This is a genomic window from Streptomyces sp. NPDC059900, from assembly GCF_050270335.1.
In the GTDB taxonomy this organism is placed as follows: Bacteria; Actinomycetota; Actinomycetes; order Streptomycetales; family Streptomycetaceae; genus Streptomyces.
This window is the reverse complement of the sequence record NZ_JBNNJZ010000002.1, coordinates 1-115,343: the sequence shown is the minus strand read 5'-3', so window position 1 is coordinate 115,343 and position 115,343 is coordinate 1. Positions and strand designations below refer to the sequence as shown.

Here is a 115,343-nt window from a genome sequence, read left to right as displayed (position 1 = left end):
TATTGCCCGCCGCGTAGTTGGCCTGGCCTGCGGTGCCGAAGAGTCCGGCGAGGGAGGAGTAGAGGACGAAGGCCTTCAGGTCGAGTTCGCGGGTCAGCTCGTGGAGGTTCCACGCGCCGTCGACCTTGGGCCGCAGGACCCGCTCCAGCTGCTCCTGGCTCATCTCGGACAGCACGCCGTCCTCGGCCACACCCGCGGTGTGCACCACACCGGTCAGGGGGTGCTCCCCGGGCACCCGCGCCAGCGCATCGGCGAGCGCGCCACGGTCGGCGACATCACACGCGGCGAGGGTGACCTGTGCGCCGAGTTCTTCGAGCTCGGCACGCAACTCCGGTGCCCCGGTGGACGCTTCACCGCTGCGGCTGAGCAGCAGCAGCGACCGCACCCCGTGCTCGCGTACGAGATGGCGGGCCACGATGCCGCCCAGGGTGCCGGTCGCGCCGCTGACCAGGACCGTGCCGTCACCCCAGTCGGGACCCGCACCGGTGGCGGCGGCAGGAACCAGGCGCGGTGCCAGCAACTGCCCGCCCCGCACAGCGACTTGCTCAAGCCCGGACGCGGCGATGGCTGACAGCAGCCCGGCCGACTCCTCGGATCCGGTCTCCTCCAGGTCCGCCAGGACGATCCGGCCCGGATACTCCGACTGCGCCGACCGCAGCAGCCCCCACACGGAGGCACCCGCCAGGTCCGCGACACCCTCGCCCTTGACCGCACCCAGCGCACCGCGCGTCACCACGACCAGCCGCGAGTCCTCGAAGCGGGCATCGCCCAGCCACGCCCGTACCCACTCCAGAACCCCGCCCACGACACCGCGCACCCCACCGGCAACATCCGTGGAGGCAGCGGTGCGGCCCGGTACCAGCGGTGCGACGACCACGGCGGGTACGGATGCCTGGTCCTGGTTCACGGCCGAGACGAGGGCCGCGACATCGGCGTACGCGGGCGCATCCGGAAGCGATCCTCCGGGAAGGTTCTCCGGGGCGCCAAGGACGGCCCAGTCTCCGGTCGGTCCGTCGGCCGGACCGGCCTCCACCGCCTCCCACTTCATGAGGAACTGGTTGTCGCCGCGCGTTCCGCCCGCCTCGGCCAGCGCTTCCTTCGACACCGGACGCAGGGCGAGGGACTCCACGGAGGCGACAAGGCGTCCGGTCTCGTCGACCGCGGTCAGCGAGACCTCCGACACGGCGGCGGCGGGGTCCGGCAGCGAGAGCCGGACGCGCAGCGAAGCGGAGTTCGCGCCGTACACGTTCACACCGCCCCAGGCGAACGGCAGCTGCGACTGTTCGTCGTCCGTGACGATCCCCGGAAGGAGCGCGTGCAGCGCCGCGTCGAGGAGCGCGGGGTGCACCACGTACCGGGACGCGTCCGTGCGGCAGGCTTCCGGCAGGAGGATCTCGGCGAACACCTCGCCGTCGCCCCGCCACACGCGGCGCATCCCCTGGAACGCGGGGCCGTACGCGTAACCCTGCTCGACCAGCCGCTCGTAGACGCCGTCGACCGGAACTTCGGCGGCACCCTCCGGCGGCCACACCGTAAGACCGGCGGCCGCGGCGGCATCTGCTCCCGCTTCCCTCGTCGTGAGGGTTCCTTCGGCGTGCACGTGCCAGGTGCGGTCCAGGCCGCCGTCCGCGTCGGCCGGGCGGGAGAAGATGCCGATCTCCCGCCGGCCGGTGCCGTCAGGTGTGCCCACCCGTACGGACACCTGGATGCCGCCGTGCTCCGGCAGCACCATCGGCGCGACGAGGCGCAGCTCATCGACCCGGTCGCAGCCGACCTCGTCGGCGGCGCGGGCGGCGAGTTCGAGGAGGCCGGTGCCCGGCACGAGCACCATGTCGTGGATGGTGTGGTCGCTGATCCAGGGGTGGGTGTGCGCCGAGAGGTGTCCGGTGAGGACGATCTCGTCGGTGCCGGCCAGGGCGAGGGCGGCGCCGAGTACCGGGTGCTCGATGTTCTCCAGGCCGAGTGCGGCCGGGTCAGCGGGGGATGCCGACTCCTCCAGCCAGAAGCGCTGGCGCTGGAAGGGGTACGTGGGCAGGGTGACGCGCCGGGCTGAGGGCAGCACCTTCTGCCAGTCGACACGGACACCGCGGGTGTGGAGCTGGCCCAGGAGCAGGGCGAGGGTGGTGGGTTCGTCCTGCTTGCGGCGCAGGGCGGGTGCCACCACACCCAGATCGCCTTCTGCCCCGGACGCGATCATGGCGCTGAGGACGCCGTCGGGGCCGATCTCCACGAAGTCGGCCACGCCCTCTTTTCGCAGGGCCCGTACGGCGTCGTGGAAGCGGACGGTGCCGCGCAGTTGGCGGACCCAGTAGTCGGGCGTGGTCAGTTCGCCGGGAGTGGCGAGCGTGCCGGTGACCGTGGACACCAAGGGGATGGCCGGGTCGCTGAGGCGCAGAGTGGCGACGATCCGGCGGTACTCGTCGAGGGCGCTGTCCATGTGCGGGGAGTGGAAGGCATGGCTGACGCGGAGGCGCGCCGTGCGCAGGCCGCGCTCGCGCCACCGCTCCGTCAGCGTGTCCAGCGCCGGGGTGTCACCGGAGACCACGGTGGCCGCGGGGCCGTTGACCGCCGCGATGTCGACGCCGGTCTGGCCGGCGAGGTCGGCGAGGATGTCCTGCTCGGCGGCGCCGACGGCGACCATGACGCCGTCGTTGCGGGCCGAGCCCATCAACCTGCCGCGTGCGGTGACCAGTTGGGCGGCGTCCTGGAGGGACATGACCCCGGCGGCGTGGGCCGCGGCGATCTCGCCGATGGAGTGCCCGGCGACGTAGTCGGGGCGTACTCCCCAGCCCTCGAGGACCCGGAACAGGGCCACCTCCACCGCGAACAGCGCGGGCTGGGTGTACTCGGTCCGGTGTAGGAGTCCGGCGTCGGTGTCACCCTCGGCGGCGAACATCACCTCACGCAGGGGGCGTTCCAGGAACTTGTCGAGGTGCTTGCACACGTCGTCAAGCGCGGCGGCGAACTGCGGTACGCGCTCGGCGAGTTCACGGCCCATGCCGAGACGCTGGGCGCCCTGGCCCGAGAACACGTAGCCAAGGCGCCCGGAGCGGGCGCGCTCCCGGACCACCACACCCGGATCGGTCGCACCGGTGGCCAGCGCCTTCAGGGCCGCCAGCTGCTCTTCCCGGTTCCGGCCCGCGACGACCGCGCCCGTCTCCAGCAGCGCACGGCTCGACACCAGCGACCAGGCCACATCGGCGACCTCGGCGGCAGCGATGTGCTCGGCCAGGCGTGCTGCCTGCGCACGGACCGCTTCCGTCGAACGCCCCGACAAGACCCACGGCACCACCGCACCGCCGGCGTTGTCCCGGGCCTCCTCTTCCTGTCCCTGCTCCCCGGGTATCGCGGGGGCCGCCTCCAGGACCACGTGGGCGTTGGTCCCGCCGAGGCCGAAGGAGGAGACGGCGGCGCGGGCGGGCCGGTCGCCGGCGTGCGGCCAGGGCTGTGCTTCGACGAGGAGTTCCATGGCGGCGGAGTCCCAGTCGATTTCCGGCGTGGGCCGGTCGACGTGGAGGGTGCGGGGCATGGTGCCGTGTCGCATGGCCTGCACCATTTTGATCACGCCGCCGACTCCCGCGGCGGCCTGGCTGTGTCCGATGTTCGACTTCAGCGAGCCGAGGTAGAGCGGCTGGCTCTTGTTGCGGTTGTGGCCGTAGGTGGCCTGGAGTGCCTGCGCTTCGATCGGGTCACCGAGCCGTGTCCCCGTGCCGTGTGCTTCGACCACGTCGACGTCGCCGGGATTGAGCCCGGCATCGGCCAGCGCGTCGCGTATGACCCGCTCCTGGGAGGGCCCGTTGGGCGCGGTGAGCCCGTTGGACGCGCCGTCCTGGTTGACGGCAGATCCGCGCAGCAGCCCGAGCACCTCGTGGCCGAGGCGCCGCGCGTCCGACAGGCGCTCCAGCAGCAGTACGCCCGCGCCCTCGGCCCAGCCGGTGCCGTCCGCCGCCGCCGCGAACGACTTGCAGCGGCCGTCGGCTGCCAGACCCCGCTGCCGCGAGAACTCCACGAACGAAACAGGGGTGGACAGCACCGTCACACCCCCGGCGAAGGCCAGATCGCACTCGCCCCGGCGCAGCGCAGTCGCCCCCATGTGCATCGCGACCAGCGACGATGAGCACGCCGTGTCCACGGACACGGTCGGCCCTTCAAAGCCGAACGTGTAGGCCACCCGACCTGCGGCGATGCTGCCCATGCTGTTGCTGACGAGGTTCCCCTCGTAGCCCTCCTTGGGGAGGTTGGGGCGCGCGCCGTAGTCGTGGTACATCTGGCCGACGAACACGCCGGTGCGGCTGCCGCGCAGAGTGGCAGGCACCACGCCCGCGTTCTCCATCGCCTCCCAGGTGGTCTCCAGGAGCAGCCGCTGCTGCGGGTCCGCCACCGTGGCCTCGCGCGGAGACATCCCGAAGAAGGACGGGTCGAACCCGCTCACGTCGTCGAGGAATCCGCCCTCGGTCACATACGACTTGCCCACGCTGTCCGGATCAGGGTCGTGCAGGTCCTCGCGCCAGCCGCGGTCCGTCGGGAACGGCGAGACCGCGTCGACGCCCTGCTCTACCAGGTTCCACAGGCTCTCCGCGTCCGTGACACCGCCCGGATAGCGGCAGGCCATCCCCACGATCGCGATCGGCTCCCGCGCCTTCTCCTCCACCTCACGCAGCCGGCCCCGCGCGTCCCGCGCATCGGCTATCGCGCGCTTGAGGTACTCCCGGAGTTCCTTCTCGTCCGCCATCAGAATCCAACCCTTCAAAGTTCATGTGTGAGGTGAAGCGGGGTGTACGGGCCGGTCAGGCGGGGGTCGGTGCTGGCCCGGCCGCCGCCTGCCGATGCGCGGCTACTCGGCCCCGTCCACCAGCGCGAAGAGCTCTTCGTCGCTGGCGGAATCGAGGTCTTCGTCCAGCCCGGCCCCGGTCAGCTCCAGGAGTCGCTGCAACTGCTCGGTGATCTGCCGCCGCAGCGTGTCGTCGTCGCCGACGCCGCGGATACGCTCCTCCAGCTCGCCCAGGTGCGAGAACACGGTGTCCGGTGCGCTCCCGCCTCGCGCGGCCCTGGTGAGCTGGTCGATCCGGTCGGCCAGTTGCCCGTCGAGGAACCCGGCGAGCGCACCGACCGAGGGGTAGTCGAAGACGACGGTGTTCGCGAACCGCACGCCGCTCACCTTGTTCAACCGGTTCCGCAACTCCACCGCGCTCAGCGAATCGAACCCCAACTCCTGGAAGGCGCGGTCCGCTTCGATCTCGCTCGGATCGTCGTGGCCCAGGATGTCCGCGACCTCTTCCTGCACCACCTCCACGACTGCCCGCTTCCGCTCGTCCTCGTGGAGACCGGCCAGCCGCTGGAGCAGCGGCGACACCGGACCGCTGTCGGGGGCGGCGGGCAGGGCAGCGGGCGCGGGGCTTTCCTCGACGACGAGTTGGCCGTTGAGGAAGCCCGCCAGCGCGCCGACGGAGGGGTAGTCGAAGACGACGGTGTTGGTCAGCCGGAGTCCGCTCAGCTTGTTCAGGCGGTTGCGCAGCTCGACGGCGTTGAGGGAGTCAAAGCCCAACTCCTGGAAGGCGCGGTCCGCTTCGACCTCGCTCGGATCGTCATGGCCCAGGATGTCGGCGACCACCCCGCGTACGAGGTCGGTCAGGGACCGCTCGCGCTCGTCGGCGGACAGGCCCGCGAGTTGCGCCGCCAGTGAGTGTGGTTGCGCACCGCTGGTCTCGCTGCTGGTTCCGTTGCCGGGCTTGCCGCCTGTCTTGCTGTCGGTCTTGCTGTCGGCGGCAGTGCGTGGCCGCCGCGCCGCGGGTACCAGTGCTTTCAGGAGGTCGGGTACGTCGTCGGTTCGCGTGCGCAGGGCGTTGGTGTCGATGCCGGTGAGGGCCACTACCGGTTCGTCCGCCGCGAGGGCCGTGTCGAACAGGCCCATGGCCTCGGCGGACGGCAGCGCGCGCAGTCCCATGCGGCTCAGGCGTCGCAGGTCGACCTCGCTGAGTTCGCCGCTGATGCCGCTGGATTCCTCCCACAGGCCCCACACCATGGATGTGGCGGGGAGTTGCTGGGTGCGTCGCAGGGCGGCGAGGCCGTCCAAGAAGGCGTTGCCTGCCGCGTAGTTGGCCTGGCCTGCCGTGCCGAAGAGTCCGGCGAGCGAGGAGTAGAGGACAAAGGCCTTCAGATCGAGCTCGCGGGTCAGCTCGTGCAGGTTCCAGGCGCCGTCGACCTTGGGCCGAAGAACCCGCTCCAGCTGCTCCTGGCTCATCTCGGACAGCACGCCGTCCTCGGCCACACCCGCCGTGTGCACCACACCGACCAGAGGCCGGTCCGCAGGCACGCCTGCCAGTACGGCCGCGAGCTCTCCACGGTCGGCGACATCACACGCGGCGATCGTGACGCGCGCCCCGAGCCCTTCCAGCTCGGCACGCAACTCCGTTGCTCCGGCTGCCGATTCGCCGCTGCGGCTGAGCAGCAGCAGATCCCGGATGCCGTGTTCCCGTACGAGGTGACGGGCCGCGACAGCGCCCAGGGTGCCGGTCGCGCCGGTCACCAGGACCGTGCCGTCACCCCACTCCGGACCCGCACCGGTGGCGGCGTTGCGCACCAGGCGCGGAGCCAGCAACTGCCCCTCACGTACGGCGACTTGGTCAAGTCCGGACGCGGCGATGGCTGGCAGCAGCCCGGCCGGCTCCGCGGTTCCGGTCTCCTCCAGGTCCGCCAGTACGATCCGGCCCGGATACTCCGACTGCGCCGACCGCAGCAGCCCCCACACGGAGGCCCCCGCCAGGTCCGCCGCGCCCGGGCTCCCGACCGCACCGCGCGTCACCACGACCAGCCGCGAGTCCTCGAAGCGGGCATCGCCCAGCCACGCCCGTACCCACTCCAGAACCCCGCCCACGACACCGTGCACCCCAGCGGCGACATCCGCGTCGGTGCTGTTGAGCGGCGGTACCTGGAGGACGGTCGTACCGACGTCATCGGGCAGGTGATCGGTGATGTACACCAGCTTCTCGGGGGCTTCGCCGGACTCCGGAGCCGTGACCGGCTGCCACTCCACGGCGTGCAGGGCGGCAGCCCCCGCACCGAACTGGCCGGTGAACTGCCGCCGGGAAACCGGCCGCATCGTCAGTGCGCGAGCCTGCGCCACGGGAGAACCGTGCTGGTCGGTGATCGCGATGGCGGTGTCGTCGCTGCCCGAGGGCGTGAGTCGTACACGCAGGCCCGTGAGGCCTTCGGGGTTCCAGAACGCGGCGCCACGCCAGTCGAAGGGCAGCCGAAGGAGGTCTCCGGACGCGAGTTCCTCGGACGCCGATACGACCAGAGGCTGGATCGCCGCATCCAGCAGCGCCGGATGCACGGCGAACTCACCTGCCGCGTCATGGAGCTGACCGGGCAGCTCGACCTCCGCGTACAGCTCCTCTCCGCGCCGCCACAGGTCCCGCAGTCCCTGGAACGCGGGGCCGTACTCGTAGCCGAGGTCCGCCATGCGGGCGTAGACGCCGTCCAGCGGGATCTCGGTGGCGTGCTGCGGGGGCCAGCTGCGCAGGGCCTCGAAGGTGGCGGAATCCGGGGCGGTCGCACCCTCGGGGGTGAGGCTGCCGCTCGCGTAACGGGTCCAGGGCACGGTGTCCTCGCCGTCCGCGTCGGCGGGCCGTGCGTGGACGGAGAATGCCCTGATGCCGTCCTGGTCAGGTGCCTGGACGATGATCTGGAGCCGGAGAGCCTCGCCCTTGAGCAGGCGCAGGGGCGCCTCCAGGGTCAGCTGTTCCACGCCCGCTGCGCCGGTACGGTCGGCCGCCGTGGCGGCGAGTTCGAGGAACGCGGTCGCCGGAAGGATCACGTTGCCGTCGATCGTGTGGTCGACGAGCCAGGGGTGATCGTCGGAGCTGACACGGCCGCTCAGAACCGTCTCGTCCCGGCCGGCGAGTTCGACGACCGTGTCGAGGAGCGGGTGCCGAGAGGTGTCGGGCCCGGCCGTCCGCCGCACGGAGGCCAGCCAGTAGCGGCTGTGCCGGAAGGCGTAGGTGGGCAGGTCGACGGCGGCCGCTCCGGGGAAGAACGCGGCGAGGTCGACGTGCGCGCCGCGCACCCGGGCCCGGGCCAGGCCCGCGCTGAGCACCTCGGTCTCGGAATGCCGGGCACGCAGCAGAGGCACGGCAGTCATGGCGCCTTCGTCTTCGCCCCGGGCGTTGCGGATCATTCCGGTGAGTACGGCGTCGGGGCCGACTTCGAGGCACAGGTCGACGCCTTCGTCCTCCAGCGTGCGGATGGCGTCGTGGAAGCGGACGGTGCCGCGCAGTTGGCGGACCCAGTAGTCGGGCGTGGTCAGTTCGCCGGGGGCGGCGAGCGTGCCGGTGACCGTGGATATCAGTGGGATGGTCGGCTCGTTGAGGTCGAGCCCGGCCGCGATCTGACGGAACTCGTCGAGCGCGGTGTCCATGTGCGCGGAGTGGAAGGCGTGGCTGACACGGAGGCGTGAGGTGCGCAGGCCGCGCTCGCGCCACTGCCCGGCCAGCTGGTCGAGGATGCCTGCGTCACCGGAGACGACGGTGGCTTCGGGGCCGTTGACCGCCGCGATGTCGACGCCGGTCAGGCCCGCCAGATCCGCGGCGACTTCCTCCTCGGGGGCACCGACGGCAATCATGGCGCCGTCATTGCGGGCCGCGCCCATCAACCTGCCGCGTGCGGTGACCAGTTGGGCGGCGTCTTGCAGGGACATGACTCCGGCGACGTGGGCCGCGGCGATCTCGCCGATGGAGTGCCCGGCGACGAAGTCCGGTTGCAGACCCCAACTCTGCAGCAGCCGGAACAGGGCCACCTCTACGGCGAACAGGGCGGGCTGGGTGTATTCGGTCCGGTGGAGCAGCTCGGCGTCGGTGTCGCCCTCGGCGGCGAACATCACCTCACGCAGGGGGCGGTCGAGAAGCTGGTCGAGGTGCTTGCACACGTCGTCGAGCGCAGAGGCGAACTCCGGTACAGCGGCGGCTAGTTCACGGCCCATGCCGATTCGCTGCGCACCCTGGCCCGAGAACACGAACGCGCTGCTGAGGTGACCGGGTGCGTGCCCCGTGATCACCTCCGGGTGGGAGGCGCCGGCGGCCAGGGACTCCAGCCGCTCCAGGAAGTCGGCCTTGCTCCGGCCCAGGACAACGGCCCGGTGTTCGAAGGCGCTGCGGGTCGTGGCGAGCGAGTAACCGATGTCGGCAGGGGAGAGGCCGGGCCGTGCTGCGGCGAGGTCGAGCAAGCGGCGGGCCTGCGCACGCAGACCGTCGGCACTGCGGGCGGACAGGGCCCAGGGCAGTGGTAGCAGCGAGCCGCCGGGCTCACCCTCTCGTACCGCCTCGGTCGCGGCGGTCCCGTCAGCCTTCGGGTCGGACCGGTGCGCGGCGGGGCTCTGAGCTGCCTCGCTCTCAGCCGCCTCCAGGATCACGTGGGCATTGGTGCCGCTGATACCGAAGGAGGAGACGGCGGCGCGGGCGGGCCGGTCGCCGGTGCGCGGCCAGGGCCGTTCCTCCACCAGGAGTTCCATGGCGGCGGAGTCCCAGTCGATGTGCGGGGTGGGTTCATCGACGTGGAGGGTGCGGGGCATGGTGGCGTGCCGCATGGCCTGCACCATCTTGATGACGCCGCCGACTCCCGCGGCGGCCTGGCTGTGTCCGATGTTCGACTTCAGCGAGCCCAGATACAGCGGCTGGTCGTTCCTGCGGTTGTGGCCGTAGATCGCTTGCAGGGCCTGCGCCTCGATCGGGTCACCGAGCCGTGTCCCCGTACCGTGTGCTTCGACCACGTCGACGTCGCCGGGGTTGAGCCCGGCATCGGCGAGCGCGTCACGTATGACCCGCTCCTGCGAGGGCCCGTTGGGCGCGGTCAGTCCGTTGGACGCACCGTCCTGGTTGACCGCCGAACCCCGCAACACCCCAAGGACCTCATGGCCGAGGCGCCGCGCGTCCGACAGGCGCTCCAGCAGCAGCATCCCGGCGCCCTCGGCCCAGCCGGTGCCGTCGGCCGCCGCCGCGAACGACTTGCAGCGGCCGTCCGCCGACAGGCCCCGCTGCCGGGAGAACTCCACGAACATGCCGGGCGTCGCCATGACGGTCACACCGCCCGCCAGCGCCAGGCCGGACTCCTGCGTGCGCAGGGAACGCATGGCCGTGTGCAGCGCCACGAGGGACGAGGAGCAGGCCGTGTCGATGGTGAGCGCGGGCCCGGTCAGGCCGAGCTGATAGGAGATGCGCCCGGAGATGATGCTGGCCGTGCTGCCGGTCAGTACGTGCCCTTCGACGTCCTGCGGGGCCTCGTGCATGCGGGGGCCGTAGTCGGGGGCCATGGCGCCGATGAACACGCCGGTGGTCGTTCCCTGGAGAGTGCGCGGGTCGAGCCTCGCCCGTTCGACGGCCTCCCAGGACGTTTCGAGGACCAGCCGCTGCTGCGGGTCCATCGCCAGCGCGTCGCGGGGCGAGATCCCGAAGAACGCGGCGTCGAAGTCGCCCACGTCGTGCAGGAATCCGCCGCTCTTCGTGTAGCTGCGCCCGGAGCTCGCCGGGTCCGGGTCGTAGAGGTCCTCGCTCCAGCCCCGGTCGGTGGGGAAGGGCGAGATGACGTCGCGGCCCTCGGCGACGATCCGCCACAGGTCCTCCGGCGAAGTAACTCCGCCGGGATACCGGCAGGCCATGCCGATGATGGCGATCGGTTCGTCCTGCCGGACGCGGCGGGAGACCGCCGGACCCGGGTTGGCCGCTGCCTGGCCGGGCTTCCTGGTGACTCCGTTGCGCAGATCCTCCAGAAAGCCCGCCACCGCCTCGGGAGTGGGGTGGTCGAACAGCAGGGTGGCGGGCAGTTGCAGGCCGGTCGCCTCGGCGAGCCGGTTCGTCACGGTCATGGCGGACTGCGAATCGAAGCCGAGATCCTTGAACGACACGCTCTTCTCGGCGAGGCCGAACTGCTCGTCGTCGAGGACGGCGGTGGCAGTCGCGAGAACGAGCCGCACCAGCTCCTTGCTGTCCCGCTGCGTGCCCGCGCTCTCCTGATGGACCGGCGGTTCCGGACGCCGCGGCGCCCGCTCCTCGCGCCGGCCGCTCGCGAAGGCGTAGGGCGGCAGGTCCACGCGGCGCGCGTCACCGCCGTCGAAGGCGTGCCGCCAGTCGACGGCCAGGCCCTTCACGTACGCCTCGGCCAGGGAGGTCGTCAGTCTGCGCCAGGCGGGCTCGGTGTTCCGCAGGGAGCCGATGACTGCGCACGATCGGTCCATCTCCGCCGCGGCCCGCATCAGTTCACCGGCAAGGACCGGATGGTGCGAGATCTCCACGAAGACCGTGCTGCCGTCGTCCAGGACCGCACGGACGGCCTCCTGGAGCCCGTCGCCGGACACCAGATGGCACGGTACGGAGCCCTCGGCGGGCGACAGGTGCACGGGGAGCCGGGACGCCGAGGTGACGGCGCGCACGGCGTCACGCAGCGAGAGCGATCCCGCGACGCAGGCGGCGGCCACGGCCCCGCCCGTCTCCGCCACGATCCGGTGCGGGACCACGCCGTACGAGCGCCACACCTCGGCGAGCGACACCGTGTGCGCGAAACGCACGGCCCGCGCGATCGCGGGGGAGTCGGCCGGTGAGGCGCCGCCTGCTGTGCCCCGGATCACCTCGGTGAGGTTCCAGTCCGCGAACTCGGCCATGGCGTCGGCGCATTCGGCCATGCGTGCGGCGAAGACGGGCGATGCGTCCCACAGTTCGGCTGCCGACTCGGCCAGGCGGGAGATGCCGGTGCCGTCAGAGCTGTCGGCGGTGTCGGGGAAAGCGTCGGGGAAGACGAAGACGGTGCGTGTGCGGTCCGGGTCGGCGACGGGTCCGGCGAAGGTGTGTCCGTCGGCCACCTCCCGCAGCGAGGCGAGCAGTTCCTCCCGGCTGCCGCCGACGGCGACGGCACGGTGGGAGAACGTGGTGCGACCGCTCGCCAGGGACCAGCCGATGTCCTGCGGGCGCACGGCCTGGTCGTCCTCGACGCGGGCGAGCAGCGCGGCCGCCTGGCGGCGCAGGGCCGTGGGGGTACGGCCCGACAGGGGCCAGGGGACCACGGCGGGTGTGCTGCCGCCCGCGGTCGCGGCGTGGTCGAGGGGCGGGGCCGCTTCGACGATGCCGTCGAGCGGCGTGCCTCCGAGCGGCGTGCCTCCGAGCGGCGTGCCTCCGTCGCGCAGGCTCAGCAGCGCCCGGTAAAGGCTGGTGACGTCGGCCGCGGGGTCGCCGTCCGCGGGGTCGCCGTCCGCGCTCGTGACGCCGGCTGCGATGACTCCGTGGACGCGGTCGCCGTCGGCCAGGGCGAGGCTCAGCGGCTTGAGCACGAGAACTGCGGCGCCGGTGTCCGCGAGGGCGCCGGATGCCTCAGAGGTGCGGCCGTCCGGCGACGGCTGCACGAGCGGCCCCGCCACGAGCGCGGTGGTGATCTCGCCGCCGCGCAGGCTCTCGCAGGCCCGGTGCAGGGCGGCCGACGAGGAGTTCGGGCCCGGAGCTGCGGTCAGGCTCGGACCGGAGAGCCCCAGGCCGCGGGAGATCCGGGCCGCGCTCACGTCCGGAACCGCGCTCCCGTTCCCGGCCGCCGCGCCCCCGTCCGAGGACGCCCCGGCGAACACTCCGGCCGCCGGGGTGCCGCGCAGCGAGGCGGGGACGACGGCGGCGTCCTCCAGCGCCTCCCAGGCCAGTTCGAGCAGCAGCCGGTGACGCGGTTCCAGGGCCTCGGCCTCGCTCGCGGAGAGCCCGAAGAACTCCGCGTCGAATGCGTCTGACGGGGCGAGCGCTTCAGACAGTTCGGGTTCGCCGGTCCCGGTGTCCTCGCCCTCCCGGCAAGACATACCGACGACCGCGATCCTGTCCACCTGAAGTTCGCCGCCGGACGGTTCTGTAAACACTGATGTCTCCCACCGGAATGAGGCTCTCCGAATAACTTCTCCGCACCGGTGGAAACCTTAATCAGGAGCAACCATGAGCCGGTAACAATGTGTTCTGCCGCGCCCGAGGAGCGACCTGTTACCAATTACCGGATCCGGAGAATTTCGTTTACGGGTTGTCCCAGGAAGGCGCCCGCCGCATCTCCACCACCGCGCACGACCAGGTGAACCCGGCCCCGATGCCCGCGAGCAGGATGCGCTGCCCGGGCTTGGCGCTGCCCGACTCGGCGAGGTAGGCGAGGCCCGCGAACTGGTCGCCCGCGCCGAGGTGCCCCACGGTCCTGCCCCAGGACCAGGTGGTCGCCGCCGGGTCGAGGCTCCACGGCCGCAGGAACGTCTGCGTGAGGCGGCGGCGCCCGAAGTGCGGCAGCACGAACCAGTCGATGTCGGAGAGTTCGCAGCCGGCTTCGTTGAGCGCCCGCTTCAGCACCTCCGACTGGCCCGCCCGTACGCGCGCGACGCTGTACGAGACGCCCACCTTGTTGATGAACGCCTGCTTCGTCGCCTCCAGGTCCATGGGCTGGCGGACCTCGAACGGCTCCGCCCCGAACGGGTCGTCGCCCCGGTGCATCTCCTCCAGCTCAGGCTCGGAGACGGTGCACAGGCTGCGCAGCTGCGCGAAGCCCGGCTGGCGGGACAGGACGAGCGCGGTGCCCGCGTCGCCGTACACGGTGCCCGGGTCGCCGCCCCAGCGGTCGAAGCCCGGCTCGCAGAACCGGTCGCCGGTGGTCAGCAGGGCCGAGCTGTTGCGCAGGCCGCCGCTGAGCATGCCCGCGGCCAGCTCCATGGCCGCCATGCCGCCGTTGGACAACTGGCGCACCTCGATGGCGGGGCAGCGGTTGCCCACCGCCTCGCGCTGGATGTAGGAGACGGGGGCCCACAGGTCGTGCCCCTGGTAGTAGACGTCGGCGTGCAGGATCAGCTCGACGTCCAGCGGGACGGTCCCGGAGCGCCGCAGTGCCGTGCGGGCGGCCTCGGCCGCCATCTCCGGCGCCGACACACCGTCCGATACGGCGATGGAGGCCAGGTCGGTGTGGCGTGCGAGCCGCTCGTCGAAGTCGCCGCGCTCCACGGCGTCCGCGACCGCGACCCGGCCGGGTATGTGGACGCCGACTCCGGTGATGTACAGGTCGTCGAACCTCATCGGCCCGAGTCTCCTTTCTGCTCCCGATACGCCCCGGGCGCTGCGCCGGCGAGGCGGATCACGCCGTGTCGGCCGTCGAATTCATGGTGACAGTTCATGGTGACAGGAAGACGTGGAAACAGGATGGAGGATAAATGGAGAACGCTGCTCTCCGTCCGGTAATTGCCCGGTAATCGAGGAGGGTTCCGCAGGGGTGCCCGCACGGTGGGTGACCGGCGTTAAATTGCTGCAATGGAACCTCAAGACCTGGAGATTATCCGACAGTTCGTCAAGAGCAAACTGGACGGTGCGGACACACAGTTGGACTCCCTGTCGGAGAAACCCCTGCCGCTGTATGAGGACTTCCGCGCGACGGGGCTCGCCAACTGGTGGCTGCCCGAGGAGTCCGGGGGCCGCGGGCTCTCCCTGGAGGACGGCGTCGAGATCGTCAACGAGATCGCGTACGGCGACGCCGGGGTGGCCTTCACGCTGCTCGTGTCGATCCTCGGCAGCACCGTGGTCCGGCTCTACGGATCGGACGACCTCAAGGCCCGCTGTCTGAAGCCCATGGCGGCCGGCGGCACGTCCTGCGCCGCCCTCGGCAGCGAACGCGAGGCCGGAAGCGAGCTGAACAGGATCGGGACGGTCGCCGCGCGATCCGGGAACGATCTCGTCCTGACCGGCGAGAAGTTCTTCGCCACCAACGCGGAATTCGCCGACTTCCTGCTCGTCGTCGCCAAGGCCGCCGACGATCCGGACGAGTACCTCGCGGTCGTCGTCCCGAGGGACACCCCCGGCGTCGAGATCGTCAAACGCTGGGACGTCATCGGCCTTCGCGCCTCGCACACCTACGAGGTGAAGCTGGACAACTGCCGGGTGCCCGCCGCCAACCAGCTGTCCGGCTCCGGCCTGCGGCTCCTGGAGACCGGGCTCAACGCCAGCCGGACCCTCATCGCGGCGAGCGCGATCGGCATCGCCCGGCGGATACGGGACCACTGCATGACGTACGCGAAGGAGAAGCAGTTCCGCGGCGGCTCCCTCCTGGAGAGCCCGGTCCTCGCGCAGAAGCTGGGGCAGATGGAAATGCAGATCGACGTCATGAAGAGCCACTGCCTCAAGGCCGCCCGCGAGTACGACGAGATCATGGCGGGGCCCGACCCCGCCAAGGTGTTCTCCCGGAAGGGAACACTGAAGTCGGCCCTCACGGCGAAGATTTTCTGCGGCCAGGCGGGCTGGAGCATCGCGAGCGCCGGCTCCGAGATGTTCGGCGGACTCGGCTACACGAACGAACTCCCGATCGGAAAGCTGCTCAGGGACATGCGGTACGTGTCGATCGTCGAGGGCGGCGACGACGTACTGCGCGAACTCCTCTTCAGCCGCTACGTGATACCCGTGTCACGCCGCACCTGAGCCCCACCGCACGGCCCCGGTGACCCGGCGGCCACTCCCGGCAGGGCGACGGCGGCCCGCGACACGCGGCCCGCCTTCGCCCTGCCCACAGGTCACGCCGGGGGATGCAGCAGCAGGGCCGACGGCACCGCGTCCGGAGCGGTCAGCCGCAGCAGGTTGTAGCCGATGCCCGCGAGCCCGGTGAACAGGCCGGGCACCTCGGCGCCGTCCGGGGACCCGCACCGCCAGCCGTCGCGGCGAGCGCTCCGCAGGCACGCGGCCAACCGCCGATCGGCCTCCCCCGGCTCCGCAAGGCCCTGCCGCTCGGCCAGCAGGAACAGTTCGAGGTTGCCCAGATCGCCGTGGCAGATGCTGTGGTTGCCGCGGCTCGGCGGCGTCACGCGCAGCGCGGCCGCCACGTCACGGACCGCGTCGTCCCGCAGCTCCGGTACGCCCATGAGGTCGAAGCGCGACAGGGCGATGCCCGCCGCGCCGTGACACCACGCCGAGCGGAACCGCTCGGCGGCTTCCTCGCGAAGATCCGGCCAGTTGCCCGCTTCGGCGTCGAAGGCAGCCGCCTCGTAGGCGAGCGCCCGGGCCGCGGCGGTGCGGTAACGCTCGTCGTGGACCACGTCAGCGAGGCGGGAGAGCGCCATGAGGATGCCCGAAGTGCCGTGCGCGAGACCGGTGATGGGCCGTTCGCTGTGCACGCTCTCGTTCCGCCAGGCGGCGCCGACCGGCATCGTCTCGGTGCGGGCGAGCAGCTGGTCCGCGGCGCGCTTGGCCGTGGCCGTCAGCCGCGGATCGTCGTCGACGGCGAGGGCGCTCAGGAGCACCAGGACGACGCCCGCGCTGCCGCCGAAGACGTCCAGTTGCCCGTCGAGCGCGATGGCCTCGTCAAGACGGGGCAGCAGGGCGTCACGGACCGCTTCGTAGGAACGGGTCGAGCCGGCAGCCCGCCTCTCGTGACTCATCAGGAACAGTGCGCTCAGAGCGGGCGAGAAGGCGCCCAAAGCCGGTGCGCCGTCCGCTGGTCGGGGCTCGGCGGCCACCGGCGACGTGACACGCCGTACGACATCCGCGGCCACCAGATCGGCGAAGTCCGCGTACCGCTGCCGACCGCTGACGTGGCCGAGCGCCCGGAAGAAGAGCCCGATCCCCGACGTGCCCGCATAGAGGTCCGCACCCACCGGTTCGATGTCGCTCACCCCCGCGGCGACCGTGCGTGTGCCCAGCCAGCCGACCCGGTCTCCGCTGACGGAGGCAAGGCGCATGAGCCGGTCACCGATCTCCTCCGCCGCGCCGAGCGCCCTTGCGGGCAGCGCGGAGCCGCCGGTCGCGGCGGTTCCCGTACCCCGGCCCGAGCCGGCGGGGGCCGTGCGGCGGCTTTCGGGCGGGCAGAGCTCCGCGAAGGCCGCCCCGATGATCCACTCCTGCCGCTCGCGGTCGTCGCGCCCCAGACGGCGCAGGCGCCTTCGTACGAGATCCAGCGGCGACTCGGCGAGAAAGTCCGGGATGCGCAGGCCGTTGTCGAGCAGCAAGTCCCGTGCTTCCGGCAGAACTTGGAAGAAGGGGATGTCGCCGCTCAGGAGCGCGTCCAGTTCGCTGCGGACGATCATTTCCCGGTGCGGCGCCCCCTGCCAGCCGGAGCACAGGCGGGCCACGCTCTGCTCGCGGTCCAGGGCGTCGCGGGCGAAGGTGGGATGGAAGCTCTCCGTGAGGACCTGGCCGTACACATAGGTGGCGCGATGCAGATAGCGCACCGGATGCCCGGCGAACCCGTCGATCAGGCCGCCGGGGGCGAGCAGTTCGGCGCGGTGTTCCCGCAGCCACTCGTACCCGGTGCGGAACCCCGCGAGGACGGCGTCGGTGTACTCGCCCGGGTTGATCAGGGCTCCGTCGGCGGTGCGGGGGCGGTTGTCGGCGGCCGGGACCTCTACTTCCCGGCTGACCAGGCGGATTCTGTCGGTGCCCATGTCCTGCGGGACGAGGACGGGCACCAGCCACGGCTGCCCGCCGGAGCCGTTGATGCCGCTCAGGTCGGTGGTCCTGGTGCGGCCCGACTCCTGGCCGACCAGGGTCTTGCCGGGCAGCAGGCCGCTGGTGAAGACGGAGGCGCGCAGCACTTCCGCCGCCGGGTCGGCCGTCGCGGGGTTGCCGGGTTCCCATACGGCGGCGCTGCCGCCCGCCGGGTGGAAGAGCGCCTCCAGGTCGATGAGGACGGGATGGGCGCCCGCCGCGATGAGGTTCTCGTGGTGCAGGTCGGTGCCGTTGAGGACGTAGACGAGACAGAGCAGGGCCCCGAGGCGCCGGTAGAACTCGGCCGCCTCCCGCGGCGACGCGCACGGGCCGGGCCGCACCAGCTCGACCCACCCGTGGTCGCCGCGGTCCACCACCCGCGGAGTGCTCAGCTCAAGGCCGCTGTCGTGGACGAAGCGGGCGACGAGTGCGTTGAAGGCGGTGTCCACACCGAGGGAGCGCGGCTTGTAGATGACGGCGCCGCCGTCGGTGAAGTCCACCCGGGCCACGCTCTGGCCGCCGTTGTGCGTATCGCCCTGCCCGAAGGCGACCGCACTCACGGAGGGCGCCTGCTCCGCCAAGTGACGGGCCGTCAAGGCGTGCGTGACCTCGCACAGGTCATCGCGCAGATGGCGGGCGAACCGCAGACGGGTCGTGACCCACTGCTCCATGACTTCGGTGACACGGCGGGCCAGTACGGGATACCGGGCCCAGAACTCCGCCCGGTATCCGGGCGTGGTGAGTCGCTCGGTGAAGGCGGCGAACCGCTCCTTTGGCGTGGAGCCGTCCAGCGAGTTCCGCTCGCGCGCCAGATTGACCTCGAGGATGACGGTGGGGCCGAGCGTCATGTCGAGCTGTTGCAAGGGAAGGTCCGAACACAGCGCGTCGGCGAGGCCCTTGATGTCCTCGACGGCGGGATCCGCGTCCAGTTGTGCCCGCAGCCGGGCGCGGGCGCGGCGCACGAGCGGCTCGGCCAGGCGCATCAGGGGCGGCAGCGGCGGGTCCGGCCGGTCGCCGCCGTGCCCGTCCTGTGCCCCGCTCCCGGCGCCGTACCTCTCGCAGGCATCTGCGAAGGGCCCGGCCCAGGCCGGGGGAAAGGCACCGGGCAGCCGGGCCGCCACGTCCGCCGGGTCCTCGCCCAGGAGGAGCCGCAGCTGGTCGGGACCGACCCCCGCGGTCCGCAGGTTGTCCGCGAAGGACGACGCGTCGCGGAAGGGGGCCATCCGCTGCCATCCGGCGAACCTGCTGTCGCCGCCCGTACCGGAGCGCGGCTCCGCCGGGGGCGCGCCCGCCAGGCGTTCGGTGACGTACAGCGTCCGAGCCTGCTGCGCGGCGGTGCCGGACGGCCCGGCGCTCCGGCTCTCTTCCGTCCCGGACATGACGATCCCCTTCCAGTCGGCTTCCGGTCGGTGGCACAAGGCAGGCCCGGCGAGACCTGAGGGTCTTCGCCGGGCCTGCGGTGATGAAGGGTCAGCAGCAGTGCCAGTAGCTGATCGTGAGGGTCTTCACGGCACCGCTCTTGGCCTGTACCTCGGTGCGCTCGCCGGGAAGGGCGGAGACAAGGTCCACGCTGCCCGACGGGTGGTCCGCGTTCGCCTCGAGGACTTCGCCGAGGAGTCCCGGGGCCGGGTTGGTGTTCATGTCGTCATTCCTTTCGTCGGGTGCTTTTCCGTTCCGCCGGCCTCGTGGGAGGCCGACGGAATCCTGTGAGGTCACTGGTCAGAGGCGGTCAAGGCCAGCGGTCCAAGGCCAGAGGCCCAAGGTCAGAGGACCTTCTCCATGCCGCCGTCGATGAGGTAGTCGGCCCCGGTGATGTACGAGGCGGCGGGCGAGCCCAGGAAGGCGATCAGGTTGGCGACCTCCTGCGGCGTGCCCCAGCGGCCGGCCGTGACATGGGCCATCGCCGGGAACTCCTCCGCGAACTGCTCGAAGGACTCGACGCCCCACTCCTTGCTCAGCCGGGGCCCGTACTCGTCCCACAGCGGCGTCGTGATCAGCCCGGGGGACACCGAGTTCACGCGGATTCCGCGCGGGCCGAGGTCGTCGGCGAGACCCTTGGACCACGCCCGCAGGGCCGCCTTCGACGACGCGTAGAAGTACGGGCCCTGGCTCGGCCAGCGGCCGACGCTGGAAGCGATGCTGACCACGGCCTCCCGCAGCTGGGGCAGCAGTTCACGGGTCACCCGGACCGCGGAGTTCAGGTTGAGGTCGAAGCCGCGCTGCCAGACCTCCTCGGTGAGCCCGTCCAGGCCCGTGATCGGCATGCCGGCGAGGCCGCCGACGCCGTTGACCAGGACGTCGACGCCGTCCGGGAACTCCTCGGCCGCCCGCTGGGCGAGCAGCTTGGCGCCCTCTTCGGTCGTCAGGTCGCCCTCGAAGGTGAGCGCGCCGCTCTCCTTGAGCTCCGCGGACACGTTCAGGTCCGCGCCCAGGACGCGCGCGCCCTCCGCCAGGAAGGTGCGGGCTGTCGCCGCTCCGATGCCCCGGCCCGCCGCGGTGATCACGACCGACTTGCCTGCGTACCCCAGATCCATGCTCAATTTCCCCTATCGGTTACTGGATTGCGTTCTGTTCCGGAGCCGGTTCATGCCGGGAGACGGGACAGCGTTTCTTGTACGCGCTCCTGGATCGCGGGATCCATGAGCGCGGTCGGCGGGTCGAGCAGCCCGAAGACCCGCAGGCAGCTGAGGGCCAGGGAGCCGTCGAGGGTCGCCGCGATCTGGGTCCGGCCCACCAGTTCGAGGGCTTGCAGCGTTTCCGGCGTCCGCTCGCCCTGGACGCCGGGGAAGCTGAGATCGCTGAGCAGCGTCATCGTCCAGACCGGATCGACGACCTGCTCGGTGAGGCGCCGGAAGTACGCGGCGGGCTCCGCCCCTTCCCCGTCCTCGCGCAGGTGATCGCGCAGGGCCAGGGCCTGCATGGCGGCGAACGCCATGCCCTGCCCGTAGCGCGGATTGAGGCTGCACACGGCGTCGCCCAGCATCAGCAGGCCGCGGGGGAAGGAGCCAAGGCGCTCGTAGCGCCGCCGCAGGCTGGCCGGGAAGCGGTAGCGGCGCGCCTCCGTCAGCGGCTCGGCGGCCTCCAGGATCTCGTGGATGTCCGGGGCGGCCAGGGACTTGGCGAAGGTGTGGAAGCCCTCGGCATCGGTGGGCGGGTGGTCCCCGAGCACGCCGTAGAGCGTCACCACGGCACGGTCGCCCTCCACCCGCTGGCACGAGCCGCCGCGCGGGGAGTCGGGGGTGGCGACGATGTTGATGCAGACGTCACCGGCGAAGGCGTCGGCGGGCGCCCGTACGAAGCGGGTCGCGTACCCCACGTCGACCTTGAGCTTCTCCTCCTCGACCCGCCCGTGACCGTGCTCCTCCAGCCATACGGGGGTGCGCGAGCCACGGCCCGTGGCATCCACGACGAGGTCGGCGGCCAGCTTCTCGCCGCCGTCGGGCCCCAGGAACACCCCGTCGACGACGCTTCCGTCGCCGGAGAAGGAGAGCCCGGCGACGTCCCGGCCGCCGAGCAGCGTCACCTGCGGGAGCGCTTCGGTGCGGGCGCGCAGATGGCGCTCCCTGAAGATGCGGGAGCTGATCACGGTGGAGAGGCCGGAGTCGCCCTTGACCAGGGGATGGCCGCCGATCACCCAGCGGACGTCCCTGGCGATGTCCGCGGCGTTGGCGCCGCCGGCCACCATCTCCTCGCCGACACCGGGGAACAACTCCTCCGCGATCTGGTAGCCGCGGGCCAGGAAGTCGTGCGCGTGTCCGCTCTGCGGGACCCCGCGCCGCTGCTCGTCGGCGGGGTCGTCCCGCTCCACGACGGTCACCCGCCCGTAGACGTCGGCCAGTACCCGGGCCGCGAAGAGGCCGGCCGGACCGGCGCCCAGGACGACCGCGTGGCCTTCTGCGCGAGATTTCATGGCGAGCCGCTCCTCGTAGTCGTTACGCGACCTTCCGAGTTTCTATTTGCGACGGTCGCAACGATCGGAACAGTTGCCACGTCAGGAACAGTTGCTACGTCCGGAACAGCCGCAACGATCGGAACAGTCGGAAGAACGCAGCCCAAAGTAGGGGCAGGCCACCCACGGCACGCCCATCGCACGGGCACAATCCATGGCCCGCGCAGGATTACCGGCGTATTACCGGCGGCTGTTTCCCCGCCCGCCGACATTCCCTAGGCTCACGCAAATCGTGCTGGCACAGCGGGGGACGGGAGAGTGTCTGCCTCCCCACACCGGAGGAGAGATGATGGAATCGGCAGCGACGGAACCCCAGCTCACCGAGCCGTATTTGACCACCGTGCTGTCGAGTTCGGGCCTCGGCGTCGAATATGTCCGGGCCGAAGGCAACACGGTCTTCCACCTCGACGCCGACGGCGATGAAATTCCGGTCACCGACTACTGCGGCGGATACGCGTCACTGATCCTGGGCCACAACAATGCCGAGATAACGGCCCACGCGAAGTCCGTTCTGGATTCCGGCATCCCGGTCTACGCCCAGTTCTCACGCCACCCCGAGGCGAACCGGCTCGCGGCAAAGCTCAACGAGATCGTCGCCCGCGAGACCGGAGCCACCGAGCCCTACTTCGCGCACTTCGCCAGCACGGGCGCCGAAGCGATCGAAACGGGCGTCAAGCACGCGGAGTTCGACCGGGTGCTCAAGGTCGGGGCCCTGATGGGCGAGATCGAGGCGCACATCGAGCAGGCGCGCGAGGCGGCGAGGGAAGGCACCCTCACGGTGGCGGAATCCGCCTACCGCAAGGCCGCCGCGGAAACACCGTCCGGGTCGCCGCAGGACGCCTTCGAGCACCTGGCCGGCGCCGTGGCCCGGCACAACGGCGAGGTGGCGGGACGCCCGCCGGTGCTCGTCGCGCTGGAGGGCTCGTTCCACGGAAAGCTGATGGGCAGCGTCCAGCTCACCCACAACAGCGGCTTCCGCTCGGCGTTCGGCGGCCTCGGCGCCCGGGCGCTCTTCGTCCCGCACGACCAGCCCGACGTACTCACCAAGACCGTGGACGGCGTACGGGCGCAGGCCCGCGTCCTGGACGTGGTGGTCACCGACGGTGTCGCCGATGTCGTGGAGCGCGACTTCCCCGCCTTCTGCGCCTTCCTCGTCGAGCCGATCCAGGGCGAGGGCGGCATCCGCGCCCTCGACCGGGACGCCGCGGCGCACATCCAGCGCGTGTCCGCCGACGCGGACTGCCCGCTCCTCATCGACGAGATCCAGACGGGCCTCGGCCGCACCGGAGCTTTCCTCGCCAGCTCCCACGTGGGCCTGCGCGGTGACTACTACGTCCTGTCCAAGAGCCTGGGCGGCGGCATCGCCAAGAGCTCGGTCGTCCTGGTCCACCAGAGCCGCTACCGGGGGGAGTTCGAGCTGGTGCACAGCTCGACCTTCGCCAAGGACGGCTTCTCCACCGCCATCGCGCTCAAGGTCATCGAACTCCTCGAAGCGGACGGCGGCGCTGCCTACCGCCAGGTCGTGGAGCGCGGCGAGGCGCTGCGCGCGGCGCTCGACCGCGTACGTGCCGACTTCCCCGAGGTCGTCAAGGACACGCGCGGCAAGGGCCTGTTGCAGGGCCTGGAGTTCCACGACCAGTCCGCGTCCGCGTCGCCGACGATCAGCGGAGCCGCTCAGGGCGGCATCCTCGGCTACGTCGCCGCCGGGTACCTCCTCGGCGCCCACCGCATCCGGGTCCTGCCGACGGCCAGCGCCCCGAACACCCTGCGGTTCGCGCCTTCCCTGCACCTGACGGACGAGGAGGTCGCCGGCCTGGAGACGGCACTGCGCGACTGGTGCGGGCTGCTGCGGGACGAGGACGAGTCCCGCCTGACGGGCTGACGCCTCTCGCTTCCGCCGCTCTTTGCGCGCCGCCCGGGCCCTTGCTCCGGGCGGCATGCGCGGCTTTGTTCCGGTTTGTTCCGGGCGGCGGTGCGGGGCTTCAGGCCACCCGCTCGGCCAGGAACGCCTCCCAGGTGCGCCCGCCGTGCACCGCGCCCGCCGCCGGAGCGAGGTTCACGCCCTCGCGGTACGCGCGGCCCGCCTTGCCGGGCATCCGCATGCCAAGGACCGGGCGGCGGCGTCCGGTGGCGCCCAGGTAGGAGCGGACCACGTCGTCCATCGTGTACACCTTCGGTCCCGCCAACTCGGCCACCAGACCGGCCGGTTCGCCGAGCGCCAGCTCGACAAGGCGCTGCGCGACGTCCCGTACGTCGACCGGCTCCAGGCGCATCCCGGGTGCCGGAACGAGCGGCAGCTTGGCCATCTTGGAGACCATGTCGTGCACCAGGTCGTGGAACTGGGCGGCCCGCAGCATCGTCCACGGGATGCCCGAGCCGGTGATGGCGTCCTCCGCCGCGCGCTGCGTCGCGAACCACGCCATCGGCATCCGGTCCGCGCCGATCACCGAGATGTGCACGATGTGCTTCACCCCGGCGGCCTTGGCCGCCTCGACCAGGTGGCCCGCGACCACGTCGTCGCCCTTGGCGCCGCCGGCCAGGTGTAGCACCGTGTCCACCCCGGCCAGCGCGTCGGCGACGCCCTCGCCGGTCTTCAGGTCGCCGGTGACGTAGGTGATCCCCTCGGTGTCCTGCCGCTCGCTGCGGCTGAGCACCCGCACCGGTGTGGCGGGCGCCGCCTGGCGCAGCAGCGGGAGGACGTGGCTGCCGAGCGTGCCCGTACCGCCGGTGACCAGGATCGTGGCGTCAACAGTCATCATGTACCCCTAAGTTGCTTGTTCTGTGGTGTGCGAGCTTCGGTTCTGCTGCTCTGACACGCCGCTGTGGGGGGATGTGACAGATGGACGAAAAGAATCTTGAAAAGAGTCCCGGGAAGGGCCTTGGGGAGGGCCCGGAGGGTCGCGGGGGGAACCAAGAGGGCCGCGCGAGGAGCAGCCTGCGGGCCGAGGATTTCGAGGCCCACCGCTCACACCTGCGCGCGGTCGCCTACCGTATGCTCGGCTCGCTCGCGGAGGCCGAGGACGCGGTGCAGGAGACCTGGCTACGGGCCTCCGCCGCCGATACGAGCGAGGTGGCCAACACCGGCGGCTGGCTCACCACCATCGCCACCCGGACCTGCCTCAACGTCCTGCGCTCCCGCGCATCGCGCCGCGAGGAGGAACTGGAGACCGCCTACGGCGCCGACCGTCCGGACGGCCGCCCCAGCCCCGAGCAGGAGGTGGAGGCCGCCGACGCCGTGGGCATCGCCCTCCTCGTCGTGCTCGACACCCTCACTCCCGACGAACGCCTCGCCTTCGTCCTGCACGACCTCTTCGCGATCCCCTTCGACGAGATCGCCGCGATCCTGGAGCGCACCCCCGCCTCCGCCCGCCAGCTCGCGAGCCGCGCCCGGCGCCGGGTCCGGGGCACCACCCCCGCCGTGCCCGACTCCTCCCGCCAGCAGCAGGCCGTATCCGCGTTCCTGGCGGCGACCCGTACCGGCGACTTCGAGGCGCTGGTCGCGCTGCTCCACCCGGACGTGGTCCTCACCGCCGACCCGGCCGTCATCCCGACCCCGGAGCCGGTCGTCGTCCTCGGCGCGCACACGGTCGCCAAGGGCGCCATGGCGGCCACCGGACGCGCCCAGTTCACCGGACCGGCCCTCCTGGACGGCGTCCTCGGCCTGGCCATGGCCCCGAACGGGCGGCTGCGCCTGGTCCTCGCCTTCACCGTCCACCCCGACAGTGGGCTGATCACCGCGGTCGACGTGATCGCGGAACCGCAGCGCCTTGCCGCGCTGGAGCTGGCGGTCGCCTGAGGGACGTCCAGCTGCTCAGGCGGCGCAGGCGCGCAGCTGCAACAGTTCCGGAGCCAGCAGCGTGACCCGGCCCGCCTGCTGGTCGTAGGAGATCAACCGGTCCCTGCGGAACACCCCCAGCGCTCGGTTGACGGTGACCCGGGTGAGCCCGAGCAGCTCCGCGAGCTGCTGCTGCGAGGCAGGCAGGTCCACCACGCCCGCCGGGTCGGCGGACTCCAGCAGCCAGGCGGCGAGCCGTGCCGGTGCGGGCAGCAGGGACGCCACGACGCGCTCCTGCTGACGCCGGGCCTCGGCCGCCAGAACCCGCAGCACATGACCTCGTACGGCGGCGACATCATCGACGAGGGAAAGGAAGACGAGCCGGGGCAGTGCCCGTACGCGCACCTGCGTCTGGGCGGTGAACGTCGCCGTATGCCCGCGGCCGTCGATCACCGCGGTCTTGTCCAGCGCGCACGGCCGGTCCCAGGCCCCGTGCCGGACGACCGCCCCCTGCGCGGTGACGGAGGTCGCCGCCACGCCTCCGCTCAACAGCAACACCAGGTCATGCGCGGGCCGGCCCTCGCGCCGAAGGCACTCCCCGCGGTCGTGACCCTCGACCCTCGAAGCCGCCCAGAGCTCGCCCAACCGCGCCGCCGACAGCCCGGCAAGCAGCGGGATCCCGGCGAGAGCCAGCCACGGAGGTGCAGGTCCTGACGGGGGTGTATCTCCTGACGGAGGTGTACGTCCTGACGGGGGTGTACGACCTGACGGAGGTGTATCTCCTGATACAGACGCGCCCATGCCCCGGACACTAGCGTCCCCGGCATGTGGACCATCGAACTGCGCTTCACCACCGACAACGCCGAACACACCGCCGCCCGCCTCGCGGCCCGCCCCGCCCACCGAGTCGCCCTCGCCGCCCTCCACGCGGACGGCCGACTCCACGCGGCAGGCCCCTTCGCGGACGACTCGGGCGCACTCCTCATCCTCGACGTCCCGACCCGCACCGCACTCGACGCCGTACTGGCCGCCGACCCCTACTTCCACCTCCCGGCCGTCCAACTGACGAACATCCGCGAGTGGTCGCCGGTGGTGGGCCCCGAAAGCCGGTAGGTACCTGACATCAAGCACTCTGACCAGCACATATTTACGCCTCGGTACCCACGCGGTACCGTTTGTGGATGCCCGCTCTCAACGTGGAATTCAGCGACCAGGAGCTCGAGGAGCTGCGCGCCCTCGCCCAGGAACAGGGCACCACCATGAAGGCCGTCGTCCGTGAGGCGATGGCAGACAAGATCGCCCGCCACCGGGCGCTGCGCGAAGCCGCCGAGATGTTCCAGGCCACCTTCCGCGACCCCGCCCTCGCCGACGCCATCGCAGCCGCCGGCATCGACGACGGACCCGTCCCCAGCTCGACGGGACGGGCCGCCTGACCCATGGCACCCGTCCTGCACATCGACGTGCCGTGGCTGCTGCAACAACACGAAGCGGCCCTGCCCGAGCAGCCTCTGGTGTCGGACTTCTCCGCACTCGTCGCGGCCGTGGCCCGCCACCGCGTCGACCCGCCCCGCCTCGGATACGACTCCGACGCCTCCTGGCGCGCCGCGGCCCTGCTCCAGACCCTCGCCCTCTTGCGGCCCCTGCCTGCCTGCAACGTCCGCTTCGCCTGCGCGATCACCGTTGCCTACATGCACGCCTCCGGACAGGGACTCGACGCACCCTTCGGTGAACTCGTAGACCTGACCAAACAGTTGATGACCGCCAAGGCGGACGTCTTCACCGCGGCCGACCGGATCCGATCCTGGCGGATCTAGGAACTCGCCGGCGCCCGGAAGCGCACACCCGCCCGAAAACCAGTGGAGCCGCGCTCCCGGGTGCCCCTACCGTGTTCCCGCCCGCAGCCACCCCTTCCGGCAAGGACGTGCCGTTGTACACCAAGTGAGACACCCCGAGCGCTGATCCACCGCGCGACGCAGCTGTGCGCCGCGCTTCTTTCCGCTGCGGTCTTCTCGCTGTCCTCTCACTGGAACCGGTGTATCTCCATGTCAAAGAACTGGGTGATCCTGCCCGCCCGCTCGTCGATCCTTCCCTCCCGCTGCCGGCCTGCCTGGCAGTCGCCGTACGGTCCGCCGCCGCGCCGGTCGCACCGCGGCCGGTGGGTGCCCGCGCCGGGGCTGGCCAGCTCTGAGTCCGTCGTGCGGCGCGAGTACTTGAGCAGTCGGAGCGTCTGAGGTCTCTCCCTGACGCACACCCCTGACGCGCATGTGGGCCCCGATCGCGGTCGGGGCCCACATGTCGCTGCCTCTGCCTCTGCCCCTGTCTCTACTCGCTGCTCACGCCCGACGCAGCGCGGAGCGGCCCGCGAAACGAGCCGAGTCGCCCAACTCCTCCTCGATGCGGATCAGTTGGTTGTACTTCGCCGTGCGGTCGGAGCGGGAGAGGGAGCCGGTCTTGATCTGTCCGCAGCCGGTCGCCACCGCCAGGTCCGCGATGGTGGTGTCCTCCGTCTCGCCCGAGCGGTGCGACATGACCGCCGTCCAGCCCGCCTGGTGCGCCGTGGCCACCGCGTTCAGCGCCTCGGTGAGGGTGCCGATCTGATTGACCTTCACCAGGACGGAGTTGCCGACGCCGGTGCGGATGCCCTCGCGCAGCAGCGTCTCGTTGGTGCAGAACACGTCGTCGCCGGTGAGCTGGCAGCGGTCGCCGACGCGGGCGGTCAGCTCGCGCCAGCCGTCCAGGTCGTTCTCCGCCATCGGGTCCTCGATGGAGACGATCGGGTACGAGTCGATGAGCTTGGCCAGGTAGTCCGCGTTCTCGGAGGGGGTGCGGCGCACTCCCTCGCCCGTGTAGTCGTACACGCCGTCGCGGAAGAACTCCGACGACGCCGGGTCCATGATCAGGCCGATGTCCGTGCCGGGGCGGTAGCCGGTGCGCTCGATGGCGCTCATCACGAAGTCGAGCGCTTCCTCGGCGGTACGCAGCGCGGGCGCGAAGCCGCCCTCGTCGCCGACGCCCGTGGAGTGCCCGGCGGCCAGCAGATCGCGGCGCAGGGTGTGGAAGACCTCGCTGCCCATGCGTACGGCTTCGGCGAAGGTGTCCGCGCCCACGGGCGCGATCATGAACTCCTGGAAGTCCAGCGGATTGTCGGCGTGGGCACCGCCGTTGACGATGTTCATCATCGGCAGCGGCAGGAGGTGGGCGTCGGCGCCGCCGAGGTACCGGTAGAGGGGCTGGCGGCGGGACGCCGCGGCGGCCTTGGCGGCAGCGAGGGACACGCCGAGGATCGCGTTGGCGCCGAGCCGGGACTTCGTGGCGGTGCCGTCGAGGGCGACGAGCGCGGCGTCGAGCCCCGCCTGGTCCGCCGCGTCCCGGCCGCGCACGGCCGCCGCGATCTCCCCGTTGACGTGGGCCACCGCGCGGTCCACGCCCTTGCCGTGCCAGCGCGCGGAGTCCCCGTCGCGCAGCTCCACGGCTTCCCGGGCGCCGGTGGACGCGCCGGAGGGGACGGCCGCGCGCCCCAGGTGTTCGTCCCTCAGCACGACGTCGACCTCGACCGTGGGGTTGCCCCGGCTGTCGATGATCCGGCGGGCGGTGACGGTCTCGATGGTGGCGTCGACGGCCCCGGCCGCTGCTGTTTCGGACATGGGAGATCCTCCCCGTTGTCGTGTGCCGTGGCCCCGGCTGCGACAACGCTGGCGCTGAGCCCGACGAGACGAAACCATACAGCAATGCTGCACAGTTAGGCTGATCAGTTTTGCTGTGCACCTCCACTCTTCGGCGTCTCTGCCCAGGTCAGGCGTACGGCTTTGCTGAGCGGCGGCGCGGTAAAGTGCCCTATGCCCACCCCGGAATCCGCCGCCATCGCCGCAGAACTGCGTACCGCGATGGGCAAGCTCACCCGACGCGTCAAGCACGAGGACCGCATCCCGCTGGGCCAGGTCGCCGTGCTCGGCGCACTCGACCGCGAGGGCGCCATGACCACCAGCGACCTCGCCGCCAATCAGCACGTACGCCCCCAGTCGATGGCCAGGGCGGTGGGCCTGCTCATGGAACAGAACCTGATCACCCGCCGGGCTCACCCCACGGACGGCCGCAAATCACTGGTCGAGCTGTCGGACGCGGGCCGAGCAGCCCTCGAAGCGGAACGCGGCCGCAGGGCGGGCTGGCTGGCCCGGGCCATCGAGGCCGAACTCACGGACGAGGAAAGAACCCTGCTGTCCCAAAGCGCCACCCTCCTGGACCGCCTCGCCGGACGTTAGCCGGGGGGCCCGCCATCCGCGGGAAGGCCGAGGCGGCCGTGCAGCCGCCCCGGCCCCTGTGCCGGCTTCAACTCCAGTGCACGAAAGGCACCCTCAGCGATCCCTGGCGAGCGCGTACAACTCGCCCAGCAGGCTCCCCTCGGTGGCGACGAGAGCATCGAAGGTGCCCTCCTCGCGGATCCGTCCGTGTTCGAGGACGATGACGCGGTCCGCCATGCGCACGTTGTCCAGGCGGTGCGTGACCACCACCGTGATCCGGTCCGGGGCCATCTCACGCAGCTCGCGGAAGATCATGTGCTCGCCGCGGGCGTCCATCTCGCTGGTCGGCTCGTCCAGGACGAGCACGGCCGGCTCGCGGTACATCGCCCGCGCACAGGCCAGACGCTGCCACTGCCCGCCGGACAGTTCATGCCCGCCCCAAACCGAGCGGGCCAGCAGGGTGTCGAGCTGGTCGGGCAGGCCCTTCAGTACGTCGCTCATGCCGACACGGCCCGCGGCGTCCCAGATGAGTCCGTCGCTGTGTTCCCGCGGCTGGCCGAGCGTGATGTTCTCCCTGGCGCGCAGTGGCCAGTGCCCGTTCTTCTGGGGTACGAGGCCGACGTGCCGCCACGCCGATTCCGCGTCGGCGGTGGCCAGATCGGTGTCGTCCCAGTGCACGGTTCCGCCGGTCGGCACGGTCAGTCCGGTGAGCATGCGGATCAGGGTCGACTTGCCGGCGCCGTTCTCGCCGACCAGGGCGACGACCTCCCCGCGGTCGAGGGTGAGAGTGATCGGGTGCAGGGCGGGAGTGGCCCGGTCGGGGTAGGTGAACGCCGCCCCGTCCAGACGGATCTGCTGCGGCGCCCTGGCCCGGGTGGTGCCGCGGGAGGTGGTCATGGAGCGCACCTCGTCGATGAAGGTGTAGTAGTCGCTGAGGTAGAGGCCGTGGTGGAACATCACCGCGCCGTACCGCACGATCGAGTTGAGGGCGCGCCCCGCCGTCTGCGAGGCGACGATGGCCGTGCCCGCAATGGCCGTGGACATCGCACCCGAGAGGGCGAGCGCGGCCAGCGACGCCCACATGCCGAGTGTGAACACGCCCGCGAGGAAGGCCGCGAGCAGCGTCACGAACAGATACGGGCGTGCACCTTCGAGCTCACGCCCGACGACCCTGCGGCACATGTCCTGGTACCAGGAGTGCAGATAGGGGCGCATGGTGTTGGCCCGCAGTTCGTCGGCGAGCTCCGGTGTGGTGAGCCACCAGCGCATCATGCCGCGCACGTTGCGGGCGGAGAGGGTGCGGTCGTGGACGCGGTAGTCGATGCGTGCGGCGATCACGCCGCCCAGGCCCCGCGGAATCACCGAGAGGAGCAGTACGCCGAGGAGGAGCGGGTGGAGTGACGTGAGGACGGTCGCGGCGGACATCAGCTGGACGACACCGTTGGTGAGGGTCTTGGCGTCATCGGCGATGTCGACCGCGCGCAGGGCGCCGAACTCGGCAGCCTGGCTCCTGTCGGTGAACCCCGGCGTGTCGTAGGCGGAGAGTTCGGCTCTCATGTGGAGGTCGACCAGGGTGAGATCGGCGGCGGAGGCGATCTTCGGATTCAGGCGCCGGGTGGCCCAGTCCGCGAGGATCCACATACCGGCGCCCACCCCCATCGCGACGACCGCGACGGCCAGGGCCGGCCAGGCTGCCGCGAGCCCTGTCCGGGCGTCGGAGGTGGCGAGCTCGGGCAGCGCCTTGGAGACCGCGGTGAGCATGACGGCCGTGCCGAGCCCGGAGAGCAACTGGCACAGGAGGACGGTGATCGTCATACGCCGGTCGACGGACCAGGCGAGCCGGGCCGTCTGGGCGAGCGCCGTCGGAATCCGGCGGGCCATGTCCCACAGGGTCGCGTGCTCCATGGCCTTGCGGTGCTTGCGCCCGTTGTAGTCGAGCTCGGCGGGGGCCGAGGGCTGCGGGGCCGCGGGGCGTGGGGCGGGGACGTCGGTGGTGTCGTCCGGGGGGACGGCGGAGCTGTCATCCGTTGCCGTTGCCGTCGCCGGCCTCGAGCCACCGATGTGCGGCCACCTCATGCGAACACCCCCGCGGTGAGCCGGTCCAGAGTGCGGCGGCCACGCGCGGAGACGTGCAGGTCGTTGTGCGTGTCGCCGTGCGTGTCGCCCCGGGTGAGGGCAGTGACCGCATCCAGTGCGGCGAGGCACTTCAATGCGACGCCTTCCTGCGGCGTCAACTCGCGTCCATAGCCCCTGAAGAAGGCGGTGCGCAGATCCGGTCTGCCGTCCCACACTCCGCAGGCCATGCGGACGAAGTCCTGCACGACCGGGGCGAATCTGGCTCGTCCGAAGCCGACCCATGCGGCCTGCTGCGACCAGAGCAGGTTCTTCGGCTGTGCGTCGCCGTGGATGAACCCGAGCTGCAACGGCCCGGCCAGACGCAGGTGTTCCGCGAGACGCCGGACGAGTCCGTGCTCCGTCGCCGTCAGCCGTCCCCCTGCCTGATCCAAGAGCCTGCCCGCGTCCTCCGCCGTGGTGTACAGCTCCTGCTCGGCCTCAAGGCGCCGGTGCCCCGTCAGTTCACCGGCCGCGTGAAGCCGGGCCAGGAGGAGACCGCCCTGCCGGTGTGTCTCGTACTCCTCGGCCGGTGTGAGCGGGATTTCCGGTACGGGGCGGCCGTGGACGCCGGTCGTCAGCAGCGCCAGATGATGGGCGCTGGAGGCGCGTAGCTGGGGCGCCCGGCCGCCTCCCAGTGCGGGGGCGGCGTGTCGCAGGGCGAAGGTCTCCCTCTCGTACGCCACCGGGTGCGGGGAGACTTTCAGGAAGAACCGGCAGCGGTCGGCCCGGACCACTTCCCAGCCCCGCGCGTTCCCGCGCGGTGAGGCGGTGTCCCGGATGTGCTCGACGGCTCCGATCTCGCCCTCGACCCAACCTCGCAGGACCGTCGGGAGCGTCTTCTTGTCGCTCATGCGCCCCACCTCGCCGACGGTCGGGACGCGGAGGCGAACGGGGCCCGGCGCGCGTCAGCCGGACGCCCGAGAGCGTCGGGGCCGACGGCCTGCACGGGAGGATTTTCGAACGCGGGGCAGAGGGCGGGAAGGCGACGCACGGGGTTCATGGATTTCTCCTGGGTAGGGGAGCGGGTAGAGCACCGGGGACAACGCCGCTGATCACAGCGCCGATACGGGCCGTGCCGGGGGACCAGTCGAGCGCAGGTGCGAAACGAGGCCGGGAGGGCAAGTGCTGTGGGCCTAAGCCCCTGGCACTCGGGCGTTCGATTCACTCGTCACGGGTACGGCGGCGAAGTCATGACCCGAGCGGGGGATTGCATGGGGTGCACGTGATGCACGTGGTGACGAGAACACCGGTCTCCCTGGATGAGGTGCGGACGGATGTGAGCAGCGGACGGAACCCTCGTCGACGCCACTGACAATCAGCGGGGTGCGGTGCCGCGATCCGGACAATCCAAGAGCCGGTCCGACCTCGGGCAGACAGCCAGGGCGCGGCTCTGTGGCCAGGGCCGCAGCCGGAAGAAAGGATTCTCGAACCGAGCACCACAACCCAGCAGTTGCCCGCCCGACGAGATGGCTTGATCTGCCCGCACGGAGCCCCCGCCCAGCTCACTGACCGGCGCGGCGGCCTGCCGACGGACACATCTGCGGCTACCGTGTGCGGCTGCGGAGCCAGACCACAGGCTGTGCCGCAGCCACGGCGGGCAGTCGGCGGTGCAGGCCGGACATGGTCATGCGGCGCTCGAGGCCCGGGCGGCGAGTTCGGTGAAGCGGGACTCCCACACATCGCGGATGGACCTGCTGATCAGGGTGCGCAGCACGGGCCACTGCGCCAGCAGCAGGTCCGGGTCGAGGAAGGCGATCAGGTCCTCGCGCTGTCCCTCGGCGAGCGCCGCGCGGTACAGGCTCATGCGCGAGCGCGGACGGTCCAGGTCAAAGGAGCGCAGCCCGGACCAGACCACGTGCAGTGGCAGGCCGACCGTGCCGTGGGCGGGACCGGCCAGGTCGGTCAGGTGCTCGGGCAGGCGGCAGGCACAGCGCGCCCGCAGTACTGCTTCGGCGGACGGCTCATCGGGGAGCGGAGGCGCTACGGCCATGACGTCGACTATTGCCCATCGCGTACTCCGCGAGCGGATGCCGGTGCAGATGGCTGGCTGGATCGGGTTCGGCGAGTCAGGGTTCCGGGATGCGGCATTGTGATGAGGGCGCCGAATTGCGGGTGTTGGTGCGACGGTACGTGACGCCCGGGCGGCGTTATCTGAAGCTCGGCGGCGGTTTGTTGCGGCTGGACGAAGCCGAGTGCGAGCGATTCGCGCGGCGTCTTGCCGTGGACGCCGGGCTCGTTACCGGGGCCGCACTCGCCACTCTCCTCGAAGGCGGGTGGCGTGAGCGGAGAACCGCCGCGTGGCCCATCGCCGTGTCCCGCCGGACCGAGTTCCGCGAGGGGATCGGCGAGCTGCTGCTGGCCAGTGAGGTCTGCTGTGCGGGGTTGGCGTACTGCGTTGCCCTGGCCTCTTTCGGTACGCCGGGCGACGCCGAGCACCTCACCGCCTACCTTGATCGCTACCTGCGCCGCCCCGACCTTCACTACGACCAGAGCGTGGCCATGGGCGCCCTCGTGTATGTCGACCTCAATCTTGGTCACGACCAAGCCGCCCGCTTCCTGGCGAAGGGCGGCCTCTGGGATCAGTGGCTTCAGGGGGGGGAGCTGACGGGTGGCAGGGCGACGTCCATGCCCACGCGTACGCCACCCACTTGAGCCTCATCCGCCGGCTCTGCACCTTTGTCGAAGACTGCGCGGAGCTGCGGATCTAAGATCTGGCCCATGGGGCGGGATATGCGGATTGTGTTGAAAGGGCGCGGGGGCGCCATGCGGCTGGAGAGCGGGGAGGTGCTTGTGGTGCGGGGGCGGGCTACGTGGCGCATACCCTTGCGGGCCCTTGGCGCCGTGGAGAGTGATGGCAGGGGCTTCGTGCGGCTGCGGATCAGCGGGGACACCTCGGGGGACGGCTTTCGGGTGAGCAGCGGCAACAGCAATGCTGTGGGCGCGTTCACCGACGGGCTGCGGCAGGCCATGGAGGGTGTTGCCCCCGTGGCAGACGGCGCGGCGCTGGTGACCACCGGCCCCACGCCCCGGACGCCTCTGGCGCTCAACACCCGCGCCGCCCGGGTGACCATGGGGGTGGTCGGATATCTGCTGCTGATCGTCCTGCTGTCCACGGTCGTGGAGGATCCCGATCAGGTGTCCTGGCTGGGTGCCACCGTGTTCCTGCTGCCCTTCGGCGTCGGACTCCTGCTGGTGGCCTGGAGGTTCTTCGTGCGCGACCCGTGGATCCTGCGGCGGCGCGGCGTGACGGTGCCCGGCGAGATCGTCGACTACCGAACATCGACCAAGCAGCAGGCCATGTACCCCGTCCTGCGGTTCACGACGGCCGAGGGTGCCACGGTGACGCACGACTCGTCGGTCACCGTCCTGATGCGGCTCCGGAACCCGTCCGTGGACGTCACCTACGACCCGCAGGACCCCGGCAGAGTCCGCGGCGGCCGGGCGTTCGCCCACATGACCATGGCCCTCTTCCTCGTCGTATCCGGAGCGGCCCTGGCCCTCGTACCGCTCCTCGGATTCGTGGCGGCCGTGCTGGGCGACCTGCTGAACGGCTAGCCGGGGGCGGGTGGCGCCACGCCTTCCTCGCTTTCTTCCCGCAGGCCTATGCCGGGGTAGAACTTGCGCTGGTTCGACAAGATCATTTCCTGGGGCGTCGCGATGCCGACCGCGTCCCTGACCCGTGCGGCGAAGGCTCTGGAAGAGACCGGAACGGCGCCCTCGATGTGGCACCAGTTCTTGTACTGGCCGTAGAGCCGGGCCTGTTCGGCTCGCAGCGCCGGGGCGATGGCGCAGCGTTCGGCCAGGAAGCGGCCGGTGTGGTCCTCGGTCTCGGCGTAGGCGGTGGTGGCCGTCCGCACCCGTTGGGGGCCGGTGAGATCCCTGGAGCCGTTGAGGTAGCGGCGGGCGCCGGTGATCAGCCAGTGCAGGATGCCGGGGCCCTCCTCGGTCACCAGGACGTCGGCGAGGTTGTCGACCTTGCGGTCGTCGGTGACGGTCCGCTCGAAGGGGATCAGCTTCATCCGGCGCCAGAAGGCATAGCCGCCGGTGCCGACTTCGGGGCGGTGGTTGCCGAGCAGCCACAGTTTGTGGGTGGGCTCGAAGGAGAAGAAGTCCTGTCGCATTCTGCGGGCCTTGATGCGGTCACCGCCGGTCAGATGCTTGAAGCGGGCCTCGTCGAACCGGTCGCCGGGCTTGAGTTCGGAGCACACGATGATCCGGCGGCCGTGCAGCTCGGCCAGGTCGGTGGGGTGTCCCTCGAAGGGGCGGGCCATGAGGAAGCCGGGCGGGGCGGCGTCGGCGTAATCGCCCAGCAGCTTGACCATGACGTCCAGCAGGACGCTCTTGCCGTTCTTTCCCTGCCCGTAGAGGAACGGCATGATCTGCGCACCGACGTCACCGGTGATCGAGTATCCGAGCAGTTCGTGCAGGAAGGCGATGAGCTGCCGGCCCTCGGAGTCGTCGCCGAAGGTGTCGGTGAGGAAGCGCTGCCAGCGCGGGGTGGCCATGGGCCGGGCGGCGACGCTGGTGGCGCGCGCGTGCCGGTGTCTCCCGGGATCCGGGGCGGCGATCAGCCCGGTGTGCAGGTCGACGACCCCTTCCGGAGTGCACAGGGCGTACGGATCGGCGTCCAGGTGAGCGGCGTTGAGGACCATGCCGGGGGCGGCCCTGGCCTGCGCCAGCATGGCCTTCATGCCCGACGTGGACAGGGCACGGCGCCGGTGGCGGCGCAGGGCGGAGGCCGGGTGACGGCCTCCCGGGTCGCTCTCCGCGAGGGACTCGGCCATCTCGCCGGCCGCCCACAGCACCGCGTCGTCCTCGTCGAGCACCCACCGGTAGCCGCACCACCGGTACCAGCCGAGCCCCGGCACATGCCGGAAGTCCCGCCCGTAGAGGGCGACGAACAGCTTGGCGTTGCCCCGGTCGCTGAGGCTGTCGGGCACGAGACCGGGGTCCGACGCCTGTGGCGTCGCGGGCGCGGGCCCGCCTCGGAGGGGGTTCCCGCCTTGGACGGAGGGCTCGCCTCGGACGGAGACGGCGCGCTGTGCTTCGTGCAGGATCTGCCGGGCGATCTCGGCGGGGTCGAACAGCCCTTTACCGGGGTCGAAAAGCCCCTTGTCGGTGTCCAGGGGGCGGATCATGTGCGGACTCCCGGGACGGATCGGCGCGGCGGTTCAGAGAGCGGACGGCTCCAGGGTCACGACGGTCGTGAAGGCCGGGCGGCCCGCCTGCTGCCCGTGGACGCGCAGGCGCGGCCTCATCCGGATGTCGGGATCGGCGGACTCGGCGCGGATCAGGCACGGCAGGTCGAACTCGACGTAGCGGAAGAAGGTGGTGTCGAGACAGACCGGTGTCACATCGCGCGGGGCGGCGAAGGCCGACGCGGCCTGGGTCACCGCCTCCAGGAGAACCATGCCCGGCACGTGGTCGTGCGGGTGGTCGAACAGCACGCCATGGCTGGTGTCGGCCCGCAGCAGCCACTCGTCGGGCAGCGGCGTGGGGGGCCTGGAAGACGCGGAAGACGCGGAAGACGCGGAAGACGCGGGGGAGAGGACGACGTCCCGCTCGCTGTGGCGTCCCACGAAAGCGGGCAGCACGGGCGCCCCCGGCGGCAGGGCACGGGCGAACGCCGCCCGGGCATCGGCGTAGGGGCCGCGCAGCCGGTTGTAGATGGCCGGGGGATGGGCGCTGTAGCGGATCTCGGCCGAGCCGACGTACTCCCCGTCGATCGAGGCCTCGACGTCCGCCACCAGATGGACGGAGCCGAGGCTGCGTCTCTTCACCGCGGTGTGCGCGACGACGAGCGTCATCTCGGCGGTGCCGGGCCGCAGGCGCAGGCCGTCCGGTACGACGTCGCAGCGGAAGTACTCCCAGCCCATCCGGTAGTCGAGTGGTATCTCGTGCTGGGTGTGGCTGACGACCGCGAGGGCCTGCCGCACGCTCTCGGTGAACAGCAACGGACTGTGGCCGCGCGGCCCGGGGGTGTAGAAGGCGTGGGACCGGGGCCATGCGACGGTGACGGTCTGCACGGTCGCCGACACCTGACGCCATCCGGTGACCAGGACTTCGGAGTGGTCCCTCTTGCCGACGTACGCGGCGAGATCGGCTGCGAAGGTGTTCTGAGAGGCGTTGCATCGGCGTTCGATGGTGCCGGTCACGGTGGTTCTCCTACGAAGGCGTGCCTGCGTGTGCCGAGGTGCGGCTCGGGACCAGCAGGTCACCGCCATAAAATAGATAGTAATCTTTTTTTTGTCGAGCAAGATCGAGAGAAAGGACCCCGAGATGGCACAGCGGGAGGTGAAGCAGGAGCGGGCCGTACGCACCCGGGCCGCCCTGGTGACGGCGGCGGCCGAAGTGTTCGGTGAACTCGGCTTCGCGGGCACGACCGTCGCGAAGATCACGGAGCGGGCCGGTGTGACCCTGGGCGCCCTGTACTTCCACTTCAAGAACAAAGAAGAGGTGGCCAGGGAAATCGTCCGCAACCAGCCCCGGCTCGTGGTGCCCCCGCGCGACTCGCAGGGTCTCCAGCACGCCATCGACGTCACCATGACGTGGGCCCGCATGCTCCTCGACGATCCCATCCTGCTGGCAGGGGCGCGCCTGGTCATGGACCAGGAGCACTTCATCTCCAAGGAGGAGAACTCCCACGGCCAGTGGACCCAGTTGCTCGCCGAGGACTTCCGCACCGCTCAGCGCAAGCGGGAACTGCGCGCCAAGACCGACGTCGACGCACTGGCGCGCCTCGTCGTCAACGCCTGTACGGGGGCACAGATGCACGCCCACCTGGAGTCGGGCCGCAGGGACCTGCCCGACCGGGTCGAGGAGATGTGGCAGTGCCTGCTCCCCGCGATCGCACCGCCGGGAGCCATCGCCCGTATGCGATTCGACGCGACGTCCGGCGACGCGACGTCCGGCGACGCCACGCTCGTCGGCTTCACGCCCGGCGGCGCGAAGTGACCGCCCGCACCCCCGCCACCTCCCCTCGCGCCGTAGTCGTCACCGGGGCCACCGGCGCCGTCGGCAGGCATGTCGCCCGGCAGCTGGCCGACCACCCCGGACTGCGCCTGCTGGTGCGCGACCCGGCCAAGGCCGCCGGACTCGGCCTGCCCGGCCGGATCGTCGGCGGCGACTACGACGACCCGACCAGCCTGAAGGCCGGACTCGACGGCGCCGACAGCGTGTTCGTCGTCACGGCCAACCCCCTGCGTCCCGCGCAGGACGACAACCTCCTGAGCGCCGCCCGCGCCGCGGGTGCGCGCCATGTCGTCAAACTGTCCTGGACCGCAGTCGGCGATCCCGCCGCCGACGATCTCATCGCCGCGTGGAACCGGGCCGGCGAGGACAAAGCACGGGCCGGCGGACTCACCTGGACCGTGCTGCGCATCCCCTCACCCATGTCCAACACGCTGAGCTGGGCCTCCTCGATCCGTACGGACGGCATCGTGCACGCCTACCGAGGCGACGCCGCCACGCCCTGCGTCGACCCGCGGGACATCGCCGCGATCGCCGCCGAAGCACTCACCACATCCCGGCACACCAACGTCACGTACGCCTTCGCGGGCCCGCAGGCCCTGTCCGCGCGCGAACAGACCGCCGAGCTGTCCCACGTCCTGGGGCGCCCCCTGGAATTCGCCGAGCTGACGGCCGACCAGGCGCTGGAGCGCTGGAGCCGACGGCTTCCGGAACCCATCGCCCTGGCCCTCCTGTCCGCCGCCGAGCGGCGCGGCCGGGAAAGCTCCGCGGCGCCCGGGCCCGCTTCCGGCACGCACGAGCCCGGCGGGCCGGTTGCCGCTTCCGGCGCACAGCAACTACGTACGCCCGCTTCCGCTTCCGGCGCACAGCAGCTGCGTACGCCGACCCTCTTTCGTAGATGGGCACAAGACCACGCCTCGTACTTCCACTGATCGTCCGTCCCCTTCGCGCCGCATGGCCGGATAACGTTCCCCCGACCGCGAAACGATCATCGTTGCGCGTCGTACGAGGGGGAAGACCATGACCGTGAAACCACCGGCCGTCGCCGACGGTCCGCTCGACGGCAGAACCGTCATGATCACAGGGGCGTCCAGCGGCATCGGAGCAGCCGCCGCACGGCAGTTCGCCGAGGCCGGCGCCGCCGTCGTACTGGCCGCCCGGCGTCTGGACCGGCTCACCGGCCTCGCCGACGAGATCAACGCGCGGGGCGGGCGCGCCCTCGCCGTGGCCACGGACGTCACCTCCTCCGGTGACGTCGAACGGGCCGTCACGCTCGCGGTGGAGACCTACGGCAGCCTGGACGCCGCCTTCAACAACGCGGGCTGGGGGGCCATGGGCGTCCGGCTGCACGAGACGGACGAGGCTCTCTACGACCGCATGATGGACGTGAACGTGCGCGGCGTCTTCCACTGCATGCGCCACCAGATCCCCGTCATGCTCGAACAGGCCACCGGCGGCGCCATCGTGAACACCTCCAGTACGGCCGGTCAGTTCGCCACCGGCGCCGCGGCAGCCTACGTCGCGGCCAAGCACGCGGTCCTCGGCCTGACCCGGGCCGGCGCCGCCGAGTACGGAGAGCGGGGCATCCGTGTCAATGCCCTGATGGTGGGAAGCACCCGTACCGAACTGCTGCAAGGAGCCCTGGAGGCCGCTCCGGAGCTGGAGCAGGCCGTCGTCGCGCGGGCCATCCACAAGCGCCTTGCCGGGCCGGAGGAAATCGCCCGCGCCGCCGTCTGGCTCTGCACGGATCAGGCATCGTTCATCACCGGGGGAGCGGTGCCGGTCGACGGCGGTTGCAGCGCCGTCTGAACCACCGGCGCGACAGGGGCTCCGAACAGCAGGGGCCCTTCGTCCGCCCCCGGCGGAGGTCTCATGCCCACCACGACCCCCGCCCCCAGCACCCCGTACAGCACCAGCTCCCACATCTGGGTGAGCCGTACGCCCGCGAACCCCCGCCCCGCGCCCGCTTCCGCCCGCAGCTGCGCCTCCGCGCCGTTGACGAGATGTCCGGCCAGCGCGCTGACCGCGGCGGCGCACACTTCCGGGCGCAGCTCCTGTGCCGCCCCCGCCTCGATCATCCGGTGGAGCGCCCCGCGCCACGCCGACTCCCAGCAGGGCCCGGCGCCCGGCAGCTCCCGCGAGATGCGCGCCGAGGCCCGTACGACGGCCTCCTCCTCGAGCAGCGTCACCAGCGCCCGGGTCAGCCGGACCCCCGAGAGGATGCCCGGCGGCGCCTGGCCGGTCAGGTGTTCCACGGCCCGGCACGTCCGCTCGTACCCCTCCAGCCGGACCGCCGCACAGAGCCGTTGTTTGGCCGGGAAGTGAAACGTCAGGGCGCCGAGCGTCACCCCCGCCGCCTCGCTGATGCGCGCCAGTGAAGAACCCTGGTAGCCCACGCGGTCGAACTCCCCGGCAGCGGCCTCGATCAGGGCCTGCCGGGTACGGGCCGCCCTCTGCTGCTTCGTCATCGTCACTCCGTCCTGTGCTTGAAAAAAAATGTAATCTATTCTTTTAATGGTGGGGATCACTGATCCGGCCGACCGTCGCGAGGAAGAGGACCTGCCATGCCCGCACGCCCCCACCGCATCACGCGGGCCTTCGTGGAACCCCTCTTCCGCGAACTGCCCCGGCACGACCAACGCGGCTGGGCCGAGGCCTACTTGACCGGTCTGCTCACCGTCCCCGGCAAGAAGACGGTGCGCCGCATGGCCGAGGCCGTGCACGCCTCACCCACCGCCGCGCTGGCCCTCCAGCAGTTCATCAACGCCAGCCCCTGGCCCTGGGCCCCGGTGCGCCGCGAGCTGGCCCGCCTGGTCGAGCAGGACGCGCCGGTACGGGCCTGGACGGTGCGCACGGCCGCCCTGCCCAAGCGCGGCGACCACTCCGCCGGGGTGCACCGCCGGTTCGTCGCCGCCGCCCGGCGCACCATCAACTGCCAGCTGGGAGTGGGCCTGTTCCTGTCGACGGAGAGCGAAGACCTCCCCGTCGACTGGCGGCTGCTGCTGCCGCGCCAGTGGGTCGGGGACAAGGAGAGAGCAGCCACGGCCCGGGTCCCCGAATCGGCGCGCAGCAAGGTCCTCGCCGAGCACATCCTCGACCTCGTCGACGCGGCCCCGTCCCGGCTGCCCGCCGCACCCGTCGTCGCGGACCTCACCGAGTGCCACGACGGATCCGACCCCGCCCGCCTGATGGAAGAGCTCGAACAGCGCGGGCACACCTTCCTGCTCGCGGTTCCCGCCGGGCACCCCGTCGCCGGCCCCACGGACGCCCGCCGTCCGCACACCATCACCTCACTGCGCCGGACCCCCGCCCACCCGCCGAGCGGCGCCCGCGGTCCGCTGCGCGCCTTCCACGCGCGGCGCCCCGACGGCTCACCCGGCGTCTGGGTCACGAACCTGCCGCGTGAACGCTCCGGCGAGCTCGCCGTCCTGGCCGGTCTGCCGCGGCGGGCGGCCGGCGCCGTGGTCGAGCTGCGGGAGTACGGACTCCAGGACTTCGAGGGGCGGTCCTTCCCCGGCTGGCACCATCACATGACCCTGGTCTCCGCCGCCTACGCCCATGACCGCCTGGCGGCATCAGGGCCGGCACGGCACGGCGCGGTGCTGCCCGCCGCGGGCTGACCCCGTGGCGCCGCGCGGCTCGGCGGCCGACCGCAGGGCGGCCGGCCCGTGCTGCGGCTGCCCGTGCCGCTGCGGGACCGTGCGCAGCAGGTCGGCGACCGATCTGCGGCTGCCGACCGACAACGGGCGGGAGCTGAAACGGCGGCGCAGATAGGCGAGTTGCCCCGACGCCTCACCGCGTATCGCCTCCAGGACCAGCCGGTCCTTGTCCGCGTCCGGCAGCCCGGCGAGCCAGCGCACGAGGTCGCCCTGCCGCAGGGGCCTCGCCGGACCGGAAGTGCCCGCCCTGGCCGTCGCGAGCAGACGCGGATTGACCCCCAGGAGCCGCGTGAACGCGGTGAGGGACGGCGAAAGGCGGTCCAGGCCCGGCGGCACGGCGGGCTCGAACTCGTCCTCGAGGACCTCGGTGGCGGCCAGGTCGTAGGCGTCGGGATCACCGAGCGAGGCCAGCCAGGCCAGATAGAGCGGGACACGGCTGCCGCGGGACAGCTCCTCGCGGACGAGCGCGAGGTCGTCGAGCGAGCAGCAGCCGCCGGAGCGGCCGGTGCGGTGCGGGGCGCAGCGCACCGCGAGGACCGTATGGGTGTCGGTGTCCCAGGCCTCCAGGCCGTAGTGGTGCGCCTGTTGTGCGCTGAGGGTCCCGTGCGCGGCCCGGAAGAGGATCTGGTGGTCGCCCCGGCGTGATCGGGCCAGGCCGACGTCGAAGTGCCGTTCCACCAAGCGCCGGGCGTCACCGCGGAAGACGTGGTCCGTGCAGTCGACAAGCAGGGTGCGGGGGTCCTGGCAGGAGCGTCCCGCCTGCTTGCGGAGGCTCGCCTGTTCGGCCTCGTCCAGGGGCCGCTCCAGGGCCAGGAAGCCGTAACTCAGGTAGTCCTCGGGCACTGTGCGCTCTCCGGTTCTGGTCGCGGGGTGTGGGGCGGTGGGGGCGAACGCCAGTGTCGTGGACGGCGAGCGGCGCGAGGTGCCTAAGTCGTACGGGATCGGTCGGGCAGGGGGCCCCGATATCCGGTGAACCGGGCAAATAACTCATGGGGTACGCGTCGACTCGCCTAGGCTCACGGCGCGACGACCCGGACGGCACGGAGCAGGGGAGGGGGAGTGACGATGGACGCGGAGGACCGTACGGCGCCGCCGCCGCTCTCCACAGAAATCTCCGGCACAGAGATGTCAGGCACAGAGGTCTCCGGCACAGAGATCCCCCGCACCGAGACGCCCCCCACCGGGCTCCCCGTCACCGAGATCCCGGACTGGGCCGCGATCTGTCCGGAGCTCTCGCACACCGGCTTTCGCCTGTACTGCATCCTGCGCTCGCTGGCCGGCCCCCGTGCCCGGCCCGCCGAACTCACCCTGACGCTCGATCAGCTGGCCCATCTCATGCCGGGGCCGCAGGGCAAGCCGTGCGGCCGCACCGCGGTGAAGGACGCGCTGGCCAGCCTCGAGGGCTGCGGTCTCGTCTCCGCGAGGCGACGCGTCGTCACCTCCCGCGGGGCCGGATCCATCAAAGCGGAACTCTCCTTTCGCGTGAACGAGGTCCCCCCGTCATACGAGGTCCCCTCCTCACCGGAGAACTCACGCCCGCGGTCCGTCAGAGAGAAAGCCGCGGCCTATGAGCCGGGCTGGCGGCAATTCGCGAGCCGGAAATCCGGCGTACATAAGGCAACCTGACTCCGGTATTCCGCCTATTCGGAAAGCCCTGCGTGTTTTCGTGGGGCGGAAAAGCGCCGCCGCGGCGGGCGGCCCGACCGTGGCAGCAAACTGCACGGCGGCCTGCAGTTTGCTGGCCCCGGAAGCCGTAGGCCGGGCTCCGTCGAGCTGGCAGATTTCTCGGTGTCGGAACACGCACCGCCCCGGTCCGGGGCGACACCGCCAGGAGGCAGACATGACCGCCCAGCTCATCACCCGCATCAAGGCCGCCGCACCGCTGGTCGTCCTGGGCACGGTGATGGTGCTGGGAATCGGGAGCGCCGGGGACCACGCGCTCCAGGCCAACGGCTGGCAGTCGAAGAGCCCGGCCGGGACCACGGTCCTGGCCAGCGGGGACAACGGCTGGCAGTGAGACGGCGCGAGACGGCGCCCGTGATCGGAGATGCACATGGAACTGGTGGCCCGGGCAAGCACCCCCCAGCTTGCCGAAGGGGCTCTGCTGACCGCGGTGCGCTGGCTGGCCCTGCTGCCCGCCGAGTGGAAACCGCAGTTGCAGGAACTGCCTCCCGTGGGAACGTCGATCGTCGTACGGCTGCACCACGACGACGATCTGACCGTCGATGCCGTGCGTGCCGGTGCGTCCGACGCGCTGAGCGATCCGGCCCTCCTCGGCTGGGAACTGGTGGACTGCCGCATGGTGGCGTAGGCGGTCCGCGAAAGAACGTGTGTGACGGCGGAGCGACAACCGCCCTTGATCAGGCCCGACCCGGGACGCCGGGGCGGGCCTTTCGCGTGGGACGCACAGGCAATCGGAGGCCGGCCGTCACATCCAGCCGCGCTCCTTGGCCATCAAGGCGGCCTGGAACCGGTTCGAGGCACCGAGCTTGACCAGCAACTCGGCGACATGGCGGCGGAACGTCCGGATGGAGATGCCCATCTGGCGTGCGGCCACCTCGTCCTTGTCGACCCGCGAGAGGGTCTCCAGGACCTGCCGCTCCAGGGGACCGAGCACGTCCGCCGCGTCCCCGGGTCCCCGGCCCGGCAGGTCGTCGGCCGCCGCCCAGACCTTCTCGAAGTAGGCCACCATGTTGGAGACCAGGCCGGCCTGGCGCACGACGAGGGCTCCCCGGGCGCTGGCGGCCGGGTCCATCGGGACCACGGCGACCTCGCGGTCGTAGACCACCATCCGGTCCATCATGGTGTCGACCGTCTTGATCTCGGCGCCAAGTTCCGCGAGTTCGTGCAGGTAGTCGCTGGTGGCCGCGTCTTCGAGGCCGTCTCGCAGGACCACGTAGCGCATGGTGATCCCGCGGCGGATGCAGCGCAGGTCCAGCGGGCGGGCCGATTCGATGTAGCCGGGGGACAGGACACCGTCCGGCTGGAGGGCCAGCATCTCCTTGTGGGCGAAGAACGCCAGGTCGTCGAGGCGGGCGCGGATCTCGTCGAGTCCCTCGACCCGCTCGATGTCGCTGGGCTCCTCCGCTTGTTTGAGCCCTCCGCTGCGCGCGTCCTCCACGAGCGAGGCGATGTCCGCGCGGGCCGCGGCGACCCGCTGGAGCTCCTGGTTGAGCTCGCCCATGCGCTGCTCGATGAGCCGCTCGACCCCGATGACGGGGTCGATGGGCGTCAGGGGGCGGCCCTCGCCGCCGCGCAGCAGCTTCTTCGCGCACAGGCTTTCCAGGGACCGGGCCATTTCCTCCCGGCTGATGCCGAGGACCTGGTCCAGGGGAGTCATGTCCGTCGCGGGATTGCGCAGCAGATGGCGATAGAGGTCCTCCTCGCCTTCACTCACTCCCAGGCTGCTCAGGCTCATCGCGCGTCCGCTCCCCGTTTCGGATTGCTCGACAATCGAGCACGATATTAACCCGAAATCGCGATGCGAAAGCTCTATTTCATATCGCGGAAATACTCGGTGCGGGGTGCAGGGCGGGCCTGCGCGCCAGAAGTTCGTCGAGGAGCGTCACCACGCGCTGTCCGATGCGGAGTTGGGCTTCCCGGGTCAGCGCGCCGATGTGCGGGGTGAGCACGACGTTGTCCAGGGTGGCCAGCTCCGTCGGGGCCCCTTCGCGGGCGAGGACGTCGGTGGCCGCGCCCGCGATCAGGCCGGTGCGCAGCGCGTCGAGCAGCGCGGTCTCGTCCACGACACCACCGCGCGAGACGTTGACCAGCTGGGCCGTGCGCTTCATGCGGGCCAGCTCGGCCGCCCCGATCAGACCGCGGGTCGAGGAGGACAGCGGCACCGACAGACACACGATGTCCGCCTGCCGCAGCAGCTGCGGCACGGTCGCTTGCCGTGCGCCGTGCGCCGCCAGTTGGCGCGCCCGGTGCGGGCCCGGCCGGCCGACCACCGCGACGACGTCCATGCCGAAGGCCGTCGCCAGAGCGGAGATGCGCGAGCCGATGGCGCCGAAGCCCACCAGGCCGAGCGTCTTGCCCCGCAGCTCACCGCCGAGCAGGCCCTTCTTGTGCCAGATGCCGGAGCGGGTGTGCCGGTCGCCGAGGACGATGCGGCGGGAGAGGGCGAGCATCAGGCCCAGGGCGAGCTCGGCGACCGCGTCGGCCGAACCGCCGGGCACATTGCGCACCTGGACCCCGGCCTCCTCGGCGGCATCGAGGTCGATGTTGTCCAGACCGACCCCGGCCCGTACGACCGCCCTGAGCCGCGGGGCCGACTCGATCACCTCCCGGGTGATCCGTACACCCGCCCGTACGACGATGGCATCGGCCTCGCGTGCCAGCTCGGCCACGCGGTCCTGGCCGGGCTTGGGATGCAGGTCCACCTGGTATCTGCGGTGCAGGTCGGCGAGGGCGTCGGGATGGATGGGATCGACCATCAGCACGCGTTCCATCAGGCTGCCTCGCTGCGTGCACCGGCCGCGACCAGACCGGCCACATGCCCGGCGAACTCCGCGAGCGTCTCGGTGTCGAAGACCTGATCCGTGCCCGGACGCACCCCGGTCTCCTTCTGCACGCCGACGCAGATGCGCACCGCGAGCATCGACGTGCCGCCCATCTCGAAGAAGTTGTCCTCCCGGCCCAACGGGCGCACCTGGAGGGCCTCTTCCCACAGGCGCACCAGGAGTGCCTCCGCCTCGGTGGCGGCGGGGACGGCGGGACAGTCGGTGAACAGATTGCGGTCATCCATGAGTTCTCCAGAGAACGAAGCGGATACGTACAGGAGCAGGTGCGTGAAGCAGGCGGTGCACAGGGCGGCAGCGGCCTCAGAGTTCGGGCCGTGCCCAGGTCAGACGGCGTACGTCGGGGACAAGCGCGGTGGCGGCGGAGACGACGAGGGCGATCAGGCTGGCTACCAGGAGCACGGTGCCCGCCGAGCCGAAGGCGAGCAGCTGCGGCACCACCACCAGCGCGAGCGGCGAGACACCCAGCGAGATGAGCCAGTCCACGCTGGAGACACGGCCGATCAGCTCGGCGGGCACCTTGCTCTGCAAGGTGGCCGCCCAGGCCACGGTGGCCGCCGAAAGCGCGGCGCCGATCAGCGCGGCGATCCCGACCGACACGGCGATGGACGCCGACAGCGTGAGCAGCGCGAACCCGCCGCACACCAGCGTCATGCCGCCGAACACCACCACGCCCGGCGCCAGTCCCCGGAGCCGGTTGACCAGCAGACCGCCCGCAAGGGCGCCGGCCGCCTGCGTCCCCACGATGAGGCTGTACACGCCCGCCCCGCCGCCGAGCACATCGGACGTCGTCAGCGGAAGCAGCGCCTTCGCGGGAGCCACGACCAGCGCGACACTCACGCCGAAGCTGGCGATGGACACCCACACCCAGCGGTGCGCCGCCACGTACCGCAGCCCGCCGGAGGCTTCCTTGAGCAGACCGTCCCCGCTGCTGACGCGTTCACGGGTGGGCCAGCGCCCCGCGGCGAGCAGCATCACGAGGGCGAGCGTGAACCCGGCGCTGGCCAGGCCCAGCGACAGCGCCGCACCGACCGCCGCGAGCAGCACGCCGCCCAGCGCCGCCCCCGCGATGCCCGCGGTGCGCAGGGCGATCGACTGAAGGGAGTTGGCGGCGAGCAGTTCCACCTTGGGCAGCAGTTCGGTGAAGGCCAGGGTGAACGCGGGCTCGAACGCGCCGTCCCCAAGCCCCAACAGCAGCCCGCACAGGGCGATCGGCCAGGTGCTTTCCACCCCGCCGGCCACCTGGAGGGCCACCACACAGGTGGCGACGGCCCGCGCCGCGTCGGCGGCGAGCATCACCCGGCGCGCCCCGAGCCGGTCCGCCAGCGCCCCGCCGACGAGCAGCATCAGGACCGTGCCGCTGGCCTGCCCGAAGAGGGCGTAGGCAAGGAGCGCCGGGTTGTCCGCAGTGATGGCGTAGCCGGCCAGCGACACCTGGAAGACGAAGTCACCGGTGCGCGAGAGGCATTGACCGGCGTAGAGCAGCCGGAAGGGGCGCCGCCGCAGCGGTGCGGAGACGGCGTCGGGCCGCCGCCCGGCCGGCTTGGTGGCCGTACTCATCGGGCGGCCTCCAGCTCGCCGTCGATCAGCGAGCAGAGAACTTCGAGGTTGCCGCTGTCCAGCATGGTGAAGTGCGTGCCGGGCGTGTCCCTGATCGTCAGGTGCCTGCACTGGCGCGCCCAGCCCAGGTCAGGGGCTTCGGGCCGGGTGTCGGCGGCGCGGTCGGTCGCGCGGAAGAGGACGACGTCGCCGTCGTAGGGCCGCAGTGTGTGCCGTTGCAGGGCCTCGCCGTTGTGCCGGTAGGCGTCGAGCATGCGCTGCAGCCGGTCCTCGTCGTAGCCCGTCGGCAGCGAACCGGCGGCGATGCCCTCTTCGAGGAGCGTGCGGATGCGCCGGGCGGGCTCCAGGCGGCGCAGCTCCTCCAGGTCCAGGTCGAGCCTGAGGCCCATCGTGACCAGGATCCGCAGCGCGTAGTCCTCCTGCGGGTCCAGGTCCATGCGGGGATTGGTGTCGAGGAGCCCGACGAGGCCGACCTCCTCGCCGGACGCCCGCAGCAGCCTGGCCGCCTCCAGCGCGATGACCCCGCCCATGGAGTAGCCGCCCAGGTGCCAGGGCCCGCCCGGGTGGACCTTGCGCATCTGCTCGATGTACACCTCGGCCATCTCCGTGAGGGACCCGCAGGCCTCCTCGCCCGGCAGCAGGCCCGGCGACTGGAGGCCGTAGACGGTGCGGTGCCTGCCCAGGGCGCGGGCCAGCGGCGCGTAGCGCACCACCGTCCCGGCCAGCGGCGGGAACAGGTACAGCGGCGCGGTGCCGTCACCGGCCTGCAACCGCACCAGCGGCCCCACCGGTTCCTCGGCGCCGCCGTCCCGCACCACCCGGGCGAGCTCGGCGACGGTCGGCGAGCGGAACAGCTCGGCCACCGACACCTCGACCCCGAAGTGCGCACGCAGTACGGAGACCAGGCGGACGGCCAGGAAGGAGTCGCCGCCCAGCTCGAAGAAGTCGTCGTCGACGCCGATGCCCTGCTGGTCGAGGACCGAGCCCCACAGGTCGAGCAGCTCGAACTCGACGCCGTCACGGGCCCCGCGGTCCGACGCACGGCCCGCTTGGTCGCCGGACGGGGTCGTCCGCTCGGTGAGCGTCTTGCGGTCCACCTTGCCGCTGGGCGTCAGCGGGAAGCCGTCGACCACCGCGTAGCCCGCCGGGAGCATGTAGTCGGGCAGCACGCCCCGCAGCGCGCGCCGCATCTGCTGCGGGGAGAGCTCGGCCCCCGGCTGCGGCAGGCAGTGGGCCATCAGGCGCTTGCCGCGGCCGGGCTGCTCATGGACGACGACCACCGCGTCGGCCACCCCGGGCAGGCGCCGCACCTGTGCCTCGATCTCGCCCAGCTCGATGCGGAAGCCGCGCACCTTGACCTGCCCGTCGCGCCGCCCCAGGCACTGGATGCGTCCGTCCGGCAGCACCTTGCCGAAGTCACCGGTGCGGTAGAGGCGTTGCCCGTCGCGGGTCACGAACCGCTCGGCGGTCAGGTCGGGGCGGCCGTGGTAGCCGTCGGCCAGGGCGGCGCCCGCCACGCAGATCTCGCCGGGCACGCCGTGCGGCAGCGGCTGGAGGCGCGCGTCGAGGACCGTCACGCTGGTCCGGTCGACGGCATGCCCGATGGCCGGCAGGTCGGGCCAGGACGCCGGGTCGCCCGAGAGGCGTTCGCCGGTGACGACATGTGTTTCCGAGGGCCCGTACTGGTTCTCCAGGAAGGCGGGGACCCGGGTGAAGAAGGCCCGCAGCGCCTCCGACACCTGCAACTGCTCGCCCGCGGTGACCACTTCGCGCAGGTCCTGCGGGTACACGTCCAGTTCGCGTGCCGAGTCCGCCAGTTGCTGGAGGGCCACGAACGGCGCGAAGACGCGGTGCACCCGCTGGTCCTTCAGATACGTCAGCAGGCGCTGCGGATCGCGTCGTACGTCCTCGTCGACCAGCACCAGGGTGCCGCCGCTCGCCCAGGTGGAGAAGTGCTCCTGGAAGGCCACGTCGAAGCTGAACGCGGCGAACTGCAAGGTGTTCCAGCCGGGCGCGGAACCGGAGCGCCGCCCCTGCCAGTCGATCAGGTTGGACAGGGCCCGGTGCGGCATCTCGACGCCCTTGGGGCGGCCCGTCGAACCGGAGGTGTAGATGACATACCCCAGGTCGTCCGCGCCCGCGGCGGGCAGCACGGCGTCGTCCCCGCCCGTGTCGAGCCCGGTGAGGGCGTCGTCGAGGCCGACGGTACGGACCCCGTCGGGCACCGTGAGCACATCGGTGACCCGCGAGCCGCGCAGCAGCAGCCCGGCCCCGCTGTCCCGCAGCATGTAGTCGAGCCGGTCGCGCGGGTAGGACGGGTCGAGCGGCACATAGCCCGCCCCGCTCTTGAGCACCGCGAGGAGCGCCACCGCCAGTTCGGGTGTCCGCCGGTCGCACACGGCCACCACGCGGTTGCGGCCCAGGCGCGCCGCGAGGCGGTCCGCGGCCCGCTTCAGCTGGGCGTAGGTCAGCTCCCCGCCGTCCCAGCGCAGGGCGATGGCTTCCGGTGTGCGCGCGACGGTCCGCTCGAACAACTCGTGCGCGGGCGCCGGTTCGTAGTCGCCGCCCTGACCGGCGGGCTCCGGGGTGCGGGTCACCGGCAGCAGTCCCACCGGCTCCGCCGGTCGTGCCACCGCGCCCTCCAGGAGCGTGACCAGGCTCGCGGTGATCTCTCCTGCGGTCTGCGCCCCGTACAGGTCCGTCGCGTATTCGAGGGTGCCGCGGTAGCCGCCCTCATGGGGCACCAGCGTGAAGGTGAGGTCGAACTTGGCGGTGCCGGTGTGCAGGTGGCGGGCGGAGCCCGTGGCCCCCTCAAGGCGCAGGACGGGCTCCGGTGCGTCCTCGACGACCAGCATGACCTGGAACAGCGCCGGCCTGTTCGCGGAGCGGGCGGACGGCACCCGGCCGACGACCGAGGGGAAGGGCACCGCGCCGTGGGCGAGGTCGGCCCGCACCTCCTTGGCCGTGCGGCCCACCAGGTCGGCGAACGACTCCTCGAAGCGCACGCGCCGGCGCAGCACCACCGTGTTGGCGAGATAGCCCACCAGGCCCTCCGCCGCGATGCCGTCGCGCAGCGCCACCGGCGTCCCGATCGTCACCTCCGCGTCGTCCTCCCCGGCGTCCTGCGCCACCCGGGCGAGCAGCAGCTGCAGGGATGCGGCGAACACCGAGAAGGGCGTGGTCCGCCGTGCCCGGGCCAGTGCCCGCAACTCCCGTGCCGCGTCGGGGGAGATCGCGAAGGAGACGGTCGCGCCCCGGTGCGTGGGCAGGTCGGGCCGGGCCGCGTCGTGCGGCCAGGTGCTCTCCTGCGGGGCGCCCGCCAGCCGGTCGGCCCAGTAGCGCAGCCCCTCGTCGAAGGTCCCCTCCGCGGCTGCGATCGCGCTGCGGTGCTCCTCGTAGGCGGCAGGCACTTCGGTGGCGGGGGACGTGCCCGCCACGGCACTGGCGTAGGCCTCCTCCAGGTCGCTCTGAAGGACCTGGACCGACCAGCTGTCGAAGCAGCCGTGATGCACCACGAGGACGAGCAGCGCCTGGTCGGCGCCGGTGTGCAGCAGGCAGGCCCGCACCACCGGCAGCGTCGACAGACTCAGCGGATCGGCGGCGAACCGGCTCGCCGCGTCCTCCACTTCGGCCGCGGACGCCGACCGAAGATCCTGCTCCTGTACGACGATGTCCCACTCCGCGGCCGTCACCATGACCGGCTGCCCGTCCCTGACCTGGACGTGGCTGCGCAGCGAGGGGTGACGGGCCAGCACGGCGCGCAGGGCCGCGTTCAGGGCCGGGACCGAGATCCGGCCGGTGAGGGCGTGAGCGACGGGAACGTTGTAGACCGCGCTGCGGCCGCGCACGGACTCATCGAGCCACAGCGCCTGCTGGCCGGGCGTCAGGGGATGGGCAGCACAAACGGAGGTCATCGGTTCCTCGGGAGACGAAGCCGGCGCTCGGGGCGGCCGGGCGGTGCGGAAGCGGGAGTCGGGCGGATCAGGCGGCGTGCCGGCTGCCGAGCCAGCTCCGGGCCTCGGCCGTGACACGGCCGGTAAGGAGCCGGGAATCGCCGGTGTAGCGCGCGGGGTCGAACAGCTCGTCCAGCTGCGCGGGCGGCATCAGGCCGCCCAGCTGCGGATCGTGGTCGATCAGCTCGCGCAGCGGCACCCGCTCGCTGATGGCCTGCTGGACGAGCCGGTAGATCTTCTCGTGGGCGGTCTGCTTGCCGACGAAATCGGCGAACGCGAGCATCAGGCCCTCGGTGGCCACCTGGTCGCGGACCGCAAGGACATTGGCCAGGGTGCGGTCGGTGCGCACGGAGAGACCCGACACCACCCGGGTCATGATCTCGCAGGCGGTCAGGGTGTAGTGCGTGACGTCCGGGACGCACGACCACTCCATGCGCAGGGTGCGGCCGTCCCGCTCGTGGTCGCCGCCCATCGCGCCGAGCGCCATGGCGACCTGCCCGGCCGCGAGGCGGGCCATCACCACGATCTGCTCGCAGCCCTCCGGGTTGCGCTTGTGCGGCATGGTGCTGCTGCCGACCTTGCCCAGGTACCAGGCCTCTTCGACCTCGCCGACCTCGGGCCGCCCCAGGGTGCGGATCTCGTCGCCGATCCGGCCGAGCGTTCCGGCGATCATGGCCATGGTGGAGACGTACTCGACGACGCGGTCACGCGAGGCGTGCCAGCCCGTCGCGGGCACGCCCAGGTCCAGGCGCGCGGCGAGCCGCCGCAGCAATTCAGCGCCCTGCCCGTCGAACCCGGCCATGGTCCCGGCGCCGCCGAACAGCTGCACCACCAGGGCACGTTCCCGCAGCCCCTCCACCCGGTCGGCGTGCCGGCGCAGTTCGTCCACCCATCCGGCGACCTTCAGGCCGAAGCCGAGCGGCAGCGCGGGCTGGGCGTGCGTGCGCCCGAGCGCGACGGTTCCCGCATGCTCGTCGGCGAGGTCCGCGAGCCGGCCGACCAGGCCGCCGAGCAGCGGCTCCAGAGCGTCGAGCGACTTCTTCATCGCGAGCATCTGGCCGGTGTCCTGGATGTCCTGCGTCGTGGTGCCGAAGTGGATGTACTCGCCTGCTTCCTCGCCGCACACCTTCTGGAAGGCCCGCAGCAGACCCACCAGGGAGTGGGCGGTGCGCCGGATCTCGGCGCGCACCTCCTCCAGGTCGAGGAGCTCGACGCGGGCGCACTGCGCGATCCGGTCCGCGGCGGCCTGCGGGATCATGCCCAGCTCGGCCTGCGCGAGCGCCAGTTGGGCCTCGATGTCGAGCCAGCTCTGGAAGCGGCAGACGTCGCAGAAGATGGCCCGGCTGGTCTCGGTGGCGTAGATGTGCCCGTAGAAGCGGGAGTCGGTGATGTGCCCGCGCTCGTGGCGACAGGCCTCCGCGTCGGCCGGGTGCGCGGGCGCGACGGTGTGTTCGAGGGTGTGGATGCTCAACGGTTGCTCCCTATCGCTGCGCCGGCGACGCGACGCCGGTCGCGTTCGGCACGTCGTTCCTTGCTCGCGGAGTACGGTCCGGTGCCGTAGGGCCGCTCGCCGCGCTTGTCCACGGCCACGGAGGCGAAGTCGAGGGCGGCCCGCCGCGGGGTGATCTGCTTGACCCGGGCCCGGCTGAGCAGGTCCTCGAGCATCTCGTGCATCATCGCCCCGACGTTGTCGAGGACGTCCTGCGGCGAGGGTGTGCGCGCGGGGCCGAACAGCGCGTCCATGGACGCCGAGCCGCCGATCCCGCCGATGAAGTCCGGTACGACGAGGACCCCGTGGGCGGCCAGGGTCTCCTCGGCCTGCTCGCTCAGACCGTGGTTGGCGCCGACCACCACGATGGGGGAGGGCAGCATGCGCGCCTGGTCCACCGAGATCGCGTCCGCCCCCGCGGCGAGGACCAGCACGTCGGACGGCAGGTCAAGGAGCGCCTGGCGGGGCAGGCGCAGGGCCCGCGGCGCCAGGGAGGCCACCGTGCGGGACTGGTCGCTGTCCAGCATCCGCGCCACGTCCAGACCACGCGGGTCCACGACGCAGTCGTCGGCGTCGGACACCGCGGTGATCTTCACGCCGTGCTCGATCAGCGAATACGCCGCCGCCCGGCCCATGTTGCCGAAGCCCTGCAACGTGCACGTCAGACCGGCCGGCGGCCTGCCCTGCTTGCCCGCGGCCGCCAGGGCGGCGTGCGCCAGGGCGTGCCCGGCGCGCCGCTGGCCCAGCGTGAGGGCGCCGACGGGGGCGTCCAGGGTCCGCAGCCGGTCGAAGAAGTCCTGGTCACTGATCCCCTGGGCCTTCTTCACGACGTACTTGATGGAGGGGATGCCCTCGCGGGCCGCAAGCGCCTCCAGCTCCTGCCAGCGGGTACCCATGTCGCAGCCCATGCTGAAGCGGTCGGACAGCTCCTCGCGCAGGAACGCCAGGAACCGGCGCACCGCCGCGGGCTTGCCCGGCGACGACGGGTCGTAGTCGAGGCCCGCCTTCGCGCCGTCGACGCCCACGCCGAGCACGCGCTGCTTGAGCGTCATCCGGCCAGCCAGGCCCGCCACCATCGCCTCGGTGACGCCGGGCTGCACCCGGAAACCGCCGGCCGCGATGTCCGCCGACTCGCCGTCGTAGACGAGCCACCCCCGGAAGCCCTCGACCGGGTCCACGTACTGAATGGTTCTGCTCACGATGTCTTCCGTCTCTTCCGTCTCTTGCGAACGGACGCCGGTCGAATCCGAACCGGCACCGGAAACCTCTCACCGGCGCCGGGCGCCGGACAGCCGCCGGAGCATCAGCAAGCTGCAGACCGGCGGGCAGGTTGCTGCCAGGCCCGCACCTGCTGCCCGCCGCCCGCGCCGCCTTAGATGAAGGCATCGGACACCAGGCCGAACAGGCCGGTCACCAGCTGAATTGAGGGAGCACCATCGTGCAGGCGGCCACACAGACAGCAGCAGGACGACGCACCGTGGTGAAGGTGGGCTCCTCGTCCCTGACGACCGCGGGCGGGGGCCTGGACGCCGAGCGCCTTGACGCCCTCGTCGACGCGCTCGCCGCCGCCCGCGCCCGCGGCGACCAGCTGATCCTGGTGTCCTCCGGCGCCATCGCCGCGGGCCTCGCCCCCCTGAAGCTGACCCGCAGACCGGACGAACTGGCCCAGCAGCAGGCCGCCGCCAGCGTCGGACAGGGCCTCCTGGTCGCCCGGTACACCGCGTCCTTCGCCCGCTACAACCTGCGGGTGGGACAAGTCCTGCTCACCAACGACGACGTGACCCGCGAGGACCACTACCGCAACGCCCGCCGCACCCTCGACGCCCTGCTGACCATGGGGGCCATCCCCGTGGTCAACGAGAACGACACCGTCGCCACCGACGAGATCCGCTTCGGCGACAACGACCGCCTCGCCGCCCTGGTGGCCCGACTGGTCCAGGCCCGGCGCCTGATCCTGCTCTCCGACGTCGACGGCATCTACGACGCGGACCCGCGCCTCGCCACCAGCCGCCGCATCACCGATGTCCACGACCTCAGGGACCTGCAAGGCCTCGACCTGCGGACTCCCGGTTCGGGCCTGGGCACCGGAGGCATGGCCAGCAAGATCGACGCGGCCGGCGCCGCGGCCGGGGCCGGCATCGAAGTGACGGTCACCAGCGCCACCCGGGCCGCCGACACCCTCGCGGGCCGTCCCGCCGGAACCCGCTTCCACCCCGCCCGCAGCGAGCCCGCCGCATGGGCCACCGCACGGGCGGTCATCGCCGAGGTCCTCGAACAGCCCGGCCTCACGCCCGCCGACGCCTTCCACGAGCTCGGCGGAACCTCCCTGCACGCCATGCGGATCTGCGCCCGCCTGCGCAAGGAAACCGGTCAACGCGTCCTGCCCCAGGCACTCTTCGAGAGCACCACCCTCGGTGAGTTCGCGGAGCTGCTGTCCGAGGTGCGCCATGCCGCGTGAGCCACGGCCCGTACCGGCGCATGTGCCGCATGTGGCGCACGTGTCTCACCCGGTGGCGCCGCACGCGCCGCGTGAACCCCGGCCCGTACCGCCGCACGTGCTCATCAGCGCCGCCCTCGGTGAGTTCGCCGAGCTCCTCACCGAGGAACACCATGCCGACTGAGATACCGACCGAACCCCGCCCCGCACCCCCGCACGCGCTCATCCACCGGGCCGTCGCCGCCCGGGCCCGCGCCTGCCCCGAAGCCACCGCGCTCGTCCACGGCGACGAGCACATCAGCTACCGCACCCTGGACCACGCCGCCGACACGTACGCCGAAGAACTGCAACGCCACGGAGTGCGGGCGGGCGACCTGGTGCCCGTGGTGCTGCCCCGCGGCCCCCGGCTCATCGCCCTGCTCCTGGCCGTCCTCAAATGCGGCGCCGGATACGCGGCCCTCGAACGCGGCCTGCCCGAGGGCAGGTCGAGCCTCCTGGTACGGCAACTGGGCGCCACCCTCGCCATCGGTGAGCTTCCCTCCCGCCCCGGCCTGCGGCTCGTGACCCCGCAGGTCGAGACGCTGAGCACCGCCGCGGCCCGCCGCACGGCGGCCGTCGACACCGACGTGCCCCCCACCAGCACCGCGACCGTCTTCTTCACCTCCGGCACGACCGGCCCGCCCAAGGCCGTGCTGTCACCCCACCGGGCCACCACCCGCCTTTTCACCGCACAGGAGCCGCTGGCCGGTCTCGCGCCGGGCGCCGTCATGGGCCAGTGCGCGCCCGTCGCCTGGGACGCCTTCTCGCTCGAAGTGTGGGGGCCGCTGACCACCGGCGCCACCTGCGTACCGGCCCCCACCGACCTGCTCATGCCCGACGACCTGCGCGACCTGATCACCCTGCACGGCGTCGACACCATGTGGCTGACCAGCAGCGTGTTCAACCTCTTCGTCGACGAGGACCCCGACGTCTTCGCGGGGCTGAGGCTGCTGATGACCGGCGGCGAGGCCCTCTCCCCGCGCCATGTACGCACCTTCCTCACCCGGCACCCCGGCATCACGCTCCTCAACGGCTACGGGCCCGTGGAGAACTGCGTGTTCGCCACCACCCACCGCATCCGCCCAGCGGACTGCGACCTGCCCACCGGCATCCCCCTGGGCCGCCCCGTCCCCGGCACCGGCATCCACCTGCTCGACGGCGAGATCTGCCTCTCCGGCACCGGCCTTGCCACCGCCTACCTCGCCGACCCCGAAGCCACCGCCGACCGGTTCACCACCGCACCCACCGCCGACGGACCCCGGCGCGTCTACCGGACCGGCGACCGAGGCAGCCGCGACGAGTCCGGCCTCCTGCACTTCCACGGACGGGCCGACCGGCAGCTGAAGATCGCCGGCCACCGGGTCGAGCCCGCAGGCATCGAAACCACCGCCCGCGCCGTCCCCGGCATCCGCGACTGCGCGGTGGTGCCCCGCTCCCGCCCCGGAACGCCGCCCGACCGGCTCGCCCTGTTCTACGTCCCCCACCCCGGCGTGACCCTGCCCCCGGCCGGCCTGCGCCAGATCCTCGCCGCGAAGCTGCCCCCGCCCAGCGTCCCCTCCGAACTGCGCCCGCTGCCCGCCCTGCCCCTCACCGCCAACGGCAAGGTCGACCACCGGGCCCTCAAGGCCCTGCCCTCTCGCCACCCCTCGCCCAGGAGCATGCCGTGACGTCGTACCCCATGTCGTACGAACAGGAGTCGATCTGGCTCAACGACCAGCTCCAGGACGGCGCTTCCCGGTACATCGAATCCTGGAACCACCGGCTGCGCGGACCGATCAGCCCGCAGGCGGTCCGCGCCGCGCTGACCGCCCTGGCCGCCCGCCACCCCGCGCTGCGCACCCGGTTCACCCTGGACCAGGGGCAGCCCGCGCAAATCGTCCACCCGCCGGGCCCGGTCCCGCTCACCGTCGAGACCACCACACCGGAGTCCCTCACCGACGACATCCGCCGCGCGATCGCCCGCCCGCTGCGCCTGGACCAGCCGCCCCTGCTGCGCGCCACCCTGCTCCGGCTCGCCCCCGACGACTCCGTACTCGTGGTCACGCTGCACCACGCCGTCATCGACGGATGGTGCTTCAGGATCCTCGACCTGGAATTCTCCGAGCTCTACCGGGCCGCGGTCAGCGGAGAAACCCCCCGGCTGCCCGACCCGCGCATCACCCCCGGCCAGTACGCCGCCACCCAGCGGGCCCACGGCGACGACGAACACGACGAACTTCTCACCCACTGGCAGACCGTCCTTGCCGGTGCCCCCGACGAGTCGGCCATCCCCGGCAGCAAGCCCCGCCCCGCCGCCCTGGACCACCGGGGCGGCCAGGCCCGCTTCACCATCGACGCCGCGCTCGCCGACCGCATCAGGGACCTGGCCCGCGCACGGCGCACCACCACCTTCGCGATCCTCGCCGCCGCCCTGACCGCCCTCGTCGCCCGGTTCTCCGGCCAGGACGACGTCGTCATCGGCACACCCGTGTCACGGCGCGACCAGGACCCGGACCTGGAATCGGTGATCGCCTGCCTCACCGACGTCCTGCCGCTGCGCCAACAGCTCACCGGCGCCACCACGTTCGACGACCTCATGCGCTCGACCCAGCGCACGGTGTGGGACGCCATCAGCCACCGCGACCTGCCCTTCGGCAAGCTCGCCAAGGCCTGCGCCCCCGACCACACCCTGGCCCGCTTCCCCCTCTTCCAGGTCGTGCTGACCGTCGACGACGCCGCGGCGCCCGGCCTCGACCTGCCCGGGCTGCGCGCCGAGCGCGTGCACGTCCACGACGGCACCGCCAAGTTCGACCTCTTCTTCCACCTCGTCCCTGACGGCGGCGGCTATCTAGGGCTGCTCGAATACGCCGACGCCCTCTACGACGCCGACGTGGCCCGGCACATCGGCCACTGCTTCACCACCCTCCTCGACCAGGCCGTCACCCATCCCGAAACGCCGCTGGACGACTTCGACGCGATCCCGGCGCCCGCGCTCGCCGCCGTCACCGCGCCCCGGGCCGCAGGCCCCGGCACCCCCGATCTCGCACCCGTGCACGAGATGTTCCGGGAGCGTGCCGCAGAGCACCCCGACGCCGTGGCCGTCACCCACGCGACCAGCCAACTGACCTACCGGCAGCTGGACGAGGCCTCCGACGAACTGGCCGCCCGCCTGCACCACCACGGCACCCGCTCCGGCGACCGGATCGCCGTCAGCCTGGAACGCTCCCTGGACGTGCCCGTCGCCGTCCTGGCCGTCCTCAAGGCCGGCGGCTGCTGCGTCCCGGTCGACCCCGCCTATCCCGCCCGGCGGATCCAGCACATGGTGGACGGCAGCTCCAGCCGCCTGCTTCTGACCCGCGGCGCCGTCAAGGCGTCGCTGCCGCCCCTGACCGGACTCACCGTCGTGGACCTGGACACCGCGCACCCGGCCCCGACCGCCGCGCACCCGGCCCCGCGCCCGCTGCCCCGCGTCACACCCGACGACCTCGCGTACGTCGTCCACACCTCCGGATCCACCGGCCGCCCCAAGGCCGTCGCCATGCCGCACCGGTCCCTGGCCCGCCTCGCCGACTGGCAGCACCGGCGCTCGACGTCCGAACGCACCCTGCAATTCGCCCCGTTCAGCTTCGACGTGTTCTTCCAGGAGCTGTTCGCCACCTGGGCGGGCGGCGGCACCCTCGTCCTGACCGACGACGCGACGCGCAAGGACCCCGAGCGGCTGATGAAGACGCTCGTGACCGAGGACATCGACCGGCTCTTCCTCCCGTTCGTCGCCCTCCAGCAACTCGCCGAGTACGCCGCCGCGACCAACACCGCCTGCACCGTCCGCGAAGTCATCACCTCCGGCGAGCAGTTGCACGTCACCCCCGCGATCCGCCGCTACTTCGCCGACGGCCGGTGCACCCTCGACAACCAGTACGGGCCCTCGGAGACCCACGTCGTCAGCGCCCACCTCCTGACCGGCGATCCCGGGCAGTGGCCCGACCGGCCGCCCATCGGCACCCCCGTACACGGAGCCCGCCTCTACGTCCTCAACGCCCGGCAGCAGCCCCTGGCCCCCGGCATGCTCGGCGAGATCTGCATCGGCGGCCCGGCCCTGGCCCGCGGCTACCTCGACAACCCCCGGGCCACGGACGCCGCGTTCCGCACCGCCGCCCTCACCCCCGACGGACCCACCCGCATCTACCGCAGCGGAGACTTCGGGCGCTTCCTCCCGGACGGCACCCTGGAGTTCGCGGGCCGCCGCGACAGCCAGCTCAAGATACGCGGGCACCGGGTGGAACCCGCCGAGGTCGAAACCGCCCTGCGTCACCTGCCGGGCCTCGCCGACGCCGCCGTCATCGGCGTCCCGCTGCCCGGCGGCGGCCACCGGCTCGAAGCCCACTGCGTGGCCACCGCCGGGGCGCCCCGCATGACGCTGCCCGAACTGCGGGCGGCCCTGCGCGACGTCCTGCCGGACCACTGCATGCCCGCCCGCCTCACCGCCCACGATGCCCTGCCCCTCACTCCGAGCGGCAAGCTCGACCGGGCTGCCCTCGCCGCGAGCACTCCCCGGCCCGCCGACGCCCCGGACCCCGCCGCGGACACTTCCCCCGACCCGCGCAGGCGGTGCGTCGCACGGGCCTGGCAGGACGTCCTCGGCCGGCCTCCCGCGCACCCCTCGGAGAACTTCTTCGACGCGGGCGGCGACTCGCTCCTGGCCGTGCGCCTGGTCCTCGCGCTGCGCGGCGCCACCGGCGTGCACCTGCCGCTGCCGACCGTGTTCGCCGCCCCCACTGTCGCGGGCCTCGCCGAGCGCCTGTCCGCTCCCCACGAGCCCGCCGCCGCCCACCGCGCGCAGCTGCCGCCGGTCACCCTGCCCGCGGACATCAGGCCGAGCCGGACCGCCGACCCCACGGCCGTTCCCCGCCGTCTCGTCCTGACCGGGGCGACCGGCTTCCTGGGCGCCTACCTGCTGGGTGACCTGCTCACCCGTACGGACGCCGACATCCACTGCCTGGTGCGGGCCTCCGACGACACCGCCGCCCACCGGCGCGTGATCGAAGCCCTGCGCCGCTACGACCTGTGGCGCCCGGCCTGGAGCTCCCGTATCCGTGCGGTGGCGGCCGACCTCGCGGCACCCCGCTGCGGGCTCTCCGAGGAGCGGTTCGCCCACCTGGCGCGCACGGCGGACGCCGTCTACCACTGCGGCGCCGACGTCAACCTTGCCCACTCCTACGACCAGCTCAAGGACGCGAACGTCGGCGGCACCATCGAGATGCTGCGCCTCGCCGCCGCCGAACGCACCGTGCCGCTGCACCACGTCTCCACCGTCGGCGTCCTGGCCCCCGAAACCGCCGCCCCGGTCCACGCCGACGACCCGCTGCCGCCGCCCACCCGCCTGCGGCACGGATACGCGCAGACGAAGTGGGCCGCGGAGGCGGTCATCGACCGGGCACGCGAGCGCGGGCTGCCCGTCACCGTCTACCGCCCCACCCGCATCGCGCCCGACAGCCGCACCGGCGCCTGCCAGGAAGCCGACTACTTCTGGCTCCTGGTCAAGAGCTCACTCGAAGCGGGCCTCGCCCCCACCAGGGCCGGCCTCTCCTTCGACCTCGTACCGGTCGACCACGTGGCCCGCACCCTGGTCCACCTCTCCCGCCAACCGGCTGCATCCGGCCGTACGTTCCACATCGCGGCCGAGGACCCCCTGCGGCTGAGCACCGCCGTGGGGTGGCTGCGCGAGGCCGGGCACACCCTCGCGGACGCGACGTTCGAGGAGTGGTCGCAGCGCATCGAGACGAGCCATGCGTCACCGACCGGCCTCGCCCTCCTCGGCATCACCCACGAGCACCGCCCGTCCGGCGGCCGGGAGCCGGCCTTCGACACCTCCACCACCCTGGCCCTGCTGCCCCGGCACGAGCACGGCCACCTCGCCTTCACCCGCCCTCAATTCCTGGCGGCCGTAGAGGCCTTCACCGCCGCGGGATTCCTGCCGTCGCCCGCGCCCGGACCCGCCTTCGCGGCACAAGAGGCGTGATCCGACTTGCCGAAGTGTTTCCCGGCCGGGGCCACGGCCGGGAAACATAACGGAACTTCTGTAATCTCCACGGCCGTACACCCGGCCCACGGGTGATTACAGAAGGGGGATTCTCCGATGCCGCCGATGATGCCGATACCGACGTCGACACTGACGCCGATACCGATGTCGATGCCTCGGTCCGACACGTTCCAGTTCTGCGAAAGACTCTTCGGCCATCTGCCTCGCGCGGATCAGCGGAAGTGGGCGCAGACCTACCTGGAAGGGATTCTCGGAACCCCGGGAAAGAAATCGGTGCGGCGTCTCGCGCAGGCGGCCACCGGCTCCGATTCGGCATGCCAGTCACTGCACCAATTCATCAATGCCAGCCCGTGGGACTGGAAACCGGCCCGCGAGGAGCTCATACGCCTGATCGAGGAGCAGGGCGAGGCGCTGACCTGGTCCGTCGCCACCGCCGTGCTGCCCAAACGAGGGGATCACTCCGTCGGCGTCCACCGCCGCTTCGATCCCGACGCGGGCCGTACCGTCAACTGCCAGGTCGGCATCGGGCTCTTCCTGACCGTGCGGGACCTGACCCTGCCCGTGGAGTGGCGGATCCTGCTGCCCGACCGCTGGGAGCAGGACACGGAACTGCGCCGCCGCACGCGCATCCCCGCCACCGCGCGGCCGCTGCACCAGGGGGCCCACATCCTCGACCTGACCGGCGAGTTCCTGCACCCCGACTCCGAACCAGACCCCGGCCCCGACCCCGCCTCCGTACCCGCGGCCCCGCTCCTCGCCGACCTGCGCAACGAACCCCGCGCCGCGGACGTCATCACCGGGCTGAGCCGCCAGGGCCACTCCTTCGTCGCCGCCGTCCCCGGCACCCTGACCGTGACCCCCGGCAGCCACCTGACCGCCCGACCGCGCCCGCACACCCCCCTCGAACCGACGGCGATGACGGCGACGCGCTTTCTGCGCCTGCATCCCTCCGCGCACCGCAGGCGCGGCACGGCACCCGGCGACGACACGACGGCCAGCGGTCTCGTCCGGGTGCCCGGTGCCGCCCGCGGCCGCTCCTTCCGGCTCTTCACCGAACACGGCGACCGGACGGAACACGGCGACCGGACGCCCGGTCAGGACAACCCCCTGTGGCTCACCAACATGATCACTCGGCCGCCCCGTGACATCGCCCGGCTGACCCGGCACCTGGCCCACTGCGCGGAAACCGTCCGCGAGCTGTCCGATCACTACGGCCTGCTCGATTTCGAAGGGCGCTCCTTTCCCGGCTGGCACCGGCACATGACCCTCGTGTCCGCCGCCTACGTCTACGACACTCTCCACCGGAGAACCGTCCCCTTCGCGCCGAATCAGACGGCCGCGTGAAATCAAGTTGCCGAAATCGCAGCGGAATGGGCCACTGCCACTATTTCCCCCGCGATGCCGCATGCTGAGCTTGCGCGTGTGACGCAAGACAGAGCCGTTCATACCCGCCGACGCATACTGTCCGCCGCAAGCGAGGAGTTTGCGGCAGCCGGTTTCCGCGGCACCTCCCTCGCCAGGATCTGTGAACGCGCGAACCTTTCCACGGGCGCCCTCACCTTTCATTTCCCCTCCAAACAACACCTGGCCCTGGCCGTCGTCCGGCTGGGCCACGCGGTCACCGAAGCAGCCGTCGACAACGCCGCGCGCCGCACGGCGGTCCCGCTCACCGCGGTCATGAACGTCACCCTGGCGCTCGTACGACTCCTGGACGAGGACCCCGTGGTGCGGGCTGCGGCCCGCCTGGCGCAGGAAGGCCCCGAGGCGCAGCAGCCCTGGCAGTCGCTGTGGCTGCCGCAGCTGCGCTGCCTGGTGGCCCGCGCCCACTGCGCGGGCCAGCTCGCCGAGCACACCGACCCCGGGGACGTGCTCGCCCTCGCCGTCCACCTGGTGGCCGGAGCCGAGTGCCCCGGCCCCGGCCTCGCCGCGGACGACGGGCAGGACCTCGCCCTGCGGGCCGACCGCGTCTGGCACCTGGCCGCACAGGGCTTCGCACCGGCCGCCCCCGGACCCCGAACAGACCCGCGCCCGGGGCCGTGACCTGCCGAAGTCGGCCTGTACCCGCAGCCGAGTTGGCGAAGTAGCACCGCCGGGGCCGCAACCGGACCGAGTCCGCCGCGGCGTCGCTAGCTTCGCCTGCATGAACACCACAGCGCCCCGGCTCACCAAAGCGGTCATCCCGGCAGCGGGCCTCGGCACCCGCTTCCTGCCCGCGACCAAGGCAACCCCCAAGGAAATGCTCCCGGTCGTCGACAAGCCCGCGATCCAGTACGTCGTCGAGGAGGCCGCGGCAGCGGGCCTGACCGACATCCTCATGGTGACCGGCCGCAACAAACGCGCCCTGGAAGACCACTTCGACCGCAACCACGAACTGGAAGAAGCCCTCGCCCGCAAGGACGAGCACGCCAAGCTCGCCCACGTGCGCGCCCCGACCGACCTCGCCGACATCCACTACATACGCCAGGGCGACCCCCGCGGCCTTGGCCACGCGGTGCTGTGCGCGGCCCCGCACATCGGGCCGCACCCCTTCGCGGTGCTGCTCGGCGACGACCTCATCGACCCCCGCGACCCGCTCCTCGCCCGTATGGCGCAGGTCCAGGCGGAGCGCGGCGGAAGCGTCGTGGCCCTGCTCGACGTGGGAGCGGAGAACATCCACCGCTACGGATGCGCCGCCGCCACACCGCCCGCAGGCGGCGACACCGTACGCATCACCGACCTCGTCGAGAAGCCGGCCCCCGGCACCCAGCCGAGCACCCTCGCCGTGATCGGCCGCTACGTCCTCGACCCCGAGATCTTCGACGTCCTGCGGCGCACCCCGCCGGGCCGCGGCGCGGAGATCCAGCTCACCGACGCCCTGGCCGAACTCGCCCTGTCCGGCAGCCCGGTGCACGGCGTCGTCTTCGACGGCCGCCGCTACGACACCGGGGACCGCACCGAGTACCTCAAGGCGACCGTACGCCTGGCCACCGAACGCGAAGACCTCGGCGAGGAGTTCCTGACCTGGCTCACCGACTTCGTCGATGACCGCCGACTTGCCAAGGTATCCGCCGGATGACGGCGACCGGCCAAAACCGAATGCCCTTTTCGTAGGGTCGAATCCGTCGGCCCCGCACGCGTCACCCAGGCCCCTCACCAGGCGGCCGCTCCCCGGGGGCAGGGCACCACGCCCTCCCCATCTTCACGCGCCCCCGCCGACAGCGCGCCGGCCAGCCCGGCACCAGCGGCCCGTGGGCGCCGAGACCGAAGAGAGCACATGCGCACCGTAGCCGTCATCCTCGGCACCAGGCCCGAAGCCATCAAGTTCGCCCCGGTCATCCGGCAGCTCCAGCAGGACCGGCGCTTCAGACCGGTCGTCATCTCCACCGGACAGCACCGCCAGATGCTCGACGAGACGCTGAGGACCTTCGGCCTCACCGCCGACATCGACCTGGGGATCATGACCCCCAAGCAGACACTCACCCAGGTCACCCACCGCTCCCTGGAAGGCCTGGAGAGCCACCTGGGTGCCCTGAAGCCGGAGGCGGTCCTCGTCCACGGCGACACGGCCACCACCCTCGCCGGGGCCCTCGCGGGATTCCATCTGCGTATCCCCGTCGTCCATGTCGAGGCCGGGCTGCGCAGCGGTCACCTGCGCTCTCCCTTCCCCGAGGAGGGCAACCGCCGACTCGTCGCGCAGATCAGCCAGTTGCACCTGGCGCCGACCCCGGGCAACCGCGCCAACCTGCTGCGCGAGGGCATCGACCCCAAGAGCGTCGTGGTCACCGGGAACACCGTCATCGACGCGCTGCACTGGGCCGTCGGCCAGGCACAGGACTACGACGAGCCCGCCCTGCGCGACATCGGCCTCGACCACCGGCGCATCATCCTCGCCTCCGCCCACCGCCGCGAGGCATGGCCGCACCTGCCCCGGATCGCCGAGGCCTTTCGCACCATCGCCGACGAACCCGACGTCCGCATCGTCATACCCCTGCACCGCAACCCCGCGGTGCGCGACGCGATGCTGCCCCACATCAGCGACCACCCCAACATCACCGTGGTCGACCCGCTGCCCTATCTCCCCTTCTGCAAGCTGATGTCCCGGGCGGATCTCATCCTGTCCGACAGCAGCGGCAGCCAGGAAGAAGGCCCGGCGCTCGGCAAGCCCACCCTCGTGATCGGCAACGTCACCGAACGCGGCGAAGCCGTCGCCGGAGGCAGCGCGAAGCTGGTCGGCACCGGCACCGACGGCATCGTCGAGAGCACCGTCGAGCTGCTGCGCGACCCCGACGCCTACGCCCGCATGGCCACGGCCGCCAACCCCTACGGCGACGGCCGGGCCACCGGGCGCACCATCGGCGCCCTCGCCCACTTCTTCGGCATGGGCCCGGCCGTCACGCCCTTCGACCCCGCCCGGCCCGACCAGCGGCACCTCGCCACCACCGGCGTCTGACCCACCCGAGGACCTTGATGCCCACCCTGCTCGCCAACACCGAAACCCCGCTGGACTTCGGCACCGACCTCATCGAGGCAGCCGTCGTCCACCGCGCCGAGAACTACCGCATCGACGCGCCCACGATCGTCGTCAACCCCACCACCCGGCCCGTCACGATCGGCGCACGGCCCCACAAGACGATCCCTGCCTGGTCCTCCACCATCCTGCGCGACACCACCGTCCAGGACGCCGAACACGTACTGACCCTGCGCTGCGACCCCGACGCCGTATTCGCGGGCCTGATGCACGACCCCGGCTGGCAGCGCTTCGGCGACCTCGACCTGTGGAAGGGCCCGCAACACACCCTGGGCACCCTCGACTTCGATCCTGCCCACGCACTGGGCGAGCGCCCTGAGGCAACGGCCCCGGAGACCTTCCGGATGACGGCCAACCTGTGGTTCGCCCCGGCCGCGACCGACTGCGCCATCCACAACCGGCACGACTTCATCGAGGTCCACACCCAGGTGCACGGCCACGGCCGCATGCAGAAGTTCCACCACCGGGACCACGCCACCCTTTACCAGGACATCCGCATGAGCCCCGGCTACACGACCCCGGACCCGTTCTGCGCCACGGCCGACGACGGCTCCTTCGCCTACCCCTGGCACCAGTACTACGCCGACACGGACTGCGTCTGGCTCGCCCTCGAATTCCATGCCACCGACCGATAGCCCCACAGCCGGAACGACAGCCCGTACGACAGCCAGAACGACAGGAAGCCCGACCATGCCCCACGCCCGTCAGCCCATCCAGGCCCCCGCCTTCACCCCCGAACTCGTCGCCGACCAACTCCGCGACGGCTACTGGCTCGAAGCCCCCGACATCGACGCCGACGGCCGCCCCGACCTGTTCGGCTACGGGCTGCGCCTGGGCGAGATCTACTGGTACCAGAACGACGAGAAGTGGACCCGCCGCCTCGTCGCCGACAAGATCAAGATGCCGGTGGGCGCCGACTACGCGGACATCAGCGGCAACGGCCACCCCGACATCATCGTCTGCTACGACCTCTACGGCCCCATCGGCACCATCCACGACCCCAACACCGCCGGCGGGAAGATCGACTGGCTGGAGAACCCCGGCAGCCCGGACAAGGACGAGACCCGCTGGAAGCGCCACTACGTCGGACGCGCCACCGGCATGCACCGGCTGCGGGCGGGCTACTTCACCCAGCGGGAGCGGCTGGAGATCATCGGACTGCCCATCGTCGCCAAGGAAGACGTCCACGCGGTCCTGCCCGTCGTGCTGTTCACCCAGCCCGATGACGTCGACACCGCCGACGAGTGGCCGATGACCGTCATCGACGACAGCCACTTCCGCATGATCCACGGGGCGGAGAAGAAGAGCGGCCTCATACCCGGCTCCGACCTGGAATCGCTCCTGCTCGCCTCCGACGAGGGCGTGACCTGGCTGTACTGGGACGAGCAGCGCGAGGACTGGGTGCGTGAGCTCATCGGCACCGGCGAGACCACCCAGTTCGAGCAGACCGGGTTCCGCGGCAGCGGCGACCTGAACGCCGGCCGCATCGGCGACGACCCCATGGGCTATGTCGCGGCCATCGAGCCCTTCCACGGCAACACCGTGGCCGTCTACACCAAGAACAGCGCCGCCGACGGCGAAGGCTGGGAGCGCACGCTCCTCGACGTGTTCGGCGACCCCAACGAGAACGGCGAAGGACCGGGCCACCAGATCCTGTGCGCCGACTTCGACGGCGACGGCGACGACGAGTTCCTGGTCGCGCTGCGCGGCCCGTGGCCCTGGCAGGGCGTCATGTACTACAAGGCCATCGACGCGGCCAACGGCATCTGGTCCAAGTGGCGCGTCTCGGACGACTCCGTCGCCCGTATCGCGGCCGCCGACTTCAACGGCGACGGCCGGCTCGACTTCGCCACCATCGCCTACTCCGTGCAGAACTACTACGTGGCCAAGGACGCCAAGCTGGTCGTCCACCGCAACCAGATGGACCTCGGCGGCACACCCGCCGAATAGCCCGCCGCCGGCCCGCCCTTGCCTCCGATGCGACTCCATCGGCGGCAAGGGCGGGCCACGCCGCGCCATCACCGAAGCCCGGCCCGCGCGCGAGAGCCCGGACACGCGACCGCCCGGACACCTGAGACGGGGGAGAAACACATGGGGGAGACACACATGGCAGCAACCCGGCCCGCTCCTGCCCGGACCATCGCCGTGCTCCCCGCCGACGCGGCCGACGACAAGCCCCTCACCGGCAGCGCGCCGCGCCTGGCCACCGTCCACCTGGTGCCCCTCAGCCGGCTCCAGGTCACCGAGTCCCCGCGCTGCGAGGGCGAGAACACCGAACACACCCGTGCCCTCGCCGCCAGCAAGGAGAACCTGCCGCCCATCCTCGTGCACCGCGACACGATGCGGGTGATCGACGGCGCCCACCGGGTCCGCGCAGCCCTCCTCCAGGGCCGCACCACCATCGAGACCCAGTTCTTCGACGGGCCCGCCGACGAGGCGTTCATCCTCGCGGTCAAGGCCAACCTCGCGCACGGCCTCCAGCTGACCAAGCAGGACCGTACGGCAGCGGCGGCCCGCATCGTCGCCACCCACCCGCAGTGCTCGGACCGCGCCATCGCCGCCACCACCGGGCTCTCCGTCAAGACGGTGAGCGCGATCCGGCGGTGTGCAACCGACGACATTCCCCAGTTGCACGCCCGCGTCGGCCTGGACGGCCGCATCCGCCCCCTGAGCACCGCCGACGGACGCACCATCGCCGCCCGCTACATCGCCTCCAACCCCACCGCCTCGCTGCGGGAGGTCGCCGCCGTCTCCGGCATCTCCACCGGCACGGTGCGCGACGTCCGCCGAAGGCTGCGCCGCGGAGACGACCCCGTACCGGTCAAGCAACGCCCCGACACCGAGCCCCGGCGCCCCGCCCCGGCCCAAGATGCCGACACCAACGGCGCACCCCGGACGGCGCGCCCCGCGGCGAACCGGCCCTCCGTGCTGCACGTGCTGCGCCGCGACCCCACGCTGCGCTTCACCGAGACGGGGCGCGCCCTGCTGCGCCTCCTGGACAGCCGCGTGCAGGCGACCGCCTTCCAGGAGCAGCTGATCTCCGGGCTCCCGCCGACCAGCAGGCAGGCCGTCGCACAGGCCGCACGGGAGTACTCCGAGGCCTGGCTCGCCCTGGCCGACCGGATCGAGACCGAGCGTACGCAGACGGCGGCGGAGCCCCGCCCCGCCGCCGCTCCCCACGCCCCGCAGCCCTGATCTACCGGCTGCCGACGGGCGCACTGACGTCGTCCAGGAAGTTCTCCAACGTCTCCCGGAAGAGCGCCGGTTCCTCGAAGGGCAGCGCGTGCCCGCCCGCCAGCTCCAGGTAGGCGGCGGAGGGGATCGCCTGTGCCAGCTGCCGCTGGTGGTGGCGCGGAACGATCAGGTCGTGGGAGCCCGCGACCACCAGCGTCGGGGCGCTGATGCGTTCCAGGTCCGCCGTGATGTCGACGCGCGCGTTGAGCGCGCACTGACGGGCCATGCCCGACGCGTCGAAGAGCCCGTCGAAGCCCGCGACGGCGACGTCGAAGTCCGCAGCGGAGCGGGCCGACAGGCTGCCGGGGCCCATGGCGGTCAGCTGGAGGACCCGCGAGAGGAGACTCTTGTCGACGCGCAGCAGACGCTGCCACGTCTCGAACTGGAAGGCCTGCCACGGATCGGTGGCGGCCCAGCCCGCATGCAGGAACAGCGAGCGCACCCGCCCCCGCTCCCGTGCCGCGGTGGCCGCGGCCACCACGGCACCCAGGGAATGGCCCGCGAGATGGTACGAATCCAGCCGGGCCGCGTCCGCGGCGGCGACCACCTGCGCGACGAGATCATCGATGCTCAGGGGCCCTCCGGCGTCCGTCGTGGCACCCGAACCCGACAGGGTCGGCGCCACGACGGTGAACCGCCGTGAGAGGGAATCGATCAACGCTCCCCATGTGCCGAGGGCATCGGCCCCCGTGCCGTGGACCAGAACGAGACCCGGCCCTGCGCCCACCACGAGACAGTCGACGCTGCTGGCGCCGCCGGACAGTTCCACCTGGATCATCGGCATGTCGAAGCTCCCTCAGACCCGGGCCGGAGCGGCATCGGCGGTGCTGCTCTCGCCCTCCGGCACCGCCACCGGGTGCTTGCCCCGCCGGGAGGTGAGCGCCGCGACGACGGCCAGGACGAGACCGGAGCCGCTGAGCAGCGCACCCACCCAGTTGGTGTCGTTGTAGGCGAAGCCGCCGCTGATGGCCAGGCCGCCCGCCCAGGCCCCGATGGCGTTGCCGAGATTGAAGCCGGCGATGTTGGCCGCCGACGCGAGCGTGCCCGCGCCGGGCGCCTCCTGCATCACCCGGGCCTGCAGCGGCGGCACCGTACCGAAGATGACCGCACCGAGCAGGAACAGCCAGATCGCCGCAAGCGGCTTGTACTCGGCGGTGAAGGTGAAGGTGGCGAGGACGACGGTCAGTGCCGTGAAGAGAACCAGGATCGTGGCCATGGGGGCGCGGTTGGCGGCCTTGCCGCCCAGGGCGTTGCCCACGACGAACCCGCAGCCGAAGACCACGAGCAGCCACATGACGCTGCCCGACGCGAAGCCCGTGATCTCGGTCATCATCGGGCTGACGTAGCTGTAGCTGGCAAACAGACCGCTGAAGCCAAGGGTGGTCATCGCGAGGGCCAGCCACACCTGCGGCCGCTTGAACGCCGCGAACTCCTGCCGCAGCGAGGCCTCGGGATCGGCGGGCTGACGGGGAATCATGGCTCCGACGGCCAGGATGCCGAGGACACCGAGCGCGGTCACGGCCCAGAACGCAGAACGCCAGCCCATCGCCTGGCCGAGCCACGTGCCCGCGGGCACCCCCACCACGTTGGCGATGGTGAGTCCGCTGAACATCATGGCCACCGCGCCGGCCTGCTTGCCGGGGGCGACCACCGAGGCCGCGACCACCGAACCGATGCCGAAGAACGCCCCGTGGCACAGGGACGAGACGATCCGCCCGGTCAGGAGCATGCCGTAATTGGGGGCGAGCGCGGAGAGCGCGTTGCCGACGACGAACAGCACGAGGAGCCCGGTCAGCACATGCTTGCGGCTCACTCGTGTGGTCAGGGCGATGAGGGCGGGCGCCCCCACCGCCACCCCCAGCGCGTAGCCGGAGATGAGCAGCCCGGCGGTGGGAATCGATACGGACAGATCCCCCGCGACCTCCGGCAGCAGACCCATGATGACGAACTCATTGGTCCCGATCGCGAAGGCGCCTATCGCCAGGGCTAGTAGTGCGAGTGGCATGGGGAACCCCTTTTGAAGATGCATCCAACGGAGCGGATCCAACAGAGCGGGCAGTTCTTTCGCCTGCCCGTGGCAGACGAACCAGACCGTTCCACAGGCCCGCTGACCGGGCAATGCACGGTTGCACGAAGCGATCCCCCGCCGCTCCGGCCGCACGCTCGCTGTGCAATTTCCAAAAGGCCGCTGTCTACGCCCTCCAGGGCGAAAATCGGTAAGGTCCCCGAGTTCCGAGACCACACCGTCAAACCCTCAAGAGGAATTCCCGTGACACAGGTTATGCCGAAACCCGCCCGTGACAGCGGTGCGCCAGCAGTTCGAGCACGTCCGAGCAAGCTTCCGTCGCTGACCGGTGTGCGCGCCATCGCCGCTGTTCTCGTCGTGCTGTTCCACGCATCCCTCACCGAGATGCTGAACCCCTTCGCCGACACGAATGTGGCCGACGGCTACAAACTCGTTTTCAGCAAGGCGGGTTGGCTCGCCGTGTCATTCTTCTTCGTGCTCAGCGGATTCGTGCTCACCTGGTCGGCCAGACCCACCGACACCGTCACGGGATTCTGGAAGCGCCGATTGCTGAAGATCTACCCCAACCACATAGTGGTCTTCGCCCTGTCCATGGTGCTTTTCGCCGCCGCGACCGCGAAAGCCGCCGTATGGCTGCCGAATCTGCTCCTCATCCATTCGTGGTTCCCCCGCGAAACGACGTTCATCAGCATCAACCAGCCCGCCTGGTCGCTGTGCGCCGAACTCCTCTTCTACCTGATCTTCCCGTTCGTCATCCCCGTCGTGCGGCGCATGTCCGCCCGTGCTCTGTGGTCCACGGCCGCGGCGATGGTGACGGGCATGGTCGCCCTTCAGGTGGTCGTCGACCTCTTCCTGCCCCAGGGCCCCATCACGGTCAATCACCCGCTGTCCGAGCCGCAGTGGTGGATCTCGTACAACTTCCCGCCGTCCAGGCTCTTCGAGTTCATCCTGGGCATGGTGATGGCGCGTCTGGTCATGGCGGGCAAGTGCCCCCGGATCGGCCTTGCCCCGGCCGCGCTCCTGATGGCCGCGGGCTACGCCGTCGCGCTGGTGGTGCCCTGGCAGTACGGCCTCACCGTCGCCATGATCGTCCCGATCGCGGTGCTCGTCTGCTCGCTGGCGCAGGCCGACGTCGCGGACCGGCACACGTTCCTGCGGAGCAGGACGATGATCTGGCTCGGCGAGATCTCCTTCGCGACCTACATGTTCCATTTCGTGGTGCTCGTCATGGCCGGGAAGTGGCTCGACGGCCGTCTGCTCGCGACCCCGGCGGCGACCGCGCTGGTTGTCGCCGCGCTCCTGGTCTCCCTGCTCGGCGGCTGGCTCCTGTACGTCGGCGTCGAGCGCCCCGTGATGCGCCGCTTCGGCCGCACCCGCCCGAAGCCGGGCGCCGTCGGGGAAACCCCGGCGCCCCGGGAGCAGCCCCGGGAGCCTGGCGAACCCCGGGACGACCGGGAACGGGAAATGGCCGCGTCAGGACAGCACTGACGGCGCCATCGGCAGCGACGTGCCGCCCGCAGCCATGACATGCGACATGTGTGGTGCAGGTATGACCCCTGGCGGAGTGTGGACGTAGCATGTCGGGGTGACGGCGCAGAAGCAGCAGACGAACCGGCAGGCGGACCAGCAGACGGGGCAGCAGACGAGCCGCCAGACGAAGCGGCCCCTTCGGGCCGATACCGAGCGGACCATCCAGACGATCCTGGAAGCGTCCGAACGCGTCCTGGCCGCCAACCCCGCAGCGACCATGGAGCAACTCGCCAAGGCCGCCGGGGTCGCCCGCACCACCGTCCACCGCCGGTTCGCCACCCGCGACGCGCTCCTCGACGAGCTCACCGGCTGGGCCGCCCGGCAGTTCGCGGACGCCGTCGACGCCGCACGGCCGGACGCCGCACCGCCGCTCGTCGCCCTCTACCAGGTCACCGCCAACGTCCTGCGCGTCAAGACCGACTGGTCGTTCTCCATGAACCGCGCGGCCGAGGGCGTCAACCCCGAGGCGGACCGCATCCACGCCGAGGTCCGCACCACCTGCATCCGGCTCTTCCGCCGCGCCCAGGAAGCGGGCGTGCTCCGCCCCGACATCGACCTCGACTGGACCCGGCGCGTCTACTACGCCCTCATCCACGAGGCGGCCAAGGAAGGAGCGGAAGCCGAGGGCGGCGCGGACGCGGACGCGCTCGCCACGCGCGTCATGGACACCCTGCTGCGCGGCGCCGGAGACCCGTCCCGGCTCGGCGGGCACGCGGGCATCTGAAGCCGTCGCTGCGGGTCAATACACCTAGCGCGCGGCGGACGCTCCCTCCGCCGGGACCGACGCGGTGACGGCGAAGGCGACGCTGTAGGTGAGCGTGTCGGGGCGGTCCAGGTGCTCCATGAACAGGGAGAAGAACTCGTCGGCAAGCTCGTCGCTGCCCAGCGCGGCCGTGGCCGTGGGCCTGGCGACGTCGAATTTCAGCGCCCACTGTTCCCGCCGCACGGGATCGATACTGCCCGCGATCAGGTGGTAGGGCTCGACCGCGACGTCGATGTCGCGCAGCCCGCAGCGCAGGGCCACGGTGTACAGCTTGCGCCCCACCTGCCAGTCGAACCCGCGCTCGGCGGTGCCCGCGAGCACGCCGGAGAGCAACTCCTGGAGCCGGTCGTCGATCGGGTGGTTCCAGTTGAGCTGGCCGTCGAGTTCGTACAGCACGATCGTGCCGCCCGGCCGTATGACCCGGCACAGTTCCCGGACCGCGGCCTCCACGTCCGGCACGAACTGGAGCATGAGCCGGCAGTAGCCGAGGTCGAAGGCATCGTCGGCGAACGGCAGATGGCGGACATCGGCCTCGACGGCGGTTCCTTTGCCGCCGAGATTGCGCCGCGCCTCGGCGACCCGGTGGCTGCCGATGTCGACGCCGGTGACGGTGATGCCCCGGCCGCGGTCCGCGACCGCGGCGGCGATGACGCCCGGCCCGCAACCGGCGTCGAGGACGTTCATCCCGGGACGCAGGTGCGCGTCGAGCCGGTCACCGACCCATCGGTCGGGGTCGACCTTCTCGCTGAGACGGCGGGCTTCACGCGTGTCCTCCATGAGATAGCGCATGTTCAGGCACTCCGTCGTCGTTGCTGCGTCCGGTCGCTGTAGGAGTCGCACACCGCCTGGCAGGCGTGCCGGAAACCCCTGCGGGTGGTGATGATCTCGGCGTACTTGCGGGTGGGGTGCAGGCCGAGGCCGGTCAGGACCCGCGTGGTCCGCGGAGCGGACATGACCGGGACCGGGGCGCCGGGGTAGTCCCGGTAGACCTCACGTGTGCGGTGCAGCAGTGCCGCCGCCGCCTTGCGCAGCACGGCCGGGTCAGCGGTGTGGTCGAGGACCAGGTCGCACTTGTTCTCCAGGAGCGAGGGATTGATGCCGAAGGGGCCACGCTGGCAGAGGGCGAGCCCCACCAGCCGACCGCGGACGGAGGCGGCAAGCGGGACTTGGTAGCGGCGCAGCCCGCAGCGGCCCCAGATACGGTCGAGTTCGTCCCACCGGGCGTCGGGGCCGGTGAGTTGGGCCGCCGGGGCGTACAGCGCCCCGCGCGCCTCGGCGACCAGGCGCAGGTGATCGTCGCTCAGCGAGCCGTCGAGGCGCTCGACGTCGATCTCGGGGTACCGCAGGTCACCACCGGGCCGGTACGGGCAGTAGTCCAGGTCCACGACGGTGGTGTTGTCGCGGTCCTCGGCCACCCGGTGCGCGAAGTCGGCCGCGACCGGATGCCCGGGCCGGAACCAGCTGGAGCGGAACTGCGCCCCGGCGTCCGACAGGTGACGGTACCCGGCGACGACCGCCGCTCTGGTGACGTACGGGTTCTTGCCGTTGGACACCAACGACGTGAGGGCATAGGTGTGTTCAGCGGCTCGCCACAACGTGATCGCGGCCCACGCGCCACGCTCGTCGGAACAGTAGACGAGGGTGAACAGGTCGTCCGGACTGCGCAGCGCGCGATCCCAGTTGGCCCGGACGAGCGCCAGATTGCTCCCGAGCATCTTCCTCTTCTGCTCGTAGAGGAAGCCCGCCTCCTCGTACATCGCTTGCAGTTCGATCCCGTCGATTTCGTTCACGGCGATGCGGTAGCCGTCCAGCAGCGGCGCGAATCCGGGGAGCAGGTCTTGTGGGTAGTCGTGGCCAAGCATGAGTTTCCAACCTCCGGTCATGGGCGAGGCGAGGGAGGGGCACGGCGGTCGGCTGCTCCCCTCACTCCTCGGGCCGCCGGGCGGCGATCAGCACGTATCCGATTTCCGGTGTCCACTCGAGCCGTCGTCCTTCCTCCAGGCGCCGCTCGAACTCCTCGGCACCGATCGCCCGCACGTACTCGTCGCGGCACGCTTCCGCACCTGCCACGAAGTGGCGGCTGGAACGGCGGGTCCGGTCGCTGACGTCGGCGATCTCCAGGGGTTCGAGGCCGGCCTCGCGCAGCAGCGCGCCGTACTCGTCGATCCGCACCATGGAGTAGGTCTCGTCCGACGTCTCCGCCTTGGGCGCGCCGTCGCCGTTGTCGCCGGGCAGGGTCGGCCGTGCGATGTCGGCGAGCGCGAGGCGGCCGCCGGGACGCAGCACGCGCCTGATCTCCTGGAGCGCCCGCAGCTTGTCCGGCATGTGCATCATCGACTCCAGCGACAGCACACCGTCGAACGTACCGTCCGGATAGGGCAGGCTCATGGCGTCGACGACCTCGAAGGAGGCCGCCCCTGCCAGGCCCGTCGCGTTGCCCGCACGCTCGTTGGCGAGGGCCACCTGGCGGGGGCTGATGGAGATTCCCTTGATCGTCACCGGGTGGTCGCGGGCCAGCTTGAGCGCGGGCGACCCGATACCGCAGCCCGCGTCGAGCACGTACTGGCCGGGCCGCGGGTCGAGCCGCCGGATGACCTGCTCGGTCATGTGGTCCACGGCCTCTTCGAAGCTGCTGTCGTCGTCGGGTCCGCTCCAGTAGCCGTAGTGGAGATTGCCGTTCCACAACTTGGCCATGACGGTGGTGATCTCGTCGTACATGTCGGCGACCTTGCTGCTGCTGGGCGCTTTCTCCGTCGTCATCGCGCGTCAACCTCTCTCAGCGGGTGTGTGCGTGGTCAGGGGTGCTTTCAGCTGCCGATGCTCTGCCCGAACCGGAAGAACCTGCCGGGGTCGTAGGCCTGCTTCACGGCGGTCAGCCGTGCGTAGTTCTCTCCGTAGTAGGCCGTCCGCCAGTCCGTGAGGTGCGGGTCGGGAAAGTTGATGTAGTCCTCGGGAATGCCGTAGCGGTCACACACCGCGAAGCCCTTGTCGGCCCACTTCTGCGCGGCCTCGCGGCTTGAGCCGTCCGGGCTGTCCTCGTTCAGGCCGACCGTGTAGCCGATGTAGTACTGCGAGGTCCGGTGCACGTACGCGGTCTCCCCGCGCCCCACACGGTTGGCCTGGCCGCCCAGGGCGAAGAAGGTCAGATAGCGGAACTGCTCCTTGACGCGGTCGGCGTCGAACGCCTCGATCAGTTCCCGCACCGCGGTACGCGAAAGAGGCCGGTCGGCGAGCCGCCCGCGGTCGACCGCGAAGTGGTAACGCGGGACCTTCGCCTCGGGGTTGCTGCCCACCAGGTGGCACTCCTCGACGGAGTAGTCCCCGCACTCGTACAACTGCATCGACGCCTTGTCGTAGGGCAGGTCGGCGATGTCCTCGGTGGCGGGCCGCCGCCCGATGGCGTCGACCAGTTCGTTGCGGGCCCGCCGGAAGTCGCCCTCGCTGCCCAGGAAGGCTCCGTGGACCAGGAGTTGCGGCACCGCGTCGGGTGTCGACTTCGCCAGGAAGATCGCCAGGGTCGATCCCCAGGAGTCGGGGGCGTGCCGCAGCCACTCCAGATAGGCGTGGGTGACGTCGACGGCGTGCTCCCAGTCCCAGGTCAGGTTGAAGTTCACCAGGGAAGGGATGGAGACCGGCCGGACCTGGAAGCCGGTGACGATCCCGAAGTTGCCGCCACCGCCGCCCCGCAGCGCCCAGAACAGGTCGGCCTCGGACTTCTCCGACGCCCGCACCACACTGCCGTCGGCAAGGACCACCTCCGCGGACTGCAACATGTCCGAGCCCAGACCGTACTTACGGGTCGCCCAGCCGATGCCGCCGCCGAGCAGATAGCCGCCCGGACACACGCTCGGACACAGCCCGGAGATGGTCTGGAGGCCGTGCGGTGCCAGCTGGTGCACGATGTCCACGGCCTGCGCGCCCGGCCCCAGATGCACGGAGCCGTCACCGGGGCGCACCCGGTTCATCCGCGATACGTCGACGATCAGGCCCGGTGTGGTGGACCAGCCGGCGTAGTTGTGGCCGCCGCTGCGCGGGGCGACCGGCAGGTCGTGGGCGGCCGCGAAACGCAGACACCGCGCCACGTCCCCGGCCGTCTCGCAGTACGCGACACACTGCGGACGCACGGAGTTGAACTGGCCGAGCACCATGGCCTTGGCCTGCTCGTAACCGCGATCGGCGGGCAGCACGCACTCGCCGCGCAGCGCGTCGCGCAGCCGCCCCCAGGGAATGCGGTCCCCCGTCCGGCTGAAGGCCTGATGCGCCCCGGTGCTCACGGTGGCCGCCAGCGCGGCCCCGGTTCCCAGTCGCAGCGTCGTACGTCGGTCCAACAACACGGAAGGATCCCTTCGGGTCGTGCCTGATCGGCTTTCCTGGTACGGGGTGTCAGCGTGGTACGAGGTGTCAGCGCGCGGTCGAGCCGGCGCGGGGCCGCACTGCCCCGGCGCCGGGACGGGCATCGCCGCACCAGCGGGTCAGCGCGCCGCGCAGGGCACCGGTGTCGTCGGCGTCACCGGCCCAGGCCACATAGCCGTCCGGGCGGGCGAGGAGCACCTCCGGCAGCCGGACACGGCCCTGGGCATGGCTGCGGGTGACGTGGATCCGCTCGCCCCAGCCGTCGGCCGCGAGGTCCGCGGCCCGGCCGCCGGGGGACTGGTCGAGCAGGACGAACCGCCGCTGCCGGAAGAGTTCGAACAGCCGCCGGCCGCTGCCTTCGCGGCCGTGCAGGGTGGCGTCCGGGACACGGGTGCCCACCAGGGAGTTGTGCCGGTCCTGGCGCGGCGGCGGATAGCGCAGCGTGAAGTTGGCGAACTCCTTGAGCACCGGCGTCTGCAACGGCCCGAAGCGGCCGCCCTTCATGATGAGCCAGCGTGCGAGGCGGGCCGGCGGGGAGTCCGAGATCTCGAAGCGGAAGTTCATGTCCGTCTTGCGCAGGGTGGCCGCGGCGATCGGCAGCCGCTCCTGCTCGTAGGAGTCGAGCAGGCCGTCCGGTGCCCAGCCGTGCAGTTCGGCCGCCAGCTTCCAGCCGAGGTTCATGGCGTCCTGGATGCCTACCTGAAGCCCCTGTCCGCCGGAGGGTATGTGGGTGTGCGCGGCGTCTCCGGCCAGCAGCACCCGCCCGCGGCGGTATCGGGTTGCGTGCCGCTGCGAACTGCGGAAGCGGGACAGCCACAGGGGGTCGTAGGGGGCCAGGTCGATGCCGAGGATGCCGCGGATGCTGTCCGACGCGTCCGCCAGCGTCAGGGGCTGCTCCACCGGGACGGTCATCTTCTGCCGGTCGAGGATGATCAGGCGGTAGGTGCCGTCGCCGAAGGGGTAGGCGGCGACCATGCCGCGGCGTGTGATGCGTGCGTAGATCTCCGGGTCGGGGGGACGGGCCAGCGGGGCGTCGACGATCATCAGGGACTGGTGGTAGTCGCGGCCGGGGAAGGGGATGCCGACGCTCTGGCGTACGGTGCTGCGGACTCCGTCGCAGCCGACGAGGTAGTCCGCGGTCCGCGTCCGCCGGGTGCCGTCGGAGCCGGTGATCTCGACCCGCACCGCATCCCGGTCCTGGTGCACGGCCGTGACTTCGGCCCCGCGCTCGATCTGCGCGCCCTCCTCCAGGGCCGCCTTCTCCAGGAGTTCCTCGGTGCGTGACTGCGGGATGATGAGGATGTACGGGAACGGCGTGTCCAGGCGGCGGTACTCCAGGTGCCCGCGCAGGTCACCCAGCGGGGGCCGGGTGCAGGGCAGCCCCGCGTCGAGGCAGGGCTCCATCTGGTCGCGCATGTCGAGCAGTTCCATGGTGCGGGGCATCAGGCCGAAGGCCCGGGAGTACGGGGAAGGCCGGCGCCGCTTCTCCACGACGTGGCACCGGATGCCGGAGCCGCTGAGTTCGCCGGCGAGGGCGAGGCCGGTGGGGCCGGCTCCGGAAATGATGACGAGGGGCGGGTCGGTGGACACGAGTTCTCCTGGGGGCTGCCGGGGAAGGGGGAGCGCGCGGAGGGGGCGCTAGGGCAGTCGCACGCTGTCGCGGATGTTGCCGCGCAACGGCGTCGGGGGCGCTGTCGTGCCGCGGGGCAGCAGCCGCATCGGCAGACCGTCGCTCGGCACCAGCGAAACGCGCATCGACCGGTTCACCCGGGTGCCCGGCACCAGCACGGGGCGGAACTTCTGGAGCAGCACCGCCAGGACGGTCTTCATCTCCAGCATGGCGAAGTGCCGGCCCACGCAGTTGTGGGCGCCGGCCCCGAACGGCAGGTACTCGTACGTCGAGGGGCTCTCCCGCTCCCAGCGGGCCGGGTCGAAGCGCAGCGGATCGTGGTAGGTCTCCTCCAGCCGGTGGGTGACGTAGGAACTGAAGAACACCATGGCGCCGGTGGGCAGTTGGTACCTGCCGAAGGCGGCGGGCCGCGCGGTGTAGCGGATGAGCATCGGGGCGGGCGGCAGCAGGCGCAGCGTCTCCTTGAGGACGGCGTCGAGCAGCGGCAGCCGGCCCAGTTGGTCGTCGTCGGGCGGCCCGCCGCCGCAGACGGCGCTGACTTCGTCGGCCACGTCGTTCATCAGCCGCGGATGCTGGTCGAGCAGGAGGAGGGTCCACATCAGGGTGGCCGTGCTGCTGTCGTGGCAGAAGGCGGTGTAGGCCTCGCCGACGAGTTCGGCCTCGCTCAGCCGGCTGCCGTCTTCGTCCTCGGCGTGGACCAGGCTCGTCAGGACGTCGTTGCCGGTACTCCCGCCCGCGCGGCGTTCCCGGATCATCTCCAGGAGCAGTGCCTCGATCTCCTCGCAGGTGCGCAGAGCCGTTCGGAAGGGGCTGGCCGGCAGGTCGTAGGGGGCCAGCAAGGTCAGGGGCGACGCGGCCACCCGCAGCAGCCGGCTGATGAGTCCTTGCAGCCGGTCGATCCTGGCGGGGGCGTCGATGTCGAACACGGTCCGCATCGCGGTGAGCATGATGATGCGCGCGAGGGCGTCGTGCATCGGTACGACGTCTCCGGCGCGCCAGCGGGACAGACAGCGCTCGGTCACGTCGGCGACGGTCTCCCGGTGCACCAGGACACGGCGGGCGCTGAAGGAGGGCTGCATGAGCCGGCGATGTGTGCGGTGCGGATCGCCGTTGCGTCGCAACAGGCCGTTGGTGAGCCGGTAAAAGGAACTCTGCTCCGGAATCCGTACCTCACGGAATGAGTCGGCGATGAAGACGTCCGGCTCCGCGAAGATCTTCTTGAGGTACTCCGGGCCGAACGCGAAAACGTGGCGCGGACGGTGCGGGTCCCAGGCGCTGGCCTGACCGTAGCGGGCGTACTGGCGCATGAAGTATTCGGCTGGATCACCCAGCATCCGCAGTCCCCGGGTGCGCCAGCCCACCAGGGGGATCTGCGCGGGGCCGGGGAGCTGGGCGGGTGCTGAGACGGCCATAGCGTTGTTCATGGAGTCTCCAGAGGTGGTCCATGAATAGGTCTCGTGAGCCGGTGGCCGCGACGGTGTTCTCCGGATTACGCGACCTTGGCCGACACCGTACAAGCGGCTGAGTGCGGTCGGACGCGCAAGGAAAGAAGCGGGAAAGAACCCCTGCCGCCGAAAGGCTCAGACCGAGGGGGCGGTGTCGGGTTCGAGTATGTAGCCCCGCCCCCAGGCGGTCTGGAGGACCAGGCCCAGCGGCCGTATGCGGCGGCGTATGCGCATGATGTGCAGGTCGAGGGCGTTGCGCGTGCTGCATGCTTCGCACTCCTCGAGGCACTCCAGGAGCTCTTCCCGGTGGACGAGCGACTGGAAGGCGTCGGTCATGCATTCCAGCAGGTTGGTCTCCACCGGGGAGATGGCCACCACACGGTCGCGGTACTTCAGAGCGCCGCTCGGATCCACCCGGGGCACGGTGAAGGGCTGGGACTTGGCCCGTAATGCGGCCACGCGTGCCTGTAGGTCAGCGGTGCTGATGGGCGCGCGCACCCAGTCCTCGCGTACGTCGGAACAAAGGGGCGCGGGTGCTCCGCCCTCTATGACGAGCAGGCGCAGTTCTCCCTGCTCGACACATTTTCGTCGCTTGGCCGATTCCGTGGGCCACCGCACCAGTTTGACTTGGACTCGATTTCCTCGATGTCGCCTCAATGGACTTGCCCTATCGGTCTCGTGGGAGAACACAGGTGCTTTGCGGCGCGGAAGGGGGTCGGTTCAGTGTTCCGGTGTCTTGGCCCTGACCTCGGCGATGAGTTTTTCGAACGCCTCCCAGTCGATGTGCGGCGGCTCTTGGGAGTGCCGTTCGAGGTAGGTGTCCGACGCCTTGTGGAAACGCCGGAACAGGGCGTCCACGTCCACGGGTCCGAGGCCCATGAGCACGGGCTCCGCGGTCGGCCGGAACACCCGTTCAGCGCTCTGGGGAGTCTCGCCCGGCTCCAGGGTGCCGGGCAGCATCATGGAGCGCTGGTCCTCCAGCTTCTCGTCGTGGTGGTGCCACAACAGGTTGGCGGCGACCGCTTGGGAGCCGGGGTCGGGCAGGACGGACATGACGAGGAAGGTCCCGCGCGTCCATCGGGCGTGGCACCGCAGGCTGACGGGGTCGTCTGCGTCGAGGAAGGAGAGGACCGGAGTGGTGGCCTGTGTGCCGAAGTGGGCGAGCAGGCCCTCGATCCGGTCCTCCTCGTTGCCGTTGCTGGTCACAGGACACGCTCCATCTCTTGGGTTCCCGGCTTTCCGCGCAGCGTCCAGATCTTGCGGGGTCGTACGGTGATCCGTGCTCGCCAGTACGTGCGTACCCGGATGTCGACGCTGCGTTCTTCCGGGTCGAAGACGAGGTCCTGCGAGGCGGGCTTCTTGCGGAAGAGTTCTTTCCAGAAGTCCTCCATGCCCTCGGCGCCGTAGACGCGCTGGTCCACCGTCGCGGTGCCCTGCACGAGCACGGCCGGCGGGTCGCTCAGTCCCGAGCCGGTGAACTCGGAGAAGGACAGCGCGACGCGGGGGTCGCGCTGGATGCGGTAGAGCTTGCTGGGGATGATGACGCCGCTGCTGAGGATGAAGTCCCGCTGGCCGGGGCGCCACAGATGCAGCATGGGTGCGGTGAGCGGACGTTGTTCCCGGCGGGACAGCGTCGTCATCTCGCAGGTGATGGTGCGGGCGAACACCTCGCGCACCTCATGGGGCAGGTCCTCGGTCACGTCTCCTCCGTCCTGTTGCCCTCGCGGGCCGCCAACGGCGTAGGGGGGTCCTGTGGGGTCTGTGGGGGTGGGGTCGGTTCGGGTGCGGCGAAGGCGAGCATGCCCGCCACCAGGGCCGCACCGGCGGCGGCGAGATAGCCGAGCGAGTAGTTGCCCAGGCTGCCGAGCGCGCCGAGTGTCGCGACGGAGGCCAGGACGGCGAGGCCGATCGCCGAACCGAGCTCCTGCGCGGTGTTGATGAGGCCGGAGGCGCGACCGTGCTCGGACTCGGGGACGGCGGTGGCCAGGGAGACCATCGGCGCGTAGGACAGTCCGTTGCCGGCCGCGACCAGGGCGAGGCCGGGAAGAATCCCGGTCAGGTAGCTGCCGGAGCCGGACGCGGTGAAGACCAGGAGAAGCAGTCCGGCGGCGGCGACGAGAGAGCCGAGCAGCAAGAACGTGCGGGCGCCGACCCGTTCGACCAGGGCACCGGCCTTGGGCGCGATGAGCAGCACGATCAGGGTGATCGGCGCGAAGCCGAGCCCGGTCTGCAAGGGCCCGTAGCCCATCTCGGTCTGCATGGTCAGCGTGCTGAAGTACAGGGCCGACGTGGTGGCGCTCGCGTTGAGCATGAGGACCACGTTGGCCACGGCCACGTTGCGGCGGGCCAGCAGTTTGCCGGGCAACACCGGTTCAGGGGCGCGCCGTTCGACCATCACCAGGGCAACGGCAAGGAGCCCCACGACGAGCAGCCCGGTCGCCGTCAGCCAGCTCTCGCCGCCCGAGACGTCCGCGAGCAGGACGCTGGTGCCGCCCAGAGTGGCCGCAAGCAGGATGGCGCCCGGCACGTCGAGGCGCTCGCGCGGCTCGTCCGACGGGCGCTGCCCGTCGGCGGACAGCAGCCGCAGGGCGCTGATGACGACGAGTGCGCCGATCGGGACGTTGATGAGGAAGATGCCCCGCCATCCGATGTACTCGGTCACCACCCCGCCGAGAAGCTGTCCCGCGATTCCGCCCGCCGAGGCGACGGCGGTCCAGATGCCCAGTGCGCGGTTGCGCAGCTGGCCTTCCCGGAAGGCGCCGACGAGCAGCGCCATGGCGCTGGGGGAGACCATGGCGGCGCCGACTCCCTGGCCCGCCCGGGCGGCGAAGAGCTGCCAGCCCTCCTGGGCGAGGCCACATAGCAGGGACATGACAGTAAAGAGGATCAGGCCGGCGATCAGGAGCCTGCGCCGGCCGAAGATGTCACCCGCCCGCCCGGCGACGATCATCAGACTGCCGAAAGCCACTGTGTAGGCGACGCTGGTGAGCTGCAGAAAGCTCACCGGAACGTCGAGTTCGGAACGGATCGACGGGACGGCGATGTTCACGACGACGACGTCGACGATCAGTACGAACTGCGCCGAGCACAGCAGCCACAGCAGCGCACGCTGGCGGCGGGTCCACGTTGCTCCTGATTCTGCGGCCATGGGTGTCCTCCCATTTCTGAACGGCCACTCAGTTTACAGCGTAACGGATCGCCGCTCGCGGGGTCGCGTTCAAGTCACTCCGGCGGGGCGGGGGCGGTGCGCGCGGTGCGTTCCCGGCCTCCTGCGCGTCCTACCAGCGCACGGGCAGGGCTGAGGGGGCGCGCAGCACGGACCCCTGCTTCCAGACGACGTCCTCCGGAGGCAGGTCGAGCGCCAGGTGCGGCCGGCTCTCGATGAGCGTGCGCAAGCCGATCTGCAGCTCGGCGCGGGCCAGTTGGGAGCCCAGGCAGAAGTGCGGCCCGTGGTGGAAGGCCAGGTGCGGGTTGGGGCGGCGCCGCAGGTCGATGTCCTGCGGGTCGGCGAAAACCTCCCCGTCCCGGTTGGCCGCGTTGTTGGAGGGCACGATCGTCTCTCCGGCCCGCACCAGGTGCCCCGCGACGGTGACGTCCTCGGTGGCCACCACCGGGTTCCCGCCGTACGAGAGGAGGGGCACGTAACGCAGCAACTCCTCGACGGCGTCCGGGATCTCCTCAGGGTTTGCCTGGAGTGACTTCAGCCGTTCGGGCCTGGTCAGGAGCAGGAAGGTGAAGTTGCACAGCTGCGAGGACGTGGTCTCGTAACCGGCGACGACGGCGCCGAAGCCGAGGTTGACCAACTCCTGGTCGTCGAGGGTGCCTTCGTCCCCGCTCTGGCGGACCAGCTCGCCGAAGAAGGTGTCCGACGGGGCGCGGCGCTCGGCGGCGACCAGGTCGGTGAAGTAGCGCTGCACGCCGATGACGGCGTCCTGGATCTCCTCCGGGGCGAACGCCGTGGTCGACACCACGGCATCGAAGAATGGCGCGAACCGTTCGCTGTCCTCGTACGGCACTCCGACGAACTCGCACACCACCTGGCCCGCCAGCGGCTGGGCGTAGGCCGTGACCAGATCCATCGGCGGTGTCCGCCCCGCGGGGCCGCCGAGAAGCTCTTCGGCGATCTGCCGCACCCGCGGGCGGAAGGCCTGTACGCGGCGGGCGGTGAACGCCCGGTTGAGCAGTCGGCGCACATCGGTGTGCCGGGGCGGATCCAGGTAGCCCAGACCGTCGGCCACCGGCTGCTCGAAGAACCTCGGCGCTCCGGGCCGCACGGACGCGGCGCGGCTGAAGCGGCTGTCGGACAGCACGAACCGGACGTCTTCGTGGCGGGTGACCAGCCAGGCCTGCCCTCCGTAGGGCAGGGTGACGCGGCTGATCGGATCGTCCTGCCGCAGTCGGTCGTACTCGGGCTGGACCTCTAATGCGGGACAGGTGTGAAAGGGGTAGTCCGGCGCGTGCGGTTCGCGTGGGCGTGTCACTGGTGGGGCTCCTACTCTTTCTCGGCGCGATCGGGCACGGGGGGCGGGGGCCGCGGATAAAGGCGGGCGAAAAATCGACCCACCATCGTGCCGATGCATGCTTCACGTACCTAGGCCGTCGTTGGCTCCTCTCTCGCTTCTGGCGCGAATCGGGTCGACAAATGCCTCAGAGGGCGATGAACCGCCCGCCGATGACTCGTGCCGCGCAGCTGTTTCTGTCGCCGATCCGACAGAAACGGCAGACGCGGAGCCGTCACCCGGCGGCGCCGTTCGACCGCGTCGCCGGCGGCGCGCGCCCCGCAGCAGGCCGCGCGGGCCCGGCCTGCCACGGGGCGGCGGGTACCCCGGTCGCGCCGGGTCACCGGGCGATGTCATGCGGCCGAGGACGCCCCAGAAGATCCAGTACACGGTGATGCTCCTCGCTCTCGTCGGGGCCGGGCTCCGCCGGAGCCGTCGCCGCGGACCTGTGCGCGGCAGGCGGCGCGCGATCCCCGCGCCCTCCTCAGGGCTTCGGGTCCACGGCTTCGGGCGGGACGTGGCCGGACAGATCCACCGGCCAGCCCCGGGCACTCAGTTCGGTGGCCAGCTGTGCCGCCCTGTTGCGGGCCACGCTGATCTCGGCGGTGCCGAGCAGCTGACCGGACGTCCGGTCGAGGACGAAGTCCACGATGTTCATGCCCTTCGCCGTGACCTCGGCCAGCAGCCGGGCGAGTTCACCGGGGCGATCGCGCACGCTGACCCGGACGGTGTCGGCGGCGCCGCCGGGCGACTGCGCATGGGGCGCGGCGGCGCGGCCCAGCAGCGCGCGCAGCCGGTCACGGGCGGTGGCGTCGCCCCGGCCGTCCGCGACCGGGGACATCACCTGTTCCAGCGCCTCCATCGCACGGTGGATGTCGCCGTCAAGGCGCCGCAGATGGCGCAGCACCGCGTCCGCGTTGCCTGCGAGCAGCGCACTCCACGGCTCCACCGCCGACACCGTCTGCGATGTCTGATCAACGCCGCCGGTGTCCTCGGCCAGCGGATGCGGCTGCGCGGGCCGGCTCGCCAGCAACGCCTCTACCAGCTGCGGGAGTTGGGTGGTGCGGGCGGCGATCTCGTCGTGCTGTGCCGCGTCCACCACCACCGGGGTCGCGCCGCTCAGGGCGACGAGTTCCAGCGCCTGGTTCAGGGCCTCGGTGTCGGTCGCCTCCGTGGGGGTGAGCGCCCAGCGCCGGGCCCGGAAGAGGTCGACGCGGGCGGCCAGCGGTCCGGTGCGTACCCGGTCCACGAGCGGATGGCCGCCCACGTAACTGCTCATGTCGCAGGAGCGCCGCAGTGCCTCCTGCTGCGGGCGGAGTTTGACGCCGGCCACGTCGGTGTACGCCCGGGCCGCCGCCTGCTTCTGCAACCGGCTCAGCGTCGGGGCGACCTCGTCCGCGGGCACCGCGAGCAGGGCGAGGTCGACCCTCTTCGCCGGGGGGTCGGCGGTGCCCGCGCCCAGCGACACCGCGAGCCGCAGCGCGTCCTGGTCGGCCCCGGCGAGGTGGACTCCCACCCCGGCCGCGCGCAGCGCGAGAGCCGCCGATGTGCCCACGCACCCGGTGCCGAGTATCAGCGCCGAACGCATCGGCCTGAGCCGTCCTGCCGCAGGTGCGGGGGACCGTGGGCGCTGTGTTCCGCGGGAATTCTCAACGTCCCTCCCGTGCCGGTGTCACCACCGGAATATGCCTGCCCGGCGGCCCCGGAGGCGGCCGGGTGAAAGATTCCTGGCAGGACTGCGCCGCCGCTCGCGCGGTCGGTGGCCGAGGGGCGACGGCGCGCGGGGCCCACGGTCGGGGTGGATTTGCGAACTGTGGTTCAATAACTAGATGGGTCGTCCCAAGAAGATCACCGACGGCGCGTTGCTGGCAGCCTGCGAGCAGGCCATCGGCCGGCACGGACCGAGCTTCACCCTCGCCCAGGTCGCCGAGGAAGCCGACGTCTCCGTCGGCACGGTGGCCGGCAGGTTCGGGTCCAAGCACGGACTGCTCCTGGCGATGATGGCGCAGGGCACCGAGGCGCTGGAGGCCCAGATGCGCAGCGTCAGCGAGGGGCACACCGACCCGGTGGCCGCCATCCGGGACTCGCTGCTGATCACCACGGTCGGTGCCGACGACCCGAACACGGCGGCGCAGCATCTGGCGCAACTGGGGAAGGATCTGGCCGACACACGCCTGCGCGAGGGCTTCGCGGCCCAGCGAAGGGCCGTACGTTCGGTGCTGACGCCGCTCCTCGAATCCGCGAGCCTGCCGTACGCGCCCCCGGCTCACCAGGGGGCATGGATTCTGGCGGCTCTGGTCAACGGCCTGCTTCAGGACTGGGCGTTGAGCGCGGAGGGCGAACTGGCCGACCGGGTGCGCCAGGATCTCGACGCGGTGCTGCTGGCGTGGGGCGGGGAGGGACGCACTCCCTGAACCGACCGCGCCGCCCGATCGACGAGCACACCAGCGATCTACGAACACACCCGCGATGGACGAGCACACCCGCGATTACCGTGAGGAGAGAGTGACGATGACATCTGCACTCAAGGGCAAGGTCGCCGTGGTCAGCGGGGCCACCCGCGGTTGCGGCCGGTCGATCGCGGTCGAGCTGGGAGCGCTGGGCGCCACGGTGTTCGCGGCCGGGCGGTCCACCCGCGACCGGCGCAGCGAGATGAACCGGCCGGAGACGATCGAGGAGACCGCGGAACTGGTCTCCGCGGCCGGCGGCACGGGGATCGCGGTGTTCTGCGACTTCCTCGACCAGAAGAGCGTCACCGCGCTGCGCGAGCGGATCGTCGCCGAAACCGGCGGACAGCTGGACGTACTGATCGACGACGTGTGGGGCGGCGACCCCTTCATCGACTGGGACAAGCCCTTCTGGGAACAGGACGTGGAACGGGCGTTGGGCGCCTGGCGCAACGGCCTCGAGACACATCTGCGGGCCCTGCACGCCCTGCTTCCGCTCCTGACGGACAAGCCCGGCGGACTGGTGGTCGAGGTGACCGACGGCGAGGCCGACAGCAATTCGGGCTCGCTCGTCTACGACCAGGTGAAGACCGGTGTACGGCGCCTGGCCCTGGGCCTTTCCGCGCAAATGCCGGAGTACGGGTGCACGGCGCTTGCGGCCACGCCCGGATTTCTGCGTTCCGAGGCGATGCTCGACCATTTCAAGGTGACCGAGGAGAATTGGCGCGACGGCGTCGCCAAGGACCCGCACTTCGTGCTGTCGGAGACACCCCATCTGCTGGGGCGTGGCATCGCCGCGCTCGCGGCGGACGACGACCGCGCACGCTGGAACGGCCGCATCGTCACGTCCCACACCCTGGCCGACGCCTATCAGATCGACGATCTGGACGGCTCCCGTCCCGACTGGTCCCGTTGGCTGAAGGAAGTGGTCTTCGGCGGCCTCGACCCGGCGCAGGTGGACCCGGCGGAATACCGCTGAGCGCTTTCGCGCAGGTCAGATTGGTCAAGTAGGTCAAGCAGATCGAACAGGTCAAGTAGGCCCAGGAGCCCAAGCGGTTCGGGCAGCGCTGTTGGGTGCGCGCCCAAACCGCCCATACGTCAGCTACGTCAGCCCGCCGGGGCCGAGCATTTCGGTGACGGCGGGCTGACGCGCGCCCGCTCCCCGCAGCCCTGGCGGCCAATGACCCGCGCGCGTGCGCGATTTCCCCGCGCCGCCCCGTAATATCCCCGCGTCCTGCCGGGATTTCCCCGTGGCTCACGCCTTTCCGCGAGTTCTCCGCGGATCGCCGCGCCGTCCGGCATATTCGCCACAACTTCCGCAGCCTGCAGGGTCGTTGAGCGGTCCGGCATTCCTTCCACTTGTTGACAGAGTTCCTGGCGTCCGTCCCGAACCTTCCTAACATCGCTGGGACATCGATGCCCGGCACGCCGCCATTCCCGAGTGGAGGAACGCAGTGCGCAAGGATCGGGACACCACAGCCCCCAAAACCCGCCCGGCGCTGCCTCATGAGCAGGTGCTGTGCCTGGCGCAGGAACTCGACCCCCAGCGCCCCGGTCTGACGCTGGCGATGGCCTTCGAGCTCGACGGGGCATGTGACCCGGAGCGCCTGCTGCGCGCCCTGCGCGAACTCGTCCGGCGCCACGAGGCGTTGCGCACCCGGTTCGTACGCAACCAGGACCGCTGGCTGCGCGTGGTCGACGAGGCCGAACGGGTCGACGAGGAGCCGCACCGCTACTGCGACCGCGAACAGCTCCCCCCGGCGTCCGCGGCCACCGACATCGACGCCCTCCTTGAAGAACGCTGCCGCCAGTACCCGGAACTGTCCGAGGACGCCCTGTTCCGGGCCACGGTGCTCGCACCACCCGACGCCGCGGCCGACACCGAGGACGGCACAGAGGCCGAGCACGGCACCGCGCCGCTGAGGCTGGTCGTCCGCGTCCATCACACCGTCGCCGATCTGTGGGCCGTGGGTGTGCTGCTGACCGAACTCATCCAGATCTACGGGCAGCGCCCCGAAGCGCACACCCCGGCGCTGCCCCCGCCGGTGCCCCTGACCCGCGCCCCGGTACCGGCCGCCCGCCTGGCGCGGGCCCGCAGGTTCTGGACCGGCCTGTGGGAGGACGGGCACGACCCCCTGGACCTGCCGCGTACGACCGCGCCCGCCGCCCCCGTACCCGCGGGGACGTCCCGGCGGACCTGCCGGGCGCCCCTCGACTTCGGGGAGACACGCACGAGTGCCCTGCGGGACTTCGCCAAGGACTGCGGTGTCACCCCGTACTCTGTCCTGTTCGCCGCGCAGGCCCTCGCCCTGGCCCGCCTCGGCGGCAGTGCCCGGGCGCCGCTCGCGGTATCGACGCACGGACGCAACGGCACCAACGCACGCGCGGTCGGCTACGCCCTGTCCACCGGCGTCCTGCCGGTCGACACCTGCTCCGGCACCGCACGGGAGTACGTCCTGCGGGTGCACGGAATGCTGCGCGGAGCGCTGGCCCACCAGTGCCTCGGCTACCCGGACCTGGTGACGCCGGCCGCCCTCACGGGCGAGGGCGGAGAGGGCGGCACCGGCGGCGAGAGCGGCACCGGTATGCCGGTGCCGGAAGCCACCCTGGCGATGTTCCAGGACCCCGCGGGTCTCAAGGGCCTGGGCAAAGCCCTGTTGTCGCGGGCGGCCGTCCCGCTCGGCGGCCTGCTGCGCACCGTCGTCCCGCCCGTCAGCATCGGGCCGTGGCTGCTTGCCACCGCCCTCGCCGACGACGGCCGCACGATGTCCGGATTCGTGGACGTCGACCCGGCGCACCATCCGGCATGGCTCGCCGAACGCCTGGCGCAGCTGCTGCCCGCCGCCGTCGACGCCCTGATCGCCCGAAGCGGCGCACCCGTGGACGCCCTGGACTGCGTCCCCCCGGCGGACCGTGAACTCCTTGCGTCCTGGAGCAGCTCGGAGGCCGAGCCGGACATCCGCGAAAGCACCCTGCACGGCGAGGTCCTGCACGCGGCCGCACGCCACCCGGACCGTGTCGCGGTGATCTCCCGCGACGGCGAGCTGACCTACCGTCAACTCGCTGACCGCTCGGCGGCGTTCGCCGCCGCGGTGCGCGGCGCCGGAGCGGCCCCGGGCAGCCCCGTGGGCGTTCTGTTGTCCCGGGGACGGGATCTCGTACCGGCGCTCCTCGGTGTCCTGCGGGCCGGTTGCGCGTACGTGGGTCTGGACCGCGCCGCGCCCCCCGCCCGCCTGGAGCGGGTGGTGACCGGGGCCGGCTGCGCCGTGGTGGTCACCGACGAGGAGACCGCGGACACCGGCCGGTCGCTGCCCTGCCGGACGCTGCCCGCGGCCGATGTGCCCGCCCGACCGCCCGAAGGGGCACCTGCCGATGCCGGTACCGGCCCCGAATCCCCGGCGTACTTGATGTTCACCTCCGGCTCGACCGGGCGCCCCAAGGGAGTGGTGATCGCGCACCGGTCCGCCGTCAGTCTGATGCGGTCCGGCCGGCGGAACTTCACCGCGCAGGAGCTGCGCGAGTCGCTCGCCGTCAGCGGCGTGCACTTCGACCTTTCGGTGTGGGAGATCTTCCTGCCGCTGTCCGCAGGCGGGCGGGTGCGGCTTCTTGAGAGCGCCCTTGACCTAGTCGACCGGGCAGAGCCGACCGGCACCTTCCTGAGCAGCGTGCCTTCCGCCGTGGCCACGTGCGCACGGGAGGGGGCGCTGCCGCCGGGGCTCCGGCTGATCACCATGGGCGGCGACACCATCGGCGGATCCCTGGTCAGGGACATCGCCGCCCAGTGCCCGCAGGCCCGGATCGTGGCCATGTACGGGCCGACCGAGACCACCACCTATATGACCTGGTCCGAGGTCGGCCCGGCCACGGGCGACCCGGTACCGCTGGGGCGCCCGTTCGGCGGCGCGACGCTGAAGGTGGTGGACGAGCAGTTGCGGGAGGTGCCGCTGGGCGCCACCGGCGAACTGCTCATCGGCGGCCCCTGCGTGGCGCTGGGCTACGCAGGTGACGCGGCGCGGACCGCGGCCGGTTTCCTCCCCGATCCCGAACACCCCGGCGAACGCCGTTACCGCTCGGGCGATCTGGTGCGCTGGCGTCCGGACGGGCTCCTCGACTTCGTCGGCCGGGTCGACCACCAGGTGAAGATCCGCGGCTTCCGCATCGAACTCGGTGAAGTCGAAGCCGGACTGCGCGCGACGACACCCCTGCGCGAAGCCGTCGTGCACGCCGTCGGCACAGGCGCGCAGCGCCAGCTGCTCGCCGCTCTGGTCCCTGCCGGACCGGTGCCGCAGGACCCCACCGCCTGGCTGCGCGAGGTACGCGACAGGCTCGCCACCCGGGTCCCCGGCTATATGGTGCCCTCCGATTACGCGGTCCTTGCCGGAGTGCCGAAGAACCGCAACGGCAAACCCGACCGGCAGCGCCTGGCACGGCTGCCCGCCGTACGGATCGGGCACGGCGAGGCCGCCCCGCTCGGCGGAGCGGTGCAAGAACGCCTCGGCGGGCTGTGGCGCGAGCTGCTCGACGTGCCCGCCGTCGGAGCCCGTGACGACTTCTTCGCCGTGGGCGGCCACTCACTGCTCCTTGCGCGCCTTGCCCGGCTGATCACCGCGGAGTTCGGCGTCGACGTCCAGGTCGCCCAGCTGTGGAAGGCCCGCACCATCGCGGACCAGGAAGCCGTGGTGGCCGCGGCTCCCGGTGCGGCGCCTGCCCCGGCGGACCGGCCCGTACGCCGCCTGGACCGCACCCGCCGCACACGGCGACCGCAGCGCTGAAAGGAGAGGCCCGATGACCACCATCCCGCTCCAGGAAGACCTCACCTTCCCCAGCAGCCCCGGACAGCGGCGGCTGTGGTTCCTGCACCAGGTCAGCCCGGAGTCCGTGCCCGCCTACGCACTCGCCGTCCGTGTCGACCTGCACGGCGCACTGCACGCCGACGACCTCCAGTACGCGCTCGACCAGCTCGCCGTCCGGCACGAAGCCCTGCGCACCGCCCTGCGCCAGGGCGAGGACGGCCTGCTCCAGGTCGTCCGCCACGGCGTCTCCCTCGTCCTCCAGGAAGTGGACCTGACGGGCCACGCCGCCGAGGACCGCGAGGCCGAACTCGACCGGGTGCTGCGGCATCTGGCCCGGCGGGGATGGGACCTGGGCCGGGCCCCGCTGCTGCGCGCCACCCTGGTGCGGCTCAGCGCGGAGCACGCGGTGCTCGGCCTGTGCGTGCACCACGCCGTGTGCGACGGACTTTCGCTGCAACTGCTCCTGAACGAAGCCTTCGAGACCTATCAGCGGCGGCGCACGGGAGAGGAACCGCCGACGCGGGAGGAAGTACCGCTTCAGTTCGCCGACTTCGTGGTCTGGAACGCCGGCGGCGAAGACCCCGACGACACCTGGCGCGCCCGGCACCAGGAACTCCTCGACGCCTGGTGCGAGCGGCTTGCCGGGCTCCCGGACGGCATCGACCTGCCGACCGACCGGCGCCGGCCCGCGACCCAGAGCTTCGAGGGCGCCAGGTTGCCCCTCACGCTCGGCCGCGAGGACACCGACCGGCTGCGCCGGGTGGCCGCCGACCACGGCGTCAGCCTCTCGTCCCTGCTCCTGACCGCCTACCTCACGGTGCTGCACCACGCCACGGGCAGCGACGACATCGCGGTGGGTATCCCGGTGGCCAACCGCTGCCGCCCCGAACTCGACTCCACGGTCGGCTACTTGGCCAACACCTGTGTGCTGCGCGCCCGGTTCGACGCCGCGCGCAGCCTGCGGCAGCTCAGCCGGGACACGCACGACGAGATCGGGTGGCTGATGCAGCACTCCGACCTGCCCTTCGGGGACCTGGTGGAGGCGCTCAACCCGCCGCGCCTGCTCGACCGCAATCCGGTGTTCTCCGTGATGTTCGGCTTCCAGCCCGACGCGGCCCGCCGGCACCAACTGCCGGGACTGCACGCTCAGGCAGCCGATCTGGACACCGGCACCGCCCGGCTCGACCTGTCCCTGTTCCTCTTCGAGGAGCGCCACGGCGCCGTCAGCGGATTCCTGGAGTACGCCACCGCGCTCTTCGACGCCGCCACCGTCCAGCGCCTCGGGCAGCATCTGCGCCTGGTCCTCGCGCGCCTGGCCGAAAGCCCCGACGACGCCGTCTCCGCGGCCCTGGCGCAGGCGGCGCCGCCGTGGCCCCGGCCCGCCGCGCACGCCGTCGACGCGTACACATCGGCTGCCGACCGCATCGCGGAACAGACCCGGATCCGCCCCGACGCCCCCGCTTTGCGGGACGACGACGTCACACTGACCTACCGGCAACTCGACGCCCGTGTCACGGCGGCGGCGGACCGGCTGCGCGCGGCGGGCGCCGGGCCCGGCCGCACGGTGGCGGTGCACACCCCCCGTGGCGTCGGCACGGTCATCAGCATGCTCGCCGCCTGGCGGACCGGCGCCGTCTACGTACCCCTGGACCCGGCGCTGCCCGCGGAACGGCGGTGGCTGATCGCCCGTCAGGCCGCACCGGCCGTCATCGTGACCGCGCCGGAAGCGGCGGACGTGCCGCAGCCGACAGCCGCGGAGACCGGGCACGACGCCGCGCCCGCGGTGCTGGTGCCGGTGGACAGCCTCCTTGGGCCCGCGGCGGACGGCGCGGAGAACAGCCTCCTTGGGCCCGCGGCGGACGGCGCGGAGGACACGCACCATGGCCGCGCGCCGCAGCAGAACGACGCCGTCGCCTACCTGATGTTCACCTCGGGCTCGACCGGTGAGCCGAAGGCCATCGCGGTCACCCATGCCAACCTCGGCTACTTCCTCGCCGCGGTGACCGACGTGACCGGACTGGCCGACCACGACACACTGCTCGCCCTGACCACGCACTCCTTCGACATCTCCCTCCTCGAACTGCTCGCCCCACTGGGCGTCGGCGGCACCGTGGAGATCGCCCCGCAGGAACTCCTGGGCAAAGGCACGGAGTTGCGCCGCCGCCTTGAGGCGTCGCGGGTCACCGTGGCCCAGGCGACGCCCGCGACCTGGCGGCTCCTGGCGGACGCGGGATGGCGGCCACGAGCGGACTTCACCGTGCTGTGCGGGGGCGAGGCGCTCCCGCCGGACCTGGCGGACATCCTCGCCGAGGGCGCCGCCGCCTGCTGGAACCTGTACGGCCCCACCGAGACCACGGTGTGGTCCTGCGCGGCCCGGGTCCGCAGCGGCGCCCCCGTCCACCTGGGCCACGCGCTGCCCGGCACCACCGTGGTCGTCGTCGACGGGAACATGCGGCCCGTGCCCGAAGGCACCAGCGGCGAACTGCTCGTCGCGGGCCCCGGCGTCGCGGCCGGCTATGCCCACCGGGGCGCCCTGACGGCGGCCCGCTTCCTGCCCGACCCGCACGGCGCGGGCGGCCGGCTGTACCGCACGGGCGACAAGGTCCGCCTGCGGGCCGACGGCTGCCTGGAGTTCCTCGGCCGCGTCGACGACCAGATCAAGGTCAGGGGCCACCGGATCGAACTCGGCGAGGTCGAGCACGTGCTGCGCACCGCCCCCGGTGTCGCGGACGCCGCCGCCGCGCTGCTCGGGCAGGGCGGCGACGCCGTGCTCGGCGCCTGGCTGGTGCCCCGGACGGACACCGAAGCAACCGCGCGATGGGCCGCGGACGTACGCCGCCACGCCACCGCACGCCTTCCGGGCGCCGCCGTGCCCTCCCGCTTCCACGCCATGGACCGCATCCCCCTGACCCCGCACGGCAAGACCGACCGCCGGCTCCTGGTCCGTGGGGGAACCCGCCTGGAGATGCCCTCGCGTCGCGTCGCCCCCGCCAACCGGACCGAGGAGGGGATCGCGGCGCTGTGGCAGAAGCTCCTGGGCACCGGCGACATCGGGACCACCGACGACTTCTTCGCTCTCGGCGGCCATTCCCTCCTGGTCAGCCAGCTGATCCAGCAGATCAGAGCCGCGTTCGGGGTCACCGTCCCGACCGCCGAGATCCTCCTGGAACCCACGGTCGCGGGCATCGCGCGCCAGGTGACGGCCCTGACCGGACACACCGACGCATCCGCTGATCCCGCCGCCCCCGCCCCCCGGATCGAGGAGAGCGACTGGTCCTTCGACCGCGTCACCCGTACCCCCACCGCACCGTCCCCACTGCCGTCTTCCGGACAGGCCGAGGTGAGTGACCCGTGAGCACTGGCGACAACAGCACCGACTTCTCCCGCGAACTCGCCCGGGTGATGGCCGACACGCAGGCCGACCTGGCCGACTCCCTGTCCGCCGAGCAGCGCCGCTGGTGGCTGCTGAACCGTATGGCGCAGGACTGCCCCAGCACGGTCGTGGCACGCTACCGCCTGACGGGGCCCGTGGACGTCACCACCGTGCAGCGGCGGCTGACCGCCCTCGCCGCGACACAAGAGGCCCTGCGCAGCGTGTTCCTCGAAGTCGGCGGCCGTCCGGTCCGGCTCGTCCTGCCCGTCGCCGACCTGTCGCTGCGCTCGGTGGACCTGACGGCGGAGCCCGATCCGGAGGCACAGGCGCTGCGGCTCGCCGCCCAGAGCGCGCACGAGCCCTTCGACCTGCGGCAGGGACCGCTGCTGCGGGTGAGCGTGCTGCGCCTGCGCGCGGAGGAGTGGCAGGTCTTCCTCGTCGCCCACCGCCTCGTCGCCGACGCGACATCGCTGGACACCGTCGCCGCCCGCCTTGCGGGCAGCGGGCAGCCGCCCCCGGCCGCACTGTCACAGGCCCTCGCAGAACACCGGGAGAACTGGTCGGCCGACGCGCACACCGCCGCCGCGGCACAGCAGGGACGCCGGCTGTCCGGCCCGGCCGCCCGGGAGATCCCCGCCCCGCGCCCGCGACCGGCGGTCAAGAGCAACCACCGGGCGTCGGAGATCATCGACATGTCCTACGTTCCCGCGCCGGACCGCGTGGACACCGAACAGTGCGTGCGCCGCACGGTGGCGGCATGGCTGGCCGTGCTGATGCGCTATCAGGCCACGGACGCGGCCCAGTGCGGCGTACACCTGGCAGCACCCGGCCGGACGCCGGGGCTGCTCGGCCCGCTGGACGACATCCGTGCCGTACGCGCCGAACTGCCCGACGGCGGCGACCTCGCGGTGCTCCTGGAGCGCACCGGGGACGCCCTTGAGGCCGCTCGCGGCTCGATGCCCTTCGCCCGCCTGCTCGAACTCACCCCGCCCGCCCGCGACCTGAGCAGGACACCGTACGTGCAGACCGCGGTGCGGGTGGTCGACGCGCGCACCCCGCACGCCGGCGGCCCGGGAAGCGAACTCGTCGCCGAGCCGACCGAGGTCACCAGCGGGGAGCACGACATCGACCTGACCGTCTGGTTCCAACCCGGCCTGGTGAGCCTGCAGTTCGACTACGACACCGCGCTGTACGCGGCCGAGGACATCGGGAGCGTCGCCCACAGCCTCCTGGCCGTACTGCAACCCCTGCTCCTGGGCGACGGACGCGCCAGTGCCCCCGTCTTCGAACTGCCCCTGCTCACCGGCCCCGACGCCGGAGTCTCGTGCGGCCGCGGGGATCAGTACCCGCTGTCGCCGGACACCCTGGTGGACCTCGTCGCGGCCCGCGCCCTGGACCCGCAGGCCGCCGCACGGACGGCGATCCGCCGGGGCGCCGAGCAGCTGAGCTACCGGGACCTGTGGCGCAGGGCGGGCACCATCGCCGCCGCACTGCAAGAGCGCGGCGTCACACGCGGTGACCGCGTCGCGGTGTGCCTGGGCCGGGAGGCCGACGCGGTGGCCGCCCAACTGGCCGTGCTGCGCTGCGGGGCCGCCTTCGTGCCGGTGGACCCGCACCACCCCGCCGAGCGGGTGCACCACATGGTCACCGACTCGGGAGCCGTCCTCGCGCTGAACCGGGCGGCCGACGCGGTGCCGGTGCCCGCCGGGGTGCCCTGCCTGCCGGTGGAGGAGATCGAAGGCTTCGACCGGGAACCGGCGGCCGTGCCCCTGACCCGCGACGACGCGGCGTACGTCATCTACACCTCGGGCAGCACCGGTCGCCCCAAGGGCGTCGTCGTCCCGCACCTCAGCGTCGTCAACAACATCTGCTGGCGCCGCAGGACCTGGTACGTGGGGCCCGGCGACCGCGTCCTGCACAACCATGCCCTGAGCTTCGACCCGTCGGTGTGGGCGGTGTACTGGCCGCTGAGCGTCGGCGCCACCATCGTCCTGGCCGGCGAGGACGAACTCGACGACCCGGCCGCCCTGCTGCGCCTGGTGCGGGACGAGGACGTGAGCGTCATCGGCGGCGTCCCGTCCCTCCTGGCCCTCCTCCTGGAGCACCCGGCGGTCGGCGAGGCGACCAAGGTGCGGCTGCTGCTCAGCGGCGCGGAGCCACTGGAACCCTCGCTGGTCCGGCGCGCCAGGGAGGTCTGGTCGGCCGAGGTCGCCAACCTCTACGGCCCCACCGAGACCACCATCGACGCCACCGCCCACCTGACGGGCACCGAGACGGGCGACATCGTGCCCATCGGCCGCCCCATCGACAACGTCGACGTACACGTCCTGGACGCCGAACTGCGCCCCGTCCCCGACATGGTGCCCGGCGAAATCATGATCGGCGGAGTGGGCGTCGCCCGCGGATACCAGCGCAGGCCCGCCCTGACCGCGGAGCGTTTCCTGCCCGATCCCTACGGCGAACCCGCGGGCCGCCTGTACCGCACCGGGGACCTCGGCCGGCGGCTGCCGGACGGCGAGATCGTGTTCCTCGGACGCATCGACGAGCAGGTCAAGATCCGGGGCCACCGGGTCGAGCCCCGCGAGATCGAAGCGGCCCTGTCCCAGTGCCCGCAGGTCGCCGCCGCTGCCGTGGTCCCCGTGCGCCCCGGCACCCCGGACGCCGGCCTCGCCGCGGCGGTCGTCCGCGGCGCCGGTGCCGACGACACCTCCGATGCGCGGACCATCGGGCAACTGCGCGCCACGCTCGGCGAACGGCTGCCCGCCTACCTCGTCCCCGACACCGTCCGTGTCGTCGATGCCCTGCCCCGCACCGCCACCGGCAAGATCGACCGCGCTGCCCTCGCCGAGGAGTTCCGCGACGCGCCCCGCCACACCGCACCGGTGCGCACCGCCGCCCGCACCCCTCTGGAAGCCGCCGTGGCCGAGGACTTCTGCCGGGTCCTGGGCATCGACGCCGTCGACGCCATCGACGTGGACGCCGACTTCTTCGACTCGGGCGGCACCTCCCTGATGCTCGCGAGGCTGGCGACACTGCTGGAGACCCGGCACTCCGTGGAGGTGCCGCTGCACGCGTTCTTCCGCGTGCCGAGCGTGGCCGGCGTCGCGCAGACCATCGAGGAGTACCGGCGCGGCGGCCTGTCCGCCGTCCTGGGCCGCCAGCACGCCGCCACCCTCGAAGCCGACGGGCATCTGGACGCATCGGTGCGCCCCGACGGGCTGCCGCACGCGGACTGGTACCAGCCGCGGCGGATCCTGCTGACCGGCGCCACCGGCTATCTGGGACTGCACCTCCTGGAAGAACTCCTGCGCCGCACCGACGCGGAGATCGTCTGCCTGTGCCGGGCCGACGACGAGGAGCACGCCCTGCGGCGCCTGCGGCAGGGATTCGCGGACTACGAGATCGACGCCGCGGACCAACTGCACCGGGTGCGCTGCGTGACCGGCGATCTGGGCCAGGAGCACCTGGGACTGAGCCAGGACACCTGGACGGACCTGGCCGCCACGGTCGACGTCGTCTACCACAACGGCGCCCTGGTCAACTTCGTCTATCCCTACTCGGCCTTGAAGGCCCCCAACGTCGGCGGCACCCAGCAGGTCCTCGAACTGGCCTGCACCACCCGCCTGAAGGCCGTCCACCACGTCTCGACGATCGACACCCTGCTGGCCACCCACACCCCCCGGCCGTTCCTGGAGGACGACACCCCCCTGCAATCGGCCGTGCACGTCCCCGCCGGATACACCGGCAGCAAGTGGGTGGCCGAGAAGGTCGTCGACGTCGCCCGCCGGCGCGGCATCCCGGTGACCGTGTTCAGGCCGGGACTGATCCTGGGCCACACCCGCACCGGCGCGACACAGCCCACCGACTACCTCCTGATCGCCTTCCGCGGCTATCTGCCGATGGCCGTCCTGCCGGACTACCCGCGGATCTTCGACACCGTCCCGGTCGACTACGTCGCCTCGGCCATCGTGCACATCTCGCTCGACTCCCGTGCCGCGGGCGGCTTCCACCACCTGTTCAACCCGCGCCCGGTCACCCTGCGGACGTTCTGCGGCTGGCTGCGCGAGTACGGCTACCGCTTCGACATCGTGCCCTTCGAAGAGGGCAGGAGGCGCGCGTTGCAGACCGGCCCCGGCCATCCGCTCTATCCGATCCTGCCGCTCATCCGGGACGCCGAGGCCGACCCGCACCGCGCCCTCGACCCCAAGTACATCGACGACCTCGAACCGGATCGCGAGTGCGCCAACACCCTGCGGCTCCTTGAGGGCAGCGGCATCACCTGCCCTCCGGCCGACCGCGCCGACGCCTTCGGCGTCATGGACTACCTGGTCCGCACCGGCTTTCTGCCCCGGCCCGACGACGGGCCGAGGGCCGCGGCGAGCGAGAGGCAGGAACGATGACCGACTATCTGCCCGACGTGGCCACCGTGCCCTTCGTCCTGGCGCGGCCCGAAGACCTGCCCGCCACCGTCCCCGCCGTCGAAGCGGCCAGGCCCCCGGCCGCCACGGCACTCGCCGCACGGATCTCCGCCCCGGCCGCCCGCACCGGCCCCGGGCCGCTGCGCGGGGCGGTGGCCGCCGCCCGCGGTGACCTGGGCGCCGTGCACGCGACCCCGGTCGGCGACGATCCGCGGGAATCACGGCCCAACCGCGACAACGATCTGGCGTTCGGCATCGAGCGGCACCACGGGCAGCCGCTGGCGCTGCTGCTCGCGGCCCTGCTGGCCGCGTACGAGGGAGCCCTCGAACTCGTCGACGACCAGGGCACGGGCCTGGACTCAGGCGACTGGCAGGACCTGGTGGACGGGTTCGACGTGACGGCCCGCTGGATCGCCTCGCCCCGCCGGGTGCCCGGCCTCCTGGCGGCGCCCGCGCCGCAACCGGTGCGGCGCAGCACGCCGTTGGACGGACTGCGCCGGTGGGTGCGCGGTCACCACGTCTTCATGGTCTTCGCCCAGGGATGCACCCTGGCCCTCTCCGGCATGACGGCCGCCGCACGCGACGGGGACCGGGAAGCCGCCGAGGGCGCGGCGGCCGTCGCCACCCGCGTGATGTGCGCCTGCCGGGCGGCCCTGCGCTTCGCGGGGGATGCCACCGAGACCCAGTACCACGGCGAGATCAGGCCGACCCTGATGCCTCCGGTGGCGCCGCCGCAGATGAGCGGGCTGCGCTGGCGCGATCACGAAGCCCTGGTGCGGGCCCTGGGCGAGGCCGGCCCCGCCTGGGCCTGGCTGGCGGCCGAGCGGCCCGAGCTGCTCGAAGGGTTCCGCTCCGCGCTCGACACCACCTATGACGCCCACAAAGGGGTGTGCGGCCACTTCGTCGGCGACCAGTCACCCAGCCTGCTTGCCACCTCCCGCTCCGCCCGCCCCGCCATCGGGGTGATCGAGCAATTCCACCGCATACGCGCCGACTTGCTGCCCGGCGCCGACACCGGCACCGATGCCGGCACCGACGCCGTCGCCGACGCCACCGATCCCGGCCGGTGTCCCGGCGGCGGGCGAGGGGAGGAGCGGTGAAGCGCGCGATGACCCGGGCCGCACGCCAAGGAGCGGCCGCCGTGCCCGCGGCGGCGGCGACAGCCCTCGCCGTCTGGGCCACCCGCGCCCTGCGCCCCCCGCCGCCACGGCGCGGCGGCGTGGGCCCCGGCGAGTTCTCCGTCGCCCGCGCCGCACGGGACCTCGGACAGATCGCAGCGGCGCCGCGGCCGAGCGGATCCGAGCAGGCCGATGCCGTCCGCGCCTACCTGGCAGGCCGGTTGGCCGAGCTCGGACTTGAGGTCAAGGAGCAGGAGGCCGTGGGCGCGGGCGTCAGCACACCCACCCCGTACGGGCCCCGCTATCTGGGCGCGGGGCGCGTCCACAACGTCGTCGCCCGGCTGCGCGGCACCGGATCCGGCAGCGCGGTGGCCCTGATCAGCCACTACGACTCCGTCGCCCAGGGGCCCGGCGCCAGCGACGCCGGGGTGCCGGTGGCCGCCCTGCTGGAGGCCGTTCGCGCGCTGATGCAGGGGCCGCCGATGGCCAACGACGTCCTGGTGGTGCTCACCGACGGCGAGGAGTGCGGGCTGCTCGGCGCCCGGGCCTTCTTCGCCGAGCATCCGTGGGCCGACTCCGTCGAGGCGGTGCTGAACTTCGAGGCCAGGGGCACCAACGGCCCCGTGCTGATGTTCGAGACGGGACCGGGAAACGGCCCGCTCGTCGACCACCTCGCCGACAGCGGTGTGCCCGCCTTCTCCAGCTCCCTGTTCTACGAGGTCTACCGGCGCCTGCCGAACGCCACCGACTTCTCCGTGGCCAAGGACGCCGGGGTGCCCGGCCTGAACTTCGCCAACATCGGCGGCTTCATCCGCTACCACGGCCCCTCCGACGACCTCGATCACGTCGATGACGCCACCTTCCAGCACCACGGCGCGCTCGCGCTCGCACTGGCCCGGCGGCTGGGCGAAACGCCCCCGGGGACACTGCGCGGACCGGACGCGACCTTCTTCACCCTCGGCCGCGGCACCCTGGTGCGCTACGGGGCGCGCAGCACCCGCCTGTGCGCGGCGGGAGCCGGAGCCCTCTGGCTGTGGAGCACCTGCCGGGGCCGCGGGAGTGTCCCCGCAGCGCTGCTCGGCGCCGGGGGAGCGGCGCGCGCCGCGGCCGGTACAGCGGCACGGCTTGCGGCAGGCGCGGTGGCCTCCACGGCCCTGACCACCGCAGCCCGGCGGATCAGCCCCGAGTCACGCCGGGGCGGCGACTTCTACGACGCCGATCTGCTGTACGGGGCGCTGGCCTGCGGTGTCGCGGCCACCGCCCTGGTGGGCAAGGACCCGGCCCGGCGGCGCAGCAGCGGCGCGCAGACGCTCCTTGCCGCCGGCGGTACGGCCCTCACCGCGGCGTTGCCCGGCGGCAGTTACCTCGCCGCCTGGCCGCTGCTGGGAAGCGCGGCGGGCGGGTTCTTCCGGCGGGGCACGGAACCGCTCGGGGCGGTGGTGGCCGCCACCGCCTCCGTGCCCGCCCTGGTGCTGCTTCCCCCGCTGTCCCGGCTGCTCTACCAGGCGCTGACGCCCAGAATGGCCGCCGCGGCGGTGATGGCGCTCCAGCTCACCGGCGAACTGGCGGCGCCGGCCACGGCGGTGCTGTCCGCGCGGTCACGCCGCGGCCTGGCCCTGGCCCTCGCCGGGGCGGGCGCCGTAACCGCGACAGCGGCCCTGGCCAGGGGCCGCGGCACGGACACCAAACCCGCGCCGGAGTCCCTGAGTTGGCTGGCCGACGCCGACACCGGCGAGATGTGGTGGCTGACGACGGACCCCGCCCCCAACGAGTGGACGCGTCGCGCGCTGGGCAGCGGCTTTCGCACCGGGCGCCTCGAAACGTACTTCCCCGGCTGGACCCGCGACTTCCGTTTCGCGCGGGCCACCCCGCTCGCGCAAACCGGCGAGGACACGGGCGACCTGGCGCCGCCCGAACTGAAGGTCCTCGACGAGCAGGACACCGCGGAGGGGCGCCACATCACGCTGCGCGTCCGCTCGGCCCGCGGAGCCCGCCAGCTGTCCCTGGCGATCCCCGACGGCGACGTACGCCGGTGGTCGGTCGACGGCCGGTCCGTCACCCGCGAGCAGGCCGGCATCGGGGAGCAGGGCGAGCCGTGGGAGCTGTGGCTCCACGCGGCAGGCCCCGAAGGGTTCGTGCTCGATCTGGAGCTGCCCCGAAAGCCCGTCGCGGCGCGCCTGCTCGACCGCGACGACGGGCTGCCGCAGGAGGCCCGCGAGCGCCTCCTCGCGCAGGGCGCCGAGCCCGCGGGACGCATCGCGGCCGCGGCCCTGGACGTGGAGTCCTGGGGCAACGCCACGTTCGTGAGCACACAGGTGCAGCTGTGAGACACATCCGCCGACGAGGAGGTAACACCCATGGCGACCTTTCTCGGTGACGACGACACCGTCGCCTGCGCCGTCGTCGTCAACGACGCGGGCCAGTACTCGATCTGGCCCGCGGGGCAGGAACCACCCCCGGGCTGGCACGGCACCGGCTTCGCCGGCAGCCGCGCGGAATGCCTGGCCCACATCGACGAGACATGGACCGATCCCGTCGCGCTCCACACCTGACCGAAGCGCGAGCCCTCGCGCCCGTATCCGAAGGAGTCGAACATGAGCACACGTCTGCGGGAGAACACCGGCACCGCCTCGCTGGACATGGACGGCCTGTCCTACATCCTCTTCGGGCACGCCGCCTTCCAGTACCTCAACGCGGCCTGCGAACTCGGCCTGCCCGAACTGCTCTCCGAACGCCAGGAGGCGAGCAGGGACGAGATCAGCCATGCCCTCGGCCTCGCCGACCGGGCGGCCGACATCCTGCTCCTGGGGTGCACCTCGCTCGGCATCATCGAGCGGGACGACACGACCGGCCGCTACCGGCTTGCGCCGGTGGTACAGCAACTGATGTCCGAAGGCGACTGGCAGCGCTTCAAGGACACGGTCGCCTTCGAGCACCACATCGTCTACGAGGGCCAGCTGGACTTCACCGACTCCCTGCGCGAGAACCGCAACGTCGGCCTGCGCCGGGTGCGCGGTTCCGGCCGCGACCTGTACCACCGGCTCTCCGAGAACCCGCACATGGAGCAGGTCTTCTACCGCTACATGCGCTCGTGGTCGGAGCTGGCCAACAAGCACCTGGTGCAGGAGCTCGACCTCTCCGGCGCGAAACACCTCCTCGACTGCGGCGGCGGCGACGCGGTCAACGCCATCGCGCTCGCCGAGGCCAATCCGCATCTGGAGGTCACGGTCTTCGAGATCCCGGAGTCACGCTCCATCGCCGAGGGGAAGATCGCCAAGGCGGGGGTGGGCGACCGGGTGTCGGTGGTGACCGGCGACATGTTCCGCGATCCGCTGCCGACCGGCTGCGACGTGGTGATGTTCGCCCACCAGATGGTCATCTGGACCCTTGAGGAGAACACCGACCTGATGCGCAGGGCGTACGAAGCCCTGCCGGAGGACGGCAAGCTGGTCGTCTTCAACTCGATGTCCAACGACGAGGGCGACGGGCCGGTGGTCGCGGCCCTGGACAGCGTCTACTTCGCCTCGCTGCCCGCCGAAGGCGGAATGATCTACTCCTGGGAGCAGCACGAGAAGTGCCTGGAGGCGGCCGGATTCCACTCCGCCAAGCGCATCCCCTTCCCCGGATGGACCCCGCACGGCGTCATCGTCGCGACGAAGTAATCCACCGCACCCGCGCCGGTACCGGCGGGGCGCCGCCCCACCGCTACCGGCCGGGCGGCGCCCCGGCCCGGGCCGCCGCCCCGCGGGGGACGAGCCGACGGCAGGAGAGATGAGGGCATGCCCGACGACACACGGCACGACGACGCCGCCCGAATGCGGATGCTGCTGTACAGCCAGCTGATCTCCAGAGCCGTCAGCGTCCTGGTCCGGCTGCGCATCCCCGAGGAGCTGTCCGGGCGCAGCCGCGGCGTCCGGGAACTGGCCGAGCGCACGGGTGCCCATCCGCAGGCCCTGGAACGGCTGTTGCGCGCGCTGACCTCCTTCGGGGTGCTCGTCGAGGAGGCGCCCCGGGTATTCGCCCTGACACCCCTGGGCGCCACCCTGCGGCCGGACGCCTCCGGGTCCGCGCAGCCGACGGCCCAGCTCCTGGCCGGTGAGATCGGTACCGCCTGGACGCAGTTGGAGCACACGGCCCGCACCGGGCAGTCCGCCTTCCGCCAGGTCCACGGCAGCGACCTGTTCGGCTACCTGGAACAGCAGCCGGAGCTGCGGGAGATCTTCGACCGGTCGCAGGCCGCCGGGCTCAGTCTGGAGACGGACGAGATCTTCGCCTCGATCACGTTCGACGGCTACCGGGAGATCGTGGACGTCGGCGGCGGCGACGGGGCCCTGCTGTGCGAAGTGCTGCACCGCACGCCGGGCAGCACGGGCACCCTGGTGGACCTGGCCGGGACGGTTCCGCTGGCGGAGAAGCGCATCGCCGAGGAGGAACTGGCCGTGCGGTGCACCGCTGTCGTGGGGGACTTCTTCGACCGCGTACCGCCCGGCGGCGACCTCTACCTGCTCAGCCACGTCCTGCACGACTGGGACGACGACAACGCCGTGCGGATCCTGCGCACGTGCCGCGCGGCGCTCCCGGAACACGGCCGGATCATGGTGATCGACCTGGTCACCGACGGCTGCCGGACCGGCGGCGAAGACACGGGCGGCCACCAACTGCCCGCGGTGATGGACCTGTACATGCTGTCCCTCTTCGGCGCCGCCGGCGGCCGCGAACGTACCCGCGCCGCCTTCGCCGCACTGCTCGCCGAAGCGGGCCTGGTGGAGCAGGAGGCACACGTCCTGCCCAGCGGCATGGCCGTGATCACCGCACGCCGCGACGACTGACCGACCGGAGACACCATGCGTATCACAGCCGACCGGACGCGGTGCGTGGGCAGCGGCCTGTGCGCCGAACGACTGCCCGACGTCTTCGACCAGGACGACGACGCCCTGGTGCTGCTCTGCGCGGACGAAGTGCCCGCCGGGCTGCGGCAGGACGTCGAGGAGGCAGTGCAGCGATGTCCCACCGAAGCACTCTCCCTGGACGCCGACGCACCAGAGCACTGACCTGGAGGCGCAATGTCGCACCTGAAGCAAGAGGAACAGAAACGACAAGAGCAACAGAAGCGTGAGCAACAGGAACAGAAGGAGAGCCCCCGCCGCCAGGAGGCCGCGGCCTCGGCGATGCCGCCGTTCGCCGCCGCGGCGCTGGTGTTCTTCGCTTCGGGCGCGGTGCTCATCCTGGAGAACATCGCGGTCCGCCTCGTGGCCCCGTACATCGGCATCAACCTGCAAGTGAACTCGGCGGTGATCGGCACCGCCCTGGCCTCCATCGCGCTAGGCAGCTGGGTCGGCGGCCGGGTCGCCGACCGCGTGCCGCCCCGCGCGGTGATCGGCTGGATGCTGATGCTCGGCGGCGTCACCACGCTGCTCGTGCTGCCCCTGGTGCGGGCGGTGGGCGGAATGGTGAACGGCACGAGCCCGATCGCGGTGATCACGCTCGCCGGTCTAGCCGTCATCGTTCCCGCCGCGCTCCTTTCCACCGTCACCCCCCTGGTCGTGAAGCTGCAGCTGCACGACCTGTACCGCACCGGCAGCATCGTCGGCCGGCTCTCCAGCCTCGGCACCCTCGGCGGCATCCTCGCCACCTTCGTCACCGGATTCGTCCTGGTGGCCTCCGTGCGCACCAGCGTCATCCTGCTGGCACTCGGCATCGTGCTCACGGTGGGCGGTCTCGTCTGCCACCTGCTGCTGTGGGGCAGGACGGCCCGGGCGGTAGCGGCCTTCACCGTCCTCGGCGTCACCGCCACCGGCCTGTCCGTCGCCGCGCCCCAGGCCTGCGACGCGGAGACCACCTACGCCTGCGCGAACATCGAAGCCCTCAAGGGCAATCCGTCGGTACGGGTCCTGAAGGCGAGCAACGCGGAGATCAGCCACGTCGACCTCAAGAACCCCACCAACCTGACCATGGGCTACGTCCAGGCCATCGTCGCCGCCAGCGACCTGGTCAACCCCGGCGGGCACCTGGACGGCTTCCACATCGGAGGCGCCGGGGAAACCGTGCCCACCTACCTGGAACGCACCCGGCCCAGCGGCGACCAACTGGTCTACGAGATCGACGGCGGCCTCACCGAACTGGCCAAGGACCGCCTCAACTTCAAGGAGAGCGACCGGCTGCGCGTCGTCACCGGCGACGGCCGCCAAGGCCTCCAGAAGCAGCCCGCGGACAGCCGGGACCTCGTGGTCGGCGACGCCTTCGGCACGCACAGCCCCCCGTGGCACCTGACCACCGCCGAGACCGCCGAGCACGTCCGGCGTGTGCTCAGGCCCGGCGGCGTCTACGCCCTGAACATGATCGATTTCCCGCCCGGCGACTTCGCACGGGCCGAGGCGGCGACACTGCGCTCGGTCTTCGAGCACGTCGTCCTCATTTCCTACGACGCGATCCTGGACGGCAAGGAAGGCGGCAACGTCGTGGCAGTGGCCAGCGACGAGCCGCTGGACATGAAGGCCTTGCAGCGCCGGGTGTCCGCCCGCGACACCACCAAGCAGCTGAAGGTGGCCGACGAGCAGCGCACCGCAAAGTACGCCAAGGGCGCGCAGCTGCTGACCGACGACTACGCCCCCGTGGACCAACTCGTGACGGTCCCACTGCGCTACTGGTGAGGGACAGGAGGGCGCGGCCCCGGCAGGAGCGTCACCGGCCCTGCCGCTGCTCCTCTGCGTACCGGGCCAGCCCTTCCGCCATGCCCCGCATGAACTTCTGGAGGTAGCGCGGCATGACGAAGCGCAGCAGCCCGTTCGTCTCGTACCGGCCGTACCAGTGGATGACCGTGCCCGAACCCGCGGTCGGCCGCAGTTCGATGCGCGCGCGATAGTCGTGCATCGAGGCGTTGAAGGCGCCCTCGTAGGCCAGCAGGCGCGGTTCGACCTTCTCGGTCAGCCGCTCCCCGGTCACGGTGCGCCCCGTCCGGAACGCCCTGACGGCCCCGACTTCGTCGTCCCCGCCGGGGTCGAGGCCGGTCGACCGTGTCGTGTCCAGGCTGTCCACCTTGGACCACAGCGGCCAGGTCGCGGCGTCGACCAGCAGCTTCCAGACGGCTTCCGGCGGGGCGGTGGTGGTCACTGTGACGTCGTACTTCGGCATGGTGCCGGGCTCCCTGAGTCGTCGTCGACGGCGCGGAGTCAGCGCGCGGTGAACGTGAGGATTTCGTGTGCCACGGCATCGGGATTCTCTTCGGCGAGCCAATGGCCCGCCTTCGGGATCTCGACCGCGCGTGTGACATTACGCAGCATCGGGGCCAGGGTCGGCCGGGTGGCGGCGAGCGAACCGGTCGCAGTGAGAAGGAGGGTGGGCGTGTCCGCGGGTCTGGCGGCGGCGTTGTCACGCTCGTCCTCGTCCAGGCTCCGGTAGAGCTCGAATCCCGCGTGCCGCTGGTCCGGACGGCCGTACGTGCGTACGTATTCGTCGATCTCCGCCTCGGGGAAGGGGGGCCGCGTCCTCGTGCCGCCGAACGCGCTTCCGCCATTGGCGACTTGCGTGGAGAACGCCGTCAGGTACTCGCGCATGTCGTCCGCGTCGTCGACGAGCTTCTCTGGGATCGCCCGCTGGCTGTTGAAGGCCAGGTGCCAGGAGAACGTCCGGTACCGCGCGGCGGAAAGATTCCGGCCGGGGAGCGGATAGTCCATGTGCACGTAGGAGCTGACCCGCCGGGGAAACTGCGAGACGTACTGGGCCCCGACTCCGGCACCGAGGTCGTGGGCCACCAGGTCGAAGCTGTCGAGCCCGATGCGATCACGCAGCAGTTCGTGGACGTAGCGCGCCAGTGTCTTCTTGTCGAAGCCCGCCGGACTGCCCTTGCTGTCGCCCAGGCCGGGAAGGTCGAGCGCGTATACGGTGTGGTGCCTGGCGAGCGCGGGCATCACCTTCCGCCACTCGTACCAGGTCTGCGGCCAGCCGTGCAGGAGCACAAGGGCGGGGCCCCGGCCGCCCGTGACGTAGTGCATGCGCACGCCTCGGACCTTCGCGAACTCGTGCTTGAACGTGGCGTCGAACGCCGCCTCCCGCACTCCCTCGTGCGTCACGGCGGCTCCGTCGGGCGAATGCCCCCCGTCGGTGCCGCTCACGACGAGTGAGAGTGCCAGGGCGACAGCCGCGGAGAGCAGGCGTCGGGGGCGGGGACTCTTCGTGCTTCTTCGAGTGAGTGCCATGGTGCGATGTTCGGAGAGACCTCTGCGAAACCGCACAACTTCTTGCGGAACCGCAAGCGGATGGACGGGGTCCGGAGAGCGGCGGCGCGCGCGAAGGCGATCCCCAAGCGCGCCAAGGAGCCGGCCCCGTCCCACCCCCGCGTCCCGGGCGGCACACATATCCGCTGGTCAGAGGGCCATTTGGCGTTCCAGCGTCCCTAACTGACCGGATTTCATGGCGGTTCGGACGGATCACCCCGCAAGCTCGGAGCGTGCTCATCCGATTGACATGAGGAGTTCGCAGATGCTTCGCAAGCGCTCACGCTTGATCGCCGCTCCGGTCGCGGCTGTGGCCCTGACCCTGACCGCTGCCGGGTACCAGGCAGCGGCGGCCGGCACGTCGGACGCGGGCGGCGCGGCGCGGTCCGGCAAGGACGCCCGCGCATCGGTGCCATGTCTGGCGGGCGCCACCACGCTGGTCGGCGACCTCGACGGCGACGGCCGCCCCGACAAGATCGTCAACCCCGGGCACACCGGCCTCAAGATGACCGTCCAGTGGGGAACCGCGGACGGCTCCTTCGGCAGCAAGCAGAACGTCGCCAAGCTCCTCGGTGCGAAGACGGGCGAGGTCGCCACCGCCGCGGTCGCCGACTTCCAGAACGACGGCACCCTGGACATGGTCGTCAACCTCGTCACGCCCTCGGGCGGGGACGACCCCAACACCGCACGCGTCGCCGAATTCCGCCCCGGCCCGCTCAAGCGCTCCAACCTGGGCTCCGCCGCCCCCGAGCGCTCCGACATCGGCACCCACGGCGAGGCCAAGCAGCTGCGCATCGCCAACTACGGCGACGACGCGTACCCGGACCTCGCGGTCCTCAACAACGACGGCGACGGCGTCTGGGAGCGGTCCGTCCGCCTGACCGAGCCCGGCGGCGGCCCCGGCGCCTACGACTACGAACTCCAGCAGAAGTACGGCGAGACGGGCACCCCTGCCGAACCGCCTGCCATGCCCACCGGCGGCTGGAAGCACTTCTACAAGTCCTGCTCCTGAAGCACCGCCGCAGGCCCGAAGCAGCACCGCCGCAGCCCCAGAAGCACCATGCAGTCCCATACGTGAGGAACTTCGCTTGTCCAGCTCGCTCCCGGCACCCCTGGCCTCCGCGGCCGTTGCACCGACGACCAACCGGGTGCGGGTCGCCGTCAGCGCCCCCGACCCGATAAGCCGCGAAGGAGTCCTCAGCCAGTTACGCCGGCACCCGGAGGTCGAACTCCAGCCGGAGTCCGGCCCCGCCGCGGTGGCGCTGCTCATCGAGGACACCCTCGACGAGGCCGCGCTGACCCGGCTCAGGCGTGCCGTGCGCAGCGAGGGGGCCCGCGCGGTGCTCGTCGCGGGTACGGTCCGCGAGCACGAGCTCCTGGAGGTCATCGAGTGCGGCGTGGGCGCCATCGTCTGGCGCCACGAGGCAACCGCCCAGCGGCTGGTCCAGGCGGTGCTGACCACCGCAAGGGGCGGCGGTGACCTGCCCGCGGACCTGCTGGGCCAACTCATCGGGCAGGTCGGACGCCTGCACAGGGGCGCATCCGACCTGCCGGGGACCTTCCTCAGCTTCACCAAGCGCGAGGTGGACGTGGTGGCGCTGGTGGCGGAGGGCTTCGACACCTCGGAGATCGCCATGAAGCTGTCGTACTCCGAACGGACCGTCAAGAACGTCATGCACGGCCTGACCACACGCCTGAACCTGCGCAACCGCGCACACGTGGTCGCCTACGCCCTGCGCGAGGGCTACATCTAAGGCTGTACCCGAGGGATACATCTGAGGGAAATGTCTGAAGCTGTACCTGAGGGATACAGCTGACGGATGCAGCGCAGGGCCACCCCCATCCGGCCCAAGGGGCTCCCCGGGCCGCCCCTTGAGGCAACAACCCCTGCCCCGCCGTCATCCCCGGCGTACCTGCACCCCGGTCGCTCCGACGAGCACGATCGGGGGCGGGGCCGTCATCGGCCCGCACGGCGGGGAAACGAACGGCAGGTGGGAGCGCAAGGGTGATCCATGAGGTGGACGAGGTGCTCAAGGGCCTCATCGGCGGCGGGGCACTGTCCGGATCCGGCATCGACGTGTCCTTCGACGTGCCCACCCGCGACTGGGCGGCCCGGCGCAACGCACCCGTGGTCAACGCGTACCTGTACGACATCCGCGAGGACGCCTCGCTGCGCCAGCGCGGCCACACCGGACTGCGCGACGAACGGGACATCGTGGTGCGCCGCCGCCGTCCCCCGCGCTGGTTCCGGCTCTCCTACCTGGTGACGGCCTGGACGAAGACACCGCAGGACGAACACCGCCTCCTGTCGGCCGTCCTCGCGACCCTGCTGCCGCACGAGCTGCTGTCCGCCAGGGAACTCCCCGAAGCGCTCGGACGTCTGGGCCTCTCGATCCCCGTGACGGTCTCCGGAAGCCAGTCGGAGGCCAGATCCCTCGCCGACATCTGGTCCGCCCTCGGCGGCGAACTCAAGCCCTCCCTGGACCTCGCCGTGACCGTGCCGTTCCCGGCCTACCCCGACTACGACGCGGGACCGCCGGTCACCGAGGGCGCGACGGTCCGGCTGCGCGCCGCCGACGGGGGCCCGCCCGTGTCGGCCGACCGCTCCCACCGGCCCCGCCAGGTGGCGGCCGCCCGCACCGCCCACGAACAGGCGGCGGCCCGCCGCACGGAGCAGCCATGAGCACCTCGTCGCTGGAAGACCTCGCGCCCGCCGCCGACAGCGCCCGGGAGCCCGGCCCCCGGGGGCCCGGCGGCGCAGGGCCCGCCTACTCCCTCATCGGCCGGCTGGCCGGGCTGCGGCAGACGGTGGCCTCCCTGGTCGAGGCGCGCTCCGCCGGGGACCCCACCGCGAACGACCCGTTGCGCGGCTTGTACCTGTCCGAAGAAGCCGTACGTCATGTGCTGCACGCCTGGCCGCGCGCTATGCCGGAGGCCGAGCCGTCGGCGCCCTGGCCTGCGGCGTCGCAGGGAAGCGACGATCCCGGCAGCACCGGTGACCAGGGCGCCGACCCCGCCGACCAACTCGCCCGGACCGCGGCCCGGCTGCGCCTGACGGAGCTGGACGCGGCCCTTCTCCTCATCGCCCTCGCCCCCGACCTCGACCGCACCTTCGAGCCGCTGTACGGCTACCTCAACGACGACGTGAGCCGCCGCCGCGCCACCGTGGGACTCGCCCTGGAACTGTGCGGGATCCCCGCGCATCTGCCGGAGGCCCGCGCGCGCTTCCACCCCTCGGCGCCGCTGCGTGCCCTGGGCCTGCTGACGATCGAGGAGACGGAACGGCCGCTGCTCACCCGCTCCCTGCGCGTGCCCGATCGGCTCACCGCCCACCTGCTGGGCGACGCCACCCCCGATGCCGCGCTCCGCGGCCTGCTGCTTCCGATGCCGGCTCCTCAGCCGGGTGCCGCCCACGACGAGGACTTCGTCCAGCGCCTCGCCGCCCGCCTGACCACGGGACCCTGCACCGCCTACCTCCAGGAACGCCGCGAGGGCGACGCCCTGGCCGCCCTCGCCTCCGCCCTGCACGCCGCGGACCTCGGCGCACTGCGCTTCTCCGGCCCCACGGACCACCTCCCGGAGCTGCTGCGCGAGGCACGCCTCAGCGGCCGGGCCGTCGTCGTGTCCGGGCTGCCGGAACAACCGGGCCCGATGGTCGCCGAGTTGGCCTCCGCCACGGACGTGACCGTACTCCTCGCCGACCCGCGACCGTACGACCCCCAGTGGTCCGCGCACGATCCGCTGGTGCTCCAGGCACCCCGGGTCCCGGCGGGCACCACCGCGACCTGGCGGAGCGCGCTCGGCGCTGCCGCCGACGGCTTCGACCTGGCCGGCACCGTGGCCCCGTACCACCTCGGCGGTGAGCGCATCGAGCGCGCCGCCCGGGCCGCCATCGGGCTCGCCGCCTTCGACGGGACCCCGCTCGACGCAGGCCACGTCCGCCTCGCCGCCCGGCAGCAGTCGGCTTCCGGCCTCGAACAGCACGCCCGCCGCATCCGGCCCGACGTGACCTGGCAGGACCTGGTCCTGCCAAGCGCGCCCCTCGCCCAGCTCCAGGAACTCGCCCTGCGTGCCCGCCACCGCGACCGCGTCCTGGGCGACTGGCGGCTCAGCGCGGGCGGCGGTCGCGGACGCGGGGTCCTGGGACTGTTCGCGGGGGAGTCCGGCACCGGCAAGACGCTGTCCGCCGAGGTGGTCGCCGCCGATCTGGGCGTGGACCTCTACGTCGTCCAGCTCTCCTCGATCGTCGACAAGTACGTCGGCGAGACCGAGAAGAACCTGGAGCGGATCTTCACGGAGGCCGACCGTACGGACGCCGTGCTGCTCTTCGACGAGGCCGACGCCGTCTTCGGCAAGCGCTCCGAGGTCAAGGACGCCCACGACCGGTACGCCAACATGGAGAGCGCCTACCTGTTGCAGCGCCTGGAGTCCTTCGACGGCATCGCGCTCCTGACCACCAACCTGCGCGCCAACATCGACGACGCGTTCACCCGCCGCCTGGACCTGGTGGTCGACTTCCCCTTCCCGGACGCCCAGCAGCGGACCGCGCTGTGGCGGCACGGCCTGTCGCACGTCCCGCACGCCGACGACATCGAACTCGACCCGCTCGCCCGGGTCTTCGAGCTGGCGGGCGGCTCCATCCGCAGCGCGGTGGTCACCGCCGCCTACCTCGCGGCCTCCCGGGACGAGCCGGTCGCGGCGGGCGACCTCCTGGAGGGCGCCCGCCGCGAGTACCGCAAGGCGGGCCGGCTCGTCCCCGGCGAAGCCGACTGGTGAGAGCAGGGGCCGTCACACGGTGAAGCGGACCGCCTCCAGAGCCTTGTAC

The 115,343-nt window shown here is 71.7% G+C and carries 85 protein-coding genes (1 of these 85 running past the window's edge); 45 read left to right on the top strand and 40 right to left on the bottom strand.

Translation table 11 applies throughout. The features are described 5' to 3' along the window. From ACQKIP_RS01035 to ACQKIP_RS01025, 3 genes are all read right to left on the bottom strand, one after another. Nucleotides 1-4,732: the 5' portion of a type I polyketide synthase gene (locus ACQKIP_RS01035; protein ID WP_365863899.1), read on the bottom strand. 848 nt of this gene lie to the left of the window's left edge; the window shows 4,732 of its 5,580 coding nt (coding positions 1-4,732); the start codon lies at nucleotides 4,730-4,732; its stop codon lies off the left edge, out of view. Nucleotides 4,733-4,834: 102 nt separating this feature from the next. Beyond that, nucleotides 4,835-12,874: an SDR family NAD(P)-dependent oxidoreductase gene (locus tag ACQKIP_RS01030; protein WP_365863901.1), complete on the bottom strand. Its 8,040-nt coding sequence runs from the start codon at nucleotides 12,872-12,874 to the stop codon at nucleotides 4,835-4,837. Between the two features lie 148 nt (nucleotides 12,875-13,022). Beyond that, a complete protein-coding gene (locus tag ACQKIP_RS01025; RefSeq protein ID WP_365863903.1) occupies nucleotides 13,023-14,057 on the bottom strand; it encodes a ketoacyl-ACP synthase III family protein in 1,035 nt (344 codons plus the stop codon). A 231-nt stretch (nucleotides 14,058-14,288) separates the two neighbouring features. On the opposite strand from ACQKIP_RS01025, the gene ACQKIP_RS01020 reads away from it, so the two are divergent. After that, the gene (locus tag ACQKIP_RS01020) at nucleotides 14,289-15,446 is read left to right on the top strand and encodes an acyl-CoA dehydrogenase family protein (protein ID WP_365863905.1); all 1,158 of its coding nucleotides are present in this window, start codon (nucleotides 14,289-14,291) and stop codon (nucleotides 15,444-15,446) included. A 92-nt stretch (nucleotides 15,447-15,538) separates the two neighbouring features. Here ACQKIP_RS01020 and ACQKIP_RS01015 read toward each other — a convergent pair whose 3' ends face one another. The 4 genes from ACQKIP_RS01015 to ACQKIP_RS01000 form a co-directional block, all read right to left on the bottom strand. Next, nucleotides 15,539-18,823 (bottom strand): type 2 lanthipeptide synthetase LanM family protein, encoded by a 3,285-nt coding sequence (locus tag ACQKIP_RS01015; protein WP_365863907.1) that lies wholly within the window; start codon nucleotides 18,821-18,823, stop codon nucleotides 15,539-15,541. A 91-nt stretch (nucleotides 18,824-18,914) separates the two neighbouring features. Further along, nucleotides 18,915-19,085, bottom strand: a complete 171-nt coding sequence (locus ACQKIP_RS01010) for a hypothetical protein (protein WP_365863909.1) — start codon at nucleotides 19,083-19,085, stop codon at nucleotides 18,915-18,917. Nucleotides 19,086-19,207: 122 nt separating this feature from the next. Next, entirely contained in the window at nucleotides 19,208-19,978 is a 771-nt protein-coding gene (locus tag ACQKIP_RS01005) for an SDR family NAD(P)-dependent oxidoreductase (protein WP_365863910.1), read from the bottom strand. A 50-nt stretch (nucleotides 19,979-20,028) separates the two neighbouring features. Continuing rightward, nucleotides 20,029-21,354 (bottom strand): FAD-dependent oxidoreductase, encoded by a 1,326-nt coding sequence (locus tag ACQKIP_RS01000; protein WP_365863912.1) that lies wholly within the window; start codon nucleotides 21,352-21,354, stop codon nucleotides 20,029-20,031. A 328-nt stretch (nucleotides 21,355-21,682) separates the two neighbouring features. Here ACQKIP_RS01000 and ACQKIP_RS00995 point away from each other — a divergent pair, with 328 nt between their 5' ends. Further along, nucleotides 21,683-23,275, top strand: a complete 1,593-nt coding sequence (locus ACQKIP_RS00995; RefSeq protein ID WP_365863914.1) for an aspartate aminotransferase family protein — start codon at nucleotides 21,683-21,685, stop codon at nucleotides 23,273-23,275. Nucleotides 23,276-23,375: 100 nt separating this feature from the next. Here ACQKIP_RS00995 and ACQKIP_RS00990 read toward each other — a convergent pair whose 3' ends face one another. Next, on the bottom strand, nucleotides 23,376-24,152 hold the full coding sequence (locus ACQKIP_RS00990) for an SDR family oxidoreductase (RefSeq protein WP_427741832.1): 777 nt from the start codon (nucleotides 24,150-24,152) through the stop codon (nucleotides 23,376-23,378). A gap of 80 nt (nucleotides 24,153-24,232) precedes the next feature. Here ACQKIP_RS00990 and ACQKIP_RS00985 point away from each other — a divergent pair, with 80 nt between their 5' ends. Then, nucleotides 24,233-25,189 carry a sigma-70 family RNA polymerase sigma factor gene (locus tag ACQKIP_RS00985; RefSeq protein ID WP_427741830.1) on the top strand — a complete coding sequence of 319 codons (957 nt, stop codon included), beginning with the start codon at nucleotides 24,233-24,235 and terminating at the stop codon, nucleotides 25,187-25,189. A 15-nt stretch (nucleotides 25,190-25,204) separates the two neighbouring features. Here the strand turns inward: ACQKIP_RS00985 and ACQKIP_RS00980 are convergent, their stop codons facing one another. Next, nucleotides 25,205-25,969, bottom strand: a complete 765-nt coding sequence (locus ACQKIP_RS00980; RefSeq protein ID WP_365863918.1) for a Crp/Fnr family transcriptional regulator — start codon at nucleotides 25,967-25,969, stop codon at nucleotides 25,205-25,207. A 24-nt stretch (nucleotides 25,970-25,993) separates the two neighbouring features. On the opposite strand from ACQKIP_RS00980, the gene ACQKIP_RS00975 reads away from it, so the two are divergent. From ACQKIP_RS00975 to ACQKIP_RS00965, 3 genes are all read left to right on the top strand, one after another. Beyond that, on the top strand, nucleotides 25,994-26,281 hold the full coding sequence (locus ACQKIP_RS00975; RefSeq protein WP_365863920.1) for a YciI family protein: 288 nt from the start codon (nucleotides 25,994-25,996) through the stop codon (nucleotides 26,279-26,281). Nucleotides 26,282-26,349: 68 nt separating this feature from the next. Beyond that, entirely contained in the window at nucleotides 26,350-26,601 is a 252-nt protein-coding gene (locus tag ACQKIP_RS00970) for a hypothetical protein (protein ID WP_365863922.1), read from the top strand. A gap of 3 nt (nucleotides 26,602-26,604) precedes the next feature. Further along, entirely contained in the window at nucleotides 26,605-26,982 is a 378-nt protein-coding gene (locus tag ACQKIP_RS00965; protein WP_365863924.1) for a toxin Doc, read from the top strand. A gap of 519 nt (nucleotides 26,983-27,501) precedes the next feature. Here ACQKIP_RS00965 and eno read toward each other — a convergent pair. Then, entirely contained in the window at nucleotides 27,502-28,812 is a 1,311-nt protein-coding gene (eno, locus tag ACQKIP_RS00960) for a phosphopyruvate hydratase (RefSeq protein ID WP_365863926.1), read from the bottom strand. A 192-nt stretch (nucleotides 28,813-29,004) separates the two neighbouring features. Here eno and ACQKIP_RS00955 point away from each other — a divergent pair, with 192 nt between their 5' ends. Then, nucleotides 29,005-29,427 (top strand): MarR family winged helix-turn-helix transcriptional regulator, encoded by a 423-nt coding sequence (locus ACQKIP_RS00955; protein WP_365863927.1) that lies wholly within the window; start codon nucleotides 29,005-29,007, stop codon nucleotides 29,425-29,427. A 93-nt stretch (nucleotides 29,428-29,520) separates the two neighbouring features. Here ACQKIP_RS00955 and ACQKIP_RS00950 read toward each other — a convergent pair whose 3' ends face one another. The 3 genes from ACQKIP_RS00950 to ACQKIP_RS00940 form a co-directional block, all read right to left on the bottom strand. Next, nucleotides 29,521-31,482 (bottom strand): ATP-binding cassette domain-containing protein, encoded by a 1,962-nt coding sequence (locus ACQKIP_RS00950; protein WP_427741826.1) that lies wholly within the window; start codon nucleotides 31,480-31,482, stop codon nucleotides 29,521-29,523. Beyond that, complete coding sequence (locus tag ACQKIP_RS00945) at nucleotides 31,479-32,372, bottom strand: aminoglycoside phosphotransferase family protein (RefSeq protein WP_365863928.1); 894 nt, start codon at nucleotides 32,370-32,372, stop codon at nucleotides 31,479-31,481. The genes ACQKIP_RS00950 and ACQKIP_RS00945 overlap by 4 nt, the downstream gene beginning before the upstream one ends. Nucleotides 32,373-33,145: 773 nt before the next feature. Then, entirely contained in the window at nucleotides 33,146-33,511 is a 366-nt protein-coding gene (locus ACQKIP_RS00940; RefSeq protein WP_365863930.1) for a hypothetical protein, read from the bottom strand. Nucleotides 33,512-33,600: 89 nt separating this feature from the next. On the opposite strand from ACQKIP_RS00940, the gene ACQKIP_RS00935 reads away from it, so the two are divergent. Then, nucleotides 33,601-34,173, top strand: coding sequence for a DUF6000 family protein (locus tag ACQKIP_RS00935; RefSeq protein ID WP_365863932.1), 573 nt, complete (start codon nucleotides 33,601-33,603; stop codon nucleotides 34,171-34,173). 189 nt (nucleotides 34,174-34,362) lie between these two features. Then, the gene (locus ACQKIP_RS00930; RefSeq protein WP_365863933.1) at nucleotides 34,363-35,076 is read left to right on the top strand and encodes a DUF3592 domain-containing protein; all 714 of its coding nucleotides are present in this window, start codon (nucleotides 34,363-34,365) and stop codon (nucleotides 35,074-35,076) included. Here the strand turns inward: ACQKIP_RS00930 and ACQKIP_RS00925 are convergent. Continuing rightward, nucleotides 35,073-36,659: a DNA primase family protein gene (locus ACQKIP_RS00925; protein WP_365863935.1), complete on the bottom strand. Its 1,587-nt coding sequence runs from the start codon at nucleotides 36,657-36,659 to the stop codon at nucleotides 35,073-35,075. The two genes, ACQKIP_RS00930 and ACQKIP_RS00925, sit on opposite strands and share 4 nt — an antisense overlap. A 33-nt stretch (nucleotides 36,660-36,692) precedes the next feature. After that, nucleotides 36,693-37,676 (bottom strand): ScbA/BarX family gamma-butyrolactone biosynthesis protein, encoded by a 984-nt coding sequence (locus tag ACQKIP_RS00920; protein WP_365863937.1) that lies wholly within the window; start codon nucleotides 37,674-37,676, stop codon nucleotides 36,693-36,695. A gap of 124 nt (nucleotides 37,677-37,800) precedes the next feature. Here ACQKIP_RS00920 and ACQKIP_RS00915 point away from each other — a divergent pair, with 124 nt between their 5' ends. The 3 genes from ACQKIP_RS00915 (at nucleotide 37,801) to ACQKIP_RS00905 (ending at nucleotide 40,299) form a co-directional block, all read left to right on the top strand. Continuing rightward, nucleotides 37,801-38,475 (top strand): ScbR family autoregulator-binding transcription factor, encoded by a 675-nt coding sequence (locus tag ACQKIP_RS00915; RefSeq protein WP_365863939.1) that lies wholly within the window; start codon nucleotides 37,801-37,803, stop codon nucleotides 38,473-38,475. Then, nucleotides 38,472-39,422 carry an NAD(P)H-binding protein gene (locus ACQKIP_RS00910; protein ID WP_365863941.1) on the top strand — a complete coding sequence of 317 codons (951 nt, stop codon included), beginning with the start codon at nucleotides 38,472-38,474 and terminating at the stop codon, nucleotides 39,420-39,422. The genes ACQKIP_RS00915 and ACQKIP_RS00910 overlap by 4 nt, the downstream gene beginning before the upstream one ends. Nucleotides 39,423-39,564: 142 nt before the next feature. Next, nucleotides 39,565-40,299, top strand: coding sequence for a glucose 1-dehydrogenase (locus tag ACQKIP_RS00905; protein ID WP_365864084.1), 735 nt, complete (start codon nucleotides 39,565-39,567; stop codon nucleotides 40,297-40,299). Here ACQKIP_RS00905 and ACQKIP_RS00900 read toward each other — a convergent pair. Further along, nucleotides 40,239-40,958 (bottom strand): TetR/AcrR family transcriptional regulator, encoded by a 720-nt coding sequence (locus tag ACQKIP_RS00900; RefSeq protein ID WP_365863943.1) that lies wholly within the window; start codon nucleotides 40,956-40,958, stop codon nucleotides 40,239-40,241. The two genes, ACQKIP_RS00905 and ACQKIP_RS00900, sit on opposite strands and share 61 nt — an antisense overlap. A gap of 96 nt (nucleotides 40,959-41,054) precedes the next feature. On the opposite strand from ACQKIP_RS00900, the gene ACQKIP_RS00895 reads away from it, so the two are divergent. After that, complete coding sequence (locus tag ACQKIP_RS00895; protein ID WP_365863945.1) at nucleotides 41,055-42,110, top strand: IS701 family transposase; 1,056 nt, start codon at nucleotides 41,055-41,057, stop codon at nucleotides 42,108-42,110. Here the strand turns inward: ACQKIP_RS00895 and ACQKIP_RS00890 are convergent. After that, nucleotides 42,066-42,992, bottom strand: coding sequence for a hypothetical protein (locus tag ACQKIP_RS00890; RefSeq protein WP_365863947.1), 927 nt, complete (start codon nucleotides 42,990-42,992; stop codon nucleotides 42,066-42,068). The two genes, ACQKIP_RS00895 and ACQKIP_RS00890, sit on opposite strands and share 45 nt — an antisense overlap. Before the next feature lie 222 nt (nucleotides 42,993-43,214). Between ACQKIP_RS00890 and ACQKIP_RS00885 the strand changes: the two genes are divergently transcribed. The 3 genes from ACQKIP_RS00885 to ACQKIP_RS00875 all read left to right on the top strand — a co-directional run bounded on the left by ACQKIP_RS00885 (nucleotide 43,215) and on the right by ACQKIP_RS00875 (nucleotide 44,460). Continuing rightward, nucleotides 43,215-43,775, top strand: coding sequence for a hypothetical protein (locus tag ACQKIP_RS00885; RefSeq protein WP_365863949.1), 561 nt, complete (start codon nucleotides 43,215-43,217; stop codon nucleotides 43,773-43,775). A 214-nt stretch (nucleotides 43,776-43,989) separates the two neighbouring features. After that, nucleotides 43,990-44,166: a hypothetical protein gene (locus ACQKIP_RS00880; RefSeq protein WP_365863951.1), complete on the top strand. Its 177-nt coding sequence runs from the start codon at nucleotides 43,990-43,992 to the stop codon at nucleotides 44,164-44,166. A gap of 36 nt (nucleotides 44,167-44,202) precedes the next feature. Next, complete coding sequence (locus tag ACQKIP_RS00875; RefSeq protein ID WP_365863953.1) at nucleotides 44,203-44,460, top strand: hypothetical protein; 258 nt, start codon at nucleotides 44,203-44,205, stop codon at nucleotides 44,458-44,460. A gap of 117 nt (nucleotides 44,461-44,577) precedes the next feature. Here ACQKIP_RS00875 and ACQKIP_RS00870 read toward each other — a convergent pair whose 3' ends face one another. The 7 genes from ACQKIP_RS00870 to ACQKIP_RS00840 all read right to left on the bottom strand — a co-directional run bounded on the left by ACQKIP_RS00870 (nucleotide 44,578) and on the right by ACQKIP_RS00840 (nucleotide 54,873). Then, nucleotides 44,578-45,567: a helix-turn-helix transcriptional regulator gene (locus ACQKIP_RS00870; RefSeq protein WP_365863955.1), complete on the bottom strand. Its 990-nt coding sequence runs from the start codon at nucleotides 45,565-45,567 to the stop codon at nucleotides 44,578-44,580. A 79-nt stretch (nucleotides 45,568-45,646) separates the two neighbouring features. After that, nucleotides 45,647-46,588 carry a hydroxyacid dehydrogenase gene (locus ACQKIP_RS00865; protein ID WP_365863957.1) on the bottom strand — a complete coding sequence of 314 codons (942 nt, stop codon included), beginning with the start codon at nucleotides 46,586-46,588 and terminating at the stop codon, nucleotides 45,647-45,649. A gap of 14 nt (nucleotides 46,589-46,602) precedes the next feature. Then, nucleotides 46,603-46,899, bottom strand: coding sequence for a phosphopantetheine-binding protein (locus ACQKIP_RS00860; protein ID WP_365863959.1), 297 nt, complete (start codon nucleotides 46,897-46,899; stop codon nucleotides 46,603-46,605). Nucleotides 46,900-46,975: 76 nt separating this feature from the next. Beyond that, nucleotides 46,976-48,232 carry an MFS transporter gene (locus tag ACQKIP_RS00855; RefSeq protein WP_365863961.1) on the bottom strand — a complete coding sequence of 419 codons (1,257 nt, stop codon included), beginning with the start codon at nucleotides 48,230-48,232 and terminating at the stop codon, nucleotides 46,976-46,978. Continuing rightward, nucleotides 48,229-52,146: a non-ribosomal peptide synthetase gene (locus ACQKIP_RS00850; RefSeq protein ID WP_365863963.1), complete on the bottom strand. Its 3,918-nt coding sequence runs from the start codon at nucleotides 52,144-52,146 to the stop codon at nucleotides 48,229-48,231. The genes ACQKIP_RS00855 and ACQKIP_RS00850 overlap by 4 nt, the downstream gene beginning before the upstream one ends. Before the next feature lie 67 nt (nucleotides 52,147-52,213). Then, the gene (locus tag ACQKIP_RS00845; protein ID WP_365863965.1) at nucleotides 52,214-53,656 is read right to left on the bottom strand and encodes a class-II fumarase/aspartase family protein; all 1,443 of its coding nucleotides are present in this window, start codon (nucleotides 53,654-53,656) and stop codon (nucleotides 52,214-52,216) included. Continuing rightward, entirely contained in the window at nucleotides 53,653-54,873 is a 1,221-nt protein-coding gene (locus ACQKIP_RS00840) for a Glu/Leu/Phe/Val dehydrogenase dimerization domain-containing protein (protein WP_365863967.1), read from the bottom strand. Before ACQKIP_RS00840 ends, ACQKIP_RS00845 begins: the two co-directional genes overlap by 4 nt. A gap of 239 nt (nucleotides 54,874-55,112) precedes the next feature. Between ACQKIP_RS00840 and proB the strand changes: the two genes are divergently transcribed. The 11 genes from proB (at nucleotide 55,113) to ACQKIP_RS00785 (ending at nucleotide 69,871) form a co-directional block, all read left to right on the top strand. Next, nucleotides 55,113-56,132, top strand: coding sequence for a glutamate 5-kinase (gene proB, locus ACQKIP_RS00835; protein ID WP_365863969.1), 1,020 nt, complete (start codon nucleotides 55,113-55,115; stop codon nucleotides 56,130-56,132). Beyond that, a complete protein-coding gene (locus tag ACQKIP_RS00830) occupies nucleotides 56,122-56,295 on the top strand; it encodes a hypothetical protein (protein ID WP_365863971.1) in 174 nt (57 codons plus the stop codon). Before proB ends, ACQKIP_RS00830 begins: the two co-directional genes overlap by 11 nt. Further along, nucleotides 56,285-57,817, top strand: a complete 1,533-nt coding sequence (locus ACQKIP_RS00825) for an AMP-binding protein (protein ID WP_365863973.1) — start codon at nucleotides 56,285-56,287, stop codon at nucleotides 57,815-57,817. Before ACQKIP_RS00830 ends, ACQKIP_RS00825 begins: the two co-directional genes overlap by 11 nt. Beyond that, nucleotides 57,814-62,148 (top strand): non-ribosomal peptide synthetase, encoded by a 4,335-nt coding sequence (locus ACQKIP_RS00820; RefSeq protein WP_365863975.1) that lies wholly within the window; start codon nucleotides 57,814-57,816, stop codon nucleotides 62,146-62,148. Before ACQKIP_RS00825 ends, ACQKIP_RS00820 begins: the two co-directional genes overlap by 4 nt. A 165-nt stretch (nucleotides 62,149-62,313) precedes the next feature. Next, nucleotides 62,314-63,513, top strand: coding sequence for an IS701 family transposase (locus tag ACQKIP_RS00815; RefSeq protein WP_427741815.1), 1,200 nt, complete (start codon nucleotides 62,314-62,316; stop codon nucleotides 63,511-63,513). A 78-nt stretch (nucleotides 63,514-63,591) separates the two neighbouring features. Then, a complete protein-coding gene (locus ACQKIP_RS00810; RefSeq protein ID WP_365863980.1) occupies nucleotides 63,592-64,209 on the top strand; it encodes a TetR/AcrR family transcriptional regulator in 618 nt (205 codons plus the stop codon). Nucleotides 64,210-64,309: 100 nt separating this feature from the next. Further along, nucleotides 64,310-65,224 (top strand): UTP--glucose-1-phosphate uridylyltransferase, encoded by a 915-nt coding sequence (locus tag ACQKIP_RS00805; protein WP_365863982.1) that lies wholly within the window; start codon nucleotides 64,310-64,312, stop codon nucleotides 65,222-65,224. Between the two features lie 198 nt (nucleotides 65,225-65,422). Beyond that, entirely contained in the window at nucleotides 65,423-66,598 is a 1,176-nt protein-coding gene (gene wecB / locus ACQKIP_RS00800) for a non-hydrolyzing UDP-N-acetylglucosamine 2-epimerase (RefSeq protein ID WP_365863984.1), read from the top strand. Between the two features lie 17 nt (nucleotides 66,599-66,615). Next, the gene (locus ACQKIP_RS00795; RefSeq protein WP_365863986.1) at nucleotides 66,616-67,311 is read left to right on the top strand and encodes a hypothetical protein; all 696 of its coding nucleotides are present in this window, start codon (nucleotides 66,616-66,618) and stop codon (nucleotides 67,309-67,311) included. Nucleotides 67,312-67,366: 55 nt separating this feature from the next. Then, nucleotides 67,367-68,626: an FG-GAP repeat domain-containing protein gene (locus ACQKIP_RS00790; RefSeq protein WP_365863988.1), complete on the top strand. Its 1,260-nt coding sequence runs from the start codon at nucleotides 67,367-67,369 to the stop codon at nucleotides 68,624-68,626. A gap of 156 nt (nucleotides 68,627-68,782) precedes the next feature. Further along, entirely contained in the window at nucleotides 68,783-69,871 is a 1,089-nt protein-coding gene (locus ACQKIP_RS00785; protein ID WP_365863990.1) for a ParB/RepB/Spo0J family partition protein, read from the top strand. Between the two features lies 1 nt (nucleotide 69,872). Here ACQKIP_RS00785 and ACQKIP_RS00780 read toward each other — a convergent pair whose 3' ends face one another. Together ACQKIP_RS00780 and ACQKIP_RS00775 are read right to left on the bottom strand one after the other, a co-directional pair. Further along, a complete protein-coding gene (locus ACQKIP_RS00780) occupies nucleotides 69,873-70,694 on the bottom strand; it encodes an alpha/beta fold hydrolase (protein ID WP_365863992.1) in 822 nt (273 codons plus the stop codon). 12 nt (nucleotides 70,695-70,706) lie between these two features. Beyond that, nucleotides 70,707-71,915: an MFS transporter gene (locus ACQKIP_RS00775; RefSeq protein ID WP_365863994.1), complete on the bottom strand. Its 1,209-nt coding sequence runs from the start codon at nucleotides 71,913-71,915 to the stop codon at nucleotides 70,707-70,709. Between the two features lie 351 nt (nucleotides 71,916-72,266). On the opposite strand from ACQKIP_RS00775, the gene ACQKIP_RS00770 reads away from it, so the two are divergent. Together ACQKIP_RS00770 and ACQKIP_RS00765 are read left to right on the top strand one after the other, a co-directional pair. Further along, entirely contained in the window at nucleotides 72,267-73,424 is a 1,158-nt protein-coding gene (locus ACQKIP_RS00770; protein ID WP_365863996.1) for an acyltransferase family protein, read from the top strand. A gap of 97 nt (nucleotides 73,425-73,521) precedes the next feature. Then, nucleotides 73,522-74,190, top strand: a complete 669-nt coding sequence (locus tag ACQKIP_RS00765; RefSeq protein WP_365863998.1) for a TetR/AcrR family transcriptional regulator — start codon at nucleotides 73,522-73,524, stop codon at nucleotides 74,188-74,190. A 24-nt stretch (nucleotides 74,191-74,214) separates the two neighbouring features. On the opposite strand, the gene ACQKIP_RS00760 is transcribed toward ACQKIP_RS00765, so the two are convergent. The 12 genes from ACQKIP_RS00760 to ACQKIP_RS00705 form a co-directional block, all read right to left on the bottom strand. Beyond that, a complete protein-coding gene (locus ACQKIP_RS00760) occupies nucleotides 74,215-75,018 on the bottom strand; it encodes a class I SAM-dependent methyltransferase (RefSeq protein WP_365864000.1) in 804 nt (267 codons plus the stop codon). A gap of 2 nt (nucleotides 75,019-75,020) precedes the next feature. Further along, nucleotides 75,021-76,091, bottom strand: coding sequence for a hypothetical protein (locus ACQKIP_RS00755; protein WP_365864002.1), 1,071 nt, complete (start codon nucleotides 76,089-76,091; stop codon nucleotides 75,021-75,023). A gap of 61 nt (nucleotides 76,092-76,152) precedes the next feature. Beyond that, nucleotides 76,153-76,989, bottom strand: a complete 837-nt coding sequence (locus ACQKIP_RS00750; protein WP_365864004.1) for an SAM-dependent methyltransferase — start codon at nucleotides 76,987-76,989, stop codon at nucleotides 76,153-76,155. 47 nt (nucleotides 76,990-77,036) lie between these two features. Next, nucleotides 77,037-78,563 (bottom strand): FAD-binding oxidoreductase, encoded by a 1,527-nt coding sequence (locus ACQKIP_RS00745; RefSeq protein WP_365864006.1) that lies wholly within the window; start codon nucleotides 78,561-78,563, stop codon nucleotides 77,037-77,039. A gap of 67 nt (nucleotides 78,564-78,630) precedes the next feature. Beyond that, on the bottom strand, nucleotides 78,631-80,172 hold the full coding sequence (locus tag ACQKIP_RS00740) for an FAD-dependent monooxygenase (protein ID WP_365864008.1): 1,542 nt from the start codon (nucleotides 80,170-80,172) through the stop codon (nucleotides 78,631-78,633). Nucleotides 80,173-80,220: 48 nt separating this feature from the next. Beyond that, nucleotides 80,221-81,624 carry a cytochrome P450 gene (locus ACQKIP_RS00735; protein WP_427741808.1) on the bottom strand — a complete coding sequence of 468 codons (1,404 nt, stop codon included), beginning with the start codon at nucleotides 81,622-81,624 and terminating at the stop codon, nucleotides 80,221-80,223. Between the two features lie 168 nt (nucleotides 81,625-81,792). Next, a complete protein-coding gene (locus ACQKIP_RS00730) occupies nucleotides 81,793-82,071 on the bottom strand; it encodes a winged helix-turn-helix domain-containing protein (RefSeq protein WP_427741806.1) in 279 nt (92 codons plus the stop codon). A gap of 306 nt (nucleotides 82,072-82,377) precedes the next feature. Further along, the gene (locus ACQKIP_RS00725; RefSeq protein WP_365864014.1) at nucleotides 82,378-82,863 is read right to left on the bottom strand and encodes a hypothetical protein; all 486 of its coding nucleotides are present in this window, start codon (nucleotides 82,861-82,863) and stop codon (nucleotides 82,378-82,380) included. Then, complete coding sequence (locus ACQKIP_RS00720) at nucleotides 82,860-83,357, bottom strand: pyridoxamine 5'-phosphate oxidase family protein (RefSeq protein ID WP_365864016.1); 498 nt, start codon at nucleotides 83,355-83,357, stop codon at nucleotides 82,860-82,862. The genes ACQKIP_RS00725 and ACQKIP_RS00720 overlap by 4 nt, the downstream gene beginning before the upstream one ends. Beyond that, entirely contained in the window at nucleotides 83,354-84,805 is a 1,452-nt protein-coding gene (locus ACQKIP_RS00715; protein WP_365864018.1) for an MFS transporter, read from the bottom strand. The genes ACQKIP_RS00720 and ACQKIP_RS00715 overlap by 4 nt, the downstream gene beginning before the upstream one ends. 130 nt (nucleotides 84,806-84,935) lie before the next feature. After that, nucleotides 84,936-86,138: a cytochrome P450 gene (locus tag ACQKIP_RS00710; RefSeq protein ID WP_365864020.1), complete on the bottom strand. Its 1,203-nt coding sequence runs from the start codon at nucleotides 86,136-86,138 to the stop codon at nucleotides 84,936-84,938. Between the two features lie 502 nt (nucleotides 86,139-86,640). Next, entirely contained in the window at nucleotides 86,641-87,744 is a 1,104-nt protein-coding gene (locus ACQKIP_RS00705) for a prephenate dehydrogenase/arogenate dehydrogenase family protein (RefSeq protein WP_365864022.1), read from the bottom strand. A 241-nt stretch (nucleotides 87,745-87,985) separates the two neighbouring features. Between ACQKIP_RS00705 and ACQKIP_RS00700 the strand changes: the two genes are divergently transcribed. From ACQKIP_RS00700 to ACQKIP_RS00645, 12 genes are all read left to right on the top strand, one after another. Next, nucleotides 87,986-88,570, top strand: coding sequence for a TetR/AcrR family transcriptional regulator (locus ACQKIP_RS00700; RefSeq protein ID WP_365864024.1), 585 nt, complete (start codon nucleotides 87,986-87,988; stop codon nucleotides 88,568-88,570). A 97-nt stretch (nucleotides 88,571-88,667) separates the two neighbouring features. Continuing rightward, nucleotides 88,668-89,582 carry an SDR family oxidoreductase gene (locus ACQKIP_RS00695; RefSeq protein WP_365864026.1) on the top strand — a complete coding sequence of 305 codons (915 nt, stop codon included), beginning with the start codon at nucleotides 88,668-88,670 and terminating at the stop codon, nucleotides 89,580-89,582. Nucleotides 89,583-90,057: 475 nt separating this feature from the next. Then, nucleotides 90,058-93,375: a non-ribosomal peptide synthetase gene (locus tag ACQKIP_RS00690; RefSeq protein ID WP_365864028.1), complete on the top strand. Its 3,318-nt coding sequence runs from the start codon at nucleotides 90,058-90,060 to the stop codon at nucleotides 93,373-93,375. 13 nt (nucleotides 93,376-93,388) lie between these two features. Further along, a complete protein-coding gene (locus ACQKIP_RS00685) occupies nucleotides 93,389-96,751 on the top strand; it encodes an amino acid adenylation domain-containing protein (protein WP_365864030.1) in 3,363 nt (1,120 codons plus the stop codon). Further along, nucleotides 96,748-101,169, top strand: a complete 4,422-nt coding sequence (locus ACQKIP_RS00680; protein WP_365864032.1) for a non-ribosomal peptide synthetase — start codon at nucleotides 96,748-96,750, stop codon at nucleotides 101,167-101,169. The genes ACQKIP_RS00685 and ACQKIP_RS00680 overlap by 4 nt, the downstream gene beginning before the upstream one ends. Further along, nucleotides 101,166-102,287 carry a hypothetical protein gene (locus tag ACQKIP_RS00675; RefSeq protein ID WP_365864034.1) on the top strand — a complete coding sequence of 374 codons (1,122 nt, stop codon included), beginning with the start codon at nucleotides 101,166-101,168 and terminating at the stop codon, nucleotides 102,285-102,287. Before ACQKIP_RS00680 ends, ACQKIP_RS00675 begins: the two co-directional genes overlap by 4 nt. Before the next feature lie 8 nt (nucleotides 102,288-102,295). Next, nucleotides 102,296-104,632, top strand: a complete 2,337-nt coding sequence (locus ACQKIP_RS00670) for a M28 family peptidase (RefSeq protein ID WP_365864035.1) — start codon at nucleotides 102,296-102,298, stop codon at nucleotides 104,630-104,632. 30 nt (nucleotides 104,633-104,662) lie between these two features. Beyond that, on the top strand, nucleotides 104,663-104,857 hold the full coding sequence (locus tag ACQKIP_RS00665) for an MbtH family protein (protein ID WP_365864036.1): 195 nt from the start codon (nucleotides 104,663-104,665) through the stop codon (nucleotides 104,855-104,857). Nucleotides 104,858-104,899: 42 nt separating this feature from the next. Further along, complete coding sequence (locus ACQKIP_RS00660) at nucleotides 104,900-105,967, top strand: methyltransferase (protein WP_365864037.1); 1,068 nt, start codon at nucleotides 104,900-104,902, stop codon at nucleotides 105,965-105,967. Between the two features lie 117 nt (nucleotides 105,968-106,084). After that, nucleotides 106,085-107,134 carry a methyltransferase gene (locus ACQKIP_RS00655; protein ID WP_365864038.1) on the top strand — a complete coding sequence of 350 codons (1,050 nt, stop codon included), beginning with the start codon at nucleotides 106,085-106,087 and terminating at the stop codon, nucleotides 107,132-107,134. A gap of 15 nt (nucleotides 107,135-107,149) precedes the next feature. Further along, on the top strand, nucleotides 107,150-107,356 hold the full coding sequence (locus tag ACQKIP_RS00650; RefSeq protein ID WP_365864039.1) for a ferredoxin: 207 nt from the start codon (nucleotides 107,150-107,152) through the stop codon (nucleotides 107,354-107,356). A gap of 12 nt (nucleotides 107,357-107,368) precedes the next feature. Then, nucleotides 107,369-108,955 carry a fused MFS/spermidine synthase gene (locus ACQKIP_RS00645; protein ID WP_365864040.1) on the top strand — a complete coding sequence of 529 codons (1,587 nt, stop codon included), beginning with the start codon at nucleotides 107,369-107,371 and terminating at the stop codon, nucleotides 108,953-108,955. Between the two features lie 31 nt (nucleotides 108,956-108,986). Here the strand turns inward: ACQKIP_RS00645 and ACQKIP_RS00640 are convergent, their stop codons facing one another. After that, entirely contained in the window at nucleotides 108,987-109,436 is a 450-nt protein-coding gene (locus tag ACQKIP_RS00640) for an SRPBCC family protein (RefSeq protein WP_365864041.1), read from the bottom strand. A gap of 38 nt (nucleotides 109,437-109,474) precedes the next feature. Next, entirely contained in the window at nucleotides 109,475-110,374 is a 900-nt protein-coding gene (locus tag ACQKIP_RS00635) for an alpha/beta fold hydrolase (RefSeq protein WP_365864043.1), read from the bottom strand. Between the two features lie 409 nt (nucleotides 110,375-110,783). Here ACQKIP_RS00635 and ACQKIP_RS00630 point away from each other — a divergent pair, with 409 nt between their 5' ends. The 4 genes from ACQKIP_RS00630 (at nucleotide 110,784) to ACQKIP_RS00615 (ending at nucleotide 115,294) form a co-directional block, all read left to right on the top strand. Continuing rightward, a complete protein-coding gene (locus tag ACQKIP_RS00630; protein WP_365864045.1) occupies nucleotides 110,784-111,530 on the top strand; it encodes an FG-GAP repeat domain-containing protein in 747 nt (248 codons plus the stop codon). A gap of 76 nt (nucleotides 111,531-111,606) precedes the next feature. Next, the gene (locus ACQKIP_RS00625) at nucleotides 111,607-112,272 is read left to right on the top strand and encodes a helix-turn-helix transcriptional regulator (protein WP_365864046.1); all 666 of its coding nucleotides are present in this window, start codon (nucleotides 111,607-111,609) and stop codon (nucleotides 112,270-112,272) included. A gap of 251 nt (nucleotides 112,273-112,523) precedes the next feature. Further along, on the top strand, nucleotides 112,524-113,201 hold the full coding sequence (locus ACQKIP_RS00620; RefSeq protein WP_365864048.1) for a DUF4255 domain-containing protein: 678 nt from the start codon (nucleotides 112,524-112,526) through the stop codon (nucleotides 113,199-113,201). Further along, nucleotides 113,198-115,294, top strand: coding sequence for an ATP-binding protein (locus tag ACQKIP_RS00615; RefSeq protein ID WP_365864050.1), 2,097 nt, complete (start codon nucleotides 113,198-113,200; stop codon nucleotides 115,292-115,294). The genes ACQKIP_RS00620 and ACQKIP_RS00615 overlap by 4 nt, the downstream gene beginning before the upstream one ends. Nucleotides 115,295-115,343 lie beyond the last annotated feature (49 nt).

What these genes read in the sequence shown, in the direction of transcription:
- ACQKIP_RS00660 (WP_365864037.1), top strand. Translation starts at nt 104,900, where the DNA reads ATGAGCACACGTCTGCGGGAGAACACCGGCACCGCCTCGCTGGACATG.
- ACQKIP_RS00965 (WP_365863924.1), top strand. Translation starts at nt 26,605, where the DNA reads ATGGCACCCGTCCTGCACATCGACGTGCCGTGGCTGCTGCAACAACAC.
- ACQKIP_RS00790 (WP_365863988.1), top strand. Translation starts at nt 67,367, where the DNA reads ATGCCCCACGCCCGTCAGCCCATCCAGGCCCCCGCCTTCACCCCCGAA.
- ACQKIP_RS00655 (WP_365864038.1), top strand. Translation starts at nt 106,085, where the DNA reads ATGCCCGACGACACACGGCACGACGACGCCGCCCGAATGCGGATGCTG.
- ACQKIP_RS00685 (WP_365864030.1), top strand. Translation starts at nt 93,389, where the DNA reads ATGACCACCATCCCGCTCCAGGAAGACCTCACCTTCCCCAGCAGCCCC.
- ACQKIP_RS00805 (WP_365863982.1), top strand. Translation starts at nt 64,310, where the DNA reads ATGAACACCACAGCGCCCCGGCTCACCAAAGCGGTCATCCCGGCAGCG.
- ACQKIP_RS00615 (WP_365864050.1), top strand. Translation starts at nt 113,198, where the DNA reads ATGAGCACCTCGTCGCTGGAAGACCTCGCGCCCGCCGCCGACAGCGCC.
- ACQKIP_RS00885 (WP_365863949.1), top strand. Translation starts at nt 43,215, where the DNA reads ATGGACGCGGAGGACCGTACGGCGCCGCCGCCGCTCTCCACAGAAATC.
- ACQKIP_RS00665 (WP_365864036.1), top strand. Translation starts at nt 104,663, where the DNA reads ATGGCGACCTTTCTCGGTGACGACGACACCGTCGCCTGCGCCGTCGTC.
- ACQKIP_RS00750 (WP_365864004.1), bottom strand. Translation starts at nt 76,989, where the DNA reads ATGACGACGGAGAAAGCGCCCAGCAGCAGCAAGGTCGCCGACATGTAC.
- ACQKIP_RS00640 (WP_365864041.1), bottom strand. Translation starts at nt 109,436, where the DNA reads ATGCCGAAGTACGACGTCACAGTGACCACCACCGCCCCGCCGGAAGCC.
- ACQKIP_RS00990 (WP_427741832.1), bottom strand. Translation starts at nt 24,152, where the DNA reads ATGATGACTGTTGACGCCACGATCCTGGTCACCGGCGGTACGGGCACG.
- ACQKIP_RS00945 (WP_365863928.1), bottom strand. Translation starts at nt 32,372, where the DNA reads ATGAGCGACAAGAAGACGCTCCCGACGGTCCTGCGAGGTTGGGTCGAG.
- ACQKIP_RS01010 (WP_365863909.1), bottom strand. Translation starts at nt 19,085, where the DNA reads ATGAACACCAACCCGGCCCCGGGACTCCTCGGCGAAGTCCTCGAGGCG.
- ACQKIP_RS00975 (WP_365863920.1), top strand. Translation starts at nt 25,994, where the DNA reads ATGTGGACCATCGAACTGCGCTTCACCACCGACAACGCCGAACACACC.
- ACQKIP_RS01015 (WP_365863907.1), bottom strand. Translation starts at nt 18,823, where the DNA reads ATGTCCGGGACGGAAGAGAGCCGGAGCGCCGGGCCGTCCGGCACCGCC.
- ACQKIP_RS00955 (WP_365863927.1), top strand. Translation starts at nt 29,005, where the DNA reads ATGCCCACCCCGGAATCCGCCGCCATCGCCGCAGAACTGCGTACCGCG.
- ACQKIP_RS00860 (WP_365863959.1), bottom strand. Translation starts at nt 46,899, where the DNA reads ATGGATGACCGCAATCTGTTCACCGACTGTCCCGCCGTCCCCGCCGCC.
- ACQKIP_RS00985 (WP_427741830.1), top strand. Translation starts at nt 24,233, where the DNA reads ATGGACGAAAAGAATCTTGAAAAGAGTCCCGGGAAGGGCCTTGGGGAG.
- ACQKIP_RS01020 (WP_365863905.1), top strand. Translation starts at nt 14,289, where the DNA reads ATGGAACCTCAAGACCTGGAGATTATCCGACAGTTCGTCAAGAGCAAA.
- ACQKIP_RS00700 (WP_365864024.1), top strand. Translation starts at nt 87,986, where the DNA reads ATGGGTCGTCCCAAGAAGATCACCGACGGCGCGTTGCTGGCAGCCTGC.
- ACQKIP_RS00850 (WP_365863963.1), bottom strand. Translation starts at nt 52,146, where the DNA reads ATGACCTCCGTTTGTGCTGCCCATCCCCTGACGCCCGGCCAGCAGGCG.
- ACQKIP_RS00940 (WP_365863930.1), bottom strand. Translation starts at nt 33,511, where the DNA reads ATGGCCGTAGCGCCTCCGCTCCCCGATGAGCCGTCCGCCGAAGCAGTA.
- ACQKIP_RS00925 (WP_365863935.1), bottom strand. Translation starts at nt 36,659, where the DNA reads ATGATCCGCCCCCTGGACACCGACAAGGGGCTTTTCGACCCCGGTAAA.
- ACQKIP_RS00775 (WP_365863994.1), bottom strand. Translation starts at nt 71,915, where the DNA reads ATGCCACTCGCACTACTAGCCCTGGCGATAGGCGCCTTCGCGATCGGG.
- ACQKIP_RS00755 (WP_365864002.1), bottom strand. Translation starts at nt 76,091, where the DNA reads ATGCTTGGCCACGACTACCCACAAGACCTGCTCCCCGGATTCGCGCCG.
- ACQKIP_RS00815 (WP_427741815.1), top strand. Translation starts at nt 62,314, where the DNA reads ATGTCGATGCCTCGGTCCGACACGTTCCAGTTCTGCGAAAGACTCTTC.
- ACQKIP_RS00970 (WP_365863922.1), top strand. Translation starts at nt 26,350, where the DNA reads ATGCCCGCTCTCAACGTGGAATTCAGCGACCAGGAGCTCGAGGAGCTG.
- ACQKIP_RS00995 (WP_365863914.1), top strand. Translation starts at nt 21,683, where the DNA reads ATGGAATCGGCAGCGACGGAACCCCAGCTCACCGAGCCGTATTTGACC.
- ACQKIP_RS00695 (WP_365864026.1), top strand. Translation starts at nt 88,668, where the DNA reads ATGACATCTGCACTCAAGGGCAAGGTCGCCGTGGTCAGCGGGGCCACC.
- ACQKIP_RS00935 (WP_365863932.1), top strand. Translation starts at nt 33,601, where the DNA reads ATGCGGCATTGTGATGAGGGCGCCGAATTGCGGGTGTTGGTGCGACGG.
- ACQKIP_RS00795 (WP_365863986.1), top strand. Translation starts at nt 66,616, where the DNA reads ATGCCCACCCTGCTCGCCAACACCGAAACCCCGCTGGACTTCGGCACC.
- ACQKIP_RS00825 (WP_365863973.1), top strand. Translation starts at nt 56,285, where the DNA reads ATGCCGACTGAGATACCGACCGAACCCCGCCCCGCACCCCCGCACGCG.
- ACQKIP_RS00900 (WP_365863943.1), bottom strand. Translation starts at nt 40,958, where the DNA reads ATGACGAAGCAGCAGAGGGCGGCCCGTACCCGGCAGGCCCTGATCGAG.
- ACQKIP_RS00705 (WP_365864022.1), bottom strand. Translation starts at nt 87,744, where the DNA reads ATGCGTTCGGCGCTGATACTCGGCACCGGGTGCGTGGGCACATCGGCG.
- ACQKIP_RS00880 (WP_365863951.1), top strand. Translation starts at nt 43,990, where the DNA reads ATGACCGCCCAGCTCATCACCCGCATCAAGGCCGCCGCACCGCTGGTC.
- ACQKIP_RS00895 (WP_365863945.1), top strand. Translation starts at nt 41,055, where the DNA reads ATGCCCGCACGCCCCCACCGCATCACGCGGGCCTTCGTGGAACCCCTC.
- ACQKIP_RS00950 (WP_427741826.1), bottom strand. Translation starts at nt 31,482, where the DNA reads ATGAGGTGGCCGCACATCGGTGGCTCGAGGCCGGCGACGGCAACGGCA.
- ACQKIP_RS00675 (WP_365864034.1), top strand. Translation starts at nt 101,166, where the DNA reads ATGACCGACTATCTGCCCGACGTGGCCACCGTGCCCTTCGTCCTGGCG.
- ACQKIP_RS00865 (WP_365863957.1), bottom strand. Translation starts at nt 46,588, where the DNA reads ATGGTCGATCCCATCCATCCCGACGCCCTCGCCGACCTGCACCGCAGA.
- ACQKIP_RS00830 (WP_365863971.1), top strand. Translation starts at nt 56,122, where the DNA reads ATGCCGCGTGAGCCACGGCCCGTACCGGCGCATGTGCCGCATGTGGCG.
- ACQKIP_RS00630 (WP_365864045.1), top strand. Translation starts at nt 110,784, where the DNA reads ATGCTTCGCAAGCGCTCACGCTTGATCGCCGCTCCGGTCGCGGCTGTG.
- ACQKIP_RS00785 (WP_365863990.1), top strand. Translation starts at nt 68,783, where the DNA reads ATGGCAGCAACCCGGCCCGCTCCTGCCCGGACCATCGCCGTGCTCCCC.
- ACQKIP_RS00760 (WP_365864000.1), bottom strand. Translation starts at nt 75,018, where the DNA reads ATGCGCTATCTCATGGAGGACACGCGTGAAGCCCGCCGTCTCAGCGAG.
- eno (WP_365863926.1), bottom strand. Translation starts at nt 28,812, where the DNA reads ATGTCCGAAACAGCAGCGGCCGGGGCCGTCGACGCCACCATCGAGACC.
- ACQKIP_RS00870 (WP_365863955.1), bottom strand. Translation starts at nt 45,567, where the DNA reads ATGAGCCTGAGCAGCCTGGGAGTGAGTGAAGGCGAGGAGGACCTCTAT.
- ACQKIP_RS00915 (WP_365863939.1), top strand. Translation starts at nt 37,801, where the DNA reads ATGGCACAGCGGGAGGTGAAGCAGGAGCGGGCCGTACGCACCCGGGCC.
- ACQKIP_RS00875 (WP_365863953.1), top strand. Translation starts at nt 44,203, where the DNA reads ATGGAACTGGTGGCCCGGGCAAGCACCCCCCAGCTTGCCGAAGGGGCT.
- ACQKIP_RS00980 (WP_365863918.1), bottom strand. Translation starts at nt 25,969, where the DNA reads ATGGGCGCGTCTGTATCAGGAGATACACCTCCGTCAGGTCGTACACCC.
- ACQKIP_RS00715 (WP_365864018.1), bottom strand. Translation starts at nt 84,805, where the DNA reads ATGGCCGCAGAATCAGGAGCAACGTGGACCCGCCGCCAGCGTGCGCTG.
- ACQKIP_RS01000 (WP_365863912.1), bottom strand. Translation starts at nt 21,354, where the DNA reads ATGAAATCTCGCGCAGAAGGCCACGCGGTCGTCCTGGGCGCCGGTCCG.
- ACQKIP_RS01005 (WP_365863910.1), bottom strand. Translation starts at nt 19,978, where the DNA reads ATGGATCTGGGGTACGCAGGCAAGTCGGTCGTGATCACCGCGGCGGGC.
- ACQKIP_RS00735 (WP_427741808.1), bottom strand. Translation starts at nt 81,624, where the DNA reads ATGGCCGTCTCAGCACCCGCCCAGCTCCCCGGCCCCGCGCAGATCCCC.
- ACQKIP_RS00650 (WP_365864039.1), top strand. Translation starts at nt 107,150, where the DNA reads ATGCGTATCACAGCCGACCGGACGCGGTGCGTGGGCAGCGGCCTGTGC.
- ACQKIP_RS00905 (WP_365864084.1), top strand. Translation starts at nt 39,565, where the DNA reads ATGATCACAGGGGCGTCCAGCGGCATCGGAGCAGCCGCCGCACGGCAG.
- ACQKIP_RS01025 (WP_365863903.1), bottom strand. Translation starts at nt 14,057, where the DNA reads ATGAGGTTCGACGACCTGTACATCACCGGAGTCGGCGTCCACATACCC.
- ACQKIP_RS00855 (WP_365863961.1), bottom strand. Translation starts at nt 48,232, where the DNA reads ATGAGTACGGCCACCAAGCCGGCCGGGCGGCGGCCCGACGCCGTCTCC.
- ACQKIP_RS00670 (WP_365864035.1), top strand. Translation starts at nt 102,296, where the DNA reads ATGACCCGGGCCGCACGCCAAGGAGCGGCCGCCGTGCCCGCGGCGGCG.
- wecB (WP_365863984.1), top strand. Translation starts at nt 65,423, where the DNA reads ATGCGCACCGTAGCCGTCATCCTCGGCACCAGGCCCGAAGCCATCAAG.
- ACQKIP_RS00780 (WP_365863992.1), bottom strand. Translation starts at nt 70,694, where the DNA reads ATGCCGATGATCCAGGTGGAACTGTCCGGCGGCGCCAGCAGCGTCGAC.
- ACQKIP_RS00645 (WP_365864040.1), top strand. Translation starts at nt 107,369, where the DNA reads ATGTCGCACCTGAAGCAAGAGGAACAGAAACGACAAGAGCAACAGAAG.